Below are 113,237 nucleotides of genomic sequence, written 5' to 3'. Positions count from 1 at the left end.
CACCAGCCACACGCACGCGCACGCGATCGCTCCGACCAATGCCGACCAGAACCAGGTGACCAGCCCGCTCTGCGCCTCCGCCGGCAGTGCGGGGCCGGGGACGACGAGCAGGGCGACGAGCGGGAGGGCCAGCAGGGTGCCGGCCTTGGTGGCTTCGGGGCCGTAACGGCGGATCCAGATGGCGAAGGCCATCCCGGCGGTGTAGACCGCGGCGCCGATCGCGTAGTGGGAGGCGATCAGCCGCCCGAGGAAGATCGAGACGCCGGCGGTGGCGGGCAGCACGACGAGTGCGGTGAGCCGGCGGCGGGTGTCGGCGGTGCGCTGGGAGGCGGAGAGGGTGAGGGTCAGGGCGACGGCGAGGACGAGGACGTCGGTGTGCAGCCGGGCCGCGCCTTCGAGGAGGAGGGCGGCGGCCCAGCAGAGCAGCACGGCGGACATGGTGAGGGCCGCTTCGTACGCGTTGCGTATTAGTTTGGCGGGCACGGGCCTCATATTACGGGGGTAGCCGCAACCCGGATAGTAAGTATTCGCGTACGATCTCCACCATGAACCACCTCCCCGAAGCCGCCCGCCTCCGGCACGCCATCGTCCGGCTCAACCGTCGGCTGCGGCACGAACGCGGCACCGGAGCGCTCAGCCCCACCCAGCTCTCGGTCCTCGGCCACCTGCACCGCAACGGCCCGTCCACGCCCGGCGAGGTCGCGACGGCCGAGCGGCAGCGTCCGCAGTCCCTGACGCGGGTCTTCGCCGAACTGGAGGCGGAGGGCCTGATCCTGCGCTCCCCCAGCACGACGGACCGGCGCCAGTCGGTCCTGTCCCTGACGGAGGAGGCACGCCGGGCACTGGTACGGGACATGGCGGAGCGGGACGCCTGGCTGTCGGGAGCCCTGGCATCACTCAGCCCGACCGAGCGGGGGGTGCTGGAGCTGGCGGCGGGGGTGATGGAGCGACTGGCGGATGCGGACGTGGATGTGGACGTGGACCAGGGAGCGGCCGGAGAAGGCGGTCGGTGAGTGGGTGGTTGGATGGCACGGTGGCCCACGACATGACATGGAGTTGGACGCCGGCGCACTACGCGGTCGAGCACGAGGACGCCGTGGCTCTCGCTCGGCTGACGGGGCGTTGCAGTCAGGCGAACCGTTGACCGTGCACCTGACTGCGATTCTGCTGGCCTTCGGCGCCGATCCCCGATTGCGTGACCCCAAGGGGAACAGTCCCCTGGACGTTGCGCGGCAGTACGGCCACCAGCTCGGGATCGAACTGCTCCTGAAGCACGTCGAGCGGTGGGGCGGGGAGTCCCCGGTGTGAGCGGTGGCGGCTGGATGGGGGCGCTTCAGAAGCCTCCGCCGAAGTCCCCGCCGCCGCCGAAGTCTCCTCCGCCGCCGTCTCCGAAGCCGCCGGTGAAGTCGTCCGGGGTGAAGTCCGCGCCTGATACGTCGCCGCCCTCGTAGCCTCCGCCGAAGTCGCCGTAGCCCGAGCCGTAGTCGGAGGCGTAGGCCGGGGTGGACATCAGGCTGCCCAGGAGGGTGCCGACCAGGAGGCCGGGGAGGAGGCCGCCGCCGAAGTAGCCGCCCGCCCAGGGGCCGTAGGCGGGGCCCGCGTCCCAGTACGGGCGGCGGCCGGCGTCGGTGTCGACCTCGCGGACGACCGGGTCGCGGCCGTCGGCGAGGCGGGTCGCGTCGGCCGCGCAGACCGGGACCTCGCGCGGGGCGCCGCCGGGCGGTGTCCAGGTGGCGTCGGCGACGGACGGGCCGTGGCGGGGGTCGAAGAAGCAGGGCGGCCGGCGTTCGGGCAGCGGGCGGCCCTCGCGGCGGGCGGCGAGCTGGGCGAGCGAGAAGCGGCCGTCCTCCAGGGACTGGGTGACCGCGCGGACGTCCTCCGGTTTCGTCGCGGACGCCATGTACGACTTCGCCTGTTCGTAGGCGTCCAGCGCGCGTTCGTAGTCCGCGCGCATCGCGTCGTCGGCGCCCGCCTCAGCGGGGTGGAAGTCCAGGCGGTCCAGCTCCTCGCCGAAGGCCGTGATGTCCTCGTCGACGACGACCCGGAGCCGGTCCAGTGCGGCGGCCTGCTCCTCGGCCCGGCGGCGCCTGCCCCGCCATACGAGCGCGTACGCTCCCCCGCCACCGGCGACCAGCACCGCGCCCACGGTGATCAGCGCGGTGGACGACACGCCACCGCCGCCGCCCGAGGACCCCCAGCTCGACGGCGCCGACCCGCCCATGTTGGCGACGGCACGGTCCGTGAAGTCGGTGAGCTGGGTGTTCGCGTCCTTCTCGCCCTGGACGCTGCCGACCAGGTTCCGCACGGCCGTGCGGGGCAGGACGGAGGAGTCGGCGCGGGCGTCGAAGCGGTCGCCGAGGCGGATGGCGTAGAGGCCGGTGATGCCGGTGGCCGTCCGCAGGTTCGTGAAGAGGTTCGCGGTGGGATAGCCCGCCGGGAGGACCACGACGAACACGGGCTTGTCGGCGTCCTTGATCTTCTTGGCCAGGGCGTCCGCGTCGGACCGCGAGAACCGCGCGGCCGGGTCGACGTACACCGGACCCTTGCGGAGGGACTCGGCGATCGTGGAGACGCCGGTCGCGGCGGAGGCGGGCGGGGTGCCCGCCGCCAGGGCCAGCAGGATGGCCAGGACGGCGAGCACCGGCGCCAGGAGCTTCATACCTCGAAACTACCCGAAGGGGAAGCAATCGGACATGAGTGCAGGCTGCGCGCTCAGCTTGCCCGGTACGCCGAGATCAGCTCGGCCACCGCCGCTCCGTACCGTCCGGTGAGCGAGAGGTGGTCCGCGTCGGCGAAGGGCTTCGCGAACGCCGCCGTGATGCCGTCGCCCGTCTGCTGCTGGACGATCAGCCGGGCCTTGGTGACGAGGGCACGCCCCGCCTGATCGGCCCCCGCCCGCTGGGCCGCCGTGGCCGCGACGCCGAGCGCCTTCAGGGTGGTCAGGCCGCCTCCGGGGACCTTGGTCAGCGTGGTCAGGCCCCAGCCGTACGGGAACTGCGGGTCGTACGCCGTGTCGCCGACGTTGATCGGCAGCTGGGCCTCGGACTTGGGCCAGGTGACCGGGAGTTGGCCGGTGAAGGGCCGCTTGCCGTAGAGGACGTCGGCGACGCCGTCGCCCTCCGTGCCGGGCAGCCAGGACGCCACCAGCGCGTCGATGTCGCCGAGCCGGTCGCCGATGAGCTGCGGCCGTCCGGAGACGATCAGCACCGCGCACTTCATGGCCGCGCACACCTTGTCGACGGCCGCCTTGTCGGCCGCGGAGAGCTGGAGGTCGTGTCCGTTGCCGACGTCTCCGACGCCCTCGGCGTACGGGGTCTCGCCGACGACGACCACGCCGACGTCGTAGCCGGTCGTGGGCGCGGAGGCGTCCTTGGAGTAGGTGACGTCCCCGTCCTTGCGCATCCCGGCGAGGATGGTCGTGCCCTGGGTGTGGGTGCCGGACGCGCCCTGCCAGGTGACGGTCCAGCCGCCGGTCTGGTTGCCGAGGTCGTCGGCGTTGGACCCGGCGACGTACACCTTCTGGTTCTTGTTCAGCGGGAGCACCCCGCCGCTGTTCTTGAGCAGCACCTGCGACTCGGCCGCCGCCTGCCGGGCGACGGCCCGGTGTGCGGCGGAACCGATCTGCCCCGCCCCGCTCGTGTCGGCGTACGGCTTCTCGAAGAGGCCGAGCCGGAACTTCTGCGTGAGGATGCGCGACACGGCGTCGTCGATCCGCTTCTCGCTGACGCGCCCGGCCTTCACCTCGTCGACGAGCGTCGCGGTGAATTCCTTGTAGGAGTACGGCACCATCATCATGTCGACGCCCGCGTTGACGGACGTGTCCACATGGGCCTTGTAGTCGCCGGGGAGTTGGTCGATGGCGTTCCAGTCGCTGATCACGAAGCCGTCGAAGCCCATACGGCCCTTGAGCACGCCGTTGATCATGTCGGCGCGGGCGTGCATCTTCACCGGGCCCTGTCCGTCGCCGAGGATGTCGAGCGAGGAGTAGGAGGGCATGACCGTCCCGATGCCGCGGTCGACGGCGGTCTGGTACGGCGCGAGGTGGACCGCCTCCAGCTGCTGCCGGGTGACCTTGGTGACGCCCTGGTCGATGGTGTACGTGCCGGTCGTGGACGAGCCGTACTCGGTGCCGCCGTCGCCGACGAAGTGCTTGGCGGTGGCGAGGACCTTGTCGTCGTCCTTCAAGTCCCGTCCGTCTGCCCGGCCTTGGAGGCCCTGGATGATGGTCTCCATGCCCTTGACCAGGGCCGGGTCCTCGCCGAAGGACTCGTAGGAGCGGCCCCAGCGCTCGTCACGGGTCACGCAGAGGCAGGGGGCGAAGACCCAGGGGACGCCGGTGGAGCGGACCTCACTGGCCGTCACCGCGCCTGTTTTCTGGGCGAGTTGGGGGTCGCGGGTCGCGCCGATGCCGATGTTGTGGGGCATGATCGTGGCGCCGACCAGGTTGTTGTGGCCGTGGACGGCGTCGACGCCGTAGATCAGCGGGATCTGGAAGCGCGTCGCCTGCGCCCGGAGTTGGAAGCCGTCGATCATCTTCGCCCAGGCCTCGGCGGTGTTGGGCGTGGGTGTCGAGCCGCCGCCGGAGAGGAGCGAGCCGAGGCCGTAGGCCGTGACGTCGGCCCCCTCGCCGACCGCCCCGCGCTCGGCCTGGGTCATCTGGCCGGCCTTCTCCGCGAGGGACATCCGGGAGAGGAGATCGGCGACGCGCTTCTTCACGGGCAACTTGGCGTCCAGATACGGCAGTCCGTGCGCGTCGATGACGACCTGGGGTGTCTCGGCGGGGGCCTTGGCGCCGGTGACCGTGAGCTTGAGCGGGATCGTCTCGGCGGCTTCGGCGGACTTGTCGCGCAGGGTCGGCACCTGGACGGTCCGGGAGGCGCCGGACGCCGTGCCCGCCGGGAAGGTGAGGGTGCCGGAGACCGGGGTGTAGTCCTTGCCGGGGTCGGCGGTGCCGCCCTCGCTCCGGTAGGTGACCGTCACCGGATCGTCGAGCGGTGTGGAGCCGGTGGTGGCGACGGTGAGCTTCACCTTCGCCGTACCGCCCTCCTCGACCGGGTACACGGCCGCGTCGGTGGTGACGGAGGCGCGCAGCGACTGGTCGGCCTTGCCGTACAGCTCGACGTCGTCCATGGCGAACTGCCCGTGCACGCCGACCGGGAGCGTGACGGCGTACCCCCACATCTGGGTGAGGCCGAGGACATGGTCGATGCCGCCGACGGGCTGGTAGTCGGTGCGGTAGGCGAAGTCGGTGAAGGGGATCTCGATCTGCTTCCAGCCGGTGAAGTCGTCGGTGAAGGAGGTCGTCCAGAGCTCCGAGGCCTCGCCGTTCGCGCCGCCGTCCTTGATCTCGAAGGCGGTCTTCTTGCCGTTGTTCTGGCCGTCCCACCAGAAGCGGATGCCCTTGTGGGCGGACCAGTCGTGGGCGGGCTCGGTCGCGGCGAAGTCGTGGGTGAAGCCGCCGTAGCCGCTGATGTCGTAGGTGCCGGCGAGGACCTTCTCGCCCTCGGGGGCGTCGGTGCGGGCGGCCAGCTGGAGCGCGGGCGGGTCGTCGCTGTCACCGCCCCAGGTGAAGATGCCCTCGGCGGGCTGGGAGGCGAAGGGGACCTCGCCCTCGAAGCGGTCTACGGGGGTCGGGGCCGGGTCGTCGGCGGCGTGCGCCGAGGACAGCGGCAGTGCGGCGGCCAGGAGGGCCGCGGTGACGAGCAGAGCGGTTCTTGGCACAGACCATCTTTCCCTTGGCATGGACCATCCCTCGACTCTCTGGTTCACTCAGGACTTAGATCACGCCGTGAGTTAACTAACGGCCCACAGACCCGTCAAGACGCCACGTCAGACATTTCGGGAAGGGCGACACAGCATGAGGAGAACCCCCCGCACGGTCCGGCTGCTGCTGGCCGGACTCCTCTCCACGGCCGGCCTCACCGCGGCCACCACCCCCGCGCACGCGGCCGGCGAGCAGGTCACGGCCTGGCTCACCACCACCGACGACTCCGCCGGACGCCATGTCACGCGCGGCCTCCAGGCACAGACACCGTTCGCCTTCCAGTCCGGCACCGGGGGCGGCGGCGAGAACATCACCGTCGACGAGAACACCCGGTACCAGACCTTCACCGGCGGCGGCGCGTCCTTCACGGACACCGCGGCCTGGCTGATGAACAGCAGCGGGGCGCTATCGCAGGCGACCCGGGACGCGACCATGCGCAAGCTGTTCTCGCCGACGGACGGGATCGGGCTGTCGTTCCTGCGCAATCCGATGGGCGCGTCGGACCTGGCGCGGTACGGGTACACGTACGACGACGTGCCGGCCGGGCAGACGGACCCGAACCTGAACAGCTTCTCCATCGCGCACGACCTCGCGGACGTCGTGCCGCTGACCAAGCAGGCCCTCCAGCTCAACCCCTCTCTGACTGTCATGGCCTCGCCATGGACGGCGCCGGCCTGGATGAAGGACAGCGGCTCGCTCAACGGCGGCTGGCTGAAGTCGGAGGACTACGGGGCGTACGCCTCGTACTTCGTGAAGTACCTCCAGGCGTACAAGGACCAGGGCGTCAACGTCTCGTACGTGACTCCGCAGAACGAGCCGACCTGCTGCTCCGGCTATCCGTCGATGAGCTGGAACGCGAGCGGGATCCAGTACTTCCTGAAGAACGAACTGCTGCCGAAGCTCCAGTCGGCGGGCCTGTCGACCAAGGTCCTCGCCCACGACTGGAACTGGGACGTGTACGACTCCTACGCGGCCGCCTCGGTCGACGACCCGGCGATCCGCAACCACCCCAACTTCGGCGGGATCGCCTGGCACGGGTACGGCGGTGACGTCTCCAAGCAGACGTCCGTGCACAACCAGTACCCGTCGCTGGACGCGTTCGGCACCGAGCACTCGGGCGGGACGTGGATCGCCGACCAGCAGCGGGAGGACATGCTCAACATCGTCGACTACACGAGGAACTGGGCGAAGTCGGTCACCAAGTGGTCGCTTGCCGTGGACCAGAACATGGGCCCGCACAACGGGGGTTGCGGCACCTGCACGGGCCTGATCACCGTGCACAACGGCGACGGCGCGAGCGGGACCGTCGACTACACGGTCGAGTACTACACGATGGGCCACCTGACGAAGTTCGTACGGCCGGGAGCGCAGCGCATCGCCTCCACCGCGTCCTCCGCCGTGCCGAACGTGGCCTGGCGCAACCCGGACGGCTCGAAGGCGCTGATCGCCTACAACGGCAACTCCAGCGCGACAACGGTAACCATCAACTGGGGCTCGCAGCACGCGACTTACTCCCTGCCCGGCAAGACGTCGGCGACCTTCACCTGGTCGGGGACGCAGTCCGGCGGGGGTGGCCAGACAGGGTCCTTCGTCGGACTGGCCGGCAAGTGCCTTGACGTGGCGGGCGGTTCGAGCGCGAACGGCACGGCGGTGCAGCTCTACGACTGCAACGGCTCGGCCGCCCAGCAGTGGACGGTCCAGGCGGACGGTTCCGTCAAGGCGCTCGGCAAGTGCCTCGACGTGACGTCGGCGTCGACGGCCGACGGGGCGAAGGTGCAGTTGTACGACTGCAACGGGACCGGTGCACAACGGTGGTCGTACAACGCCGCCACCGGTGATGTCGTGAACACGGCGGCGAACAAGTGCCTCGACGTCACCGACAACTCCTCGGCGAACGGGGCACGGGCGCAGATCTGGTCGTGCACGGGGGCGGCCAACCAGAAGTGGCGGCTGCAGTAGGGCGGGTCGTGTCCCGCCCTTGAGGGGGGCGGGGCATGAGCCGTAGGGGAGTCACGGCGGTGGGCATGGCGGTAGGGGGACTGCTGCTCGGCGGCTGCAGCCCGGCCGAACTGCCGCTCGCCGCCGTGTCGTTGGGCGAGGACGGGGAGCCGGTGGCGATCGTCCGGCCGTGCGGGGACGACCGGATCGGTCCGCTGCACCTGTTCAGCGGCGCCGGGGAGGCGGGCGCGGACCCGGGCACCTCGTGGTCCCAGACGACCGACGCCCGCGTCGGCAGGACGTCCTTCCCCCTCTTCTCCCCTCCCGGCTCCCTCGGAGTCAGCACGTACGGTCCCCAGCGCCTGTCGACCGGGGCCCGCTACTACTTGGACATCTCCGGCGGCCGGGGCTGGGACGCGTACAACGTCTCGCTCACCTTCACGTCCGAGGACCTGGCCGGCCTCCAGCCCGGCCAGGTCTGGGCCGACGGCCGGGCGATGAGCCGGGACGGCTTCGACGACCTCGTGAGTGACAAGTGCTGAGGCGGGTGGCGGTGGCCCTGGTAGGGGTCGTCGCCGGTGCACTGCTGCTCAGCGGGTGTGGGGCCGTCGATCTGCCGTTGGCTGCGGTGCGGCTGGACGGCTCGGGGGCGCCGGAGGCATTGCTGCGGCCGTGTGGGGACGATCTGATCCAGGGGCTGTCGCTCTCCGGGGCGCCGGACGGCGACGACCGGAACCTGTCCGGCTGGAAGGTGCCCGGCAAGCGGCACGGTGCCGACGCCGAGTTCCCGCTGTTCTCGCCGCCGGCCGCCTGGCACGCCGAAGCGGTCGGCAAGCAGCGGCTGGTGTCGTCGTACACCTATGTACTCGCCTTCGGGAAGGCCGAGTACAACTACGAGTACACCGGGGTCGTGACGTTCACGGCCGAGGATCTGGCGAGACTGAGGCCCGGCCAGGTCTGGGCCGACGACCGGGCCATGAGCCTCGGCGAGTTCGAGAGGCTCGCCGAGGACTCCTGCTGAACCGGGCCTGGAACGGGCCCGGTTACTGCGCGGGCTCCACCCCGGCCCGCAGCAGGCCGTATGTGTACGCATCCTCCAGGGCCTGCCAGGACGCGGCGATGACGTTGTCCGCTACGCCGACCGTGGACCACTCGCCCGAGCCGTCGGACGTGGAGATCAGGACCCGGGTCGTGGACTGGGTACCGTGGACGCCCTCCAGGATGCGCACCTTGTAGTCGACCAGGTCGAGCTTGGCGAGCTGGGGGTAGATCTTCTCCAGGGCGACGCGCAGGGCACGGTCGAGCGCGTTGACCGGGCCGTTGCCCTCGGCGGTGGCGACGATGCGCTCGCTCTTGGCCCACAGCTTGACCGTGGCCTCGTTGGCGTGGGTGCCGTCGGGGCGGTCCTCGACGATGGCCCGCCAGGACTCGACCTGGAAGTACTTCAGCGGCTTGCCCTCGACCTCGCCGCGCAGCAGCAGCTCGAAGGAGGCGTCGGCGGCCTCGTACGTGTAGCCCTTGAGCTCGCGCTCCTTGACCCGCTCGACGACCCGGCCCACCAGCTCGCGGTCGCCGCCGAGGTCGACGCCGAGCTCCTTGCCCTTGAGCTCGACGGAGGCGCGGCCGGCCATGTCGGAGACCAGCATCCGCATGGTGTTGCCGACCCGCTCGGGGTCGATGTGCTGGTACAGGTCCGGGTCGACCTTGATCGCGGAGGCGTGCAGGCCGGCCTTGTGGGCGAAGGCCGAGACACCGACGTACGGCTGGTGGGTGGACGGCGTGAGGTTCACCACCTCGGCGATGGCGTGCGAGATACGGGTCATCTCGCGCAGCGCGCCCTCGGGCAGGACCTTCTTGCCGTACTTGAGTTCCAGGGCGGCGACGACCGGGAAGAGGTTGGCGTTGCCGACGCGCTCGCCGTAGCCGTTGGCCGTGCACTGGACGTGGGTGGCGCCCGCGTCGACGGCGGCGAGGGTGTTGGCGACCGCGCAGCCGGTGTCGTCCTGGGTGTGGATGCCGAGGCGGGCGCCGGTGTCGGCGAGCACGGTGGAGACGACGGCCTGGACCTGGGCGGGCAGCATGCCGCCGTTGGTGTCGCAGAGGATGACGACGGAGGCGCCGGCTTCCGACGCGGCCCGTACGACGGACTTCGCGTACTCGGGGTTGGCGCGGTAGCCGTCGAAGAAGTGCTCGCAGTCGACGAAGACGCGGCGGCCCTGCTCGCGCAGGTAGGAGACGGTGTCGCGGACCATCTCCAGGTTCTCGTCCAGCGTGGTGCGCAGGGCGAGCTCGACATGCCGGTCGTGGGACTTGGCGACCAGCGTGATCACCTCGGCGCCCGAGTCCAGGAGCGCCTTGACCTGCGGGTCCTCGCTCGCCTTGGCGTTCGCGCGGCGGGTGGCGCCGAAGGCGACGAGCTGGGCGTGCTTGAAGTCGATCTCCTGCCGGGCGCGGGCGAAGAACTCGGTGTCCCGCGGGTTGGCGCCGGGCCAGCCGCCCTCGATGAAGCCCACGCCGAAGTCGTCCAGGTGCCGTGCGATCGCGAGCTTGTCGGCGACGGTGAGGTTGATGCCCTCACGCTGCGCGCCGTCGCGCAGGGTGGTGTCGAAGACGTGGAACGAATCGTCGAGCTCGCTGGTTTCGGTCATGGTGTCAAGGCTCCTGCTGTTGGATCCCGTCGGATCACGGTCGTTACCGGAATGACCGGCTCCACCGCCCTCAATGATCCCTCGCGCTTTGCCTCCGGCTGAAGGTGGGCCAGAAAAGCGAAAAACCCCTCGCGGGTGCGAGAGGTCTGCGCGCGGGTCGAGGACGACGGTGTCCGCCCGTACCTGGTCGTACGTGGCGGTCACTGCGGACCGGCGCGCCTGCTGCCAATAATCATGGCGAACGAGAGCACGGGGGCAGTCTGGCACAACCCGCCCCCGCGCGAACCCTCGTCTCAGAATGCGAACCCGGGGGCTCAGTGCGCGCGCTTCGCCTCCGGCCGTCGTACGAAGATGTCGGCGACGCCGTTCGTGTCGCCCGGGACGAGGTTCGTGGCCGTGGCGGAGAAGGCGGCGCGGGCGTCGGCGCCCAGGGACACGGCGTCGGCGGGGCCGTCGGACTGGGTGCCGTCGGCCGCGAGGCTGATCCGCTCGACGGCGCCGGTGCGCAGGTCCTTGAGGAAGACGTCGGCCACGCCGTTGGTGTCGCCCGGGACGAGGTTGTCGGCGGACGAGACGAAGGCGACCCTGCTGCCGTCGGCGGTCAGGCTGACGCCGGCGCTCGGCCCGTCGGACTGGGTGCCGTCGGCGGCGGTGCTGACCCGCTGTGTGGTCTTGAGCCGCCGGTCGAAGACGAAGGTGTCGCTGGTCTTGTTGGTGTCGCCCGGCACCAGGTTGTTCACGTTCGAGGAGAAGGCGACATAGCGGGCGTCGGCGCTGATGGACGGCCCCCAGGAACTGTTCTTGTAGACGAACCCGGTCGGGATGCTGACCTGTTCGGTGGTGCCGGTGACGCGGTCGCGGACGTACACGTTGGTGGCGTGGGTCCAGTCGTGCGAGGGGTCCAGCTGGGCGGCGGTGGTGAAGGCGACGTAGCGGCCGTCGGCGCTCAGCGAGGTCAGGAACGAGTCGCTGTCGCCGAGGGTGCCGTCGGTGGCGTAGGCGACCAGCTCGTCCTTGCCGGTCCTGCGGTCGTGCACGATCACGTCGTCGCGGCCGTTGGTGTCGCCGGGTGCGGCGTCCGGGGCGGCGGTGCTGTAGGCGACGTAGCGGCCGTTCGCGCTGATGGTGGGCTCGTAGTTGAGCGCGAAGGTCGGGGTGGTGGCGGCGTGGCCGTGGCTGATGCGCTGGGTGCGGTGGGTTCTGCGGTCGACGAGGTAGATGTCGTCGAGGCCGTTGTCGTCGTCGCGGGCCAGGGCGGACTTGGTGGCGAGCACGACATAGCGGCCGTCGGCGCTGAGCCGCGGGTCCTGGGCCGGGCCCGTGGCGACGCGCTCGGTGCGGCCGGTGCGCAGGTCCTTGACGAAGACGTCGGCGACGCCGTTGCGGTCGCCCTTGACAAGGTTGTCGGCGGACGAGACGAAGGTGACGTAACGGCCGTCGGCGCTGATCGCCGGGGCGGAGGAGGCGCCGTCGGCCTGCTGCCCGCCGGTGCCGGTGCTCGCCCGGGAGGTCCGGGGCGGCGCCGCGTCGGTGTGGGCGGCGGCCGGGACGGCGGTCGCCGAGAGCGCGGCCACCAGGGCGACGGCGCTCAACATGGCTGTGTGTTGCGTGAGTTGCATGGAAGTCCCCCTGTCAGTGCGTGCGGCGGACGAAGCCGTCGTAATGACCGTTGGTGTCGCCCGCGACGAACTGGGCGGAGTAACTGCCCAGCCCGATGCGGCGGGCGCCCGTGCTCACCGAGTACACCGCCACCGACTCGTCCGTGACGGGGCCGCCGGCGGCGGACTCGCTGACCAGGCGGGTGGAGCCGGTGCGCAGGTCGCGGAGGTAGACGTTGGCCGGCCCGAACCGCCCGTCCGCCAGCGGGGGTTCGGCCTGGTACGCCAGGTACCGTCCGTCCGGGCTGAGCCTCGGGTAGCCGGGCAGCCGCTCACCGGCGGGCCCGGGGTCGACGCGCCGGGTGACGTCGGTGCGCAGGTCACGGACGTAGAGGTGAGCCTGGCCGTCGGGGGTCTCGCCCGGGACCAGGTCGTCGCCCCAGTACTGGAAGGCGATGGTGCGGCCGTCCGCGGAGAGCGAGCCGGTGTCCGCGGCATGGTCCGCCGGGGTGCCGTCCGCCTTGACGTTGACGCGTTCCTCGGTGCCGGTGCGGCGGTCGTGCACCCAGCTGACGCCGTTCGCGCTGCGCGGCACGAGCTGTGTGTACGAGACGTAGCGGCCGTCGGCGCTCATGCTCTGCAGCAGCGCCGGGTTGGTGAGCTGGTCGCGGTTGCTGACGCGCTGCACGGCGCCGGTGCGGCGGTCGAGGACGTACACCGCGCCGAAGAGGTCGCCGGGGTTCTGCTCCATCCGGTCGGCCTTGGCGTTGAAGGCGATGAAGCGGGCGTTCGGTGACATGACGGCGGCGGCCGTGAAGGCGGAGCCGCCGTCGAGGGCGACGCTGATCCGCTGGGTGCTGCCGGTGCGGCGGTCGTGCAGGTAGATGTCCTGGGCCGCTTCATTGGTGGGCGGGTTGTCCCAGTGGACGAGGTTGCGGGCGTTGGAGCTGAACAGCACGTACCGTCCGTCGGCGCTGATGCCCCGCAGGTCCGACTCGCCGCCGGCGGCCTGGGTGCCGTCCGACGCGACACTGACCCGCTCGACGGTCCCCTTGCGCAGGTCGCGCACGAAGACGTCGGAGCTGCCGTTGGTGTCGCCCGGTACGAGGTTGGACGCGTACGCGGTGAAGGCCGCGAACCGCCCGTCGGCGCTGAGCTCGGGCCCGTACGCGTTCTCGTTCCCCTGCTCCCCCGTGGCCGACAGCGTGACCCGCTCGGTCCGCCCCGGCTGCGGCGCCGGTGTCGCCGAGGCCGCCGTCAGTGCGACGACCGCCCCCGCGACCGCCACGACGGACACCCCACGCATGGCTTTGAGCACGATTCCCCCTGCGTTCCCCGTTGACGCTTGTCCCCCGGCCCCGCGCCGAGGGCTCCTTCGAGACAAGCGCACCGTTCGACACAGGGTCAATCCCCCGAATTGAGTACAACCCGGGCGCGTGGTCAGACGTCCGCGAGGAGACTGTCGTCGAGGAACTCCCGTACGTGGCCGAGAACTTGCGCCCGGTCCGTGCCGCGCAGCCCGACCGCCACATGGATGGAGAAGCCGTCGAGCAGGGCCCGCAGCCGGGTGGCGAAGCGGTCCGGGTCGACCGGCCGGAACTCGCCCCGGGACACCCCCTCCGCGACCAGCGCCACCAGGTCCCGGTGCCAGACGCCTTCGATCGCCGCCTGCCGCTCACGCGCGTCGTCGTCCGCGTTCTGCGAACGGTTCCAGACCTCCAGCCACAGGGTCCAGTGCGGGTCGCGGTGCCCGTCGGGGACGTACAGGTCGACGTACGCATCGAGCCGTTCACGCGCCGTACCCGCACGCGCCAGCAGCCGCCCGCGCTCGACACCGAGCCGGCCCTCGCTCCACTCCAGGGTGCGCAGCAGCAGCTCGTCCTTGGAGCGGAAGTAGTAGAGCAGATGCCCACTGCTCATCCCGACCTCCCGCCCGAGCCCCGCCATGGTGAGCTTCTCCAGACCACACTCGGCGATCATGTCCATGGCGGCGGCGAGGATGCGCTCGCGCGGCGGAGCCGGGGTGCGCCGGGGCACGGTCATACGGCGGCCACCCGCACCGCGTCGGGCAGGAAGTGGGTCTCGTACGGCCCGGTGCAGTCGGAGAACAGGGTTGCCACCACCGCTCCGCACTCGCCGCACACCTCGTTGGGGCCCTCGCGCCCGGGCGCACCGCAGCACCCGATCTCCAGGAAGGCGGGGTTGCCGGTCAGCCGCCCACGGGTGTCCTCGGGGTGGACCACCAGGGTGTCGCGCGGGCCGGCGGACATCAGGAAGCCCTGGCCGTCGGGGTCTCCCATGCACGCGTTGCCCGGGTGCGCGGCATCGCACCAATCCGGGTCGGGGTGCGACACATACGGCGCCCCGCACGGCTCGGGGTCCACCGCGTACGTCCCGCGTGGCACGGTCGGCGGGGCATGGCGCGAGCCGTCCGGGTTCTTGCGGCCGTCGTATTCCGGGCGGGGCGGTACCTCCGGCAGGACTCGCAGCGGTTCGGTCAGCCGGGCTCCGCAGGCGGCGCAGATCAGCACATTCACCCGTACGTTCTACCTGACGCCCGCCCTCGGCTGCTGCTGGGTGATGCAGTGGATGCCCCCACCGCCGGAGAAGATCGTACGGGCGTCCACCAGGGTCACCGTCCGCTCGGGGAAGAGGCGGCGGAAGATGCCGGCCGCGATCTCGTCGCGGGGGTCCTCGAAGGCGCACAGGACTACGCCGCCGTTGCAGAGGTAGTGGTTGATGTAGGAGTAGTCGGCCCAGTGACCGTCGGCCTCCAGCACGGTCGGGGCGGGGACCTCGACGACCTCCAGGGTGCGGCCGCGCGCGTCCGTCTGGGACCTGAGCAGGGCGATGACCTCCTTCGTCACCTCGTGGTCGGGGTGCGCGGGGTCGGGCTGGGAGTGCGCCACCACCACGCCGGGGCGGGCGAAGGCGGCGACGATGTCGACGTGGCCCCGGGTGCCGTACATGCCGTAGTCACCGGTCAGGCCGCGCGGGAGCCAGATGGCCTTGCGGGTGCCGAGCTTCGCGTGGATCTCCTGCTCGACCTGCTCGCGGCTCCACCCGGGGTTGCGCTCGGGCCCGAGCTGGACCGTCTCCGTCAGCAGGACGGTCCCCTCGCCGTCGACGTGGATCGCACCGCCCTCGTTGACCAGGGGGCTGCTCAGCACCGGCACCCCGGCCAGGTCGGCGACCCGGCGGGCGATCTTGGAGTCGTGCTCCCAGCGGGCCCAGTCCTGGGCGCCCCAGCCGTTGAACACCCAGTCCACGGCGGCCAGTTCACGGCCGTCGGTGACGAAGGTCGGGCCGATGTCCCGCATCCACGCGTCGTCGAGCTCCCGCTCCACGAGCTCGACGTCCGGGCCGAGCAGCTCGCGCGCGGACTCGGCCTGTCCGGGCCCGTGCACCACCGTCACCGGCTCGAAGCGGCGCACCGCACGGGCCACGGACGCCCACGCGGCACGGGCGGCGGCCAGCTCCTCGCCGTCGGTGAAGGTCGGGTTCGGACCCGGCCACGCCATCCAGGTGCGCTCGTGCGGGGCCCACTCGGCGGGCATTCGGTAGGTCATCGAGGGTCCTAGAGGAAGTAGAGGCGGTTGAGGGAGACGGAGTCGGCCGGCTCGGAGCGGATCGGCTCGCCGTCGAGGGTGACCAGGCCGGTGCGCTGGTCGACGTCCACCGCTCCGGTACGGGAGTTGAGCCGCAGGTCGGCGGGACCGATGCCCCGGGTGCCGCGGACGGCGACTCTGCGGCGCCGGGTCGGCATGGTGTCGTTGCCCTGGTCGAGGGCCGCCTGCGCGACGAAGGCGACGGAGATGTCGGCGGGCGTGGCGCCGTACGCGCCGAACTGCGGCCCCAGTACGAGGGGTTCGCAGGTGTCGGTGGCCGCGTTCGGGTCGCCGACCACGCCGTACGCCGGGAACCCGGCCTTGAGGACGAGCTGCGGTTTGGCGCCGAAGTACTCCGGCAGCCACAGCACGATGTCGGCCAGCTTGCCGACCTCGATGGAGCCGACCTCGTGCGAAAGTCCGTGCGCGATGGCCGGGTTGACGGTCAGCTTGGCCATGTAGCGCAGGACGCGCTCGTTGTCGTGGCCGTCGTCCGGCGCTCCGAACTCGGCCTTCATCTTCCCGGCCATCGCGAAGGTACGGCGGACCGTCTCCCCCGCCCGCCCCATGCCCTGCGCGTCGGACGACGTGATGCCGATCGCGCCCAGGTCGTGCAGCACGTCCTCGGCGCCCATCGTCCCGGCGCGGATCCGGTCGCGGGCCATGGCGGCGTCGCCGGGCAGGTCGGTCTTGAGGTCGTGGACGGAGACGATCATCCCGTAGTGCTCGGCGACGGCGTCCCGGCCGAAGGGCAGGGTCGGGTTGGTGGAGGAGCCGATGACGTTCGCGACTCCGGCCATCTTCAGCACGTTCGGGACGTGTCCGCCGCCGCAGCCCTCGATGTGGAAGGCGTGGACGGTCCGCCCCTCCAGCACGCGCAGGGTGTCCTCCACCGACAGGCACTCGTTCAACCCGTCGCTGTGCAGGGCGACTTGGACGTCGTGCTCCTCGGCGACCCGCAGAGCCGTGTCCAACGCCCGCGTATGGGCGCCCATGTCCTCGTGGACCTTGAAGCCGGACGCCCCGCCCTCGGCGAGGGCCTCGATCAGCGGGGCTTCGTGCGAGGACGAACCCCGGCCCAGGAAGCCGATGTTGACCGGCCAGGCGTCGAAGGCGTTGAAGGCGTGCCGCAGCGCCCAGGGCGAGTTGACGCCGACGCCCCACACCGGCCCGAACTCCTGCCCGATGACCGTGGTCACGCCGGAGGCCAGCGAGGCCTCCATGATCCGCGGCGACAGCAGATGGACGTGGGTGTCGACGGCCCCGGCGGTGGCGATGAGCCCCTCGCCGGACACGATCGAGGTACCGGTGCCGACCACGACGTCGACGCCGTCGAGGGTGTCCGGGTTCCCGGCCCGCCCGATCGAGCAGATCCGTCCCTCCCGGATCCCGATCGACACCTTTCGGATCCCCTGCACGGCGTCGATGACGACGACGTTGCTGATCACGACGTCACAGGTCTCCCGCACGGCGGCGGCCTTGAGGTGCAGCCCGTCGCGCGCGGTCTTCCCGAACCCGGCCAGGAACTCGTCGCCGTACGACTGCGAGTCGGACTCGACCCGCACGACGAGCCCCGAGTCGCCGAGGCGGATGCGGTCGCCGGCGCGGGGGCCGTGGGTGGCCGCGTACTCGTACGGGCTGAGCCGGCGGGCTTCGGCGGGGTGGCCTCCGGGGCGGCTCATCGCGGGTCTCCTTCCGTCACGGCACCCAGATATCCGCAGGCGGCGGCCCTGCGCAGCGCTTCCTCGCGCGCGCCCGGCGCGTCCAGCGCCCCGTCGACGAGCCCCGCGAACCCGATCGCGATCCGCTCGCCGCCGATCGGCACCAGTCCGACCTCGGCGCTCTCCCCCGGCCCGAAGCGCACGGACGACCCGGCGGGCACGGCCAGCCGCATCCCGTAGGCCGCTTCCCGTACGAAGTCCAGGCGCGGGTTGGCCTCGAAGAAGTGGAAGTGGGAGGTGACGGAGACGGGCACGGTCGCGGTGTTGGTGACCGTGATCCGTACGACCGCCTCAGGGTCGGCGTGCTCGGGCCCCGGCAGCAGGGCGCCGGGGGCGTCCTCGCCGAGCCCGCCCCCGATGGGGTCGGAGACGACCGCGAGCCGTGAACCGTCGTCGAAGACGGCCTCGACATGCACCTCGGTGACGACGTCCGCGACGCCGGGCAGCACGTCGGCGGGCCCGAGCACGGAGCGGGCGGCCTCGACGGCCTCCGCGAGCCGCTTGCCGTCCCGGGCAGCCTCGCACACGGTGTCCGCGATCAGCGCGGTGGCCTCCGGCACGTTGAGCCGAAGACCCCGGGCCCTTCTGGCCCGGGCCAGCTCGGCGGCCCCGAAGAGCAGCAGCCGGTCGCGTTCCGTCGGGGTCAGCCTCATCCGGCATCCCTTCTTTGAGCGCCACTCTAACTTTTGAGTGCCACTCTAAACAATGAATCCCCGATCCGGGAAGGATCAGGGATTCATGTGACTAACTCGGCTTGAGTGCCGCTCCAAGCGGGGGCTCAGCCCAGCTGGTGCATCCAGCCGTGTGCGTCCTGCGCCGTACCCCGCTGGATGTTCAGCAGCGCCTCGCGGAGCTTGAGGGTGACCTCGCCGGGCTCGCCGGACGTCTGCTGCCACTGCGCCCCGGTCCGCTTCACCGTGCCGACCGGCGTGATGACCGCCGCCGTACCGCAGGCGAAGACCTCGGTCAGCGAGCCGTTCTCGGAGTCGCGCTGCCACTGGTCGACGGAGATGCGGCCCTCCTCGGCCTCGTAGCCGAGGTCCCGGGCGACCTGGAGGAGCGAGTCGCGGGTGACGCCCTCCAGGATGGAGCCGGTCAGGGTGGGCGTCACGATCTTGTTGCCGTACACGAAGTACAGGTTCATGCCGCCGAGTTCCTCGACCCACTTGCGCTCGACCGCGTCGAGGTAGCAGACCTGGGCGCAGCCCTCGGCGGCGGCCTCTGCCTGGGCGAGCAGGGAGGCGGCGTAGTTGCCGCCGGTCTTCGCGTCGCCCATGCCGCCCGGCACCGCGCGGACGTGGTCCTCGGAGACCCAGATGGAGACCGGCTTGACGCCGCCGGGGAAGTAGGCGCCGGCGGGGGACGCGATGACCAGGAAGAGGTACTCGTTGGCCGGCTTCACGCCCAGGCCGACCTCGGTCGCGATCATGAACGGGCGCAGGTACAGCGACTCCTCGCCGCCGTGCGCCGGGACCCAGGCCTCGTCCTGCTTGACCAGCGCGTCGCACGCCTCGATGAACGTCTCCACGGGCAGCTCCGGCATGCCGAGGCGGCGGGCGGAGGCCTGGAAGCGCAGGGCGTTGCGGTCCGGGCGGAAGGTGGCGACGGAGCCGTCGGGCTGGCGGTAGGCCTTGAGGCCCTCGAAGATCTCCTGCGCGTAGTGCAGGACCATGGTGGCCGGGTCGAGGGAGATCGGCGCGTACGGGACGAGCTGGCCGTCGTGCCAGCCGCGGCCCTCGGTCCACTTGATGATCACCATGTGGTCGGTGAAGTGGCGGCCGAACCCGGGGTTCGCCAGGATCGCGTCGCGTTCCGCGTCGGAAAGTGGCGAGGCCGAGGGCTTGAGCTCGATCGTGGGCGTCGTCATGAGTGGTTGTCCTTCACCGGTTGTGTAGTGAGGGGCCGCGCTCACGCCCGCTACTGCCAGTGGCCAGTGTTAGGACGTCCGAGCATTGCCTCATACCGCGGCTCCGCGTTCGATTATCGCGCGGGTGGAGCCGAGGAAGAAAACGGCGTGAATGCGACCCGGGGATGATGGTGGCACCCGGCGGGGACACAGGGGAAGCCGCCGGGTGCGGATGCGACCCGGCGGCTTCGAAGGGTTTCGAGGAGCGGCGGGGTCAGCCGGCTACTCGTACGGCCAGCGCGTCGCCGATCTCCGACGTGGAGCGGGCGGGCTTGCCCTGGCGGTCGGTGAGGTCGGCGGTGACGGCCTCCTCGACGCGGGCGGCCTCGGCGTCGTGACCGAGGTGGCGCAGGAGCAGGGCGACGGACAGGACCGTGGCGGTGGGGTCGGCCTTGCCCTGGCCGGCGATGTCGGGCGCGGAACCGTGGACCGGCTCGAACATCGAGGGGAACTCGCGGGAGGGGTTGATGTTCCCGCTCGCCGCGACGCCGATGCCGCCGGAGACGGCCGCGGCGAGGTCGGTGATGATGTCGCCGAAGAGGTTGTCGGTGACGATCACGTCGAAGCGGCCGGGGTCGGTGACCAGGTAGATGGTCGCCGCGTCGACGTGGATGTAGTCGGTGGTGACCTCGGGGAACTCCTCGGCCACCTTGTTGAAGATGTTCGTCCACAGGTGACCGGCGAAGGTCAGCACGTTGTTCTTGTGGACGAGGGTGAGCTTCTTGCGCGGGCGGGCCTGGGCACGGGCGAAGGCGTCCCGCACGACACGCTCGACACCGAAGGCCGTGTTCACGGAGACCTCGGTGGCGACCTCGTGCTCGGTGCCCTTGCGAATGGTGCCGCCGTTGCCGGTGTACGGGCCCTCGGTGCCCTCGCGGACCACCACGAAGTCGATCTCCGGCGCACCGGCGAGCGGGGTCGCCACACCCGGGAGCAGCTTGCTCGGCCGCAGGTTGACGTGGTGGTCGAAGGCGAAGCGGAGCTTGAGCAGGAAGCCGCGCTCCAGGACGCCGGAGGGGACGCTCGGGTCGCCGATCGCACCCAGCAGGATCGCGTCGTGCCGCTTCAGCGAGTCGAGGTCGGCGTCGGTGAGGGTCTCACCGGTGGCGTGGTAGCGCTTGGCGCCGAAGTCGTACTCCTGGGTCTCCAGCTTCACATCCTGCGGAAGGACGGCCGAGAGGACCTTGAGACCTTCGGCCACGACCTCCTGGCCGATGCCGTCACCGGGGATCACTGCGAGATTGATGCTGCGAGACATGTCGGCACCCTACTCCTCGTCCCATGGGATGACACACGCTGTCCGCGATACGGACGCGCTTAGCGGCCACCGGCGTCAACAAGTCGCCACCCGTTCACCCCTATGTATGGCGGGCGTTGGGATTCGCTGGGAACTTCACAGTCATGGACATACCCGACGTCGGCATCCCCCCGCAGCTCGCGCGCCGGATGAGCATGGCCGAGCAGTACGAGTACCTGCGTACGAAGCTGATGCGGCGCCGCACGCTGGTGACGGCGGGCGCGGTGGCGGCGGGCGGGCTGCTGGCCGGCTGCGGCGGCAGCGGCTCGGGCGCACGGGGATCGGGCAGTACGGCGAGTCCGTCGCCCGCGACCTCGAAGGTGCACGGCTCGGCCGTCTCCCCCTTCGGGCGCCATCTCGCCTTCGGTGCCGACCCGAAGACGCAGATGCGGGTGTCCTGGCAGGTGCCGTTCGCCGTGAAGAAGCCGTACGTCCGGATCGGCCTGAAGCCGGACGACCTGAGCCGGAAGGCCGAGGCGGAGATCCGCGACCTGCACACCCCGGGCGTCAGCGGCGTACGCCTGGCCCTTGAGCAGTACTACGTGCACGCAGCCCTGGACGGGCTGCGCCCCGGGACGACGTACTACTACGGCGTCGGCCACGAGGGCTTCGACCCGACCGCGCCGGCCCACCGTTCGACGATCTCCAGTTTCCGCACGGCGCCCGCCACGGCCGAGAAGTTCGTCTTCACGGCCTTCGGCGACCAGGGCGTCAGCCAGGCAGCGGCCGCCAACGACCATGTCCTGCTGCGCCAGAAGCCCGCCTTCCACCTGCACGCGGGCGACATCTGCTACGCCGACGGCAACGGCCGGGGGCAGAAGTCGGACGGCTACGACCCTTCGTTCTGGGACCAGTTCCTCAAGCAGAACGAGTCGGTCGCCAGGTCCGTGCCCTGGATGGTGACGACCGGCAACCACGACATGGAGGCCTGGTACTCCCCGGACGGCTACGGCGGCCAGCTGGCCCGCTGGTCGCTCCCGGAGAGCGGCTTCGACGCGCGCACGGCGCCGGGCGTGTACGCCTTCACGTACGGCAACGTCGGCTTCGTGGCGCTGGACGCCAACGACGTGTCGTACGAGATCCCCGCCAACCACGGCTACACGGGCGGGAAGCAGACCAAGTGGCTGGACGGGAAGCTCGGTGAGCTGCGGGCCTCGAAGGACGTCGACTTCCTCGTCGTCTTCTTCCACCACTGCGCGTACTCGACGTCCTCGCACGCCTCCGACGGCGGGGTGCGCGCCGAATGGCTGCCGGTGTTCGCGAAGCACCAGGTGGACCTCGTGATCAACGGGCACAACCACGTGTACGAGCGCACGGACGCCGTCAAGGCGGGGGGCGCGGTCGGCCGCGCGGTGCCCGTCGGCGCCTCGACCGACCCGACGCGCGACGGGATCGTCTACGTCACGGCGGGCGGCGGCGGCCGTGACCTGTACGGCTTCCCGTCGGGCGTGAAGGAGAGTTACGAGGGGCACGTGACGCGGCACGACTCGATCGACACCTTCCAGTGGAAGAAGTCGCAGTCGTCCGCGCCGGAGACCGTGGAGTGGTCGCGGGTGCGCTATCGGGGCTTCTCGCTGCTCTCGGTGGAGGCGGTCGGCGGCTCCCGGCCGGCCCTCACGGTGTCGGCGCTGGCGCAGAGCGGTGAGCGCATCGACCATTTCGAGGTGCGGCGCGGGGCGTGAGTCCGCGCCGCACCCCGGCGGGTGCGGCTCCCGGCCAGTAGGTGATGCCCGGCTCAGTGGCCGGTCGAACCGCCGTTGTCCCTGCGGTCCAGGGCGCGCTGGAGGGCGGCTGCGGCGTTCTTGCGGTCGGACTCGCTCGTGCGGGAGATGTGACGGACTCGGCGGCGTGCGGTCGTCTCGGCCATGGGAAATCGACTCCTTCGACATCCGGGAGTGCGGAAAGGGGTTACGAGACGCCGGATGGGGCGGGGAGCGGTGCCGCAGGGGTTGCCTGCACGGGGCGCGCTCACGACCGCCATTCGCTTGGTCGAGCGAGACGTTCGGCTCCTACAAAAGTAAGGGAGCGCCCCCGGTCTGTCTCCACAATTACTCGGACTTCCTACTATCTGAGACGGTGGATTGGGTCACACGGCTCTGACCTGGGCTTTCACGGTTACGGGTACCGGAGCGCCGCGGTGCGCAGCACGATGGACAAGGCCCGTTCCGTTCCGTTCGGGGAGGGAGACCCGATGGCCACGCAGCAGCCCCGCGCGACTGTGATCACCCAGCGCCGCTTCGGCGGCCCGGAGGTCCTTCAGGCCGAGGAACGGCCGCGGCCCGTACCGGGGCACGGCGAGGTCCTGGTGCGGGTGCGGGCGGCCGGAATCAACCCGGTGGACCTGCTGATCCGGTCCGGGACGGCGCCGCTGTACGGCGACCCGCCGTTCACGCTCGGCCGGGACGTCTCCGGCACAGTGCAGGCGGTCGGCGCGGACGTCACCCGTTTCCGCCCCGGCGACGAGGTCTTCGGCAAGGTCCACGCCGGCGGCTACGCCACGCACCTCACCGCCCCCGCCGCGCACTTCGCCGCGAAGCCCGCGAGCCTCGACCACGTGCACGCGGCCGCGGCCCCGACGGCCGCGCTCACCGCCTGGCAGGCGCTGATCGACATCGGCCGGGTCGGGCCCGGCACCCGGGTGCTGATCCACGCGGCGGCCGGTGGCGTCGGCCACGTGGCGGTGCAGCTGGCCAAGGCGGAGGGCGCGTACGTCGTCGGCACCGCCCGCGCCGACCTGCACGACTTCCTGCGCGAGCTCGGCGCCGACGAGCCGCACGACCACACGGCCGCCGACTTCACCGAGTCCGTGCGCGACATCGACGTGGCCCTCGACCTGGTCGGCGGCGACTACGGCCCCCGCACGCTCGGCACCCTGCGCCCTGGCGGCCTCCTGGTCTGCGCGAACCCCGGCGACCTGGGTCTGTCCCCGGAGGACGTGGAGGCCCGCGGCATGCGCTTCGCGGTCGTCGAGGCGGAGCCGTCGGGAGACCGCCTGGCCAGGATCGCCGCCCTGCTGGCGGACGACCGCATCCGCGTCCACGTCGAGGCGGCCCTCCCGCTCCTGGAGGCGGCCAAGGCACACGAACTGGGCGAGGCGGGCCGGGCGAAGGGAAAGCTCGTACTGGTCCTGCCCGACTGACCGCCCGCACTCCATCGACCGATCGCACACGACGAAGGGAACGGTGAGGTCATGAACGACAAGGCACTGCTGGAAGGCGGCCCGAAGGACCTGCCCGACCGGATCGTCCCGGTCCCGCCGCCCGGCAACGACGTGAAGATCGAATTCCTCGGCGGATACGAGCACTTCAGGGCGACCCCGCGTAGCTCGGACACGGCGCAGGGCACGCTGCCGGTGTACGAGTGGTGGGAGCGCACGGAGCTGCCGAGCTAGCGCAGCGCCGCCGCGACCGCCTCGCGGAAGCCCTTCGGCTCCTCGGCCCACGGGATGTGCCCGGCGTCGGGGAACACGACCGCCGTCGACGATCACCACGGGCACATCCAGAGTTGTGCAGGCCTCGTACAGCTCGGGTGTGCCCCAGGTGCGCCGAGTCTCGTCGTTGAGCTCCCGGCTGCAGTCGAGGTTGATCCCGAACCAGGGGTCGGCCATCCGCTCCGCCCGCTCCATCGCCCGGGCCCGGTCCTCGAACTCGGCGGACCACTGGATCACCGCGCGCTCCCGGTCGTCCCTGCCCGACTCCCGCCAACGGGCGAGCCGTTCGGGATGCTCACCGAGACGGGCGAGGAGGTTCTCCTCGTAACCGCCGTGCCATTCCGCGACCGGCCCGATGCCCGTACCCGCGACATAGACCAGCACCCGCACCCGCTCCGGACGTGCCAGCGCATAGGCCAACGCCAGCTGTGCGCCCCAGGAATGGCCGAGCAGCGCCATCCGCTCGACCCCGAAGTGCCGCCGTACGGCGTCCAGATCGGCCACGAACCGCTCGGTGGTCCACGGCCCGGCGCACCGCTCCGAACGCCCGCATCCGCGCTGGTCCCACCGGACGCCGGAGGTCACACCGGACAGCAGTTCCGCGACGTCCCCGAACATGTCCCACAGTCCGGGCCCGCCGTGGCACAGCACCAGCGGCTCGCCCGGCCCCTCGGACCGCTCGGCCCACAGTCGTACGCCGTCGTCCGTGATCACCGTCTCCATGGCGCCAGTCTGCCCGCACGGGCATGCGAACGGGCCAGGTCCGGGAGACCTGGCCCGTTTCCGCGTCCGCGGGGTCAGCCCATGTGCGGGTACGCGTAGTCGGTCGGCGCGACCAGGGTCTCCTTGATGGCCCGGGTCAGGGTCCAGCGCAGGAGGTTCTGGGGCGCGCCCGCCTTGTCGTTGGTGCCGGAGGCGCGGCCGCCGCCGAAGGGCTGCTGGCCGACGACGGCGCCGGTCGACTTGTCGTTGATGTAGAAGTTGCCGGCCGCGTAGCGCAGCTTCTCCATCGTGTACGCCGCGGCCGCGCGGTCGTTGGAGATGACCGAGCCGGTCAGCGCGTAGTCGGAGACCGACTCCATCTGGGTCAGCATCTCGTCGTACTTCTCGTCCTCGTAGACGTGCACGGCGAGGAACGGGCCGAAGTACTCGGTGCGGAAGACCTCGTTCTCCGGGTCGCTGCACTCGACGACGGTCGGGCGGACGAAGTAGCCGACCGAGTCGTCGTAGGAGCCGCCCGCGACGATCGTGCAGGTCGGGTCCTGCTTGGCGCGGTCGATGGCCGCCTTGTTCTTGGCGAACGCGCGCTCGTCGATGACGGCGCCGATGAAGTTCGACAGGTCGGTGACGTCACCCATGGTCAGGTAGTCGACCTCGGCGGCGAACTCCTCGCGGAAGCCGTCGTTCCAGATGGACGCGGGGATGTAGGCGCGGGAGGTGGCGCTGCACTTCTGGCCCTGGTACTCGAAGGCGCCCCGGGTGAGGGCGGTCTTGAGGACCGCGCGGTCGGCGCTCGGGTGGGCGACGAGGAAGTCCTTGCCGCCGGTCTCGCCGACCAGGCGCGGGTACGAGCGGTACTTCTCGATGTTGTTGCCGACCGTCTTCCACAGGTACTGGAAGGTCTTGGTGGAGCCGGTGAAGTGGATGCCGGCGAGGTCGCGGTGCTCAAGGGCGACCTTGGAGACCTCGATGCCGTCACCGGTGACGAGGTTGATGACGCCCTTGGGGAGCCCGGCCTCCTCCAGCAACCGCATGAGCAGCACGGCCGCGTGGGTCTGGGTGGGCGAAGGCTTCCACACCACCACGTTGCCCATCAGGGCCGGGGCCGTCGGCAGGTTGCCCGCGATCGCGCTGAAGTTGAAGGGCGTGATCGCGTAGACGAAGCCCTCCAGCGGGCGGTGGTCGAGGCGGTTCCAGACGCCCGGGGAGTTGGCCGGGGGCTGCTCGGCCAGGATCTGGCGGGCGTAGTGCACGTTGAAGCGCCAGAAGTCGACCAGCTCGCAGGGACAGTCGATCTCGGCCTGCTGAGCGGTCTTCGACTGGCCGAGCATGGTGGACGCGGCGAGCGTCTCGCGCCACGGGCCGGACAGCAGCTCGGCGGCGCGCAGGATGATCGCCGCGCGGTCGTCGAAGGACATCGCGCGCCAGGCGGGGGCGGCGGCGAGGGCCGCGTCGATGGCGTCCTGCGCGTCCTGCTGGGTGGCGTGGCGGCCGGTGCCGATGACGGCCTTGTGGTTGTGCGGCTGGACCACCTGGAAGGGCTCACCGCCGCCCAGCCGCTTCTCGCCGCCGATGGTCATCGACAGCTCCAGCGGGTTCTCGGCCAGCTCCTTGAGCCTGGCCTCCAGCCGGGCGCGCTCGGGCGAGCCGGGGGCGTAGCCGTGCACCGGCTCGTTGACGGGGGTGGGGACCTGGGTCACAGCGTCCATGGGATCCGTAACTCCTTGTACGTGAGCGGGTGTTCGGGTTCAGCCCTTGCTGAGCATGCTGCGCACGAAGAAGCGCAGGTTGGCCGGCTTCTCGGCGAGCCTGCGCATGAAGTAGCCGTACCAGTCGGTGCCGTAGGCGGTGTAGACGCGCATGCGGTGGCCCTGGGCGGCCAGGCGCAGGTGCTCGTCGCCGCGGATGCCGTACAGCATCTGGAACTCGTACTCGTCGGGCTTGCGGCCGGCGCGGTGGGCGAGTTCCTGGGCGATGGAGATGAGCCGGGGGTCGTGGGAGCCGACCATCGGATACCCCTCGCCCTCCATCAGAATCCGCAGGATCCGGACGTACGCCTTGTCGATCTCGTGTTTCTGCTGGTAGGCGACCTCGGCGGGCTCCTTGTACGCGCCCTTCACCAGCCGCACCCGGCTGCCCGCCGCGGCGAGCCGGCGGGCGTCGGCCTCGGTGCGGAAGAGGTAGGCCTGGATGACGCAGCCGGTCTGCGGGAAGTCGCGGCGCAGCTCCTCGTGGATGGCGAACATCGAGTCGAGGGTGGTGTGGTCCTCGGCGTCGAGCGTCACGGTCGTACCGATCGCGGCGGCGGCCTCGACGACCGGCCGGACGTTCGCGAGGGCCATGTCATGGCCGCCGTCCAGTGCCTGCCCGAACATCGACAGCTTGACGGACATCTCGACGCGCTCGCCGAGTTCCATGTCCTCGAGGCGGTCGATGAGCCGCAGGTACGCGTCCCGGGCGGCCTCGGCCTGCGCCGGGGTGGTGATGTCCTCGCCGACGACGTCCATCGTCAGCTCCAGGCCCCGGGCCGTGAGGTCCCGGATGATCGGCACGATGTCGTCCACGGACTCGCCCGGGATGAAGCGGTCGACGACCTGCTTGGTCACCGGGGCCGCCGAGATCAGGCGTCGCATCCGGTCGCTGCGCGACGCGGCAAGAATCACGGGACCCAGCACGGGGCACCTCCACAAACCAGCAGATAGAACCACCGTGAAACCTAAGGATCCCTCCGATCGTCGGCCATCGACAGCTGTCACGCATCCGTGCCGCAGATCTCAGACAGATGTATGAAGGGGCCGGTGGGATGCGGGAGAATGGGACCGTGACGACGTCCGAGGCTGCATCATTCATGGGCGACTACCAGGAACTCGTCGACGAGATCTCCGAGCTCCTCGGCGCCCCGGCGACCCTGGAGAACCGCGACTTCGAGCTGATCGCCTTCGGGGTGTACGACAGTGAGGGCGACCTGGACGCATCGGCCCTGGACCCGGTCCGCACCCGCTCGATCCTGACCCGGCGTTCCACGGCCGCGGTCCGTTCCTGGTTCGAGGGCTTCGGCATCACCAGGGCGACGGGTCCGGTCCGCATCCCGCCGACCCCGGAGGCCGGGGTGTACCGGGGCCGGATCTGCCTTCCGGTACGCCATCGGGGTGTCGTCCTCGGTTACGTCTGGCTGCTGGACTACGACCCCGGTCCGACGGACGCGCAGCTGACGGCGGCGATGGAGGTGACGTCCCGGATCGGCGCGCTGCTCGCGGACGAGGCCCAGCACGGGGCGGACCTGAGCCGGGAACTGCGGGCGGTGCTGGTCGCCGACCGCGACTGGCAACGCGACATGGCGATCGCGGACCTCCGCACGGCCCTGGGCACCCGGGCCGACGGCCCCCACACGGTGGTCTGCGTGGCCCCCTGGCCCTCGGCCGACCCCGACGACGCCCCCTCGGTCCGCACCGTGCAGGGCGCGACGGCCCTGTGCACGGTCCCGTGGGGCCCGGCCGCACACTCCCTGGCACTGCTGATCCGCCTGCGCACGCCGGACGTCCTCACGCCGGCGACGACTGCGGCGGGACGGCTGGTGGAGCGGGGCCGGTCGCTGGGCGGAAGTCCCGCCCGGGACAAGGGCAGCACAACCGCCGCCGGAATCGCCGCCGCGCGCAGGGGCCTCGCCGACCTGGGTACGGCCTGGCGGGAGGCGTCGGCGGCAGCCCGGGCGGCGCTCGCGGAGCCACGCTTCGGCCCGGTGGCGGAATGGTCGGGAATCGGCCCCTACCGCCTCCTCACATCCCTCCCCCCGAACGCGGCGCACGACCCCGCCGCAGGGCCCCTCCTCTCCCCCACCCACCACGAACTCGCCCGCACGGCCGAGACCTACCTGGACTGCGCCGGCCAGGCCGCCCGCACCGCCGCCGAACTCGGCATCCACCGCCAGACCCTCTACTACCGCCTCTCCAGAGTCGAACAACTGACAGGCCTCGACCTGACGGACGGCGAGGACCGCCTCCTGCTCCACATGGCGCTGAAGGGGGCTCGGCTGTAGCCGTGGGCGCGCTGCTGATGATCGACCTCGACAACACCCTCGTCGACAGGGACGCGGCCTTCAGCCAGGCGGCGGCGACCTTCCTGACGGACCACGCACTGCCCTCCGACGACCTCGCGTGGCTCAGGACCCTCGACGCGAGCGGCTACACGCCACGACGGGAAGTCGCCCGGGCCATGAGCCGGCGTTACGGCACCACGGTCCCCGAGCCCGCCGTCCGCACCTTCCTCGACCGCGGCGCCGCCGAGCACGTCACCCTGCCCGATCCCACGCGCCACGCCCTCGTCCGGGCCCGTGCGGACGGCTGGACCTGCGTGATCGTCACCAACGGCCGGGTCGTCCAGCAGGAGACGAAGATCCGCCGCACCGGCCTCGACCGGCTCGTGGACGGGTGGGTGGTGTCCGAGGCGGTCGGGTGCAAGAAGCCCGCGCCGGAGATCTTCGCGGCGGCTGCCGCGGCCGTGGGGGTCGGCCTCGAAGGTGCCTGGGTGGTCGGTGACTCCGCGCATGCCGATATCCAGGGTGCGGTCGGTGTCGGGGTGCGGAGTGTGTGGGTGTCCGGTGGGCGGCCGTGGGCCGAAGCCGCGTACCGGCCCACGTGGATCGCCGTCGACACCGCCTTCGCCCTGCACCTTGTCCGGGCAGCCGGCTAGCCCTCACCGCACAGGAGATCCGCCACGGCCGCGATTCCCTCCCCGATCGCACGTTCCGTCACATTGCCGAAGCCCAGGACGAGTTGGGGTGGGTGCGGTGATCCCGAGGTGCGGCACGTGCTCATGCCGTACAGGGCTACTCCTCGGGTGCGTGACTGGCGTACGACCGTCTGTTCGTCCGTGTCGTGCGGGAGGTGGGCCACCGCGTGGAAGCCTGCCGCCAGGCCCGACAGGCGTACCGGCGGGGCGTGTTGGGCGAGAGCGGCGAGCAGGGCCGTGCGGCGGGTGGCGTAGACGGTCCGCATGTGGCGCAGATGGCGGTCGTAGCGGCCGGACTCGATCAGGCGGGCGAGGGCCAGCTGGTCGAGGGTGGGCGAGCCGCGGTCGGCGATGCGTTTGAGGTCGGTGAGGGGGGTGGCCAGCGCCGGCGGGCACAGGAGCCAGCCCAGGCGCAGGGCGGGGGCGAGGGACTTGCTGACGGTGCCGATGGAGATGACCCGGTCCGCGGCCAGGCCCTGGAGCGTGCCGACCGGTTCGCGGTCGTAGCGGAACTCCGCGTCGTAGTCGTCCTCGATGACGTACGCGTCCCGGCGCCCGGCCCAGTCGATCAGCGCGTGCCGGCGGTCCGGCGCCAGTACGACTCCCGTCGGCCACTGGTGGGCCGGCGAGACGATCACGGCGCGGGCGCCGGTGGCGTCCAACGCCCGTACATCGACGCCGAGTTCGTCGACCGGCACCGGCACGGCCGTCAGCCCCGCCGCCTCCGCGGCCGCCGTCGCCGTGTCCGGCCCGCCCGGATCCTCGTACGCCACCACCCGCACCCCGACCCGCGCCAACGACCGCAGCGCCAGCTGCAGTCCCTGCGCGTACCCGGAGCAGACCACCGTCCGGGCGGGATCGGCGGCGGCCCCGCGCACCCGGCGCAGATACCCGGCCACCACCTCCCGCAGCGCCGAACTCCCGCGCGGATCCCCGTAGTCGAGTTCGGACGTCGGCATGGTCCGGGCCGCTTCCCTGGTCGCCCACAGCCAGTCGTTCAGCGGGAAGGAGGTCAGGTCCGGGACGCCGTGCCGGAAGTCCGCGATCAGGCGGGAGCGGGGGTCGGGCGGGGGCGGCGCCGGGGACTCCGGCACCTGGGCGCACTCGGCCACGCGGGTGGCCGAGCCGACCCGGGTGACGAGATAGCCCTCGGCCTGGAGCTGGGCGTAGCAGTCCTGGACGAGACCGCGGGACAGGCCGAGGACGCGGGCGAGCTCACGGGAGGAGGGAAGGCGTTCGCCGGCCTGGAGCCGGCCGGTGCGGATCGCGTCGCGCAGCTGCCGTTCCAGCTGGGCGCACAGGCGGTCGCCGCTGTCCCGGTCGACCGTCAGGAGCAGCTCGGGTGACAAACCGGCCCACTGCACTGGCATGGAATTGGAGCTTAGCGGAGGGCCGGTCGGTGTCTAGCGTCGCCCGTATGACGACCACGACGGACACCCCGGCCCGGACGACGCCCCGACCGCCCCTGCTGTCCCGCCCCCTGCTGCTCCGCTTCGTGAGCATGATCGGCGCGAGCGCGAGCTTCTTCCTGCTGCTGTCCGTGGTGCCCGCCTACGCCGCCGAGACGGGCGGCGGCAGCGCGGCGGGCCTCGCCACCGGTTCCCTGATGCTCGCCACCGTCCTCGGCGAACTCGCCACTCCGCGCCTCGTCGCCCGCCACGGCTACCGGGCGACGCTGATGGCGGGCCTGTTCCTGCTCGGCGCCCCGGCCCTGGTGCTGACCGTCTCCGGGAACACCGCCTGGATCGTCGCGGTGTGCCTGGTACGGGGCCTGGGCTTCGCGCTCACCATCGTCGCGGGCGGCGCCCTGACCGCGATGCTGATCCCGGCCGAACGGCGGGGCGAGGGGCTGGCGTTGGTGGGCGTGGTCTCCGGCGTACCGTCGCTGATCACCCTGCCGCTGGGCATGTGGCTGGCCGGCCGCACGGGCTACGGGCCGGTCGCGGTGATCGGCGGCGCCGTGTCTCTGGCGGCGATCGTGCCGGTGCTGGGGCTGCCGGGCAGCGGCGGACAGTCGGCCAAGAGCAGGCGGCCGGACAACAGCAGGCGATCCAGTGGCAGCGGGCAGTCGAACAGCGGCAGGCGGCCGACGGAGACAGAAGCACCGCAAGACTCACAGCCTCCCCTCGGTGTCCTCCGCGGCCTCCGCACCGGCCCCCTCCTGCGGCTCGTCCTCGTGTTCGCCGCCACCGCGACAGCCACCGGCATCCTGGTGACCTTCCTCCCGCTGGCCGTGCCCGCGGCCTCCTCCGGCGTGGTCGCGGTGGCCCTGTTCGTGCAGCCCGCGGCCTCGACCGTGTCCCGCTGGCTGGCCGGCCGCCACGGCGACCGGCACGGCAGCGCCCGGCTCGTACTGCCCGGCCTGCTCCTGTCGGCCGTGGGCGTGCTGCTCACCGCGGCGACCGGCAGCCCGCTCGCCGTCCTCGCGGGCACCGCCCTGTTCGGCACGGGCTTCGGCATCACCCAGAACGCCACGCTGACCCTGATGTACGCCCGGGTCTCCGCCTCCTCGTACGGCACGGTCAGCGCGCTCTGGAACCTCGCGTACGACGGCGGCATGGGCGTCGGCGCCGCGGGCTTCGGCGTGCTGGCCGCCCTGACCGGCTACCCGTGGGCCTTCGCGGCGACGGCGCTGCTGATGCTGGGCGCGCTCGCACCGGTCCTGCGCGATCGCCACCACATCAGCTCTCCCCGACTCCCCCGATCACCCGGCGCAGGCCCTCGGTGAGCTGTTCGGCGGTCGTCGCCGAGTCCGGGTCGAAGAGCCACTGCACCATGAGGCCGTTGAGGAGGGTCTGGTAGAAGCGGCCTTCGGTGTCGACCGTCTCCTTGTCCAGTTCGTCCTCCGGGACGCCGTTGAACATGGGCACGATCCCCGAGCGGCCCTGCTCCTGCGCCTCGGCCAGCAGCTTGCGCACCTCCTGGAGGCGCTCCCCGTTGACGATGATCTCCAGGCTCAGCATCCAGACGGCCCGGGACTCGGGCAGCGAGCGGATGATGCTTGCCCACACCTCCTGGAAACGCTCCAGCGACCCGGCGGGCGCGCTCACGTCACCCGCACCCCAGCCGGGGTCGAAACTGTCGCCGAGCCCCTCGATCAACGAGACGTAGGCCTGCACCAGCAGCGCGTCCTTCGACCCGTAGTGGTAGCCGATGGACGCCAGGTTCGTCCCCGACTCCTTGACGATGTCGCGCGCGGTGGTGCGCACGAACCCCTTCTCCAGCAGGCAGCGCTTCGCGCCCTCGAGCAGATCCTCGCGATGTCCCATGCCGGACACCCTACTCCGGATCCATACAGTCGTCCTATACGCATGACTTATACAATCGTTCTAGACAAGCGTTTAAGACGCCCGTACAGTCACTGCCATGACGAACTCGACGGGCTCGACGAGCACCACCGCAACCCCGGCCGGCGCACTCGCCGGCCGCCGCGAATGGACCGCACTGGGCGTGCTGATGCTCCCGCTGCTGCTGGTCTCGATGGACGTCTCGGTCCTCTACTTCGCGATCCCCGCGATCAGCGCGGACCTGGAGCCGACCGGCACCCAGCAGCTGTGGATCTTCGACATCTACGCCTTCGTCCTGGCCGGCCTGCTGATGACCATGGGCTCCCTGGGCGACCGCATAGGCCGCCGCAAGCTGCTCCTGATCGGCGCGGCGGCCTTCGGCGCCGCCTCCCTGACCGCGGCCTACGCGAACAGCGCCGAGACCCTGATCGCGGCCCGCGCGATCCTCGGCATCGGCGGCGCGACCCTGATGCCGTCGACGATGGCGCTGATCCGCACGATGTTCACCGACCCCGGCCAGCGCGCGAAGGCGATCGGCCTGTGGTCCGGCGTGATGACGGCGGGCGTCGCGCTCGGCTCGGTGATGAGCGGCGTCCTGGTCCAGTACTTCTGGTGGGGCTCGGTCTTCCTGGTCAACCTGCCGGCGATGGCCCTGCTGCTGGTCCTCGGCCCGTTCCTGCTCCCGGAGTCGAAGGACCCGAACCCCGGCCGCTTCGACTGGCCGAGCGTCCCGCTGTCGATGGCCGCCGTGCTCCCGGTCATCTACGGCCTGAAGGAGATCCCCTCCGAGGGCTGGCACCCGCAGTACGTCGTCTCGGTCACCGTCGGTCTGCTCTTCGCCGCGGCCTTCGTCCACCGCCAGCGCACCGCGGCCTCCCCGATGATCTCCCCGGCCCTGTTCCGCGGCCGCGGCTTCGCCCCCTCGGTCGCGCTCAACCTGGTCGCCACGTTCGGCATGATGGGCTCGGCGTTCTTCACCACGCAGTACCTGCAGTCGGTGCTCGACAAGAGCGCGATGGAGGCGGCCCTGTGGGCGCTGCTCCCCTCGGTGCCGATCGGCATGGCGGCCCCGCTGGCGACGGCCCTGGTACAGAAGGGCGTCGACCGCGCCTACGTCGTCACCGCGGGCTTCGCGACCGCCGCGGCGGGCTACGCGATGCTCGCCTTCGCCGGCACGGACTCCCTCTGGCTGGTGCTGGCCGCGTGCGGCGTCCTCGCCTCCGGCATCGTGATGGTCATCTCCCAGATCACCGACCTCGCGATGAGCAGCGCGCCGGTGGAACGGGCGGGCTCGGCGTCCTCACTGATGGAGACGGGCTCGGAGTTCGGCGGCGCACTGGGGATGGCGGTGCTCGGCTCCATCGGCACGGCGATCTACCGGCACGAGATCCCGGGCACGGCCCCGGCACCGGCCCACGAGACGCTGGGCGGGGCGCTGGCGGTGGCGAGGCAGCTGCCGGGGCGCACGGGAGACGCTCTGGCGGTGGCGGCTCGGGAGGCGTTCACCAGCGGTATGCAGGGGGCGGCGATCGCGGGGGCGGTAATTCTGGCGGGGGCGGCCGTGGTTGCGGGGAGGGCGTTGCGCGGGATCCACGTCGACACCGACAAGCCCAGTGGAATGTGACATATTACTGACGCTGCATCAGAAAACCACGAACGCCGGCCGGGCTGAGACACCTCCTCAGCCCGACCGGCGTTCACATGTCAGCTCAGACCAGGTTCACCGACCGGGCGAACGTCGCCCCGATCTCCGCCTCGACCTCGGCCAGCACCCCGGAGGGCACCGTGTCGTCGACGGTCAGCACGGCCAGCGCCTCGCCACCCGCCACGGCCCGCGAGACCTGCATGCCGGCGATGTTGATGCCCGCCTCGCCGAAGATGCGGCCCACCGTGCCGACGACGCCCGGACGGTCCTCGTACCGCAGCACCACCATGTGGTCGGCGAGCGCGAGGTCGACGTCGTACTCACCGACCGCGACGATCTTCTGCAGGTGCTTCGGACCGGCCAGCGTGCCGGAGACCGACACCTCCTCGCCGCTGCCGAGCGTGCCGCGCACGGTGACGACGTTGCGGTGATCGGTCGCCTCGGAGCTGGTCGTCAGCCGGACCTCGACGCCGCGCTCCTGCGCGAACAGCGGGGCGTTGACGTACGACACCGTCTCGTCGACGACGTCCTCGAAGACACCCTTGAGGGCGGACAGCTCCAGCACCTTCACGTCGTGCTGGGTGATCTCGCCGTACACCTCGACGTCGAGGCGGACCGCGACCTCGCCCGCGAGCGCGGTGAAGATCCGGCCGAGGCGCTCGGCGAGCGGCAGGCCCGGCTTGACGTCCTCGGCGATGACGCCGCCCTGGACGTTCACCGCGTCGGGCACGAGCTCACCGGCGAGGGCGAGGCGCACCGAGCGGGCGACGGCGATGCCGGCCTTCTCCTGGGCCTCGTCCGTCGAGGCGCCGAGGTGCGGCGTGGCGACGACCTGGTCGAACTCGAACAGCGGGGAGTCCGTGCAGGGCTCCTTCGCGTACACGTCGAGACCGGCGCCGGCGACCCGGCCCTCCTTGAGGGCGGAGTACAGCGCCTCCTCGTCGACGATCCCGCCGCGCGCGGCGTTGACGATGCGCACGCTCGGCTTGACCTTGCGCAGCGCCTCGTCGCCGATGAGGCCGATGGTCTCGGGGGTCTTGGGGAGGTGGACGGTGATGAAGTCGGAGACCTCGAGCAGCTCGTCCAGCGACAGCACCTTGACGCCCATCTGCGCGGCGCGCGCGGGCTGGATGTAGGGGTCGTAGGCGACGACCTTCATCCCGAAGGCGGACATGCGCTGCGCGACGAGGGCACCGATGCGGCCCAGGCCCACGACACCGAGGGTCTTCTCCGCCAGCTCGACGCCCGTGTACTTGCTGCGCTTCCACTCGCCGTTCTTCAGCGCGGCGTTGGCCTGCGGGATGTGGCGGGCGGTGGCGACGAGGAGACCGCAGGCGAGCTCGGCGGCGGTCACGATGTTCGAGGTGGGGGCGTTGACGACCATCACGCCGGCCTTGGTGGCGGCGGAGACGTCGACGTTGTCCAGGCCGACGCCGGCTCGTGCGACGACCTTCAGCTTGTTGGCGGCGGCGATCGCCTCGGCGTCGACCTTGGTGGCCGAGCGGATCAGGATGGCGTCGACGTCGGCGATGGCCGGGAGCAGTTCGGCTCGGTCCGCTCCGTTGCAGTGCCGGATCTCGAAGTCCGGGCCGAGCGCGTCCACGGTCGCGGGCGACAGCTCTTCAGCGATGAGTACGACAGGTTTCGAGCTCACGTGAGTCCTCACAAGTCCAAAGCGTGCGGACGGCCGTCCCGACGGCCGCAGGCGGTGGAGGGGTGTCGCGACCCGGAGGGCCGCTTGAGCCGCGTGGAAGACGCACGACGCTGTGGGCCTGACGCGTATGTAGTACGGCAGTGTAGTGGCGCGGCGCTGGTCCTCCCGCGCCTCTGCGGAAGGATCACCCGTCCGTGATTCGACGGGCTGGACAAAGGGGCCGGAGCAGTCCGCTCCGGCCCCTCGGCCCTTGAGGGCTTACGCCTCCTCGTCGACCCAGGACATCAGCTTGCGCAGCTGCTTGCCCGTGGTCTCCAGCAGGTGCTCGCTGTCCTGCGTCTTGTACTCGTTGTACTTCTTCAGGCCGCCGTGGTACTCGGCCATCCACTCGCGCGCGAAGGTGCCGTCCTGGATCTCGGCGAGGACCTTCTTCATCTCGGCCTTGGTGGCGTCGGTGATGATGCGCGGGCCGGTGACGTAGTCGCCCCACTCGGCGGTCTCGGAGACGGACCAGCGCATCTTCTCCAGGCCGCCCTCGTACATGAGGTCGACGATCAGCTTCAGCTCGTGGAGGCACTCGAAGTAGGCGATCTCCGGCTGGTAGCCCGCCTCGACCAGGGTCTCGAAGCCGGCCTTGACCAGGGCGGAGGTGCCACCGCACAGGACGGCCTGCTCGCCGAAGAGGTCGGTCTCGGTCTCCTCGGTGAAGGTCGTCTTGATGACGCCGGCGCGGGTGCCGCCGATGCCCTTGGCGTACGACAGGGCGAGCGCGAAGCCGTTGCCGGTGGCGTCCTGCTCGACGGCCACGATGCACGGAACGCCGCGGCCCTCCTCGTACTGGCGACGGACGAGGTGGCCCGGGCCCTTGGGGGCGACCATGCAGACGTCGACGCCGGCCGGGGGCTTGATGAAGTCGAAGCGGATGTTCAGGCCGTGGCCGAAGAACAGCGCGTCGCCGTCCTTCAGGTTCGGGGCGATGGACTCCTCGTAGACCTGGGCCTGGATCGGGTCCGGGACGAGGATCATGATGACGTCGGCCTCGGCGGCGGCCTCGGCCGGGGTCACCACGCGCAGGCCCTGCTCCTCGGCCTTCGCCTTGGACTTGGAGCCCTCGTGCAGACCGACACGGACGTCGACGCCCGAGTCACGGAGCGACAGCGCGTGGGCGTGGCCCTGGCTGCCGTAACCGATGACCGCGACCTTGCGGCCCTGGATGATGGACAGGTCGGCGTCGGCGTCGTAGAACAGCTCGGCCACTTTGGGTTCTCTCCTTGAGTGCAGGTGTTGCGTCCCACCGTATGACGGCGGGCGGAAGCGAAGTCTCGGGGTCTCGGTATACGGGCGGCCGAAACCGCCCGTACACCCCTACAGCTTTACGCGCTGCGGTCGAGGGCGCGCAGCGAGCGGTCGGTGATCGAGCGGGCGCCGCGGCCGATCGCGATGGTGCCGGACTGGACCAGCTCCTTGATGCCGTACGGCTCCAGCATCTTGAGCATGGCGGACAGTTTGTCGCTGGAGCCGGTGGCCTCGATCGTGACGGCCTCCGGGGAGACGTCCACGGTCTTGGCGCGGAACAGCTGGACGATCTCGACGATCTGGGAGCGCGTCTCGTTGTCGGCCTTGACCTTCACCAGAACGAGTTCACGGTGGACGGCCTGGGCCGGCTCCAGCTCGACGATCTTCAGCACCTCGACGAGCTTGTTGAGCTGCTTGGTGACCTGCTCGAGCGGCAGCGCGTCGACGCTCACCACGATCGTGATGCGGGAGATGTCGGCGTGCTCGGTCACCCCGACGGCGAGCGAGTCGATGTTGAAGCCGCGGCGGGAGAAGAGGGCCGCGATCCGGGCGAGGATGCCCGGCTTGTTCTCCACCAGGACGGAGAGCGTGTGCTTGGACATGATCTTTTACGTCTCTCTCGCTCAGTCGTCTTCGTTGTCGCCGAAGTCGGGGCGGACGTCCCGGGCGGCCATGATCTCGTCGTTGGAGGTGCCGGCGGCGACCATCGGCCACACCATGGCGTCCTCGTGGACGACGAAGTCGACGACGACGGGCCGGTCGTTGATGGAGTTCGCCTCTTCGATGACCTTGTCGAGGTCGTCCGGGGACTCGCAGCGGATGGCGTGGCAGCCCATGGCCTCCGACAGCTTCACGAAGTCGGGGACGCGGGTGCCGCGGGCGTCCGGGTTGACGTCCTCGGGCCCGGAGTGCAGCACGGTGTTGGAGTACCGCTGGTTGTAGAAGAGGGTCTGCCACTGGCGGACCATCCCGAGGGCGCCGTTGTTGATGATGGCGACCTTGATCGGGATGTTGTTCAGGGCGCAGGTGGTGAGTTCCTGGTTGGTCATCTGGAAGCAGCCGTCGCCGTCGATCGCCCAGACCGTCTGGTCCGGGGCACCGGCCTTGGCGCCCATCGCGGCCGGGACCGCGTACCCCATCGTCCCGGCGCCGCCGGAGTTGAGCCAGGTCGCGGGCTTCTCGTACTGGACGAAGTGGGCGGCCCACATCTGGTGCTGGCCGACGCCCGCCGCGAAGATCGTGCCCTCGGGCGCGAGCTGTCCGATCCGCTCGATGACCTGCTGCGGGGAGAGGGTGCCGTCCTCGGGCAGGTCGTAGCCGAGCGGGTAGGTGTCGCGCCAGCGGGACAGGTCCTTCCACCAGGCGCTGTAGTCGCCCTGCTGGCCCTCGCTGTGCTCCTTCTGCACGGCCTGGATCAGGTCGGCGATGACCTCGCGGGCGTCACCGACGATCGGCACGTCGGCGGCGCGGTTCTTGCCGATCTCCGCGGGGTCGATGTCGGCGTGGACGATCTTGGCGTGCGGGGCGAAGCTGTCCAGCTTGCCGGTGACGCGGTCGTCGAAGCGGGCTCCGAGGGCGACGATCAGGTCGGCCTTCTGCAGCGCGGTGACGGCGGTGACCGCACCGTGCATGCCCGGCATTCCCACGTGCAGCGGGTGGCTGTCGGGGAACGCGCCGAGCGCCATCAGGGTGGTGGTGACGGGCGCTCCGGTGAGTTCGGCGAGGACCTTGAGCTCGGCGGTGGCCTGTGCCTTGATGACACCGCCGCCGACGTAGAGGACGGGCCGCTTGGCGGCGGTGATGAGCTTGGCGGCCTCGCGGATCTGCTTGGCGTGCGGCTTGGTCACCGGGCGGTAGCCGGGCAGGTCCATGACCGGGGGCCAGGAGAAGGTGGTCTTCGCCTGGAGGGCGTCCTTGGCGATGTCGACCAGGACCGGTCCGGGGCGGCCGGTGGAGGCGATGTGGAAGGCCTGCGCGATGATCCGCGGGATGTCCTCGGCCTTGGTGACCAGGAAGTTGTGCTTGGTGATCGGCATGGTGATGCCGACGATGTCCGCCTCCTGGAAGGCGTCCGTGCCGATCGCCTTGGAGGCCACCTGCCCGGTGATCGCCACGAGCGGCACCGAGTCCATGTGGGCGTCCGCGATCGGCGTGACCAGGTTGGTCGCGCCCGGGCCCGAAGTGGCCATGCAGACGCCGACCTTGCCGGTGGCCTGCGCGTAGCCGGTGGCCGCGTGGCCGGCGCCCTGCTCGTGCCGGACCAGGACGTGGCGCACCCGGGTGGAGTCCATCAGGGGGTCGTACGCGGGAAGGATCGCACCGCCGGGGATGCCGAATACGGTGTCGGCCCCGACCTCCTCGAGAGAGCGGATGAGGGACTGCGCACCCGTGACGTGCTCGGGGGCGGACTGCTGTCCTCCGGATCGGGGCCGCGGCTGCGGATGGTGGGCCCCGGTGGCCTGCTCGGTCATCGTCAGTCTCTTCTCGATGCTGAGGGTTTTTGCGAGGTTTGTGCGGGGTTCTGCTGCGGTTCGGCGGGTGCCTGTGCAACAAAAAACCCCTCGTGCCGTAAGGCAAGCGAGGGGAGCGCGCCGGGAGTGGTCGCTGGGAGTTCCGGGTCCGTCCGGACGTCACCAGCTTCAGCCGACGCGCTTTCCAAGTACGAGAATTCGGGTGCGCATGGCACTGACCCTCCCCCCGACGCGCACCACGTGTCAAGTGGGTGGGACGGGAGTCTCATTATGTGAGCGCAGTCCAGTTCCGCCTCCCAGGACGGCCGGTACCCCACTTGTGTACACCGATGAGCCGCCGCCCGCGAACGCGGGCTCGATCGGCCCGTGCGGCACGGGATAGCGGCCGGATCCGAGCGCCCGCCGCAGCCGGTACTCGTCCAGCGGTGCGGAGAACGCCATGCCCTGGCCGTGGGTGCAGCCCATCGCCCGCAGGGCCACCACCTGCTCGGGCAGGTCCACGCCGTCGGCCACGGACTGCAGCCCCAGGTCGGTGGCGATTCTGAGCAGCCCGCTGGTGATCTTGTGCAGCCGGGCGGACTCGACGACGCCCTCGACCAGGCTGCGGTCGAGTTTCAGCACGTCGACGGGGAGTCTGCGCAGCGCGGTGATCGCCGCGTACCCGCTGCCGAAGCCGTCCAGGGCGATCCGCACGCCGAGCCTGCGCAGGGCGCCGAGCCTGCGCTCCAGCTCGTCCAGGGAGATCCGCGGGTCGGTGTCGGACACCTCGATCACCAGCGAGCCGGACGGCAGCCCGTGCCGGGTCAGCAGCGCCTCGATCGAGCCGAGCGGCATCGACCGGTCGAGCAGCCGCCGCGCGCTCATCCGCACCGCCACGGGCACGGCGAGCCCCGTCGCGGTCCGCTCGGCGGCCTGCTCCACGGCCTCCTCCAGGATCCAGCGGCCCAGCTCCTGCGTCTTGTCGCTGTCCTCGGCGACCCGCAGGAACTCGGCAGGGGTGAACAGCACCCCCTGCGAGGACCGCCAGCGCGCCTGCGCCTCGACCGACGTGATCCGGCCGTCCTCCAGACAGACCACGGGCTGGTGCAGCAGCGCGAACTCGCCGTCGTGCAGTGCGGCCCGCAGCCGCGTGGCCAGCTCCGCCTTTCGTACGACGTCCTGCTGCATCTGCGGTGCGTACAGCTCGACGCGGCCCTTGCCGGCCCCCTTGGCGCGGTACATGGCGAGGTCGGCGTTGCGCAGCAACTCGCCCGCGCCCAGGCCCGGTTCGGCGAAGGCGACGCCGATGGACGCGGCGACGCGGACATCGTTGCCGTCGATGAGGTACGGCTGCGAGAGCGTGATCCTGAGGCGGTCGGCGAGCTCCAGGATGTGCCGTTCGCGTGCGGAGCGGTCACGGGTGCCGTCTCCGACGATCAGGGCCGCGAACTCGTCGCCGCCCAGCCGGGACGCGGTGTCGCCCTGCCGGACCGCGTCCTGGAGTCTGCGGGCGGCCTGGACGAGCAGCTCGTCCCCGGCCTGGTGCCCGATCGTGTCGTTGACGGCCTTGAAGCCGTCGAGGTCGATGAAGAGGACGGCCGTACCGCGCAGGGACACCCGGTCGGCGGCCCGGCGGCCGGACAGGGCCTGCTGGACGCGCTGGGTGAACAGGGCGCGGTTGGGCAGGTCGGTGAGCGGGTCGTGCTCGGCGTTGTGCTGCAACTGTGCCTGCAGCCGCACTCGTTCGGTCACGTCCCGGCTGTTGAAGATGAGGCCGCCGTGGTGGCGGTTGACGGTGGACTCGACGTTGAGCCAGCCCCCGCCGCCGGACCGGAAGCGGCATTCGATGCGGGTGGTGGGTTCCTCCTGGGGGCTGGCGGCGAGGAAGCGGCGCACCTCGTGCACCACGCAGCCCAGGTCCTCCGGGTGGATGAGATTGGCCAGTTCGGTGCCCACCAGCTCCTCGGCGGGCCGTCCGTAGACCCCGGCGGCGGCCGGGGAGACGTACCGGAGGATGCCGTTGGGCGCGGCGATCATGATGACGTCGCTGGAGCCCTGCACCAGGGAGCGGAAGTGGTTCTCCTTCTGCGCCAGTTCCTGGGTGAGGGTGATGTTGTCGAGCAGCATGATGCCCTGGCGGACCACGAGGGCGAGCACGACGGTGCCGCCGGTGATCAGCACGACGCGGTCGACGCTGCGGCCGTTGAGGACGTTGTAGAGGATCCCCAGGGTGCAGACGGCGGCGGCGAGGTAGGGCGTGAGGGCGGCCAGGGAGCCGGCGATGGGCCGGGCGGCCGGGTAGCGGCCGCTCTCTCCTCCCGGGGCGGGGGTGTGGTGCTGGTGGCCGCCGCCGCGCTGACCGGGCAGGTGCTCGTGCACCACGCGCGTGTGCCCTTCGGCGTCCTGCACGTCCGCGTGCCGGGAGGCGGACCAGGGCGCGTACGCGAGGAGCAGCGAGCCGGCGAACCAGCCCGCGTCGAGCAACTGGCCCGAGTGGTACCTGTTGTGGAGCAGGGGCAGGCTGAACAGGGCGTCGCACATGACCGTCAGCGCGAGGGCGCCGATGGCGGTGTTGACGGCCGCGCGGTTGGCCACCGAGCGCCTGAAGTGCAGCGCCAGCACCACGCTGACCAGCGCGATGTCCAGCAGGGGGTACGCCAGCAGCAGCGCGGTGTGCGCGACGCCCGTCCCGTCGGACTCGGCCGTCTTGGCGAGGGCGAGGCTCCAGGAGATCGTCAGCAGCGAGCCGCCGATCAGCCAGGCGTCCAGGGCCAGGCAGACCCAACCGGCCTTGGTCACCGGCCGCTTGGCCAGCACCAGGAGTCCCACGATCGCGGACGGCGCGAAGCACAGGAAGAAGAGGTCGGCATAGCTGGGCGAGGGGACGTCCTCGACCAGGACGACCTCGTACCACCCCCATACTCCGTTGCCCAGGGCCACCATCGCCGAGGAGAGCGCGAAGAGCAGCCAGGCGGATCGAAAGCGGACGCAGTGCCTACGGGCGTAGAGGAAACAGGACACGGCTGCGGCGCCCGCTGCGGCGCTCAGCCCGAAGTCGCCCATGACATCGGCGAGTTTCTCCGAACCCCAGCCGAGCGCGGAACCGACGGCGTATCCCGCGCAGACCAGGGCCAGAAGGAGTTGGTGGACCAGGCTCCTGCCGCCGCCGGCGAGCGGCCGGCGGGGCGGGAGCGTCCCCGTCGAAGGCTGCGCCCGCAGCACTCCGTCCAGGGTGGTCGTGGCAGGCGGCGGCGAGCTCACCGGGCCCTCCAGGTCCGCGCCGCTCCCGGGTCCCTCGGGTCCCGGTGCGCTGGATGGGCATGCCCCCTGCGGCTGCTGTGCCTGCGGTGGTGATGGCTGTGCCGGCAGCCGTGGCCGCCGTGATGACCCCGTCTGCGCGCGGGTGAACGCCAGGGTCGCCGTCGGCGGCCCCGCCGCGTCGGATCGTTCGTCCATAGGCCGTGCATCGCCCGTCGCCCCCCTCACAGTCTGAAATGTCCATCCCCGGCGCCGAACGGTGCGCGGCGCAGCCCCTGTCGGGACGATACACCAGTCTCGTCACTCAGGGACATAGTTCCTCTACGCTCCGTGACGACCAGCGAGGATGCGGGCACGCAATGCGTCCGGAAGGTTGCGGAGGGTACCGGAAACGGATTGCGCGCCTGTTGCGCCCGTCCCGCGGATCGCGCGCCGGACGCTCAACTCATCGGTGTCACGCGCTGTTTGCGCCTGTCGTAAGGATCACGTTTCCGAGGGGCTCCCGGTTCACGAAACGTGTCAGCTGGTTCACGAGGAGTCGCTTCGCGCGCGGCAGGAAGGCGGACGTCGGTCCGCCCACATGGGGGCTGATGAGTACGCCGGGCGCCCGCCACAGGGGGTGTTCGCGGGGCAGGGGTTCGGGGTCGGTGACGTCGAGGGCGGCGGTGATACGGCCGCTCTCCACCTCGGCGAGCAGCGCCTTGGTGTCGACGACGGGGCCGCGGGAGACGTTCACCAGGAGCGCGCCGTCCTTCATGCGGGCGAGGAAGTCGGCGCCGGCCAGGCCGCGGGTGGACTCGGTGAGGGGCGTGATCAGGACGACGACGTCCGCCTCGGGGAGCAGCGCGGGCAGGTCGGTGAGTGGGTGCACGGGGCCGCGCGCCGTGGTGCGCCCGGAGCGCGCGACGCGCGCCACCCGCGCGACCTCGAAGGGCACGAGCCGGTCCTCGATCGCGGATCCGATCGAGCCGTACCCCACGATGAGCACGTTCTTGTCGGCGAGCGCGGGCCGGAACCCGCCGAGCCACTCCCCGCGCTCCTGTGCCCGCACGAAGTCGGGCACCCCGCGCAGCGAGGCGAGGATCAGCGTGAGCGCGAGCTCGGCGGTGCTCGCCTCGTGCACCCCGCGCGCGTTGCACACCTGAACGCCCGGTCGCAGGTCGGAAAGGTTCGGCAGCAGAGCGTCGATCCCGGCGGACAGCGTCTGCACCACCCGCACGGAACTCAGCCGTGCGAGGGGGCGTACGGCGACCTCCGCGGGCTTCATGTAGGGGACGACGTAGTAGACGCAGTCGGCGGGGTCGGCGGGGTACTCCTCCCCGCCGTCCCAGAAGCGGTACCGCGGGCCCTCGGGAAGCCCCTCGATCTCCTCGGCCGGGATGGGAAGCCACACGTCAGCAGTCATGCAAGGAGGCTATGTCAGGCCGCCGTGGACCAAGAGGTTAGGTTGGGGGCTCGGCAGAGGGAGGGTCACGGGCAGGTGGAGCGCAGGACGATCGGCGCGAGGGCACTCGCGGTGGGGGCCGTCGGCCTCGGGTGCATGCCGATGAGCTGGGCGTACAGCGCGTCGCGGCAGCGGGGCGAGGAGTCGCTCAGGGCGGTGCACCGGGCGCTGGACGCGGGCTCGACGCTCCTCGACACCGCCGACATGTACGGCCCGTTCACCAACGAGCTGCTGCTGGGGCGGGTGTTGAAGGAGCGGCGCGCGGACGCCTTCGTGTCGACGAAGGTGGGCCTGCTGGTCGGCGAGCAGCACATCGTGGCCAACGGCCGCCCCGGCTATGTGAAGCGCGCCTGCGACGCCTCCCTGCGCCGGCTGCAGACCGACGTCATCGACCTCTACCAGCTGCACCGGGCGGACCCGGAGGTCCCCGTCGAGGAGACGTGGGGTGCGATGGCGGAGCTCGTACAGGCGGGAAAGGTACGGGCGTTGGGGCTGTGCGCGGTGGGCGCGCGCGGCGGGCGCCGCTCGGGCGGGCGGCTGCACGACGCGACGGTCAAGCAGCTCCAGCGCGTTCAGCAGGTGTTCCCGGTGAGCGCGGTCGAGGCCGAGCTGTCGGTGTGGTCGCCCGAGGCCCTGGAGACGCTGCTGCCGTGGTGCGCGGCCCGCGGCGTCGGCTTCCTGGCCGCGATGCCGCTCGGCAACGGCTTCCTGACCGGCACCCTCACCCCCGGCGAGGGTTTCGAACCGGACGACCTGCGCGCCCGCCACCCCCGCTTCACCGCGGAGATGATGGCCGCGAACCAGCCGATCGTCGCGGGCCTGCGCCGGATCGCCCGCCGGCACGGCGAGGACGTCACGCCCGCCCAGGTGGCGCTCGCCTGGGTGCTGGCGCAGGGCCGGCACGTGGTCCCGGTGCCGGGCACCAAGCAGGAGCGGTGGGCGGCCGAGAACGCGGCGGCGGCCGACCTGTCCCTGACGGCCGAGGAACTGGCCGAGGTGGCGGACCTGCCGGGCGCACGGGGATCCTGGGACTGACACCCGCCGACCGCGACCTCGAAGCACCGACTGCGGCCTCGGGCATACGGCGCTCGGCCGCCCCGGGCGTACGGTGCTGGGCCGCCCCGGGCGTCCGGTGACCCGAACGGCGGTCGCGGGACCGAAACCGAGCGGTCGCCGCGGCGTCCCTGATTCGGGGGCCGAGGATCGGGAACCTGCGCGCCGCGAGCGGTGTAAGACAAGTAGAACCTGCCGCTGGACCGCCCCGCCGAAGGGACCAAGACCGTGCTACGACGAGCTGTGCCGGCCCTACTGGCCGCGACCGCACTCCTGCTGACGGCCGGCTGCTCCTCCGACGGAGGAGGATCACCCGGCGACGAGGGCAGCACGCCACCGGGCAGTACGACGGCCGACTCCTCGCCGTCGGCACAGGCGGCCGAGCAGGCCCCGCCCGCCAAAGGCTCGGTGAAGGTGCTGCGCACGGTCACCACGGGGTTGAACACCCCCTGGGGCATCGCCCCGCTGCCCGACGACAGCGCCCTGCTCGTCGCGTCCCGGGACCAGGGGACGATCACCAAGGTCGACGTGAAGACCGGCAAGAAGACCGAGCTGGGCAAGGTGTCCGGCGTCTCCGCGGCCGGCGAGGGCGGCCTCCTCGGCCTCGCCCTCTCCCCGGACTACGCCTCGGACCACATGGTCTACGCGTACTTCACCTCCGCCTCGGACAACCGCATCGTCCGCATGCTGTACGACACGAAGAAGCCGGCCGGCGAGCAGCTCGGCGCACCGGACACGATCTTCAAGGGCATCCCCAAGGGCTATATCCACAACGGCGGCCGGATCGCCTTCGGCCCGGACAAGATGCTGTACGCGGGCACCGGCGAGAGCGGCGACCGCGGCTTGGCCCAGGACAAGAAGTCCCTGGGCGGCAAGATCCTCCGCATGACCCCGGAGGGCGAGCCGGCCCCGGGCAACCCGTTCCCGGACTCCCCGGTGTACACCTACGGCCACCGCAATGTGCAGGGCCTGGCCTGGGACCCCGAACAGCGCCTGTTCGCCTCGGAGTTCGGCCAGGACACCTGGGACGAGCTGAACGCGATCAAGCCGGGCGACAACTACGGCTGGCCGGACGCCGAGGGCAAGTCCTCGGATGCCAAGTACCACAACCCGATAGCCCAGTGGCACACCGACGACGCCTCCCCCAGCGGTATCGCCTACGCCGAGGGCTCCATATGGATGGCGGGCCTGAAGGGGCAGCGCCTGTGGCGCATCCCGCTGAAGGGCACGGTGGCCTCGGCGGCCCCGCAGGCCTTCCTGGAGGGCAAGTACGGCCGCCTGCGCACGGTGGTCTCGGCGGGCGGCGACAAGCTGTGGGTGACCACCAGCAACACGGACGGCAGGGGCACACCGAAGAGCGGGGACGACCGGATCCTGGAGCTGGAGGTGAGGTAGGGCCCGTCATTCCTCGGTGGCGTCCGGGTCGGCGTCGGCGTCGGACTCGCTCGGCTTCGGCCGGCGGACGACGACCTTCCCGGACTCCAGGTCTATCGGCCCGCGCCCGGGGTCGTTGTCGCCCACGTCCTCGCGGGTCAGTTCCAGGCGCTTCTTCTCCTCGTGGGTGTGCTTGCGGCCCGGTGCGAAGAGCTCCTCGAACATGTTGAACACGGTGCCTCCCCTGTAGGTCCCCTACCGTGCCGGGCCGAGGGCGTCGACGGTGAACAGGCCGAGCCTGTGAGCCACCGCCGCCGCCTCTCCCCTCCCTGAGACGCCGAGCTTGCCCAGAATGTTCGACACATGGACGCTCGCCGTCTTCGGGGAGATGAAGAGCTCCTCGGCGATCTGGCGGTTGGTGCGGCCGGCGGCGACCAGGCGCAGCACGTCCCGCTCCCGGCTGGTGAGGCCGAGCGCCTCGGCCGGGTCGGCGGACCGCTGGTCCGGGACGCGGGTCAGGGCGAGGCGGGCGCGCTGGGCGAGCAGGGCGACGGAGTCGGCGAGCGGGCGGGCGCCGAGGTGCTCGGCGACGGCGTGGGCGAGGCGGAGCAGTTCCCGGGCTCGGTCGCGTTCGTCGTCGCCCGGGGACGCCGTGAGGAGGGCCGCGGCGAGGCGGTGGCGGACGCGGGCGAGGTCGTAGGGGCGGTCCAGGCGCTCGAAGGCGGTGACCACGTCCGACCAGGTGTCGGCGGTGTCCTGGCCCTCGGCGCGGGCGAGTTCGGCGCGGACCCACCGTTCGTGGGCGAGCCAGACGGGGGCGCCGGTGGTGAGCTTCTTGGCGGCCTTCAGGATGCGCGCGAGTGCCTCGGCGCGGCCCTGCGCGGCGACGGGCAGCGAGCGGGCGTCGGCCTCGGCGGTGGCGGCGGCGAGAAGCAGCGGCCAGCCGTAGCGGGCCGTGCCGGGCGGGAAGCCGGCGGCCAGGGCGCGGTCGATCTCGGCGCGGACGTCCACCAGGCGGCCCTCGCCGGCCGCTACGCCGATCGTGATGCGGGCCAGGGGCACGGACTGCTGGGGCATCGTGTCGTGGGTGCCGAGGTAGTCGCGGGCGGCGGTCAGTTGGCGGGCGGCCTCGGCCAGATCGCCCCGGCCCAGGGCGAGATGGGCCAGGCAGAGGGCACCGGCGCCCTGTGGTTTCGCGCTGTGGCCCACCCGCAGGGCGTTCCTGGCGGCGTCGGCGGCCTCGTCCCAGCGGCCGAGGAAGTACAGGGACTTGGAGAGGTTGCCCCACACCCACGCCTCGGTGTCCAGGAGACCGAAGCGCCGGGTGAAGGGGATGCCCTCCTCCAGGAGTGCCACGGCTTCGGCGTCCCGGCCGACGCCTTCGAGTTCGGAGGGCAGGTTCACATAGGCCCGGCCGGCGACATGGGCGACGCCCTCCTCCAGGGCCCGCTCCCTCACCTCGTTCATCTCCGCGAGGCCCGCGTCGAGGGCGCCCGCGTCGACGGTGAGGCCGCCGAGGGTGAGGCGGGCGTTCAGTTCGATCTCGCGGGCGCCGACCATACGCGCGTACTCCACCGCTCGCTCCGCGGCCGACAGGGCCTCGGGGCCGGGTTCGTGGAGCATGGACCAGTTGGCGACGTTGGCGAGGACCTCGGCGTGCACCTCGGAGGGCGGCAGGCCGCGTACCAGCTCCTGTGCGGTGTCCAGTTCCTTCCAGCCGTCGCCGCGGGCCAGCGCCTGCACCAGCCGGGAGCGCTGGACCCAGAACCAGGCGGCGCGCAGCGGGTCGCCCTCGTCCTCCAGCAGGTGGAGGGCGCGCTTGGTGATCTTAAGGGCGCGTTCGCGCTCCCCGGAGAGCCGGCCGGCGACGGCGGCCTCGGCCATGAGGTCGAGGTAGCGCAGCGGGGTGGTGGCGGGGTCGCAGCCGCAGGGCGGGTAGACCTCGGTGTAGTCGACGGGGCGCAGTTCGTCGCGGACGCTCTCGGGGGCCGTGTCCCACAGCTCCATCGCCCGTTCCAGGAGCCGGAGTTGTTCGCTGTAGGCGTTGCGGCGGCGGGCCTCGACGGAGGCGTCGAGGACGGCGGGCAGGGCCTTGGCGGGGTCGTGCGCGTGGTACCAGTAGCTGGCCAGGCGCATGACGCGCTCGTCGGCGGGGACCAGCGTGGGGTCCGCCTCCAGGGCCTCGGCGTAGCGGCGGTTGAGGCGGGAGCGCTCGCCGGGCAGCAGGTCGTCGCCGACGGCCTCGCGGACCAGGGAGTGGCGGAAGCGGTAGCCGTCGCCGGCCGGGGTGGCGAGCAGGATGTTGGCGTTCACCGCGGCCCGCAGCGCCTCGATGAGGTCGTCCTCGGCGAGCCGGGCGACGGCGGCGAGCAGCCGGTACTCGACGGTGGAGCCGCCCTCGGCGACGATCCGGGCGACCCGCTGGGCGCTCTCGGGCATCCCCTCGACGCGGACCAGGAGCAGGTCCCGGAGGGAGTCGGTGAGGCCGGCGCGGCAGCCCTCGGTGGCGCAGACGGCGAGTTCCTCGACGAAGAAGGCGTTGCCGTCGGAGCGTTCGAAGATGTCGTCGACCTGGCCGGGGTCGGGTTCGGCGGCGAGGATGCCGGCTATCTGGCGGCCGACCTCCTCTCGGTTGAAGCGGGCGAGTTCGATGCGGCGGACGGTGCGCAGGCGGTCGAGCTCGGCGAGCAGGGGGCGCAGCGGGTGGCGGCGGTGGATGTCGTCGGCGCGGTAGGTGGCGAGGACGACGAGGCGGCCGGTGCGCAGGGTGCGGAAGAGGTAGGCCAGCAGGTGGCGGGTGGAGGCGTCGGCCCAGTGCAGGTCCTCCAGGGCGACGACGACGGTGCGGTCGGCGGCGACGCGCTCCAGGACGCGGGCGGTGAGTTCGAAGAGGCGGGCCATGCCCTCCTCGTCGTGCCGGCCGGCTGCTTGGGCGGTGATGGTGTCGCCGATCTCGGGGAGCAGCCGGGTGAGTTCCTCCTCCTGTCCGGCGGCCGCGGCGGCGAGTTCCTCGGGCAGTTCGCGGCGCAGGGCGCGCAGGGCGGTGGAGAAGGGGGCGAAGGGCAGCCCGTCGGCGCCGATCTCGACGCAGCCGCCGAGCGCGACGACGGCGCCCTGGCGGCAGGCCGCGGTGGCGAACTCCTCGACCAGCCGGGTCTTGCCGACCCCGGCCTCCCCGCCGATCAGCAGGGCCTGGGGCTCGCCCGCGCCGGCTCGCGCGAGCGCCTCGTTCAGCGTGTGCAGCTCCTCGCCTCGGCCGACGAACACGGGACTGACGGACTTGGTCTCCACGAGCCCGAGCATCGCACGCGGGTCGGACAGTGCGGCACTCGTTTTCGCCGGGACGAGGCTCGGCCGGAGGGCATCGGCCCTCGCGAGGGCGCTTCCGGCCGCCGGATGGACGGCCGCCCCCGCCGCGGGCAGGTGCGGCAGGGGCGGAGTCGGGGGGTGTGCGGTCGTACGGCTGTCGTGTTCCTGAGGACGGCGCTTGGCTGCTTCCTGAGGACGGCCCTCCCCCGTGGGGCCGTCCTCCCTGAGCCGGGGGCTCATGCGGTGCGGGACCGCAGCCGACGGAGGCGTGGAGTATGGGACTCCTTCTCGGCTTCGTGGCGTGCGGCGCGGCGGGTGCGGGAGGCCTCGCGGGCCAGGCGCTCCTGCTCGGCGCGGCGGATGAGCTCGGCGGAACGGAGCTGGGAGATCTCGAACTCGTACATGGTGTGTCCCTCGTGAGAGTCGGTTTCCGGTGTCGCTTTCTGCGATGCCTCAACCTTCGTCTCCCAGGGGGGTGCGTCACATCGGGAGAGTTCCGCATCTTCGGGGGTGCGGGGGGCCTTAGACGCGCCGGAGGGGCCCCATGGGCTCCGTAAGGTGCTTACGGATGCCCTAAGGCCCCTCGTGACCTGCGGTGATTCAGCTGGCGGACGGCAGCCCGAGCAGGACGTCGGTGTACTTGAGAACGGCCAGGAGCAGGCCGATCACGCCGAGGACGACGCCGCCCCAGGAGACCGACTTGATCCAGGTGGCCTGCGGCTTGCCGGGGGCTCCGAACGCGGGCCGGGCCAGCACGACGACGCCGACGATCAGCGCGAGCAGGGCGAAGACGCCGCCCCACAGCGCGGTGGCCTGCCAGGCCTGGCCGTAGCCCTCGTCGAGCAGCTTGGCGACGCTGGAGGACGAGGAGCTCTGGGCGTGCAGCTGGCCGACCAGCTGCTGGCGCTCGGAGGCCACCGTGCCGATCCAGCTGCCGGTCAGCGAGACGAAGCCGAGCGCGGCGGAGACGACCGCTGCCGCGCCCTGGCCGACGCCGGTGGGGCCTTCCTCGTCGCCCTCGGAGCCGTTCTCGACAAGGTCGTCCTCGACGGACGCCTCCTCGTCGGTCTCGGCTGCGGTGGCGTCCACCGTCTCCTCGTCGGGCTTCACTTCGGTGGCCTCGGTCACGGCCTCGTCATCAGTCTTGGTGGTTCCCATACCTCGCACCGTACGGACGCTGGATGAGAGGTCTCTGAGTGATCGCGGAAGCGGTCCGCAGAGCCTCTGCCTATTGGTTGTGTGCGGCACGCCCGCGGGCTTCACGCCACTCCGGGGCCAGAATCGACCACACCTCCGAGTCGTGCCGCACCCCACCATAGGGGTACGCCTCCCGGTGCACGCCATCTCGCCTGAATCCGAGCTTCCGCGCAACGTTCAGGCTGGGCACGTTCCCCGAGGCGGCGATCCACTCGACGCGGTGGATGCCGCGTTCCTCGACCGCCCAGTCGATGAGGAATCGCATCGCACGCGTTATCAGTCCGCGACCCGTCGCGGCGGGCTCCAGCCAGCAGCCGACCTCCGCGTTGCCGGCGGCGGCGTCGAAGTTCAGCGTGAGGACGCCGCCGACGAGCTTTCCGTCCAGCCAGATGCCGTGGTACGAGCCGGTGTCGGCGGCGCGCATGTCGGCGTACCGCTGGAGTGTCTCGCGCGCGGTGGACACGTCCACGGCCTGCTGTCCGAACGGGATGAACTGCCCGATGAACTCGCGTCCGCGCTCCAGGTTCGCCAGGAACTCCTCGGCGTGCCAGGGCTCCAGGGGCCGCAGTTCGGCCCCGTCGTCACCCAGGGATATCGCGTACATCGCCCCGCTGCTCCTTCTCCAGTTCCGCCACGACGTCAGTGAGCCTCTCATGGGCGGCGCGGCACTCGGGCGGCTCGATGCTGATGCGGGGCAGGCGGGCGTCGAGCCAACGCGGCAGCCACCAGTTGGCGCCGCCGAGCATGTGCATGAGGGCCGGGACGAGCAGCGTGCGGAGCACGAAGGCGTCCAGGGCGACGGCGGAGGCGAGCGCGATGCCGAACATGGCGATCACGCGGTCGCCGCTGAGCACGAAGGCGAGGAAGACCGAGATCATGATGACCGCGGCGGAGTTGATGACGCGGCTGGTCTCGGCGAGGCCGACGCGGACGGCGCGCCGGTTGTCGCCGGTCTCCAGCCACTCCTCGTACATCCGGCTGACCAGGAACACCTGGTAGTCCATGGAGAGGCCGAAGAGGACCGACACCATGATCACGGGCAGGAAGGGCTCGATCGGGCCCGCGCGGCCGAGGCCCAGAAGTTCGCTGCCCCAGCCCCACTGGAAGATCGCGACGACGATGCCGAAGGCGGCGGCGACCGCGGCCACGTTCATCGCGGCGGCCTTGACCGGGATGCCGATGGACCGGAAGGCCAGCAGCAGGAGCAGACAGCCGAGGCCGATGACGACCCCGACGAAGAGGGGCAGCTTGCCGACGATGACGTCCGCGAAGTCGTCGTAGGACGCCGTCACACCGCCGACGTGCAGGTCGAGCGAGGTGCCGGTCTCGGCGCGCGGCAGCACCTCGGTGCGCAGCCGGTCGACGAGGTCGCTGGTCTTCTGCGACTGGGGTTCGGAGGTCGGGACGATCGTGAAGTACGCGGTGTCGCCGCCGGCGTCGTAGGTCACCGGCGTCACCGAGGCGACGCCCTCGGTGGTGCGGATGGTGGCGTCGAGGTTGTCGAGGGCGAGCTTGTCCTCGGCGCCGTCGACGCGCGTCACCACGGTCAGTGGCCCGTTGACGCCGGGCCCGAACCCGTCGGCCAGGAGGTCGTAGGCCTGCCTGGTGGTGGACGACGCGGGGTCGTTGCCCTGGTCGGAGGTGCCCAGGTGGAGGGAGAGCGTGGGCAGCGCGAGGACGGTCATCACGGCCAGCGCGACGATGCCGAGCGCCTTGGGGTGGCGCTCCACGAACGCGGACCACCGGTGCGCGAACCCGGTCGGCAGCTCGGGCTGCGGCCCGTGTTCCGCAAGCCGCCGCCGCTCGCGCCGGCTGAGGGCGCGCATGCCGATGAAGGACAGCAGGGCGGGCAGCAGGGTCACGGAGGCGGCGACCGTCAGGACGACCGTCAGCGAGGCGGCGATCGCGACGCCGTTGAGGAAGCCGAGCCGGAGGATCAGCATCCCCAGCAGGGCGATGCACACCGTGGCACCCGCGAAGACCACGGCCCGCCCGGTGGTCGCCACGGCATTGGTGACGGCCTCGGTGACCGACAGCCCACGTTTCAGCCCGCGCCGGTGTCTGGTCACGATGAACAGGGCGTAGTCGATGCCGACGCCGAGCCCGATCAGCATGCCGAGCATGGGCGCGAAGTCGGCGACGGTCATGGCGTGCCCGAGCAGCACGATGGCGCCGTAGGCGGTTCCGACGCTCACCAGCGCGGTGGCGATGGGCAGCACGGAGGCGGCGAGCGAGCCGAAGGCCAGGAACAGTACGGCGGCGGCCACGACCACCCCGACGATCTCCGCCACATGACCGCCGGCCGACTCGGTGAGGGCGACGGCGCTGCCGCCCAGTTCCACCTGGAGCCCGTCGGCCTCGGCGGCCTTGGCGGTGTGGACGACGGCCTCCGCCTCGGACTTGTCGATGTCCTCGGCGCCGTGTTCGAAGGTGACGGTGGCGTACGCGGTGTGCCCGTCGGCGCTGATCCGGCCGGCGCCCTGGCCGTCGTAGGGGCTGCTCACGGAGGCGACCCCGGGCAGGTCCGCGATCCGGTCGAGGGTGTCGGTCATCGTCTGCTCGACGTCGGCGGCGCGGACGCTGCCGGAGCTGGTGTGCCAGACGACGGTGTCGCTGTCGCCGCCGAGCCCGGGGAAGCCCTCCCGCAGCAGCTTGGTGGCGGTGCCGGACTCGGTGCCGGGGGCCTCGTAGTCGTTCGAGTACGCCGAGCCGGTGACGGCGGCGGCCGTGCCGACCCCGACGAGGAGGAGAAGCCACATCGCGACCGCGACGAGACGGTACCGAACACACCAGCGTGCAAGGGCTGCCACGAACCAGCTCCCGGGACAATATATGGATCTTTGACCGGGAACAGCCCGCAAAGAACGCATGAGCAAGGTGAGAACACTCTTGCAGGCAGAAGTGATCCTTTATGCCATTCGTGCGCCGATTCACAAGAGTGGGAGGCAGATCACAGGACAGTAACGACGACTCTGTCACCTCGGCCGGATCAGTCGAACTGGTCCCCCAGCGCCATCACCATCACCCCGACGATCAGCAGCCACAGTGCCCGCCGGGTGCGCCCCCGGGAGCCGAGCACCGCGGCCAGCGCGCAGACGGCGGCGCCGAAGCCGTAGGCGCCGGGCACCACGGCGGGCGCCGACCCGCTCAGCCGCAGCAGGGACGCGGCGAGGCCCGCCAGGGTCAGCAGCGTTCCCGTGCCGGCCGCCGTCCAGCGGGCCCGGCGGGCGTCGTAGGCCGTGTCCATCACGTCCTCGACGTCCCGTATCTCGGAATCATCTCGTCCGCTCATGGCGGGCGAGCCTAGCGCCTCCACCTGAGAAACCGGGTGCGCGGGGCCCCCGTTTGAAGGTACGACGGACCTCCTACGTATCCCCCTGCGCTGCCCCGGATTCCCAGGACCCAAGGAGCCCGCTCATCGTGACCGAACCCGCACTCGGCCAGTTGGACGACCGCCTGAACCACCCCAGCTACCCGCGCAGCAGCCAGTACGACGCCCGTTGGACCGTCGACAACCAGATGGGCCCGAACGCCCTGTGGCTGCTGGAATGGCTGGCCCCCGCCCTCGGCCTGGACACCCTGCGCCCCTGCGCGCGCGTGCTCGACCTGGGCTGCGGCCGGGCGATGACCTCGGTCTTCCTGGCCCGGGAGTTCCACGCCCAGGTCACCGCCGCCGACCTGTGGGTCGGGCCCGACGAGAACGCCCGCCGCATCGCCGAGGCCGGCTTCGCCGACCGGGTACAGCCGGTGCACACCGAGGCACACGACCTGCCCTTCGCGGAGGGCACCTTCGACGCGATCGTGAGCATCGACGCGTACCAGTACTTCGGCACCGCCGACCTCTACCTGCCCACCCTCGCCCGGCTGCTGAAGCCCGGCGGCCGGATCGGCGTCGTCATGCCCGCGGTCCGGGAGGAGTTGACGGGCGCCGAACCGCCGGAGCACCTCAAGCCCTGGTGGGAGCCCGACTTCTGGTGCTTCCACTCGGCCGACTGGTGGCGCCGCCACTGGACCCGCAGCGGTGCCGTCGAGGTCGAGACGGCCGACTGGCAGCCGGACGGCTGGCGGGACTGGCTGCTGTGGTGCGAGATCGTCGCCGAGGAGAGCCCGGAGGAGTTCCACCGCACGATGGCCCGCCGGGTCGGCGAGATGGTCCGCGCCGACGAGGGCCGCACGCTGGGCTTCGTACGGGTCGTAGGACGCCGCAAGTAACGCCCTGAGCAGAAAGGGTTACGGCCCCGGAGGGCATCCCTCCGGGGCCGTACCGCCTGTTCGTGCTCAGCCCTCGCTGACGCCCAGCTTCTCCAGGATCAGCTCCTTGACGCGGGCCGCGTCGGCCTGGCCGCGGGTGGCCTTCATGACCGCGCCGACCAGGGCACCGGCCGCGGCGACCTTGCCGCCGCGGATCTTGTCGGCGACGCCCGGGTTGCCGGCGATGGCCTCCTCGACGGCGGCGGTCAGCGCGCCCTCGTCGGAGACGACCTTCAGCCCGCGCTTGTCGACGACCTCGTCCGGGGTGCCCTCGCCCGCGAGGACGCCCTCGATGACCTGACGGGCCAGCTTGTCGTTCAGGTCACCCTTCGAGACCAGCTCGGTGACCCGGGCGACCTGCGCCGGGGTGATCGCCAGCTCGTCCAGGGACTTGCCCGACTCGTTGGCACTGCGGGCCAGTTCGCCCATCCACCACTTGCGGGCGGAGGCCGCGTCGGCACCGGCGTCGATGGTGGCGACGATCAGGTCCAGCGCACCGGCGTTGATGATCGCCTGCATCTCCACCGCGGAGACACCCCACTCGGCGAGCAGCCGGTTGCGGCGGGCCAGCGGCATCTCCGGCAGGGCCGCCCGGATCTCCTCGACCCACTCGCGCGAGGGCGCCACCGGGACCAGGTCGGGCTCCGGGAAGTACCGGTAGTCCTCGGCCTCCTCCTTCACGCGGCCCGAGGTCGTGGACCCCGTGTCCTCGTGGAAGTGCCGGGTCTCCTGGATGATCGTCCCGCCGGAGGACAGGACGGCCGCGTGCCGCTGGATCTCGAAGCGGGCCGCGCGCTCCACGGAACGCAGCGAGTTGACGTTCTTCGTCTCCGAGCGGGTGCCGAACTTCTCGGTGCCGTTCGGGCGCAGCGACAGGTTCACGTCGCAGCGCATCTGGCCCATCTCCATGCGGGCCTCGGAGACGCCGAGCGCCCGGATGACCTCGCGCAGCTCACGGACGTACGCCCGCGCGACCTCGGGAGCACGCTCGCCCGCGCCCTCGATCGGCTTGGTGACGATCTCGATGAGCGGGATGCCGGCGCGGTTGTAGTCCAGCAGGGAGTGGGACGCGCCGTGGATACGGCCGGTGGCGCCGCCGACGTGGGTCGACTTGCCGGTGTCCTCCTCCATGTGGGCGCGCTCGATCTCCACGCGGAAGGTCTCGCCGTCCTCCAGCTGTACGTCGAGGTAGCCGTTGAAGGCGATCGGCTCGTCGTACTGGGAGGTCTGGAAGTTCTTCGGCATGTCCGGATAGAAGTAGTTCTTCCGGGCGAAGCGGCACCAATCGGCGATCTCGCAGTTCAGCGCGAGACCGATCTTGATCGCCGACTCGACGCCGGTCGCGTTGACGACCGGGAGCGCGCCGGGCAGGCCGAGGCAGGTCGGGCAGGTCTGCGAGTTGGGCTCCGCGCCCAGCTCGGTCGAACAGCCGCAGAACATCTTGGTCCTGGTGCCGAGTTCGACATGGACCTCGAGGCCCATGACGGGGTCGTAGGACGCCAGCGCGTCCTCGTACGACACCAGGTCGGTCGTGGTGGTCACGGTGAAACTTCCCTCTCAGCCCAGCAGGACGTCGTCGTCGCCCAGCCGCTTCAGCTCGCGGTACAGGATGGCGAGGCCGGTGACGATCGCGACCGCGGAGACGGTGGCGTCGATCAGCCGCAGGGTGTCCTGCTCGGCGCGGGCCTTCTTGATCCTCTTGGCGACACCGATCGCGCCGAAGGCGGTGGTGGCGATGGACACGTACGTACCGGACTTGGACTTCTTGAAGTCCTGGGCCTTGGTCAGTGCCTTGGTCACAGCGACGGAGCCTCCTCGAGCAGCGGGTGCCCCCACTTTTCCACGAAGGCGGCCTCGACTGCTGCGCCGACCTTGTAAAGACGGTCGTCCTTCAGCGCCGGGGCGATGATCTGCAGACCCACCGGGAGGTTGTCCTCCGGGGCGAGACCGCAGGGCAGCGACATGGCCGCGTTGCCCGCGAGGTTGGTCGGGATGGTGCACAGGTCGGCCAGGTACATCGCCATCGGGTCGTCGGCGCGCTCGCCGATCGGGAAGGCGGTGGTGGGCGTGGTCGGCGACACGATCACGTCGACCTGCTCGAAGGCCTTCTCGAAGTCACGCGTGATGAGCGTGCGGACCTTCTGGGCGCTGCCGTAGTAGGCGTCGTAGTAGCCGCTGCTCAGGGCGTACGTGCCGAGCATGATCCGGCGCTTCACCTCGGGGCCGAAGCCTTCGGCGCGGGTGAGGGAGGTGACCTCCTCGGCGGAGTGCGTGCCGTCGTCGCCGGAGCGCAGGCCGTAGCGCAGACCGTCGAAACGGGCGAGGTTCGAGGAACACTCGCTCGGCGCGATCAGGTAGTACGCGGAGAGCCCGAGGTCGAAGGAGGGGCAGTCCAGCTCGACGATCTCGGCGCCCAGCTCCTTGAGGAGGGCGACGGACTCGTCGAAGCGCTGGATGACGCCGGCCTGGTAGCCCTCGCCGCGGAACTGCTTGACCACACCGACGCGCATGCCCTCGACGCTGCCGTTGCGGGCGGCCTCGACGACCGGCGGGACCGGCGCGTCGATCGACGTGGAGTCGAGCGGGTCGTGGCCGGCGATGACCTCGTGGAGCAGCGCCGCGTCCAGGACCGTACGGGCGCACGGGCCGCCCTGGTCGAGGGAGCTGGAGAAGGCGACCATGCCGTACCGCGACACGGCCCCGTACGTCGGCTTCACGCCCACCGTGCCGGTGACGGCGGCCGGCTGGCGGATGGAGCCGCCGGTGTCGGTGCCGATGGCGAGGGGGGCCATGTGCGCGGCCAGCGCGGCGGAGGAGCCGCCGCCGGAGCCGCCGGGGATCCTGGTGAGGTCCCAGGGGTTGCCGGTCGGGCCGTACGCGCTGTTCTCGGTGCTGGACCCCATGGCGAACTCGTCCATGTTGGTCTTGCCGAGGATGACGACGTCGGCGGCCTTGAGGCGCTTGGTGAGGGTGGCGTCGTAAGGCGGGATCCACCCTTCCAGGATCTTCGAACCGACGGTCGTCGGGATGCCCTCCGTGGTGAAGATGTCCTTGAGCGCGAGCGGAACCCCGGCCAGCGGGCCGAGCTTCTCGCCGCGCTCCCGCTTCTCGTCGACGGCACGGGCCTGCGCCAGGGCGCCCTCGCGGTCGACGTGCAGGAAGGCGTGCACCTTCTCGTCGACGGCCTCGATACGGGCGAGGTGGGCCTCGGTGACCTGTACGGCCGTGAGCTCACCGGAAGCGATCCTCGCGGCGGTCTCGGCCGCGGTCAGCTTGATGATGTTGACGTTGTTGTCCGTCATGACTTCTTAGTCCTCCCCCAGGATCTGCGGCACCTTGAAACGCTGCTGCTCCTGGGCCGGGGCGCCGGAGAGCGCCTGCTCGGGGGTGAGCGACGGACGGACCTCGTCCGCCCGCATGACGTTCGTCAGCGGGAGCGGGTGCGAGGTCGGCGGTACGTCTTGGTCGGCGACCTCGCTGACGCGGGCCACCGCGCCGATGATGTCGTCCAGCTGTCCCGCGAAGTGGTCGAGCTCTTCGGGCTTCAGCTCCAGACGCGCCAGCCGGGCGAGGTGGGCGACCTCCTCGCGCGTGATGCCAGGCATGCAGCGTTCCTCTGGGGTGAGTGTGTGTGGTTTGGGCCCAATCCTAGGGGGCACAGGGCCGTCGCCGTTAAACGGTTTCCGAGGGGCGCACGGTTACTCGGCGGCCGGCAGAGCTGCCCTTGGCCGCTGCCACCCCCGCGACCCCCGTGCCCGCAGCCACGCCGTCGTCTCCTCGGCCGGCATCGCGGCCGCGACCAGCCAACCCTGTACGGCGTCGCAGCCCAGGTCGCGCAAGCGCTCCCACGTCTCGTCGTCCTCCACGCCCTCCGCGACGACCAGCAGGCCGAGCGAGTGGGCCAGATCGACCGTGCACCGCACGATCTCCGCGTCCTCGGCGTCGACAGCCAGGCGTGCCACGAAGGAGCGGTCGATCTTCAGTTCGCTCACCGGCAGCCGCCGCAGGTGCACCAGCGACGAGTACCCGGTGCCGAAGTCGTCCAGGGACATCTTCACGCCGTGCCCGGTCAGCCCGGCGAGGGTGTCGGCCGCCCGCTGCGGGTCCTCCAGCAGGACGTGCTCGGTTATCTCCAGCTGCAGGGCCCCGGCAGGCACCCCGTGCCTGGCCAGCCGCGCCGCCACCGAGCCCGCGAACCCCGGCGTGTGGACGTCCCGCGGCGACACGTTGACCGCGACCGGCACATGCAGCCCCTGCGCCCGCCATCGGGCCACCTGTCCGAGCGCCGTCTCGAGCACGTACTCGGTGAGATGGGGCATCAGCCCCGACGACTCGGCGATCGCTATGAACTCGTCCGGCGGCACCTTCCCCCGCTCGGGATGCACCCAGCGGACCAGCGCCTCAAGGCCTGCGACCTGTCCGTCGAAGCGGACCTTGGGCTGGTAGTGCAGCTGCACCTCGTGCGCGTCCAGCGCCCGCCGCAGATCGCCGAGGAGCCCCAGCCGGTCCGGGGTGTTCGAGTCCCGCTTGGACTCGTACACCTCGACGCCTGTACGGTCCCGCTTGGCCTGGTACATCGCGACGTCCGCCCGCCGCAGCAGCCCCTCCGCGTCCAGGGCGTGGTCGGGGAAGACCGCGACGCCCGCGCTGGCCTCCAGGACGAGCGTGAGCCCGTCGAGGTCGAGGGGCGAGCTGAGCTCGGCGACCAGGCCACGGGCGAGCCGCGTCGCGGACGTCGTGGAGTCGGCGACCGGCAGCAGTACGGCGAACTCGTCGCCGCCGAGCCGCGCGGCCTCCGCCCCGCGCGGCAGGGCGGCCCGCAGCCGGTCCGCTATCTGCAGCAGCAGCCGGTCGCCGGCGAGATGCCCGAGCGTGTCGTTCACGGACCGGAAGCGGTCCAGGTCGATGAGCATCAGGGCGGCGCGGGCGCCGATCCGCTCGGCGTCGTCCAGCGCGGTCCAGATGCGTTCCAGGAGCCACTGCCGGTTGGGCAGTCCGGTCAGCGGATCGCGCAGCTGCTCCTCGGCGCGGGCCCGGGCTATCCACAGGGTGGAGTCGAGGGCGACCAGCGGGATGGAGAACAGCGGCAGCAGCACCGGCTGGGCGACGGCGACGACGCAGACCAGCGGGGCGATGCCGAGCAGCGCGACCGCGACCAGGCCCTGTCTGACCAGGGCGGTGCGGGCGACGGTGGGCAGGCCGCGGTGGCGCGGGGCGTGCAGGTACCAGAGCAGGGTGCGGGTGACCAGGAGGTAGGCGGCGGCGACCAGCGCCACCTCGGGGGCGGTGTAGACGGTCCAGGTGTCCGGGTTCCAGGGTTTCTCCACGGACGGCACGCGTCCGAAGACGCCGAGCACGAGGGCGCCGGCGGCGATGCCGAGGATGTCCACGGCGCCGTGCAGCACGCCCTGCCGCCAGCGGTTGCGCCGGGCTATGCCGACCAGCACGACGACGGTGAGGCTGACCATGCCGGCCGACACCCAGCCGTAGAGCAGCAGGACGGCGAGGGTGAGGGCGGCGCCGGAGCCGGTGCCGCCCCACCAGCGGGAGCGGCCGAGCATGACCAGGTGGCCGACGATGATGCCGGTGAGGACCGCGAGGGACCAGCCGACGGTGCCGGACGGGAAGAGCGCGTGCGTGCCGGTGAAGGCCCGGTAGAAGCCGGCGCCGAGGACGAAGGCGGCCGAGCCGACGACCGCCGCGGGCAGCGCGGGCCAGGACAGGTGACGTTCGTGGTCGGCGTCGGGCAGGCCGTGCGCGTGTCCGGCGGTGAGCGGTGGCACACCGCGGGTCTCCGTCACGGTGTACTGTCCGGTGCCCCGCCCCTCGGCGGCCGGACGCTCCGCAGGCCGCACGGTCCACCGGCTCGCCCGCCAGGCACCGCTGACCCTGAGGCGGCGCAGCCGTGAGTCAGGGGCGGCGCTCTCGGTCGGTTCCATTCCCGTCCCTCTCACAGCCGGCGGTGCCCACGCCACGCGGCCCGATGCCCGACGTCCATCAACGGCGGCCGCGTTGGAAAACCCTTCCCCTTGCTCATCAGGAGCAAGGGGATGCCCCGACCGCAGCTGGGCACGGCAGGCGCACATCTCAACAGTAGGCCGCAGAAGGCTTCCACGGGCAGCGGTCGTCCACGGTTGCCCGAATGCGACCCGGCCACCCGTATGCATCTGGTATGCGCCGATCGGGTGACCTTCAACCGCTACTCCTCTGTGGGGAGTGCCACTTCGGCCGCCGCTTCGGGTCCCTGTTCGAGCAGGACGTTGAACCCTTCCTCGTTCAGAACAGGCACCTTGAGCTGCATCGCCTTGTCGTACTTGGAACCAGGATTGTCACCCACGACCACGAAAGACGTCTTCTTCGAAACCGAACCGGTCACTTTCGCTCCCCGGGACTGCAGCGCCTCCTTGGCCCCGTCCCGTGTGAAGTGCTCGAGAGTGCCGGTGACGACGACGGTCATCCCTTCGAGCGGGCGCGGGCCTTCGTCCTCGCCGGAGCCCTCCTCCTCCATGCGCACGCCGGCCGCCCGCCACTTGCGGAGGATCTCCTGGTGCCACTCCTCGGCGAACCACTCCTTGAGGGAGGCGGCGATGATCCCGCCGACCCCGTCGGTGTTCGCCAGCTCCTCCTCCGAGGCCTGCTCGATGCGCTCGATCGAGCGGAACTCGCGGGCCAGCGCCTCGGCGGCGACCGGGCCGACATGACGGATCGACAGACCGGTCAGGACGCGGGCGAGCGGGCGCTCCTTGGCCGCGGCGATGTTCTCCAGCATGGCGAGCGCGTTCTTCTTCGGCTCGCCCTGCTGGTTGGCGAAGACCGTGGCGATCTTCTCCTCGCCGGTCTTCGGGTCGCGCTTGGGCAGGCCGCTGTCCTGGTCGAGGACGTACGCCTTGATGGGCAGCAGCTGCTCGACGGTGAGGTCGAACAGGTCGCCCTCGTCGGTCAGCGGCGGGTCGGCCGGCTCCAGCGGCTTGGTCAGGGCGGCCGCGGCGACGTAACCGAAGTGCTCGATGTCCAGCGACTTGCGGCCCGCGAGGTAGAAGAGCCGCTCGCGCAACTGCGCCGGGCAGGTACGGGCGTTCGGGCAGCGCAGGTCGACGTCGCCCTCCTTCATCGGGCGCAGCGCGGTGCCGCACTCGGGGCACTCGGACGGCATCACGAACTCGCGCTCGCTGCCGTCGCGCAGGTCGACGACCGGGCCGAGGATCTCCGGGATGACGTCACCGGCCTTGCGCAGCACGACCGTGTCGCCGATCAGGACGCCCTTCGCCTTCACGACGTCCTGGTTGTGCAGGGTGGCGAACTCGACCTCCGAGCCCGCCACCGTCACCGGCTCGACCTGGGCGTACGGCGTGACCCGGCCCGTACGGCCCACGCCCACGCGGATGTTGATGAGCTTGGTGTTGACCTCCTCCGGCGCGTACTTGTACGCGATCGCCCAACGCGGGGCGCGGGAGGTGGAGCCGAGGCGGCCCTGGAGCGGGATCTCGTCGAGCTTGACGACGACGCCGTCGATCTCGTGCTCCACGGAGTGGCGGTTCTCGCCGTAGTACGCGATGAACTCCCGTACGCCGTCGAGGTCGTCGACCACCTTGTTGTGCGTGGAGGTGGGCAGGCCCCAGGCCTTGAGCAGGTCGTAGCCCTGGGACAGGCGGGTCAGTCCCTCGAAGCCCTCCAGGATGCCGATGCCGTGCACGACCATGTGCAGGGGCCGACCGGCCGTGACGCGCGGGTCCTTCTGGCGCAGTGAACCCGCCGCCGCGTTGCGCGGGTTGGCGAAGGGCTTGTCACCGGCCTCCACCAGGCGGGCGTTGAGCTCCTCGAACTTCTCCATCGGGAAGTAGACCTCGCCGCGGATCTCCACGACGTCGGGGACCTTGTCACCCTTCAGCCTGTCCGGAATCTCCTTGATTGTGCGGACATTTGGGGTGATGTCCTCGCCGGTGCGGCCGTCGCCGCGGGTCGCCGCGCGGGTGAGGCGGCCGTGCTCGTAGGTGAGGTTGACGGCGAGGCCGTCGACCTTGAGCTCGCACAGGAGGTGGTAGTCGGGCCCGCCGACGTCCTTGGCGACGCGCTCGGCCCAGGCGGCCAGCTCCTCGTCGCTGAAGGCGTTGTCCAGGGAGAGCATGCGCGAGCGGTGCTGGACCGCCGTGAACTCGGTCTCGTACGCCCCCGCGACCTTCTGCGTCGGCGAGTCCGGCGTCCGCAGCTCCGGGTGCTCCTCCTCCAGCGCCTCCAGCGAGCGCAGCAGCTTGTCGAACTCCGCGTCGCTGATGACAGGGGCGTCGTTCACGTAGTACCGGAAGCGGTGCTCCTCGATCTGCTCAGCGAGCTGCGCGTGCTTCTCCCGTGCCTGAGCGGGCACCGTCGTCTCCGCTTGCTTTTCGCCGGCCACCGTGTTGTCCTCCCGTTACTCTGGGTTGTCCGCGAGGGATCTCGCCGCCCGGACGCAGTGGGCGAGTGCCCGGCGCGCGTAGTCGGGGGAGGCCCCCGCGAGTCCGCACGACGGCGTGATCGTGACCGCCTCCGCGAGAAGCCCCGGTTGCAGCCCCAGCCTGCGCCACAGCGTCCTGACACCCATGACGCTACCGGCAGGGTCTGACAATGGGCCGTCCGTGCCCGGCACGACACCTGCGAAGAGCCGGGTACCCCCTTCCACCGCTTCACCGATCGTGTCGTCGTCACGCTCGGTGAGGAGCGCGAAGTCGAAGGAGACCGCTGCCACGCCCGCCCGCCGAAGCAGGGCGAACGGGACGTCCGGTGCGCAGGAGTGGACCACGACCGGGCCGTCGCCGTGAACCCCCACGACGTCGCGGAGGGTGGCCTCGACGACCTGGCGGTCGACCGCGCGGTGGGTGCGGTAGCCGCTGGCGGTCTTCACCCGGCCGCGCAGGACGGCGGTGAGGGAGGGCTCGTCGAGCTGGAGGACCAACTGGGCGCCGGGCACGCGGCGCCGCAGCTCCGCGAGGTGCAGCCGCAGCCCCTCGGCGAGGGAGCCGGCCAGGTCGCGGCAGGCGCCGGCATCGGAGAGGGCGACCTCGCCGTTCCGGAGCTCCAGGGCGGCGGCCAGCGTCCAGGGGCCCACCGCCTGCACCTTCAGCGGGCCCTCGTACCCCTGCGTGAACTCCTCGAGCGCGTCCAGGTCCTCGCCGAGCCAGGACCGGGCGCGCTTGGTGTCGCGGCCGGGCCGGTCGCCGAGCCGCCAGCCGCTGGGCTCCACGCGCGCGTACAGCTCGACGAGCATGCCGGCGGTGCGCCCGATCATGTCGGCGCCGGGGCCCCGGGCGGGCAGTTCGGGCAGGAACGGGAAGTCCTCGAAGGTCCCGGTGACGGTCTTGGCGGCCTCGCGGGCGTCCCCGCCGGGCATGGAGCCGACGCCGGTGGCGCCGCCGAAGCTGGACCCGCTCACCTGCCCGGCCTCACCGTCAGGTCGTTGACCTCGGCGTCCCTGGGCAGGTCGACGGCCATGAGGATGGCCGTGGCGACCGACTCGGGGTCGATCCACTTCGCGGGGTCGTACTCCTTGCCCTCCTGCTGGTGGACCTTGGCCTGCATCGGGCTCGCCGTGCGCCCCGGGTAGACCGAGGTGACGCGGACGCCGCCCGCGTGCTCCTCGTGACGCAAGGAGTCGGCGAGGGCCTTGAGGCCGTGCTTGGAGGCGGCGTACGCGGACCAGTCGGCGTGGGCGTTCAGGCCGGCGCCGGAGTTGACGAAGACCACGTGCCCGCGCGCAGCGCGCAGTTGGGGCAGGAAGTGGCGGGTCAGCTCGGCGGGAGCGATCAGGTTGACGTTGAGCTGGTGCCGCCAGGTCTTCGGGGTGAGCTCGCCGACCGGGCCCAGGTCGACCACACCGGCGATGTGCAGCAGCGAGTCCACGCGGTCCGGCAGCGTCTGGTGCGAGAAGGCCCAGGACAGCTTGTCGGGGTCGGCCAGGTCGCCGACCAGCGTCCGGGCGCCGGGGAACTCCGCGGCCAGCTCCTTGGCGCGGCCCGCGTCGCGCGCGTGCAGGACGAGTTCGTCCCCGCGCGCGTGGAGGCGGCGGGCGACGGCCGCGCCGATGCCGGAGCCGGCTCCGGTGATCACATGTGTAGCCATGCCCGCCATGCTCGCATCACCGCACGCCGAGCGACTCCTCCAGGTGGGCCAGCGCCCCCACCGGCTCCTCCGCGAAGAACACCAGGTCGGTCAGCGGTACCGGCAGGAAGCCCTCGTCCTCCATGCGCCGGAACTGCTCCTTGAGGCCGTCGTAGAAGCCCGCGGTGTTCAGCAGCACCACCGGCTTGTCCGTGTGCCCGTGCTTCTTCAGCTCCAGGATCTCGGTCGCCTCGTCGAGCGTGCCCGTACCGCCCACCATGACGACCACGGCGTCGGCCTTCTCCAGGAGCAGCTTCTTGCGTTCGGCGAGGTCCTTGGCGATCACCATCTCGTCGACGCCCGGCCGGACCTTGGCCGCCAGGAACTCCACGGAGACCCCGGCGAGCCGTCCGCCCGCCTCCTGCACGCCGTCAGCCACGACCTTCATCAGGCCCACGTCCGAACCGCCCCACACCAGCGTGTGGCCGCCCTTGCCCAGCAGTTTCGCGAACTCGCGCGCGGGGCGCGTGTAACGGTCGTCGAGGTCGGCGGCGGAGAGGAAGACGCAGATTCGCATGAGGCCACCGTACGCGGGAAGAACCGGGGGCCCGCATACGCTTTTCCGGTATGGCCCAAGGACACACGATCACCATCGAGCAAGGCGACCAGCACGTGCGCGTGGTGCACGGCGACCAGGTTCTCGCGGAGAGCGAACGGCCCCTCGTGCTCAGGGAGACGGGCAGTCCGGTGCGTTACTACATCCCCGCGGAGGACGTACGACTCGATCTGCTGACCCCCTCCGAGACCCACACCTACTGCCCGTTCAAGGGCACCGCGTCCTACTGGTCGCTGCCGGACGCGCCGGACCTGGTGTGGGCCTATCCGGACCCGAAGCCGGACGTCGCGGAGATCAAGGACCACCTCTGCTTCTACGAAGTCGAAGTGTCGTGAGCGAATAATTCCCTGCCATGGGGGAGTCTCCTCAGGCATGGACAAGAAGACCCTTTCGCGCGACGGCACCCCCATCGCGTACCAGCGCACCGGCCGGGGCCCCGCGATCATCCTGGTGAGCGGGGCCATGTCGACGGGGGCCACGGTGGCACCCCTCGCCGGGCCCCTCGGGGACCGTTTCAGCGTCGTCTCCTACGACCGCCGGGGCCGGGGCGCGAGCGGTGACACCGCCCCGTACGCGGTGGCGCGCGAGGTCGAGGACCTGGCCGCGCTCGTCGACGCGGTGGGCGGCGAGGCCTCGCTGTACGGCATCTCGTCGGGCGGCGCGCTCGTCCTGGAGGCGGCGGCGAGCGGGCTGCCGCTGCGCTCCGTCGCCGTGTACGAGGTGCCGTTCGCCCTGGACGACACCGGCGCCAGGGAGCGCGCCGAGTACACCGAGAACCTCACGGCAGCGCTCGCCCAGGGCCGCCCCGGCGACGCCGTCGAGCACTTCCTGCGGCTCACGGGTCTGGCCGAGGAGATGATCCAGGGCGCCCGCAACTCCCCCATGTGGCCCGGCATGGAGGCGATCGCGCCGAGTCTGGCGTACGACGACGCGGTGATGGCGGGCGGACTGGTGCCGCGCGAGCGGCTGGCCGCGATCGGCGTGCCCGTGCTGTCGATCGCGGGCGGCGCGAGCCCGGAGTGGCTGCGCGAGGCTGCCCGCGCCGTGGCCGAAAGCGCACCCCAGGGGACGTACCGAATGCTGGAAGGTCAGACCCACATGGTCGATCCGAACGCCCTCGCGCCGGTGCTGGCGGAGTTTTTCCTCAGGAACTCTTGAGGAACCCGAGACCCACTTGCGAGCGATGGTCACATAAGATTCACAACGAACTCGCGCCTCCGGCGGCGAGCCTCCTTGTCCCCCGGCATTCCGGCTCGCTTGTGGAGCACGACCCATGAACACCGCGCACATAGCGCCCGACGGCGACAGACCGACCGTTCCGTCGCAGCGTCGCCGTCGGGCCGACCCGCGCAAGGCCGTTTCCGGCCACGCCTATCCGGGGCTGCTGCCCGCGCCGCCCGACGACCGGGAGAAGATCTCGTACGTCCGGCGGCACACCTGGGTGCTGACCTTCTCCTCGCTCGTCGGATTCGTCTGCCTGGTGATCAGCCAGGTGCGGGCGGCGGCGAGCAGTGCGTGGATCTGGGCGTACGTGCCGCTTCTGCTGCTGTCGGTCGCGAGCTATCTGATCTCCTTCCGGCTCGACGCCTTCACCCCGAGCTTCGACCTGCGCGGGCACCGCCGGCTGGTCAAGGCGTGGCAGCCCGGGCGGTATCCGAGCGTGGACGTCTTCCTGCCGGTGTGCGGGGAGCCCATCGAGGTGCTGCACAACACCTGGACGCATGTGCGCACGCTCGCCGAGCGCTACCCGGGGACGGTCACGCCGATCGTCCTGGACGACTCCGACGACCCGGAGACCGCCTCGATGGCCGCCGACTTCGGCTTCCGCCACCTGGTGCGCCCCAACCGCGGCTGGATGAAGAAGGCCGGCAATCTGCGGCACGGCTTCGAGCGCTCCTCGGGCGAGTTCATCCTGATCCTCGACGCGGACTTCGCGCCCCGCCCGGACCTGCTGCACGAACTGCTGCCGTACATGGACCGCGAGCCGCGCACCGCCATCGTGCAGTCGCCGCAGTTCTTCCGCGTCCTGGACCAGCAGAACTGGATCGAGCGCGGCGCCGCGGCCGTCCAGGAGCTCTTCTACCGCAGCGTCCAGGTCTCCCGGCAGCAGAGCGACGGCTCGATCTGCGTGGGCAGTTGCGCGGTCTACCGGCGCAGCGCGCTGGCGGAGATCGGCGGCACCAGCCTGGTCGAGCACTCCGAGGACATGTACACCGGCTTCGAACTGCGCGCCCTCGGCTGGGACCTGACCTATGTGCCGCTCGCGCTGTCGACCGGGGTGTGCCCGGACACCGTGGGCGCCTTCTACAGCCAGCAGTACCGCTGGTGCATGGCCTCGCTGGCGATGCTGGGCAGCAGGGACTTCTGGCGGACGAAGATGCGGTTCGCGAGCCGGCTGTGCTACTTGTCCGGATTCGTCTACTACATCGAGACCGGACTGCTGACCTTCAGCGGCCCGCTCATCGCGCTCACGATCATGCTGGCGGCGCCCGAGCAGCTGAGGCTCGCGAACATCGGCCTGGTGCTGCCCAGCGTGGTCTACCTGACCGTCGTCTACCCGATCTGGCACCGCAACCCGTACCGCCTGGAGGCCTGGGCCACCCGCGTCCTGTACGGCTGGGCGCACGCCTTCGCCGTCTGGGACACCCTGCGCCGCCGCCCGATGGGCTGGACGCCGACGGGCGCGGGCGGCGCCAAGGGCAGCAAGACGCGCCGCCTGCGGATCGGGATGTGGGCCTGGAGCGGCACGACGGCGGTGGCCTGGATCGCGGTCGCCGTGTGGCGCATGAGCACGTCGCTGAGTCCCTCGGACTACGCCCTGATGCTCGCCTCCGGCCTCTTCTACGGCGTCGCGGTCGCCCGCGCCCTCATCCAGCCGCACGCCGAGGAGGCCACCGCAGACGTGCCGCCCGCAGGGGACGCCGCCGTCTTGCCGCCGGCAGGGGACGCCGCCGTCTTGCCGCCCGCCGGGACAGCCACCGTCATGCCGCCCGCCTGGGACGCCGCCGTCTTGCCGCCCGTCTGGGACGCCGCCGTGCATCCGCGCACCGGGGGCTCCAGCGGCCGCCCGCGCGCCGAGGGGGCGCCCGCATGAGTGTTCCGCGCCGTCTGTTCCTGGCCCTCGTCTGCTGTCTGCTGACCGCCGCCGCGGCCGCCTGCGCGCCGCCCGCCCCGCAGGTCTCCCCCGCCGCCGCGGCCACGGCGCGCAGCGGCACGCAGAGCCCCGAACCGCCGTACGACATACGGCCGTTGCTGAAACCTTCCGGCAAGTATCTGGGCGTCGCCTTCAACGGCTCGCCGCGCGCCACCGCGCCCGTGACCGCCTTCGCGCAGAAGGCCGGCAGGCAGCCCAACCTCCGTGAGTACTACGCGAAGTGGGGCGACCCGTTCCAGGCGGACGTCAACCGGGCCGTGTGGGACGCCGGGCAGCTGCCCTTCCTGGTCTGGGAGCCCTTCTCCCGGACGGCAGCGCAGATCGCCGACGGCCAGGAGGACGCGTACATACGGCAGTTCGCCGACGCCGTGCGCGACTACAACCGGCCGCTCGCGCTGAGCTTCGGGCACGAGATGAACGGCGGCTGGTACCCCTGGGGCAGCAAGAAGACGAAGGCGGCCGACTTCGCGCGCGCGTGGCGGCACATCCACGACCTGTTCACGGACGAGGGCGCCGCCGACGTCATCTGGGTGTGGAGCCCGAACGTGATCAATCCGGTCCCGGACGTGCGGCTGAAGCCGTACTACCCCGGTGACGCGTACGTCGACTGGGTCGGCGTCGTCGGCTACTACGCGCTCAGCGGCCCGACCACCTTCAGGACCCTCTTCGGACCGACGATGAAGGAGATCCGCCGCTTCAGCGGGAAGCCCTTCCTGATCGCGGAGACGGGTGTGCAGGCCGGGGAGAGCAAGCCGGCCGAGATCGCCGACCTGTTCGCGGGCGTACGCGCGCGTGCCGGTGTGCTGGGGCTGGTCTGGTTCAACCTCAGGAAGGAGGCCGACTGGCGCATCGACAGCGGCCCCCTGTCGCTCGCCGCGTTCCGCAAGGCGGCCGCAGGCGGCTCCTTCGGCTTCGACGTCCACAATCCGTAGGGGGCCCGCCTTGGAGCAGAACGACTCCACCATGCAACTGCCCGTGGCCCGGCCGAGGCCCAGGTCGCGGGTGGCCGAGACGATGCAGCTGCGCGTGCTGCGGCCGGCCCGCTCCGGCTACACCCTGCGGCCAGTCCCCGACTCCGGCTGGTCGGCGAAGGCTAGCGCGCGCCGGGCCCGGGTCAGCCGGCTGGTGCTGCTGGCGCTGCTGCTGATGCAGGCCGCGCTGTCGCTGCGGCTGCAGAACACCGCCTTCGAGGACGAGGCGCTCTACCTGTTCGCCGGCCACGCCGAGATCGGCCACCTGCTGCACGGCACCCCGCTGTACGGCGCCTTCGACAGCTACTTCTCCGGCGCCCCGGTGCTCTACCCGGTCCTGGCCGCCGCCGTGGACTCGGTGTTCGGCCTGGCCGGCGCCCGCGCCCTGAGCCTCGCCTGCATGCTGGGCTGCACGGCCCTGCTCTACGCGACGACCCGCCGGCTCTTCAACGAGCGCGCGGGACTGTGCGCGGCCGGTGTCTTCGCGGTCGCCCAGTCGACGGCGTTCATGGGCAACTTCGCGACGTACGACGCCCTGGCCCTGTTCCTGCTGGCGCTGGCCGCGTGGATCGTCGTACGCGCCTCGGACGCGCACCCGCTGCTCGCCCTGCTCGCGGCGCCGGTCGCCGCGCTCGCGGTGGCGGTGAAGTACGCGTCCGCGCTGTATCTGCCGACGATCGTGCTGCTGTGCGTGCTGACCGCCTACCAACACCGAGGGCTGCCGCGCGCGTTGGGCCGGGGTGTGCTGCTGACCGTCGGCGTCGTCGCGCTGCTGGGCGCCGGCCTGTATGCCTCCGGCTACCTCTCGGCGATCCAGTCCACCACCACGGCCCGTGCCGCCGGTACGACGCCCTCCTGGCAGATCCTGCGCGACAGCGCCCGCTGGGGCGGACTGGCGGTCGCGGTGGCCCTGCTGGGGGCGTTCTCGTACGTCCGCAGCGGGCGGATGAGCGAGATGCCGGGCTGGCGCGGGAACCTGCCCGGCGCCCGCTGGCGGGCCGCACTCGGCCTGGTGCTGGCCGGCACGGCCCTGCTCGCGCCCGCCTATCAGCTGCACCTGCACACCGAGGTCTCGCTGCACAAGCACATCGGGTACGGGCTGTTCTTCGCCGCGCCGCTCGCCGGAGTGGGCGTCACGCGGCTGATGGGCGCGCACTTCAAGTACCCGCAGTGGGCGATCTTCCTGGGTGTGGTGCTGCTCTCCAGCGGCATGTCGCAGGCGTACGACAACTTCCACGCCTGGCCGGACTCCAGGGCCCTGGTGGCCGCCGTGAAGCCGTACGTGAACGCCCGCGGCAGCTATCTCGCCGACACCTACGAGGTGCCGGTCTACGCGCTGGGCCACGACACGTCGTACCGCCGGTGGAACTCCACGTACACGATCGACTACACGACCCGCTCCGGACAGCACCTCACGGGTGCGGCCGGCTTCAGGGCGGCGGTCGCCGAGCGGCACTTCACGCTGATCGTGCTCGACCGGGGCAACCCGACCGGCGAGAGCACCACGGTCCGCGACGCCCTGGTGCACTCGACCGGCTACCGGCTGATCGGCACGGTCCCCTACGCGACGGCATGGGGGACGAGCCGGTTCGAGCTGTGGGCGCCTTCGTAGGACCCGTCAGGCGACCGACGTCGTCGTCCTCGCGCGCGTGGTCGTCGCGATCGTCGCCGAGCCCAGTACGCGCGTGCCGTCGTACAGGACGATCGCCTGGCCGGGGGCGACCCCGCGGACCGGCTCCGTGAAGGCGACCTCCAGGCGGCCGTCGATCAGCTCGGCGGTCACCTCGGTCTCGCCGCCGTGGGCACGCAGCTGGGCGGTGTAGGTGCCGGGGCCCGAGGGGGGCGTGCCGCACCAGCGGGGCTTGATCGCGGTGAGGGCGGTGACGTCGAGGGCGGCGGCCGGGCCGACCGTCACCGTGTTGTCCACCGGCGAGATGTCCAGGACGTAGCGGGGCTTGCCGTCGGGGGCCGGGGTGCCGATGCGCAGGCCCTTGCGCTGGCCGATGGTGAAGCCGTACGCGCCCTCGTGAGTGCCCACCTTGGTGCCGGACTCGTCGACGATGTCGCCCTCGGCCTTGCCCAGGCGAGAGGCCAAGAACCCCTGGGTGTCGCCGTCGGCGATGAAGCAGATGTCGTGCGAGTCGGGCTTCTTCGCGACCGCGAGGCCACGGCGCTCGGCCTCCGCGCGGATCTCGTCCTTGGTGGTGACCGTGTCGCCGAGCGGGAAGAGGGCGTGCGCCAGCTGCCGCTCGTCCAGGACGCCGAGGACGTACGACTGGTCCTTGGCCATGTCGGAGGCGCGGTGCAGCTCGCGCGTGCCGTCCTCGTTCACGATCACCTGGGCGTAGTGGCCGGTGCAGACCGCGTCGAAGCCGAGGGCGAGGGCCTTGTCGAGCAGGGCGGCGAACTTGATCTTCTCGTTGCAGCGCAGGCAGGGGTTCGGGGTGCGGCCGGCCTCGTACTCGGCGACGAAGTCCTCGACCACGTCCTCCTTGAAGCGGTCGGCGAGGTCCCAGACGTAGAACGGGATGCCGATGACGTCGGCGGCGCGGCGGGCGTCGCGCGAGTCCTCGATGGTGCAACAGCCCCGCGCGCCGGTCCGGAACGACTGCGGGTTCGCGGAGAGCGCGAGGTGGACGCCGGTCACGTCGTGGCCGGCTTCCGCGGCGCGGGCGGCGGCGACGGCGGAGTCCACCCCGCCGGACATGGCGGCGAGTACGCGGAGGGGGCGGGGGCGCTGCGGGGTGTCAGTCATAGCCCTTCAAGAGTAAGGGGCCGCGGGAACCGGAGCCCACGAGTATCCGTTGACGATCACATGGGGGACACGGAACGGGACTCGAAGCGGGATGCGGACCGGCGGCTCGGGCGGCGGGCGCTGATCGTCGGCGGCGCGGCGGCGGCCGTCGGCACGGCCGCGCTGGCCCGGGACGAGCTGGCCCATCTGTGGTGGCGGCTGCCGGGGGTGGAGCGGCCGCGGGTGGCGGGCGCGGTGGACTTCCGGGGCGCGCGCTGGATCGCGGCCTCGCCGGCGAACTACCGGCGCGCGGACCGCCCGGACGACTACGCGATAGACCGGGTGGTCATCCATGTCACCCAGGGCGGTTACGCGAGCGCGGTGAAGGTCTTCCAGGACCCGGACCACCGGGCCGCGGCCCACTACATCGTCCGCAAGGACGGCCGCGTCACCCAGATGATCCGCGAGCTCGACGTGGCCTTCCACGCGGGCAACCGGGAGTACAACGAACGCAGCGTCGGCATCGAGCACGAGGGCTTCGTCGAGCGCGCGTCCTCCTTCACGGACGCGATGTACGCCGCCTCGGCGCGGCTGACCGCGGGGATCTGCACGCGGTACGGCATACCCGCCGACCGGGAGCACGTCATCGGGCATGTGGAGGTGCCGGGGACGGACCACACCGACCCCGGGCCGTACTGGGACTGGGACAGATATATGCGGCTCGTGCGGTCCGCGATGTCGCCGAGGGCGACGAAGGCGGCGACGAAGACGACAACGAAGTCGTAACGCCTTCCGGGGTGCCGACCTGTCCGTTGCGTCCCTCGCTGCACGCGCGATCAGGACTTCCTCAACTTGGCTTTTCTTCAAGGGAGTTGGAGCGTTTCAGGTTTCACAGCGCGTTCACGGCCCGCGCGGCTTGCACCTAATTTCGCCCCAGAACTTACACAGTCCCCGGTTCAACGATCCGCCACATGACTCACACCACGGACCCCGCCTTCGAGGCGGGCAGAGAGAGCGAACTCGAACGAGGCAAGGACCAGCACCGCAAGGACCGGCAGGACAAGGGCGAGCACCGCAAGGCGGCTCCCGCCAAGAGCGAGCACGGCAGGGCGGAGCAGCCGGGACGGCGCCGTGGCAAGGGCCTGCACCGGCGTCAGTTCCTGGGGGGCATGGCCGGGGCCGGGATCGGGGCGGTCGTCGCGGGCGGAGCGGCCTTCTCGCTGCTGAGCGACGCGGGCAAGAACAAGGCGGGCGCGGCGACCAACACCGCCACGCTCAGCATCCCGGACCTGCTGGAGGGCACCACCTCCGACGGCACCACCACCTTCACCCTGGAGGCCAAGACCGGCTCCCACGAGGTGCTGTCCGGGGTCACCAGCGACACGATGGGCTACAACCAGGACTTCCTCGGCCCCACCATGAAGTGGACCAACGGGGACGTGGTCCTGCTCAACATCACCAACAGCATCGGCGCGGACACCACGGTGCACTTCCACGGCGCACACGTCCCGGCCAAGATGGACGGCGGTCCCCAGGTCGCCTTCGCCGACGGTGAGACCTGGTCCCCCACCTTCACGGTCAAGGACCCGGCGACCACCCTCTGGTACCACCCGCACGCCCTGGGCACCACCGCCCAGCAGGCCGTGCACGGCCTGGCCGGGATGATCATCGTCGAGGACGACACGGACACCTCCGCCGCGCTGCCCAGCGACTACGGCGTGGACGACATCCCGCTCATCTTCCAGTGCCTGGCCGTGGACGCCGACGGAGACATCAAGTACGAGGCGACCGGCTACCGCGAGTCCGACGTCTCCTTCCCCCTGCTGCTCAACGGGACCAACGTCGACGACACGACCCTCACCTTCACCGCCACCAAGACCCGCACCAGGTTCCGCTGCCTGAACGCCTCGCCGTCGGACATCATCACCATCCAGCGCAGCGACGGCGGCAATCTCACCCAGATCGCCACCGACCAGGGGTATCTCGCCGAGGCCGCCGACGTCACCACGATCCGCCTGGTCGCCGGTGCCCGCGCCGAGTTCGTCCTGGACCTGTCCGACGACGTCACCCTGCAGGCCGTCGTCACCACGGGCTGGATCCGCGGCGGCTCCGGCACCTTCGACGTCCTCGCGGTCACGGCCAGTGGCACCGACACGGTGGACGACCTGCCCAGCACCCTCAACACCATCGACCGGTACGACACCAGCGACTTCACCGCCCGGACGATCACCCTCGGCAACTCCGGCGCCACCATGCTGATCAACGGGTCCGCGGGCACCTCCATGGACTCGATGGCGATGATCAGCACCACGCTGGGGTCCAAGGAGATCTGGACGATCAAGAACAGCACGCAGCTGGAGCACTCGTTCCATCTGCATGACGTCCCCTACCAGTTGATCTCCATCAACGGAGAGGATCCGACCGGCGTCCAGCTCGGCTGGTACGACACCTACGAGGTGGTCGGCGGCGGCTCCATCGTGATCGCGATGGAGTTCACCGACTTCGCCGATGACACGTACATGTACATGCTGCACTGCCACCTTCTGCAGCACGAGGACGAGGGCATGATGGCGTCCCTCATGATCACGGACGACGGTTCGAGCAGTACGAGTACCAGTACCGACACGTCCGACAGCAGCGACTCCACGGCCACGGCCAGCGCGAGCGCCTCGGCAAGCGCGAGCGACTCCGCGAGCGAGAGCGCAAGCGCCAGCGCCAGCGCCAGCGCCACGGACAGTTAGCCCCGGGTCCGGTGCCGGCCTCCCCCGTGGGCGCCGGACCCCTCGTCAAGGGCCGGGGAGAGTCGGCGGGCTCTCCCCGGCCCGCCGTCGGTTCAGCTCAGCCCGGCCGCGCGGGCCCGCTCCACCGCCGGTCCGATCGCCTTGGCGACCGCTTCGACGTCGGCCTCCGTAGAGGTGTGGCCGAGGGAGAAGCGGAGGGTGCCGCGGGCGAGGTCCGGGTCGGTGCCGGTGGCCAGCAGGACATGGCTGGGCTGGGCCACGCCCGCGGTGCAGGCGGAGCCGGTGGAGCACTCGATGCCCTGGGCGTCGAGCAGCAGGAGCAGGGAGTCGCCCTCGCAGCCCGGGAACGTGAAGTGGGCGTTGGCCGGCAGCCGGTCCACCGGGTCGCCGCCGAGGATCGCGTCCGGGACGGCCGTACGGACCGCTTCGACCAGGCTGTCGCGCAGGGTGCCGATCTCGCGGGCGAACCATTCGCGCTGTTCGGCGGCGAGCCGGCCGGCGACCGCGAAGGAGGCGATCGCGGGGACGTCGAGGGTGCCGGAGCGGACGTGCCGCTCCTGGCCGCCGCCGTGCAGCACCGGTACGGGGGTGTACTCGCGGCCCAGGACCAGGGCGCCGATGCCGTAGGGGCCGCCGATCTTGTGGCCGGAGACCGTCATCGCGGCGAGGCCCGAGCCCGCGAAGTCGACCGGGACCTGGCCGAAGGCCTGGACCGCGTCGGCGTGCAGCGGGACGCCGAACTCCTCGGCCACGTCGGCCAGTTCGCGCACCGGCAGGACGGTGCCGATCTCGTTGTTGGCCCACATCACGGTCGCGAGGGCGACGTCGTCGGGGTTGCGGGCGATGGCCTCGCGCAGGGTGTCGGGGTGGACCCGTCCGTAGGGGTCGACCGGGAGGTACTCGACGGTCGCGCCCTCGTGTTCGCCGAGCCAGTGCACGGCGTCGAGGACGGCGTGATGCTCGACGGGGCTGGCCAGGACGCGGGTGCGGTTCGGGTCGGCGTCGCGGCGGGACCAGTACAGGCCCTTGACCGCGAGGTTGTCGGCCTCGGTGCCGCCGGAGGTGAACACCACCTCGCTGGGGCGGGCGCCGAGCGCTTCCGCGAGGGTCTCGCGGGATTCCTCGACCGTACGGCGGGCCCTGCGGCCGGATGCGTGGAGGGAGGAGGCGTTGCCCGTGATGTTCAGGTGGGCCGTCATCGCCTCGACTGCCTCGGGGAGCATCGGGGTGGTCGCGGCGTGGTCGAGGTATGCCATGGTGCGACGATTGTACGGGGCCGGGGTAAGGGGCCTCCCGGCCGCGCCCTGTCGTCCTCAGGGCCCTTGGCCGGCGTTGTTCAACGTGCTTTCCCCGGTGTCACAGGCTCCACGAGACCGTGTTGGACATCTGCATCACGATCACCAGGACCACGAGGTCGGCGACGCCCAGGGTCAGGCCCAGGAAGGCGCGGCCACGGCGCTTGGTGCCTCGCCAGAGGGCCGCCGCGGCCAGGGCGATGGCGATCGGGCCGAGGAAGACGTTCAGCACCAGCAGGCCGATGAGGCCCAGGATGAAGGACGCGACGGCCATGCCGTCGGCGTCGCGGCGGGTCGGGGCGGCGTCGGGGCGGGCGGTGGCGGGGGCGGTGAGTTGCATGACGGGTCAGCTCCTGGAAGTCGCTGGGACGTGCGGTCAGTGGGTGCGGCGGCCGTGCCGCTCGCGGAGCGCGAAGATGCCGAGCCAGGCGGCGATCACGAGGGCGGCGACGAGGGTGAAGGTGAACGGCGCGTGGGCCACGGTGCCGAGCACGGCACCGAACAGCAGCAGTGCGGCGACGAGGAACAGCATGGGATTCGATCCCCCTCCGAGACGTCCGGTGGGCGTCTCTCGTTACGGTTGGGTGAACAGTTGTAGTAACAGTTGTTCACTGACTACAGAGTCTAGCGCGCTGTACGGCTTTCCAAATCCAGAGAACAGTTGTTAACTGGATGACATGAGTCACACCCTCGGCATCCGGCAGGCCCAGAAACAGAAGACCCGGCAGGCGCTGCTCGACGCGGCGCTGGGTCTGCTGGAGGAGCAGAGCCTGAGCAGCCTGGGCCTGCGCGAGGTCACCCGCGCCGTGGGGGTCGCCCCCACCGCCTTCTACCGGCACTTCCGCTCCATCGCGGATCTGGGCGTGGCCCTGGTCGAGGAGGCGCTGGGCAGTCTGCACCCGATGATCCGCACGACGGTCACCGCGGCGGACAGCAGCGAGGAACGCATAGCGCGCGCCATTCAGTTGATCGCCGGTCATGTGGACGCGTACCCCGCACATGTCCGTTTTATCGCCCGTGAGCGACATGGCGGGGTTCAGCCGGTGCGGGAGGCCATCCGGGACCAACTCGTCCGGTTCGCCCAGGAGGTGAGCGCCGAGCTCGCCAAGGACCCGGAGTCCGCGGGCTGGAGCGAGGACGACCTGCTCATGCTGGCCCATCTCTACGTGGACCAGATGCTGATCACGGCCTCCCTCTTCCTGGAGGCGCTGGAGGGCACGGCGGAGGACCGCGAGCGCGTCACGCAGCTCGCGACCCGCCAGATGCGGCTGATCAGCATCGGCCGCCACCACTGGCGGGACTGAGCAGGCAACACGCAGGGGCGGCACCCCCGTTCACCGGGAGTGCCGCCCCTGTCGTACGACGGAACGCGTCAGCTCTTGGTCGACGCCGCCGTCGGCTGACCGGTCGGCGCGCCGCTGGGGGCGGCGCCCCCGCCCGGACCGCCCTGGCCGCCGCCGCAGCCGCCGCCCATGCCGCCGCCGGGACCGCCCTGGCCGCCCTGGCCCGCGCCGGGGCCGCCGCTGGCCGCGCCGGTCGGCATGCCCGACGGGGTGCCGGTGGGCTTGGCGGTCGCGTTGCCGGTGGGGGCGCCCGAGGGCGCGCCGCCGGGCATGCCGGACGCGTTGCCCGAAGGTGCCGAACAGGACTGCTGCTGCCCGGAGTTGCCGGTGTTCGAGGACGACGAGGAGTCGCTCGAACCACAGGCCGCCAGGACCAGGGGCGAGAGCGCCAGCAGGGCCACCGCGGGGACGAGACGCACACGCTTCATGAGAAACAACTCCAAGGAAGATGAGGGAAGACGACGGAAGATGAGGAACCCTTGAGGCGGGCACTCAATCAACGGCGCTTAAGGCTTCCTTGGGGGCGGTCTGTCCCCGGCCTGTGATTCGGGTAAAGCGGACCTCAAGAGACCGCCCTGACCTGCGACTTCAGGAATCGGCCGGGACTACTCGCTGGTACAGGTCCGTGACAGAAGCGGCCGCGGCGGCCAGTTCCGCGCGCAGTTCGGGGGGTGACAGGACCTCCACGTTGTCGGCGAACTGGAGGAGCGGGCGGGCCTCGCGGACGAAGCCGTACGACAGCTTCACCGTCACCCACTCGCCCTCGCCCTCGGTGTCCGGCAGCTCGGTCAGGTGCGCGGCGGTCAGGCGCAGGAACATGTCGAGGCGGTCGCGCCGGACGCGGACCGTGACGTCGAGTCCGCCGGGCCGCTCCTCGACCTGGCGGCGCAACACCTCCCAGACGTCGGCGAGTTCGACGCCCGCCCGCCGCCGTACCGGCTCCTCCAGCACGGTGGCCGACCGCACCCGGTCGGCGCGGAAGAGCTGCGGCTTCGTACGGCGGTCGGCGACCAGGTACCAGACGCCCGCCTTGGAGACGAGGCCGTAGGGGTCCACGGTGTACGTCCGCAGGTCCTGCTCGCCACTGTGCCGGTAGCGCAGCCTCAGGCGCCGGTCGGCGAAGACCGCGTCCTGCAGCACGTCCAGGTCGACCGCCTTGAGCGGGCCGCCCTTCCAGCGGGTGGCGTCGACCAGGATGCGGCGGCTGGTCACCTCGGCGGCCGGGCGGTACGGCGCGGGCAGCGCGGCCATCACCTTGCGCAGCGCCGAGCCGAGGGCGGCGTCCAGGCCGAGCGCGGCGTGCGCGCCCTGGGCGGCCAGGATGAACAGGGCGCGGGACTCGTCGGCGGTGAGGCCGGTGACGTCCGTGCGGAAGCCGGCGAGCAGTTCGATGCCGCCGTGCCGGCCGCGCTCGGCGTAGACCGGCACGCCGGAGGCCGACAGGGCCTCGACGTCCCGGTAGATGGTGCGCACCGACACCTCCAGGCGGTCGGCGAGTTCGTGCGCGGGGACGCGGCCGCGGGTCTGCAGGAGCAGCAGGATCGAGAGCAGGCGGTCGGACTTCACGGCACCAGAATCCCGCCGTGTGCGGGCCCGCCGCAAATGTTGACGGATACTGTCAGGTTATGTGGGGGAACCTCTGGGCGACGGTCCACCGAGCAGAGAGGCCCCCATGGACGTGACGGATCCCCGCCCGATATACGCCCGCGCCACCGAGCAGACGGCCGCGCTGATCAAGACGGTGACGCCGGAGCGGCTGAACGGCCCCACCCCGTGCACCGAGTTCGACGTACGCACGCTGCTCTCGCACATCGTCGGGGGCACCCTGCGGATCGCGGTGGCGGGTGAGACGGGCGACGGCGGCGAGGTGCGGCCGTTCGCCGAGGGGGTGCCCGACGACGGCTGGCCGGCGGCGTACGACGAGGTACGGGCGCGGGTGCTGCGGGCCTGGGAGAGCGACGAGCGGATGACGGCGCCGGTGCGGGTGCCGTGGGGCGAGGTACCGGGCGCGGCGGCTCTGTCCGGTTACGTGATGGAACTGGTCACCCACACCTGGGACTTGTCGGACGCGCTCGGCCACCCGCTCGAACTCGCCCCAGAACTCGCCGAGTTCGCGCTCGCGACGGCCCACCAGGTACTGCCCGACCCGGTCCGAGAGGGCGAGGACTTCCCGTTCGCCTCGGCTCGCCCGGCCCCCGAAGGAGCGGACAACTACAGGCAGTTGGCGGCCTGGCTGGGACGGGACCCGATCGCGACCAACTGAGCGCGCGCATCCGTCCCGCCCGAAACGGGCCCGGCGACCGCCGGCCGGGCTCCGCAGCCAGCCGTGCGCCCTCAGCAGCCAGCCGGGCGGCAGACTCGGGCGACCAGCCGCCACGGGCTCCTCCGACCACCACGGACCCGACCGAACGGCTGTCACGAGTTCTGCCCGCCGCCCCGGACCCGACCCAATGGCGTACGCGTTCCGCCCGCCGCCCCGGACCCGACCCACCGGCCCTCGCGGGCCCCACCGGCGGCCACGACTCCAGCCGATCACGGCCAACTGAGCGCGCGCGACCACCCGCACCGGCCGGAACGGGCCCGGCGACCAGCCGGCCGGCCTCCGCAGCCAGCGGGGCAGACTCGAGCGACCAGCCGCCACGGGCTCCCCCGACCACCACGGACCCGACCCAGCAGCCCTCGCGGCCCCCTCCGTCGGCCACGGCTCCAGCCGCCCGGCCGCCACGAACCCGGCCGCACGGCCGCCACGAACTCCGCCCGCCCCCACAGACCCGACCCAACAGCCGCCACGGACCCGGCCGACCTGCCCTCTCGGGCCCCACCGGCGGTCATGCCCCCGGCCGCCGACCGGCCCCTCTCCCCCTCAGCCCAGCCTGGCCCTCGCCAGTTGGCGGGACTGGGCCACCAGGCGGTTCTCCGTGTCCCAGACCTCCGCGTCCTCCTCCAGGAAGCCGCCGGCCAGGTTGCGGGTGGTGATGGAGATGCGGAGGGGGCCGGGGGCCGGGCGGGAGCGGACGTGGACCGTGAGTTCCACCGTGGGGACCCAGCCCTTCAGGCCGATCTCGAAGGCTGTGGGCGGTAGTGCGTCCACTGCGAGCAGGAGGGACAGGGGGTCCGCGTCGCGGCCGTCGGCGAGGCCGAACCAGGCCCGCATCTCGCCCTTGCCCGAGGGCGCGCCGACCGCCCAGCCGAGGGTGGCCGGGTCCAGCTTGATCATCAGGCGGTCGGTGATGGCCGAGCTGCCGGAGATGGGGGCAGGTCCGTCCTGGGGGCCGAAGCACTCGTCGATCGGCGGGAACGCGGGCGGTACCGCCGTCGTACGGACGTCGTCCGGGAGGGAGTCCAGGTCGCCGTAGGAGGCGAGGACGCGGATGCGTTCCACCTCGCGGCCCTCGTCGTCGTACTGGAAGAGCGAGGCCTGGCCGGTGGAGAGGGTGCGGCCGGTGCGGACCACCTCGGTGCGGACGACCGCCGGGCCCGGCTGGGACGCGGTCAGGTAGTGCGCCGAGATGGTGAACGGGTCGGCGTGCGGCAGGGTCTCGGCGAGGGCGCGGCCGAGGACCGCCAGCAGATAGCCGCCGTTCACGGCGTTGATGATGGTCCAGCCCGCGGAGAGGTCGATGTCGAAGACGCCGGGCGCGCGCCGGGTGAGCGCGGTGTCCCGGTCGAACTCGCTGTCGCCGATCGTGGCCCGCGCGATGTGCGTGGCGGTGGCTGCTTCTGGCATGGATGAACGGTACAACAGGAAATTACTAAGCGGTAGCTTTGGGGATTACGGCCGCGTGAACACTGCCGTTCCGGGACCGCCCCGCGGGTGAGATCCCGGCAATTTCTTGGTAAGTGTCCGAACTCGTCCTCAACCCGAAGCCCTCCCGGCCCCTCTATGGGGACATGAGCCTCACCGGGACTCCGTTCCTCTACACGCTGATCGTGCTGTTCGCGATCGCCATCGTCGTGCCGCTGGTCCTGTGGTCACGGATGCGCGGGCCAAAAGCCCTGCGCCTGGCGGCCCGCATGCTGATGCTGCTGTTCGCCCAGGGGACGGCGGTCGCGCTCGTCTTCGTCCTCGTCAACAACGCCAACAGTCTCTACGACAACTGGGCCGACCTGCTCGGCACGGGCAACCACGTACAACAGGCCGCCAACCTTGGCGCCGACGGCACCGGCGGAATAGCGCTGAAACGGTTGCCCAAGGTGAAGCAGGACTTCACGGCGGCCAGCGGGCCGGGGATGCGCGGAGTGCGCGAGACCCAGCTCAAGGGCCGGGTCTCGGGCGTCAACGCCGAGGTCTACGTCTGGCTGCCGCCGCAGTACGACGAGCCGAAGTACGCGCACCACAGGTTCCCGGTGGTGGAACTGCTGCCCGGCTACCCCGGCTCGGCGAAGGCCTGGTTCGGTTCGATGCACGCGACCCAGCAGCTGGCCCCGCTGATGCGCAGCGGCGAGGTCGCCCCGTTCATCCTGGTCGCGCCGCGCACCAACCTGCTGGCAGGAGTGGACACCGGCTGCGCGAACATCCCGGGCACGGTCAACGCCGACAGCTGGCTCAGCATCGACGTACCGAAGATGGTCATGGACAACTTCCGCGCCCTGCCCGCGCCCAACGGCTGGGCGGTGTCCGGCTATTCGGCGGGCGCGCACTGCGCGGTGAAGCTGGCCGTGGCGCACCCCGACCGGTACATGGCGGCGGTGAGCATGTCCGGCTACAACGACCCGATCGGCGAGCGCAACTCGCTGGCCGCGCAGAACCTGACGCTGCGCGAGGAGAACAACCCGTACCTGCTGCTGAAGAAGAAGCTCACCCCGCCGCGGATCGCGCTCTACCTCTCCGGGCAGCCGCACGACGGCTACGAGGCCGCGGTCGCCCTGGAGGAGACCGCGAAGGCGCCGACGACCGTGCACGTGGTCTACATCCCGAAGAGCGCGGGCGGGCACACCATGGCGCTGTGGCGGCCGCAGGTGGTCCCCTCCTTCCGCTGGCTGTCGGTCGAGATGGGCCAGCACCGGGCGCACGCCGGGAGCTCTACTCCTCGCGAACCGTCGACCGGCGGTTCCACGCACGCGGCGCTCGCCAGTGGTACTTCATCGCGAGCAGGCGCAGGACGAAGGCGGTGACCACCGCGAGCCCGCTGGTGAACGGGGTGAGGGCGTCGTAGCGGATGCACAGGACGACCATGGTGGCGCCGACGATCGCGGGGACCGCGTACAGGTCGCGGTCCCAGCGCAGCAGGGACGGCACCTCGTTGGCCAGTACGTCCCTGAGCACGCCGCCGCCGACCGCGGTGGCCAGGCCCAGCGTGGCCGACGAGGTGAGGCTCAGCCCGTACTCGTACGCCTTCGTCGTCCCGGCGACGCAGAACAGGCCGAGGCCGGCCGCGTCGAAGACGTTCACCGCGACCTGGATGCGCTCCACCTGCGGGTGCAGGAAGACGACCAGGAGCGCGGCGAGCATCGGGGTGAGGAAGTAGCCGAGATCGGTGAAGGCGGCCGGCGGTACGGCGCCGATCACCAGGTCCCGGAACAGCCCTCCGCCCAGCGCGGTGACCTCGGCGAGGACGGCGATGCCGAAGACGTCGAAGTTCTTGCGGACGGCCAGCAGCGCGCCGGAGATGGCGAAGACGAAGATGCCGACGAGGTCGAGCGTGTGCTGGACGGAGGGGCTGAAGAGTTGCTGAAGCACCCCACATTCTTACTCGGGGGCCGCTGCCGGGCCGGTCACAGGGCGGGCTTGCCCGTCGTGTAGATCCACTTCTGGAACAGGTCGTCCAGCTGCTGTCCGGAGATCTTCTCCGCGAGGCGGATGAAGTCGGCGGTGTTCGCGTTGCCGTACCGGTGGATCTTCGTCCAGGTCGGCAGCAGCTTGAAGAAGGCGGTGTCGCCGATCCGCTCCCGCAGGGCCTGCAGGGTCATCGCGCCGCGCTGGTAGACCGCGGAGGCGAACATGGTGTCGCGCTGCGGGTCGGCGACGGTGATCTGCCAGAAGGGGTTGTCGGCGGCGCGGGAGTCGTAGGCGGCCAGGAAGGAGTCGTGGGCGCTGCGGGTGCCCTGGTGCTCGGCCCACAGCCACTGGGCGTAGGTGGCGAAGCCCTCGTTGAGCCAGATGTCCTTCCAGCGCTCCACCGACACCGAGTCGCCGAACCACTGGTGGGCCAGCTCGTGCACGATCGTGGTCTCGCTGCGGACCGCCGAGTACGCGGGCTTGCTCTGCACCTCCAGCGAGAAGCCGGCCTGCGGCATGTCGTCGACGATCGCCCCGGTCTCCTCGAAGGGGTACGGACCGAAGACCTGCGACCAGTAGTCGGTGGCGGCGGCGGTGACGGCGTACACGTCCACGCTGTTGCTGCCCGCGAGCACCGGGTCGATGGCGACGTATATCGGCGTTCCGGCAGGTGTCTTGCCGGTCTTGACGTCGAACTTGCCGATGGTGGCGGTCGCGAGATAGGTCGCCATCGGCTTGCTCTCGCGCCAGTGGGCGTACGTCGAGTCGCCCTTGTCGTACGTCGAGACGAGCCGGCCGTTGGAGACGCCGGTCAGGCCCTTGGGGGCCTTGATGCGGATGTCGTAGGTGGCCTTGTCGTCGGGGTGGTCGCTGGACGGGAACCAGGTGGAGGCGGCGTTGGGTTCGCAGGCGACGAAGACGCCGTCGGTGGTCTTCATCCAGCCGTAGTCGGAGCCGAACACGATGGGGCCGCTGAGGGGTTCGGGGACGCCGCCGTAGGTGACGGTGACGGTGAAGTCCCGGCCCTTGGGGAGAACTCCCTTGGGCGTGATGCGCAGTTCGTCGCCGTCGCGCGTGAACTGGGCCTGTCTGCCGTTGACCTCGACTCTGGTGACCTCCAGTTTCTGCAGGTCCAGGTCGAAGGAGGTGAGGCTCTGGGTGGCGTGCGCGGTGAGGGTGGTACGGCCGTCGAGGCGGTCGGTGTCCGGGTTGTACGCCACGTTCAGGTCGTAGTGGCGGGCGTCGAAGCCGCCGTTGCCCAGGAGCGGGAAGTAGGGGTCGCCTGTGCCGGGGGCGCCGGGGGCCGGGGCGGAGGAGGCGGCGATGACCATGAAAGAAGCCGCCGCGGTGACGACGGCTCCTAAGCGTGCCGAACGGGAGAGTTTCACGGGTCGTCCCTTCGGTGTGCCGATAAGTCGGACACGGACGACTCTTTACCCTCCCGTTCGGGCATGTGCATGACTTTACCAACTTGTCATGCGTTACTTGTCGGTTGACTCCTGACGGTCGTCTTCCGGTTCGGTGGGCTCGTCGGTCGGCTGCGGGTCGGTGGGGGCTGGTCGCGCAGTTCCCCGCGCCCCTGGGTCGGCAGACTCACCGACCTCAGCTGCCACCGCCGCCGATGTCGCCGCAGATTCGGCCAGCACCTCGTCGGCCACCAGCGTGGCCGCCTCCTTGGCCACGCTCAGCAGCACCGTGTCCTGTGGGGCCTGGTCCTCGAAGTTCTCCGGGTGGTGGCAGGCGACCTGCTGGCCGGGCTTCAGCTCCAGGAGCGGCGGCTCGGTCGTCTTGCAGATCTCCGTCGCCTTCCAGCACCGCGTGTGGAAGCGGCAGCCGCTCGGCGGGGAGATCGGCGAGGGCACGTCACCGCGGAGCAGGATGCGCTCGCTCTTGGCCGCCTTGCGCTTCGGGTCCGGGATCGGCACCGCCGACATCAGGGCCTTGGTGTACGGGTGCATCGGCGCCTTGTACAGCGAGTCCCGGTCGGCCAGCTCGACGATCTTGCCGAGGTACATCACCGCGATCCGGTCCGAGACGTGCCGTACCACCGAGAGGTCGTGCGCGATGATCACGTACGTCAGGCCGAGCTCCGACTGGAGGTCGTCCAGCAGGTTGACGACCTGGGCCTGGATCGACACGTCGAGCGCGGAGACCGGCTCGTCCGCGACGACCAGCTTCGGGTTCAGGGCGAGCGCGCGGGCGATGCCGATGCGCTGGCGCTGGCCGCCGGAGAACTCGTGCGGATAGCGGTTGTAGTGCTCGGGGTTGAGGCCCACCACCGACAGCAGCCGCTGGACCTCCTTCTTCACCCCGCCCTCGGGCTCGACGCCCTGGAGCTTGAAGGGGGCGCTGACGATCGTGCCGATCGTGTGCCGGGGGTTCAGCGAGGAGTACGGATCCTGGAAGATCATCTGCACGTCACGGCGGAGCGGACGCATGCCGCCCACGCCGAGGTGCGTGATGTCCTGGCCCTCGAACTCGACCTTGCCGCCGGTCGGTTCCAGCAGCCGGGTGATCAGCCGGCCCATGGTGGACTTGCCGCAGCCGGACTCGCCCACCACACCGAGGGTCTCGCCCTTGCGGACCTCGAAGTCGAGGCCGTCGACGGCGCGCACCGCGCCGGTCTGCCGCTGGAGCAGGCCCTTGCGGATCGGGAAGTGCTTCTGCAGCCCGGTCACCTTCAGCAGGGGCTCGCCGGCGCCGGTGCCCTTGGTGAGGGTGGCGCCGTCGCTCTGCGCGGGGAGGCTCACTTCTTTTTCGTCGCTCACAGCTTCGGCGCAATCTCTTCGGTCCAGATACGCTCCCGCTGCTCCTGCGTCATGTGGCAGGCCGCCCAGTGCCGGCTGCCCACCTCGGTCAGCTCGGGGCGGACCGTGCGGGTGACGTTGTCCTTGGGGATGTCGGCGTACGGGCAGCGCGGGTTGAAGGGGCAGCCCTCCGGGACGTTGATCAGCGAGGGCGGGGAGCCCTGGATCGGGATCAGCCGGTCGGTGTCCTCACGGTCGAGCCGCGGCATCGAGCCCAGCAGGCCCCAGGTGTAGGGGTGGCGGGGCTCGGCGAAGACCGACTCGGCCGGACCGCGCTCCACGGGCCGCCCGGCGTACATGACGAGCAGGTCGTCGGCGATCTCGGCGACGACACCGAGGTCGTGCGTGATCATGATGACCGCGGAGCCGAACTCCTTCTGCAGATCCCGGATCAGGTCGAGGATCTGCGCCTGCACGGTGACGTCCAGGGCGGTGGTCGGCTCGTCGGCGATGAGCAGCTCGGGGTTGTTCACCAGCGCCATCGCGATCATCGCGCGCTGGCGCATACCGCCGGAGAACTCGTGCGGGTAGCTGTCCACGCGCTGGTTCGGCTCCGGGATGCCCACCCGGTCCAGCATCTCGATCGCCCGGGTGCGGGCGACCTTCTTGCTGACGTCGTGGTGGACCCGGTACGCCTCCACGATCTGCGCGCCGACCGTGTAGTACGGGTGCATCGACGACAGCGGGTCCTGGAAGATCATCGCCATCTTGCGGCCGCGCAGCCGGCGTACGTCGTCCGGGTCGGCGGCGATCAGCTCCTGGCCGTCCAGCCAGACCTCGCCGGTGACCTTGGCGTTGGCCGAGCGGTGCAGGCCCATCACGCCGAGCGAGGTGACCGACTTGCCGGAGCCGGACTCGCCGACGATGCCCAGCGTCTTGCCGCGGCGCACGTCGAAGCTGACCCCGTCGACGGACTTGACCAGGCCGTCGTCGGTGTCGAAGTGGATGCGCAGATCGCGGACGGAGAGGAACGCGTCGGCGTCGGGCGGGGCGGCGTCGGTGGCGACTTCGCCGAGGGCCGCCTTTTCGAGCTTGCTCACGAGTACCTCACGCGGGGGTCGATGGCGGCGTACACCAGGTCGACGATCAAGTTGCAGAAGACGATGAAGAACGCGGCGACGAGGGTCACGCCCATCACGATGGGCAGGTCGTTGTCGCGGATCGCCTGGATCGAGTACGCCCCGATGCCCTGCAGGGAGAAGACGGTCTCGGTCAGGACGGCGGTGCCGACGAGGGTACCGAAGTCCATGCCGAAGATGGTGACGATGGGGGTGAGCGCGGCCCTCAGGCCGTGCTTGGAGACGACCACCGACTCCTTGAGTCCCTTGGCCCGGGCCGTGCGGATGTAGTCCTCGCCCATGGTCTCCAGCATGCCCGCCCGGGTGAGCCGGGCGTAGAGGGCGGAGAAGAGGAACGCGAGGCTGATCCAGGGCAGCAGCAGATGCCAGGCCCAGTCGGCCGGGTTCTGGGTGAAGGGCACGTAGTCGGTGCTGTCCCAGACGGGCCATTGATAGACGAAGAGCCCGCTGAGGATCTGTCCGGTGAAGAAGATCGGGAGGGAGACGCCGGCCAGGGCGATGAACATCGAGATGCGATCGACCGGCTTGCCCTTGCGCAGCGCGGAGATGACACCGATGGTGACACCGAAGATCACCCAGATCACGGCCGCCCCGACGGCCAGCGAGAAGGAGACCGGGATGCGCTGCGTGAGCTGCGGCCAGACCTCGATGTGACTCTTGAAGGAGTACCCGAAGCAGGGCGCGCTGCAGTGCGTCGCATCGGGGCCGAACTTGTAGTCGGCGCCGACGAAGAGCCCCTTGAGGTAGTCCCAGTACTGGATGTAGATGGGCTGGTCGAAGCCCAGGTTCTTCTTGATCGCGGCGATGGACTCGGGGTTGGCGTCCTTGCCGACGTACTGGGTGGCCAGCTGGGTGGCCGTCTGTCCGCCCAGGCGGGGGACGAGGAAGAAGATGCCGAAGGTGACCGCGCTGACCACCAGCAGCAGTACCAGAGCGCCGAAGACGCGTCGGATGATGTACGCAGCCACAGCTGTCCGGCTCCGGGTGGCCGGGACGGAGTTGGTCCGTCCCGGCCACCCGGTGCCTTCACCTGCCTTTCAGGGGTATCCGGCCTGCTGCTACTTCGAGGAGCTGAGCAGCAGGTAGTCGTACATGCCGAGGTACGCCTGCGTCACGGTGACGTTCGTCGCGGACGCCGGCCTGTACAGCAGGTTCTTGCGGTAGAACAGCGGGACCACGGACGCGTTGTCCATGACCATCTTGTCGATGTCGCCCCAGGCCTTGGTGCGAGCGGCGGCGTCGGTGTTGGCGATGGCGGTGGCCAGGGCCTTGTTGATCGCCGGGTCGTTCAGCTCCATCAGGTTGGTGCCACCGGAGGGCTTGATGGCGCCGCCGTCGACGATCTGCTCCAGGAAGCCGTAGCCGGTCGGCCAGTCGGAGCCCCACGCCATCGACAGGATGCCGAGCTTGTGGTCGTGCACGTAGCTCGGGACACCGGCGAAGTTGGAGAAGTACTTGCCGGAGGGGAACTGCTTGATGTCGACCTTGATGCCGACGGCCTTCAGCGAGTTCTGGACGGCCGTGGCGGCCGCGACCTCGGCGGGACGGTCCGAACGGGCCGTCATCGTGGTCGAGAAGCCGTTCGGCTGACCGCAGGCCTTGAGCGCGGCCTTGGCCTTCGCGACGTCGCCCTTGTTGCCGGCGGTCGGGTAGGTGTCGAACTTGGTGTAGCCGTTGACGTTCGGCGGCAGCAGCGTCGAGGCCACGTCACCCTTGGGCGAGCCGCCCACGGCGTCGAGGACGGACTGCTTGTTCACCGCGTACTGCACGGCCTTGCGGCAGTTGACGTTGTCGAACGGCTTCACGTTCACGTTCAGCGCCAGGTACTGCAGGGCGCCCGCGTACGAGTTGTCCGTCGACTTGGCGTTCTTGCCGGTCAGCACCTTCGGCTGGGTCTGCGGCTGCACACCGGTGCCGGCGAGGTCGGCCGTGATCTTGTCGGCGAGCAGGTCGTTGTCGACCGTCACCGCGTTGACCTTGAACTTGACCGAGATCTTGTCCGGGTACGCCTTGCGGATCGGGTCCGTCTTCGGGTCCCAGTTCTTGTTGCGGACCAGGACGGCGCTGGCGCCCTCCTCGTACGACTGGAACTGGTACGGGCCCGAGGACACGATGTGCTGGACGTACTTGGCGCCGTCGTCCTTCGCCTGCGGGACGGGGGCCGTCTGCGAGAACGTCGCCAGGTAGTCGAAGTCGGCGAACGGCTGGTTCAGCTTGAAGACGATCGTCTGGTCGTCCGGGGTCTCGATGGACTTCAGGCCGGTGGCCGACTTGTCCTTGTAGGGACCCTGGTACTTGTCACCGCCGACCAGGTACTGCTTGAAGTACGTGGGGCCGTTGGAGAGGGCCTCGGGCGCGAAGTTGGAGCGCTCGATGGCGTACTTGACGTCCTTGGACGTGATCGGCGTGCCGTCCTGGTACTTCAGGCCGGAGCGCAGGTGGTACGTCCAGGTCTTGGCGTCGGCGCTGGCCTTGCCGAGGGAGTCGGCGAGGTCCGGGACGACCGTGAGGCCCGCCTTGCCGGCGGCCGGCTTGAACGTCGTGAGCGTACGCGCGTAGAGGCGGGAGAAGTTCTGCACGAAGCCGTAGTACGTGTTGCCCGGGTCGAGCGAGTCCGGCACGTCCGACTCTTCGAGGTTGACCGTCCCTCCCTTCTTGCTCGACGCGTTGACGATGGAGGTCAGCGCCGCGTCCTTCTTGGCGTTGCCACCACCACTGCTGTTGTTGCCGCCACCGCCGCCACATGCGGCAGCGCCCAGCGAGAGCGCCAGGACCGACGCGACGGCGGCGGTCACCCTTCTCGTCTTCACGTGAGGAAGCCCCTCTATCTCTATCGGTGGATCACTTGCTGCGAGGGTCGAGTGCGTCACGCAGCCCGTCACCCAGCAGGTTGAATGCCAGGACGGTGATGAAGATCGCCAGACCGGGCACGAACATGTACTGCGGATCCGCTGTGTAGAGATCCACGGCGTTGCTGAGCATGCCGCCCCAGGAGGCCTGCGGCGGAGCGATGCCGACTCCGAGGAAGCTCAGCGACGCCTCGAAGAGGATGTTCGTCGGGATGATCAGCGTCGAGTAGACGAGGATCGGCGCGACGAGGTTGGGGAGCAACTCTCGGAACAGGACGTACGGGCCACGCGCGCCCAGGCTGTGGGCGGCCTCGATGAACTCCCGCCGGCGCAGGGTCATCGTCTGGGCGCGCACGATGCGGCCGATGTACGGCCAGCTGAAGAAGCCGATCACGAAGATCAGGACGCTGATGCGCAGCGGCAGGCCGTTGAGGCCGAAGAAACCGTCCTGCACCGAGGCCGAGATGGCGATGGCGAACAGGAGCAGCGGGAAGGCCAGGAAGGTGTCCATCAGGCGGCTGATGATGCTGTCGATCCAGCCGCCGTAGTAGCCGGCCATGATGCCGAGGACGGTGCCGATGATCACCGACAGCAGGGTGGCGCCGCCCGCGACCAGGAGCGACACCCAGGAACCGTCGATGATGCGGGCGAGCATGTCGCGCCCGTACTGCGGGTCGACACCGAGCGGGTGGTCCCAGCTCATGCCGCCCCAGCCGCCCTTGGGCGACAGCAGCGCCGGGTCGATGAGGTCCTGGTTGAACTTGTCGGGGTCGAGGTTGAAGACCCACTCGATCGGCTTGGCGAGGATCGCCATCAGCGTGAGGCAGATGACGACGATGCCGCCGGCGACCGCGAGTTTGTCCCGCTTGAAACGGGTCCAGGCGATCTGGGTGAGCGAACGGCCTTCGATCTGGCCCTTCTTGGCCCCGGCGAGCACGGCCTCGGGCTGCGCTCCGGCTTCCGCCCCCGTGGTCTCGATCGGTGCGGTCACAATGACCTGACCCCTCTCGCCGGTGGTGACCGGCCTTTGTCCGCCGCGGTGGGCGGCTTGGTTCTCTTACCTGCTGATCCCTGGATCGATACCGGTCGGTACCCGCTTCACAGGATCGATGACCTCGTGTCTGGAGGGGAGTCTTCAACGCGCTCGCGATCACGCGCCAGGTCTGATGGAGAAAGTATGCGCAACCGTGATGCCGACTGGGGGATTCCGTTATCCGGACGGCCATCTACGGGTGCCGGACGGAGTCAGTGTGACCGGTGGGTTACGAATCGACTGCCCGCACCGAACGTCTACGCGCGAAGATCCATCGCCGACCACAGATTTTCCTGTTGCTTGACCTCGGTTCAGTAACCGCCGTGGGCCGGCGGGTACCCGTACCCGGCCGCCGGGGCGGCCGGCGCGTGGGCTTCGCGGTCGTAGAACGGACGGGCGGCGGCCCGCATCCAGAGGGCGACCGGGTCGTACTCGTCGGACATCGCGACGGTCGACACGGGCAGGCCGTCGGGGACCGCGCCGATGGACTGCTGCATCATCGCGCGCACCGAGTCGACCGCCGGCGGGCTGGCGTCGTATACATCCAGACCGATCGCGAGATACGGCGCCCCGAGCGCCGGCTGCACCCAGGCGCGGCGCAGCGAGCGGACGGCCGGGGTGCGGTGGGCGTTCTGCGCGAGCAGGGCGTAGAACTGCGGGATCTCGATGGCCGGTTCCGACAGGCTCAGGGGGCCGGCGGGCTGGCGCTCCAGGCCGGTGGCGATGCGGCGCAGGTCGAGCCAGGGGATGCCGACGCCGCCGCCGGGCGCGTGCGGGTTGAGCCAGAGGCCGAAGTGGTCGGGGTAGAGGGTGCGGGCCACGTCGAGACCGTCGACCACCTCGTACGAGCGGTTCCAGCCGCTGGCGCTCAGTTCCTGGGCGGAGGTGACGCAGGGGGCGTAGCCGTAGCCGTCGACGTCCATGTTTCCGTACTGGGCGTCGGGGGAGCCCGCCTGACCGTGCCACAGGAGCATCCAGATCTGGCCCTGGCCGGGGGTCGCGAGGGCGCGGAGGAGTGCCTCGTAGGCGTCGTAGCGCCCCGGCGTCACCTGGCGCAGCATGTGCTCGACCTGGCCGGTCGTGGTGCCGCTGGCGCTCACGTGTACCGCCCCTTCTTGTGGTTGCCCCGCGTATGGGACGAGTTTAAGCGCCCAATGGGTGGGGGCCTGGTGTGCGTTCGCGTGTGCGGGTCGCGGGTGGCTGGTCGCGCAGTTCCCCGCGCCCCTTCAGGTCGGCCACCGGGACGGCGTCTAGAAGTGGTCCCTTGTATAGAAGGGGCGTACCTGGTCTCGCATCCAGTTCGCTACTGGGTCTTCCGTTACGTCCAGGAGAACCAGGTTGACCGGCCACTGGGTGGGGATCCTTGTCACCGCGCGCTCCAGGGCCTGCAGGGGCAGGGCGCGCAGGTCGCCCTCCCACTGGGAGAGTTCGACGCCGATGAACATGACCGGGTCCGCGGTCTCGATCGCGGCGAGGCAGCGGCGGGCCGTGGTGACCACGCCGGTCTCCGCGAACTCGGCCGACGCGGCGGCCAGGAAGTCGATCGGGTCGTCCTGCCAGTCCGGTTCGTACAGCTTGACCCGGCCGCCGGAGGAGGGGCCGTCGAGGGGGGTGCGGCCCACCCGGCACAGCTCGGCGACCGCGGCGGGCGGAAGCGGCACGCCGACCACGCCGTCGGGGTTGATCGCCAGGCCGACCTGCGGGGGCAGCCCGCGGGCGAACTCGACGGCGGGGGCGATCGTGTACGACATGTGGCCGCCGACGACCTGGCGGAACTGCTCCTCGGAGCTGAAGACCGGCACGTACGCCTGGCCGTCGATCTCCAGCGTGGGCAGGTCGAGCGGGCCGCTGTGCGGGCCGCCGCCGCTGGGCAGCGGGATCCACAGGAAGCTGCGGCCGAGCACCTCGATGATCCGGCCGCCCGCCGCGGGTATGCCGAGGGAGGCCGACAGCACCTCCTCCAGCTCGTTGCCGGGCCATCCGCCGTGCGGATGGGGGTGCGCCTGCATGGGAAAGTCCGCGGGGAGATCCGCTGGGAAGTCCATCTGTTCCGACCGCCTGCTGTGAACCGCTGATGTGGCCAAAAGGCTAACGGGTGAGGAGGGAGTGCGGTCAGCCCGTGAAGCCGATCCGGCGCAGCACGTCCGCCGCGTCCCGGTCGAGCAGCACCGCCGAGCCCACGCCGGCCGGCAGGTCGCCCCGCTCGACCTGGCGGATCAGCCGGGCGGCAGCGTGCCGGTGACGCAGGAACGCGTACTTCGACACTCCCCGGCCGCGCTCGCGCTGCCCGGCCAGGGCCGCGCCGGCCGTGACGTCGAGGAGCAGCAGGTGCAGGGTGCCGCCGCGGCGGCGGGCCTCGCGGGCCAGCCAGTCGCGCACCCAGGCCTGCGTACCGCAGTCGTGCACGACGACGCCCTTGCCGCCGCGCAGGGCGCGGTGCAGCCCGGCGTAGTGGGCGAGGCGGACCAGGGGGCGGTAGACGGCGTAGGGAAGGAAGCCGGGGGCGCGGGCGTCCCAGCGGTCGCGGGTGTCCTGGGAGTCGATGCGTACGCCCTTGACCGCGCGGCTCATCAGCGTGGACTTGCCGCTGCCGGGCAGGCCGGTGACGACGACCAGGTCGCGGGGGCCGAACAGCAGTGCGTGCGGGCTGCGGCCGGACCGGTCGCGGAGGTCGCGGACCACCGGTGCCGGCCGCTCGCCGCAGTGCTCGCGGGCCGGGGCCGCGGGCTGCTTGGGCAGCGCGAGAACCGAGGTCGTGGCGTAGGCGGTGGTCCTGTTCACCGTGATCGTCCTCCCCTGGGGCCGGGTACGGAGTCCCATCCCCGTCGAGTGTAAAGAGAAGGTAATGCGCGGTGTCTCGTGTTTTCGTGATCGTCCTGCCACAGGCCGGTTACAGATGCGGCCCTGCCGTATGCCCCGGATGCGTGCAATGATGTGCGCGCCAACTGCATATCGGCCGTTCGAATCCGCGCGGGAGAGTCCTCGACCTCTGGTCGGGGCGCCGAAGGAGCAAGTCCCTCCCTTGAATCTCTCAGGCCCCGTTACCGCGCGGGCGAGGCACATCTGAAAAGCGGGCCGCCGTTCCCGGTGGTCCCACCCAAGGTGCAAGCCGTGTCCCGCGTGGTCATGGCGAACCTCTCAGGTTCCGATGACAGATGGGGAGGAACGACCTCGCCCGTGCCGTCATGCCTTGGGAGACATCCGTCCGATGAGCAGTACCGAAATCCGCCGTACCGCGCTCGATGCCCTGCATCGCTCGCTGGGCGCGACGATGACCGACTTCGCCGGCTGGGACATGCCGCTGCGCTACGGCTCCGAGCGCGACGAGCACGTCGCCGTGCGGACCAGGGCCGGGCTCTTCGATCTCTCCCACATGGGCGAGATCACGGTGACCGGGCCGCAGGCGGCCGAGCTGCTGGACCACGCCCTCGTCGGCAACATCGCCTCCGTCGGTGTCGGCCGCGCCCGCTACACCATGATCTGCCGGGCCGACGGCGGCATCCTCGACGACCTGATCGTCTACCGCCTCGCCGAGACCGAGTACATGGTGGTCGCCAACGCCTCCAACGCCCAGGTCGTGCTGGACGCGCTCGTCGAGCGGGCGGCCGGCTTCGACGCCGAGGTACGCGACGACCGGGACGCCTACGCCCTGATCGCCGTCCAGGGCCCCGAGTCCCCCGGCATCCTGAAGTCCCTCACCGACGCCGACCTCGACGGCCTCAAGTACTACGCCGGTCTGCCCGGCACGGTCGCCGGCGTCCCCGCCCTCATCGCCCGCACCGGCTACACCGGCGAGGACGGCTTCGAGCTGTTCGTGAAGCCCGAGCACGCCGTGGAGCTGTGGCAGGCGCTGACCAAGGCGGGCGAGGGCGCCGGCCTGGTCCCCTGCGGTCTGTCCTGCCGGGACACCCTGCGCCTGGAGGCGGGCATGCCGCTGTACGGGCACGAGCTCAGCACCGACCTCACCCCCTTCGACGCCGGGCTCGGCCGGGTGGTGAAGTTCGACAAGGAGGGCGACTTCGTCGGGCGCGAGGCCCTCCAGCAGGCCGCCGCCCGGTCGCGGGAGAACCCGCCGCGCGTCCTGGTCGGCCTGGTCGCCGAGGGGCGGCGGGTGCCGCGCGCCGGGTACCCGGTCGTGGCCGGCGGCGAGGTGATCGGCGAGGTCACCTCCGGCGCGCCCTCCCCGACGCTCGGGAAGCCGATCGCGATGGCGTACGTCGACGCGGCGCACTCGGCGCCGGGCACGGCCGATGTCGGCGTGGACATCCGGGGCAGTCACGAGCCGTACGAGGTCGTGGCGCTGCCCTTCTACAAGCGCCAGAAGTAATCCTTGAGCGTGCCCGAGGGCACATCACCGCTGCTCACGCACGCTTCCGGTAGTCCCCCATTCATCAGCACTCCCCCGCGTACAGGAGAATTCAGGCCATGAGCAACCCCCAGCAGCTGCGCTACAGCAAGGAGCACGAGTGGCTGTCGGGCGCCGAGGACGGCGTCTCGACGGTCGGCATCACCGAGTTCGCGGCCAACGCGCTCGGCGACGTCGTCTACGCCCAGCTTCCCGAGGTGGGCTCCGCCGTGACCGCGGGCGAGACCTGCGGCGAGCTGGAGTCGACCAAGTCGGTCAGCGACCTGTACTCCCCCGTCACCGGTGAGGTCACCGAGATCAACGAGGACGTCGTCAACGACCCGTCCCTGGTGAACTCGGCCCCCTTCGAGGGCGGCTGGCTCTTCAAGGTCCGCGTCACCGAGGAGCCCTCCGACCTGCTCTCCGCCGACGAGTACACCGCCCAGAACGCCGGCTGAGGAGCCGTACACGCATGTCCGCACTGAACACCCCCCTGCACGAGCTCGACCCGGACATCGCCGCCGCGGTCGACGCCGAGCTGCACCGCCAGCAGTCCACGCTGGAGATGATCGCCTCCGAGAACTTCGCGCCGGTCGCGGTGATGGAGGCGCAGGGCTCGGTCCTCACCAACAAGTACGCGGAGGGCTACCCGGGCCGCCGCTACTACGGCGGCTGCGAGCACGTCGACGTCGCCGAGCAGATCGCCATCGACCGGGTCAAGGAGCTGTTCGGCGCCGAGTACGCCAACGTCCAGCCGCACTCGGGCGCCTCCGCCAACCAGGCCGCCCTGTTCGCGCTGGCCAAGCCCGGGGACACCATCCTGGGCCTGGACCTCGCGCACGGCGGTCACCTGACCCACGGGATGCGGCTGAACTTCTCCGGCAAGCAGTTCAATGTCGTCGCCTACCACGTGGACGAGTCGGGTCTCGTCGACATGGCCGAGCTGGAGAAGCTCGCCAGGGAACACCGGCCGAAGGTGATCATCGCGGGCTGGTCGGCGTACCCGCGGCAGCTGGACTTCGCGGAGTTCCGCCGGATCGCCGACGAGGTCGAGGCGTACCTGTGGGTCGACATGGCGCACTTCGCGGGCCTGGTCGCGGCCGGGCTGCACCCGAACCCGGTGCCGTACGCCGATGTCGTCACCTCCACCACCCACAAGACGCTGGGCGGCCCCCGCGGCGGCATCATCCTCGCGAAGTCGGACTTCGCGAAGAAGCTGAACTCGTCCGTCTTCCCGGGCTTCCAGGGCGGTCCCCTGGAGCACGTGATCGCGGCGAAGGCGGTGTCCTTCAAGGTCGCCGCGAGCGAGGAGTTCAAGGAGCGCCAGCGGCGTACGGTGGAGGGTGCGCGCATCCTCGCCGAGCGTCTGACGGCCGACGACGCCCGGGCGGCCGGGGTGAACGTTCTGTCCGGCGGTACGGACGTGCACCTGATCCTGGTCGACCTGCGCGAGTCCGAGCTGGACGGTCAGCAGGCCGAGGACCGTCTCCACGAGGTCGGCATCACGGTCAACCGCAACGCCGTCCCGAACGACCCGCGTCCCCCGATGGTCACCTCGGGCCTGCGGATCGGCACCCCCGCCCTCGCGACCCGCGGCTTCACGGCCGAGGACTTCGCCGAGGTGGCGGACGTGATCGCCGAGACGCTGAAGCCGTCGTACGACGTGGCGGCGCTGACGGCCCGGGTCAGGGCGCTTGCCGACAAGCACCCGCTGTACCCCGGTCTGAACAAGTAGTTCCCCGGTGGGGGCACCGGTCGGGTGCCCCCACCACCCCGGCATTGAGGAGTTCCCGTGGCCATCTCGGTCTTCGACCTGTTCTCGATCGGCATCGGCCCGTCCAGCTCCCACACGGTCGGCCCGATGCGCGCGGCACGCATGTTCGCCCGTCGGCTGCGGAGCGAGGAGCTGCTGGGCTCCGTCGCGTCGATACGTGCCGAGCTGTACGGCTCCCTGGGCGCGACCGGCCACGGCCACGGCACCCCCAAGGCGGTGCTGCTCGGTCTGGAGGGCGCCTCGCCGCGGACGGTGGACGTGGAGACGGCCGACGAGCGCGTGGAGCAGATCAAGGCCGGGCGTCGGCTGAGGCTCCTCGGTGAGCACGAGATCCCCTTCTCCTTCGACGACGACCTGAAGCTGCACCGCCGCAAGGCGCTCCCGTACCACGCGAACGGGATGACGCTGTGGGCGTACGACGCCTCGGGGTCGGAGCTGCTGTCGAAGACGTACTACTCGGTGGGCGGCGGATTCGTCGTCGACGAGGACGCGGTCGGCGCGGACCGCATCAAGCTGGACGACACGGTCCTCAAGTACCCCTTCCGCACGGGCGACGAGCTGCTGCGCCTGACGAAGGAGACGGGTCTGTCGATCTCCGCGCTGATGCTGGAGAACGAGCGCGCCTGGCGGACGGAGGAGGAGATCCGCGCGGGCCTGCTGGAGATCTGGCGGGTGATGCAGGCGTGCGTGTCCCGGGGAATGTCCCGCGAGGGCATCCTGCCGGGCGGGCTGCGGGTGAAACGCCGGGCGGCGGTGACGGCACGTCAACTGCGGGCCGAGGGCGACCCGTTGGCGCGTTCCATGGAGTGGATCACGCTGTACGCGATGGCGGTGAACGAGGAGAACGCGGCGGGCGGCCGCGTGGTGACCGCCCCGACGAACGGCGCCGCGGGCATCATCCCGGCGGTCCTGCACTACTACATCAACTTCGTGCCGGGCGCCGACGAGGAGGGGGTGGTGAGGTTTTTGCTGGCCGCGGGCGCGATCGGCATGCTCTTCAAGGAGAACGCGTCCATCTCCGGCGCCGAGGTCGGCTGCCAGGGCGAGGTCGGCTCGGCCTGCTCGATGGCGGCGGGCGCGCTGGCCGAGGTGCTCGGCGGCTCCCCCGAGCAGGTCGAGAACGCGGCCGAGATCGGCATGGAGCACAACCTCGGCCTGACCTGCGACCCCGTCGGCGGCCTGGTCCAGATCCCCTGCATCGAGCGCAACGGCATGGCCGCGGTCAAGGCGGTCACGGCGGCGCGGATGGCGATGCGCGGCGACGGCTCGCACAAGGTGTCCCTGGACAAGGTCATCAAGACGATGAAGGACACCGGGGCGGACATGAGTGTGAAGTACAAGGAGACGGCCCGGGGAGGGCTTGCGGTGAACATCATCGAGTGCTGACACGGGACGGCATCGGTCGTGCCAAGGTGGGAACTACGTCAATTTCAACTACCGTCCCCACCCCGGCACTTCAGGGAGACCCCCATGCTGCGCGGCATAGACGTGAGCGCCTACCAGTCCTCCTCGTACGACACGGACGGCCTCTCCTTCGTCTTCATCAAGGCGACGGAGGGCCGTTCGTACGTCAACCCGCGACTGGCGGCGCAGACGAAGCACGGCCGCGACGCGGGCCTGGTCGTCGGCTTCTACCACTTCCTGTGGCCCGGCAACCTGGACGCCCAGGCGGAGTACTTCGTCAAGCACGCCCCGGAGAAGGCCGGCGACATCCTCGCGGTCGACTGGGAGACGACGAGCTCCGGCACCCACGCGAGCAACGCGGAGAAGGACCACTTCATCCGCAAGGTGAAGGAACTGCGGCCGAACAACCGGGTGATCCTTTACGCCAACAGGAACTTCTGGCTGAACATCGACACGACATCGTACGCCGGCGACGGCTTGTGGATAGCCGACTACGTCACCGCCGGCAAACCCCGCATCAAGGCCAAGTGGCGCTTCCACCAGTACACCAGCGAACCCCACGACAAGGACGTCGCGGACTTCGCCGACAAGGCGGCGCTGAAGGAGTGGGCCGACGACGCGTGATCTAGCCGCGGAAGTCCGCCGGGCGTTCCGGGGACGCCTCCGACAGTGCCTTCCTCACCTCGTCCGCTCCGCCGCGCAGCCCGTACACCGGTGTGCCCGGCTGCTGGCGCCAGGAGTCGGCGAGTGTGCCTGTGTCGACCGTGTCGAAGCCGAGTTCGTCGATCAGTGCCCGAACCTTCGCCTTGGCGGTCTCGTCGTCGCCGGCGACCGGCAGGGCCTGGCGGTCGGGGGCACCGGCCGGGCGCGGGCGGTCCAGGATGTCCTGGGCGTACGTGCCGTTGAAGGCCTTGATCACGGTGTGGCCGAGGTGGCCCGCCGTCCAGGCGCTCTCCGTGAGGCCCTCGTCCAGGATCGGCGCGATACGGCCGTCCCGCTGGGGGTAGTAGTTGCCGGTGTCGATCACGGCGACGTCCGGTGCCGCGCCGTCCAGTACGCCCGCCGGCAGGTCCGGGATCGCCTTGAGGGGGATCGTGACCACCACGATCTCCGCGCCGCGTGCCGCCTCCTCCACCCGGACCGGTGTCGCGCCGGTCTCCTTCGCCAGTTCGGTGAGCGTTTCGGGGCCGCGCGAGTTGGCGACGGAGACGTCGTGGCCGAGTGCGGTGAGCCGCCGGGTGAGGTTGCCGCCGATGTTGCCCGCGCCGATGATGCCGATCTTCATGACAGGACTGGCCTTTCAGGGTAGATGCATGTGCATGCTCCTGAGTGGCCTCAACCCTGCGGCTTCCCGGTCTATTCCGGTCGGCGGGCCGAACGGGTGACATCGATTCCGCGCCCTCACACCCGTACGACGATCTTGCCCGTGTGCGTGTTCGACTCCATCAGGCGGTGCGCGTCCTGGATGCGGTCCAGGCCCTCGAAGACCTCCCCGACGACCGGGCGGAAGCCGCCGTCGGCCAGGCCCGCGTTCAGGAACGCGGTGGAGCGGCGGCGGCCGCCCGGCGTGCCGGTGAGGACCATGTTGGCGTACATGTGGATGGTGAGGGGCCAGTTCCAGGGGATCTCGGCGGGACGGAGGTCCAGCCAGCCGTAGGCGACCACCGAGCCACCCCTCGCGAGCGCCTCCGCCAGCGGGCGGAAGCCGGGGCCGCCGATCGCGTCGAAGAGCACCTCGACGCCGTTGCCGCCGGTGAGCCGCCGCACCTCCTTGGCCACCGCCTCCGGCGTCGACTCCCCGGTGACGACCACCTCCGCCGCGCCCAGCTCCAGCAGCCCGCGCCGCTTCTCCTCGGTGCGCGTGGTGGCGAGCGGGATCGCACCGATACGCCGGGCGACCTGGATCGCCGCGGTGCCGACCCCGCTGGACGCGCCGGTGATCAGCACGTGGTCGCCGGGCTTCAAACCAGCCGTCTCCAGCAGTCCGCCGTACGCGGTCGTGTACGTCAGCCAGGCCGCGGCGCCGGTGACCGCGTCGACGGAGCCGGGGCGGCGCAGGACCGCGGACTCGGGCAGGACGACCCGCTCGGCGTACACGCCCTGGGCGCTCATCTCGATGCCGGGGCCGGTCATCACCGGGTCGCCGACGGCGAGTTCGGTCACGCCCTCGCCGATCGCCTCGACGATGCCGGAGGCCTCGTAGCCGAGGCGGGAGGCGGGGAGGGCGGGCTGGTAGTAGTAAGTGCCGCTGCGGAAAAGGGCTTCGGCGCGGTTGAGGCCCAACGCCTCGACGCGGACGAGGACTTCGCCGGGGGCGGGGTGGTCGGGGATCGTCGCGTCCTCGACGCGCAGGACCTCGGGGCCGCCGATCTCATGAAAAAGCACGGTACGTGCGGTGGTTGGCATGCAGGAAACGCTACGAGGGCACGGCGAGACGCTCCATGTCCGCCGGTCTTCGATTCCTGTCCGTGCGTCTTGCGCCGCGCCCCACCGGCTACCGTTCGGACATGGACGTACTCAGCGATGCCGTGAGCGCGATGCGCACCGGGCGGCCGCACTCCTCGCTGCGGGACAAGTACGCGCCCTGGGGCATGCGCTTCGAGGCCGCGGAGGGGGCCGGGTTCCATGTGGTGCTGCAGGGGTCGGCGTGGCTGATCCCGGCGGCGGGCGAGCCGGTCGCCGTGGGGCCGGGGGACGTCGTGTTCCTGGCGCACGGGCGCGGCCACGCGCTGGCCAGCGGGCTCGACGTACCGCTGGAACTGGTGCGGCCGGGTCAGAACGGCCGCTGGCCTCAACCCCCTTCTCCGCCGAGGGACTCGACGCCGGACGCGGTCATGCTGTGCGGCGCCTACCAGATGGACCACAGCCGCGCCCACCGGCTGCTGACCGATCTGCCGGAGGTGGTGCATCTGCCCGCCCGGGTCGGCGCCGACCGCTCGCTGCGGGCGGCCGTGGAGCTGCTCGGCATGGAGATGGAGGAGCGGCGGCCCGGTTCCGACGCCATCGTCACCTCGCTCCTGGACACCCTGTTGCTGTACATCCTGCGCGCCTGGTGGCAGCGGGAGCGCCGGGGCACCGGCTGGTCGGCCGCGCTGGCCGACCCGGCCGTGGCGGCGGCCCTGCGTGCGATCCACGGCGACCCGGCCCACCCGTGGACGGTCGAGGAACTCGGCGCCGAGGGCGGCCTGTCCCGCGCCGCCTTCGCCCGCCGCTTCGCCGCGCTGGTCGGCGAACCGCCGCTCGCCTATCTCACCTGGTGGCGCATGACGACGGCGGGCCGACTGCTGCGCGAGGAGGACCTCCCGCTGCGCCACATCGCCCAACGCACGGGCTACACCTCGGAGTTCGCCTTCGCCAAGGCCTTCAAGAGGGAGTACGGGGTGGCGCCGGGGCAGTACCGGAGGCGGGCCTCCTAGGACTCCTCCAGGACTCCCTGCCCCAAGGCCCCCTGCTGCGGGGCTCCCTGGTCCTGCGCTCCCTGCTCCTGCGCTCCCTGCTCCTGGAGGAGCCAGCCGATGCGCAGTTCCCGCGCGCCCGGGCGGAACGTCCGCGTGAGTTCGGCGCGTTCGGGATCGCCCTCGGGGAGGTTCTCGGCGAGGAGCGCCTGCGCGGCGATCGTCTGGGGGCGGGCGCCGAGCGCGGCGCGGAGGTGCAGCGAGCGGCGCAGCATCGCGAGCCGTTCGGCGGGCTGCTTGTGCGGTGCGAGGTGGCGGATGATGTACGACTCGAAGTAGCCGTCGCCGGTCCTGGTCGCGATCTCCAGGGCAGTCTCGTAGCGCGGTAGGGCGCCGGCCGGGTCCGCGTCGATATTGTCCAGCAGTACCGCCCAGTGGTACTCGGCCCAGCCGCGCGTCTTTTCGTCATCGCTTCTCGCCGCCGCCCGGTACCCGGCCTCGGCCACCGCGCGGTCGTCGGCGCGCGTCCCGCGCCCGAACAGCAGGCGGCTGTAGGCCAGTCGTCCCGTGAGCAGCTGCGCCGTCGGCGACGCGGGATCGAGCACCGCGACGGCCTTCTCGGCCTCCTCATGCCCCTCGATCCGGAAGAACCAGCGCTCGACGGCGATCTCCGCGTACAACTCGGGCTCGGCGTCCGGGTCCAGGGCAGCGAGCGCCGCGTCCCACTCCCCGAGCAGCAGCAGACGGCGGGCAATGTAGGTGTCATCGGCTATCATGGCGCCTACATTAGGAAACGGCGATGTAGGTGGTCAAGTGCAGTACGGTGACTACATTGGGAACGTGACGCGGCTGGCCGTCGAGCTGGCCAACACCGGGACCCTCGACGAGGAGGGCGAACTGGTCGCCGCGTTCTTCGCGGAGCACGAGGTCACACCGGCGCCGGGCGGCGACTACGGCGAGCTGCCCGGCCTGGTGCGCACGGCCCTGGCACAGGCGGTGGACGGCGCTGCCCCCGACGCCGTACACCGCCTCCTGCGCGACTATCCGCCGGAGATGCACCTGTCCGACCACGACGGCGGCTGGCACGTCCACTTCAGCCGCAACGGCACCCCGGCCGAGCGCTGGGCCGGCCAGCTGATCGCCGCACAGCTGGCCCTGGTCGCGGCCGGGGATCCGGCGGTGACGCTGGGGCGGTGCGCCGCGGCCGGGTGCGGAAACTACTTCGTGGACCAGTCCCGCAACCGCACACGCCGCTTCTGCTCCAACGCGTGCGCAAGCCGCACGACGGTGGCGGCCCACCGGGCCCGGGCGGCGAAGAACTCCTGAAGCACTCCTGAAGCACTCCTGGCGGGACCTCCTGTGGGGTCTGTCCCAACTAGCCCCCGAAGGGATCCTCCAGCTCCGCCCGCAGCACCTCCGCCGCCAGCTCGGCGTCCCCCGCCGCGACCGCCCGCACGAGCGCCTCGTGTGCCGCGTCGCCGGTGTCCGGGTCGTGGTCGCGCAGGCCGGTCAGGGCCAGCAGTTCGACCAGGCCCTCCCGCAGGACCGGCGTGAACTGCGCGAACAGATCCGCGAGTACGGGGTTGTGCGCGGCGGCGACCACGGCCGCGTGGAAGGCGATGTCGGCGTCGACGAACGCCACGTCGTCCGCGGCCGTGGCGGCACGCCGGCCGGCGAGCGCGGACTCGATCGCCGTGATGTCGTCCGGGGTGCGCCGGTGCGCGGCGAGGCGGGCGGCCTGGACCTCCACGGCCATGCGGACCTCGTAGACGTCCGTGACCGCGGCCCGGCGCAGCCTGGTCGGCCAGTCCTCGACCGGCTCGGTGGCGGTGACGAAGACCCCGGCGCCCTGCCTCGGCCGGACCAGCCCCGCCCCCGCCAGCGCGCGCAGCGCCTCGCGGACCGTGGAGCGGCCCACGCCGAGCTCCTTCGCGAGGGTCGTCTCACCGGGCAGCCTGGTGCCGACCGGCCAGTGACCGTCGGCGATGTGCGCGCGCAGCCGTTCCGCGGCCTGTTCGACCAGGGGGCTCGGGCGGAGGGGGCCGAGCGGCATCGCCTCACCTTCCTTTCTCGATCATCTCGATCAACTCGAACAGCCCGAACAGCTCGATCATCTGGGCCATCTGGGTCACTTGTCTGAGGAGCTGAGGTGTGGATAGCGTACCGCCATGACGTTCCGCGGTCTTCTTCTCGGCTGCCGCGGCGGGGCCTGACGCGACCGGCACCCCGCCGCGGGTCGCCGTGCTGCCGGTCTCCGTCCGACCGAGCCGGAAGGCAGCAGCAGACGATGAGCACGACGACCGCCGCCTGGAACCCGCAGGGGCCCAGCCCGATGCCGTACCACCGCTACCGCCCCTATCAGGACCGGGTGAACGTCCCGGCCGACGACCGGAGTTGGCCCGCCGCCCGCATCGACCGCGCCCCGCTCTGGGTCCCCGTCGACCTGCGCGACGGCAACCAGGCCCTCGCCGAACCGATGGACACGCCCCGCAAGCGCCGCTTCTTCGACCTGCTGACCGGCGTGGGCTTCAAGGAGATCGAGGTCGGCTATCCCTCGGCGAGCCGTACGGACTTCGACTTCGTACGGCACCTGGTGACGTCCGGCGCCGTACCGGACGACGTCACGCCGGTCGTGTTCACCCCGGCCCGGCCGGAGCTGATCGACCGGACCTTCGAGTCGATCGCCGGGCTGGAGCGCGCGGTCGTGCACCTGTACATCGCGACCTCGCCGGTGTGGCGGGAGGTCGTACTGGGCCGTGACCGCCACCGGATCCGGGAGACCGTGCGGGAGGCCGCCGAGCGGATGGCGCGGCTGGCCGGCGACTCCCCCGGCATCCGCTTCCAGTTCTCCCCGGAGACCTTCAACCTCACCGAACCCGACTTCGTCCTCGAACTGTGCGACGGGCTCACGGAGTTGTGGGACGCGAGCCCCGACCGCCCGGTGACGCACAACCTCCCCGCCACGGTCGAGATCGCCACTCCGAACGTGTACGCCGACCAGATCGAGTACATGCATCGCCGTCTGTCCCGGCGCGACTCGGTCATCCTCTCCGTCCACCCGCACAACGACCGCGGCACGGGCGTGGCCTGCGCCGAACTCGCCGTGCTGGCGGGCGCCCAGCGCGTCGAGGGCTGCCTCTTCGGCAACGGGGAGCGCACCGGCAACGTCGACCTGGTGACCCTGGCGCTGAATCTGTACTCCCAAGGGGTCGACCCCATGGTCGACTTCAGTGACATCGACGCGGTGCGGGAAACGGTCGAGCACTGCAACCGCCTGCCGGTCCACCCCCGCCACCCCTATGCCGGCGACCTCGTCCACACCGCCTTCTCCGGCACCCACCAGGACGCGATCGACAAGGGTTTCGCGCACCGCGCCGAGCACCCCGACGAGCCCTGGCAGGTGCCGTATCTGCCGATCGACCCGGCCGACATCGGCCGCTCCTACGAGGCGGTCATCCGCGTCAACTCCCAGTCGGGCAAGGGCGGAGTGGCGTACCTCCTGCGCACCCACCACGGCATCGACCTGCCACCGCGGATGCGGCCGGACTTCTCGCGGGTGGTCCAGGAGGCGACGGACGAGAGCGGGCGGGAGGCGACGCCGAAGGAGCTGTACGGGCTGTTCGTGGAGACGTATCTGGTGGAGACGTGTCTGACGGAGGAACGGCCCGTGGATCCGGGCGAGTTCGAGATCCTGGAGCTCGTGGAGGACGGGACCGCCGCGTTCGCCGAGGTGCGGGTGGACGGGGTCACGGCCTGGGGTGCGGGCTTGGGACCGTCGGCCTCCGCCCAGGCCGTACGGTCCGCCGCGCACCGGGCGGCGGCGCGATGACGGACGTACTGCGTGCCGAGGACGTCCATGTGGTCCGCGACGGCCGGCCGATCCTCCAGGAGGTGTCGCTGACGGTCCGGGCCGGTGAGCACTGGGCGCTGCTCGGCGCCAACGGCGCGGGCAAGTCCACGCTGCTCAGCCTGCTGGGCGCCCGCGTGCATCCCTCCCGCGGCTCGGTGGAGGTGCTCGGCCGCCGCCTCGGCCTGGTGGACGTACGGGAGTTGAGGTCGTACGTCGGTCATGTCGACCCGCGCCATCCGCTGGCCGAGCCGCTGCGGGTGCGGGACGTCGTCCTGACCGGGCTGACCAACTCCGTTGTCCCGCTGCCGCGTTGGCGGCCCACCGCCGAGCAGGAGGAGCGCGCCGAGCGGCTGATCGCGACCCTGGGGCTGGCCGAGCGCCGGGAGTCCCGCTGGCCCACGCTGTCCCAGGGGCAGCGCGGCCGGACACTGATCGCCCGCGCGCTGATGCCGGAGCCCCGGCTGCTCCTGCTCGACGAACCGGCGACCGGCCTGGACCTCCCCGGCCGCGAGCAGCTGATCGCCGCCCTGGACGAGCTGCGCCTGGCGCATCCGACCCTGGCGACGGTCCTGGTCACCCATCACCTGGAGGAGCTGCCGCCGGGCACCACCCACGCCCTGCTCCTGCGCGACGGCCGCGTCCTCGCGCAGGGACCGGCCGCCGGCGTCCTCACCGGCGACCAGGTCGGCAAGTGCTTCGACCTGCCGCTGAGCCTGACGCGGCACGACGGGCGCTGGAGCGTGCGGATCGCCCGGCGGACATGACGAAGGGGGGCGCCCCGGGCGGGCGCCCCCCTTTCCGCGCACATCACTTGTTCAGGTAGGCCCAGAACTCGTCGAACGACAAGACCTTGTCGCCGTTCAGGTCGCGGGTCTTGATGATCACCTCGGCGACCGACTCGGTGACGTTCCAGTCGCCTCCCTGGGCGAGGGCGGTCTTGAACTCGGCGGCCGTGATGAAGCCGTCGCCGTCGGTGTCGATCCGCTGGAATTCCTTGCGCGCTGCCTCGATGTCCGCCACCGATCCGCCCCTTTTCTCCATGACTGCGAGTCTTGCTGTGTTGCTGACGCAGGTCAGATTAGCTGGCGAGGCGCGCCTCCAGCGCGGCGCCCACCCAGGCGAACTCGTCGGCGAAGGTCTTCACGGGCGTCCCCTTGAGGGTCCCCAGCAGTTCGCGGTAGCGCGCGAGGCGGGGGTTGTGGGTCGCGTTGATGCGTTCGAGGATCGCGGCGCGGTCGGTGTCCCCGAACAGCTCCCGCAGCACGTTCTCGGCCTCCGGGGCCTCCGGCGCGATCCCCTGCTGCCGCGCCTTCCCCACCTGCTCGACCAGCCGCCTGGCGAACCACCGGGACGCCCCGGCGGGTGTGTCGGGCCCCCGGTCGGCGTGGTTGAGCTCGGCCGCCCTGCGCATCTGGGCCCGGAACTCCGGGTCCTGCACCATCTCGGCCAGCTCCACCCAGGCGTCGACCTGTTCGGGAGTGGGGTCGTCCGGCAGGTTCACCGCGGTGTTGCGCATCCGCTCGCGGACGTCCGGATCCGCGAGGTCCAGCCCGTGGAACATCTCCTCCACGAACTCCTCCATGATCCGCCTGCGCTCGGCCGCCGACAGCCGTGCCAGTTTGTTCATCAGGGTCATCTCCTCCGCACTCGATCCGCGTTCCGCCACGGTCGACAGCACCGCACGGGTCACCCTCAGCGAGCGGATCTGCGCGTCCAGCGCCACCACGTGCGCCGCCGCGACCTCCGCGACCGTGCGCTCGCCGTCCAGCACCTTGCGCACGTCCGCCAGACCGAGGCCCAGCTCGCGCAGGGTGCGGATCAGCTCCAGGCGGGCGGCGGACTCGGCGTCGTAGAGCCGGTAGCCGCCCTGCGAGCGGCCCACCGGGCTGAGCACGCCCTCGTCCGACCAGTAGCGGATGGTGCGCACGGTCAGCCCCGTCGACCTGGCCAGCTCGCCGATGGTGAAAAGTCCGGTGCTGTCGTAAGGGGGGTCTGGGGGGTCTCCCCCCGGATAGCGCAGCATGTCTGCGAGTCTGGGCCTTCCAGTGGGTGGAGACTCAAGGAGCGCGGAGATGGAGACTCTTCGGGACATTCTCGACGCGGCGGCGCGCGGTGTCTTCCCGCCCGCGGACGGCCGTACGACCGTCGTCCCGCAGGCCTGCGACCGGGACGCGGGCGTGCTCGCCTTCACCGCGCACGCCGTCGTGTTCACGGACGAGGACCCGGAGTGGGTGTACAAGACTCTCCGCGCCACTGACTGCGACGAGCTCGCCGCGCCCATGAACCCGCGCTTCCTGGCCGCCCTCCTCGACCGCACGGGCCGTACCGCCGACACCGTCGACGCCATGCTGGTCGGCTCCCCGCTGCCGGGCGAACCGCCGCTCGCGCTCAGGGAGATCGAGGACGGGGAGCATCCGCGGATCGTCTACGCCCGCCGCCGGCGCGACGAGGTGCGCGCCTGGACGGCGGACGGCGGGGTGCTCGTCACGGGGCGCGGGGTCGGCGGCCGGCCGGAGGTGTCGGTGGAGGTGGACGAGGGGGTACGGCACCGGGGGCTCGGGCGGCTGCTGGTGACCGCCGCCCGGCATCTCGTCACGGAACCGCTGTGGGCCCAGGTGTCCCCGGGAAACGCCCGCAGCATGCGGGCGTTCCAGGCGGCGGGCTATCGGCCCGTTGGCTCCGAGGTGCTGCTCTGTCAGCGGAAGATGCCGGTGTGACCGAGGGAGTAGCGGCCCGGCTGGGGATAGACCGCGAGGCCGTGCGGGCCGCTGCCGACCTTGATGCGGGCCAGCTGCTTTCCGGTGCGGGTGTCGATGGCGTACACCTCGGAGTTGTAACGGCCGGACAGCCACAGGACCTTGCCGTCCGCCGAGACGCCGCCCATGTCGGGGCTGCCGCCGTCCGGCAGGTGCCACTTCCTGGTGACCTTGTCCCGCGCGAAGTCGAAGACCGAGACGGTGCCCTCGCCGCGGTTGGAGATGTACATCTCCCGTGAGTCGCGGCTGACGTAGAGGCCGTGGCAGCCCTTGCCGGTGGGCAGGAAGGCCGGCTTGGTGAACTTGTCGCCGTCGAGGATCCACATCCCGTCGGCCATCATGTCGGCGATGTAGAACTTCTTCCCGTCCGGCGACACCTTCACGTCCTGCGGCATCGCGCCGTGGAACGGCAGCTTCTGCTGCCCGATCACCTTCATCCTCTCGGTGTCGACCTTCAGCAGCTCGCCGCTGAACTCGCAGGAGACGATGAAGTACCGGCCGTCCAGGGAGAAGTCGGCGTGGTTGACGCCGTAGCAGCTGACCGGGACGGTCTTCTCGCGCTTCATGGTGTGCGCGTCGCGGAAGACCAGCTCGCGGTCGAGGGAGGCCATCACGATCGCGTACTTGCCGTTCGGCGTGAAGTAGAGGTTGTACGGGTCGTGCACGTCGACCGTCTTTCCGGCCTTGCCGGTCCTCGGGTCGATCGGGGTGAGGGTGTTGCCGCGGTCGTTGTTGACCCACAGCGTCTTCATGTCCCAGGAGGGGACGACGTGCTGGGGCTGCTCGCCGACCGGGATCGTCTCGATGACCTCGTACGTCTTCGGGTCGATGACCGAGACGGTGTTGGAGTTGGTGTTGGGGACGTAGACGCGGGACGGGAAGTCCCGGACGGCCGGGGCGAGTCGGTTCGGGCGGTCGGCGGCGTACACGTCCTTCGGGTCGAGGACGGGCGGCATGCCGGGCAGCCCCTGGACGGCCGCCGCCTTCTTCTCGGCCGGGGCGAGGGCGGCCTTGCTGCCGAGCGCCTCGTCCGTGCGGTGGCTCGCTCCCGAACCGCAGCCGGCCAGGGCGGCGAGGACGGCGGTCGCGAGCAGGGCGTGTGCGATTCGGGTGCGCTGCATCAGCTGAACAACTCCGTGGTGGTCACCGCGGACAGGCCGCGACGGGCGAGTTCTTCCAGTACGGCGGGGAGCGCCAGGGCGGTGTCCGGATAGCCGAAGTGCAGGCTCACCACCGAGCCCGCGCGGGCCTCGGCGAGCACCTTGCGGGTGATGGCGGCGGCGCCGGGCCGGGTGTAGTCGAGGGAGTCGACGTCGTACGACAACACGTGCGGGTAGCCGGCGGCCTGTGCCAGGCGGGCGACGAGCGGGGAGGCCTGCGGGGCGCGGGAGGGCCGGAACCAGGTGCCGATCGAGCCGGTGAGCCGCTTCAGCCGGTCGGCGCAGGCGGTGATCTCGGTGCGGGCGTCGGCCTCGGTCATGGTGTTGATCGCGAGGTGGCGCTGGGTGTGGTTGCCGAGGTCGTGACCGCCGTCGAGGATGCGGCGGGCCAGGTCGGGGTGCTCGTCGAGCCAGCTGCCGACGGCCAGCACGGTGACATGGGCGCCGTGCCGCTCGGCCTCGGTGAGGATACGGCGGGCCAGGGCGGGGTCGCCCTGGCCGTGGAAGGTGAGGGCGAGGCGGGGGTGGGTGCGGGGGCCGTGGGTGAGCTGGGCGGGTCGGCCGGGGAGGCGGCGGGGGGCGGGGGCCGGGGTGGGGGTCGTCGGGGGGTGCGTGGTGGGGTGCGCGGAGGGGGCGGGGCGGGCGGCGACGGCACCGTGCGCACCGCATCCCGCGGTGAGGGCGCCGGTGGCGAGCAGCCCGGCACCGGTGCGCAGGGCCGTGCGGCGGTCGGTCGGGGTCACCCGCACCATTTAAGGGGCGGATGGTAAGAAAAAGGGCGATTGCCCCTATTGGGGGACACTGTTCGGGTCGCGGCCGACCCCGCCGTACAGGCCCTAGCGGTCGGCGACCCGCATCTCGAACCATGTCGTCTTGCCCCGCGGCAGCAGGTCCACGCCCCAGCGGTCGGACAGCTTGTCGACGAGGAAGAGCCCGCGTCCGCTGATGTCCGTCTCCTGAACCGGCATCAGACACGGCAGCCCACGGGACGGGTCGCGGACCTCGATGCGGATCCAGCCCCGGCGGCGGCGCATGCGGAGGCCGAAGACGCGGGCACCGGTGTGGCGTACGGCGTTGCCGACCAGCTCGGAGACGAGCAGGACCGCGTCCTCGGTCATCTTGGGCGTCAGCCCCCAGTGCCGCAGTACGACGACCTGGGCGAGGCGGCGGGCGGTGGCCGCGGACTCGGGCCGGGAGGGCAGCGGGACCTCGGCCTCCGTGGGGTTGCCGAACAACTCCAGTGCCTTGAGCGCTCGTTCGTCCTCCACCGCAGGCGACCAGCGCGCCGCGGTCGCACGGCCCTGTCCCCGCGGCTGTTCGATGCCCTCCAGCCCCGCCATGCCCCCATCATGGCCGCACCGGGCGCCCTCCGGGGCCGTTCCGGAGGAATACGCCCCCCGGAATCCACCGTTCCGAATGGGTCGGTTGGCATATGACACAGGCAGTTCGGAGGCCTCGACAGCCTGCCTGAGCTGCGGTGACGGCTCCTCCGGAGGCAATCGACGGACCCCCTCGACAAGACAGACTTAAGGTTGCCTTAAGGCTCCCATAAACCGCCCCATCGAGGGACCCGGATCAGACATCGCGTCAATTGCAAGTGGTTCGGGGGTACTTAGAGGAACTGGGGTACTTAGAGGAACTTCGCCTTGCCGGGGCCTTCCTCCACGAAGCTGCGCATGCCGCGCTCGCGGTCCTCCGTCGCGAACAGGCCCGCGAACCAGTTGCGTTCGACGGCCAGGCCCGTCTCGATGTCCGTCTCCAGACCGGTGTCGACGGCCTCCTTCGCGGCCCGCAGCGCGATCGCCGGGCCCTGCGCCAGCCTCGCCGCCCACTCGTGCGCGGCGGAGTACACCTCGGCGGCCGGGACGACCCGGTCCACCAGGCCCAGCGCCAGCGCCTCGTCCGCCTTGACCATACGGCCGGTGAAGATCAGGTCCTTCGCCTTGGACGGGCCGACCAGCCGGGCCAGGCGCTGGGTGCCGCCCGCGCCCGGGATCAGGCCGAGCAGGATCTCCGGCTGGCCGAGCTTCGCGTTGTCCGCGGCGATCCGGTAGTCCGCGCACAGCGCCAACTCGCAGCCGCCGCCGAGGGCGTAGCCGGTGACGGCCGCGACCACCGGCTTGGGGATGCGGGCCACCGCCGTGAACGAGTCCTGCAGGGCGCGGGCGCGCAGGACCATCGCGGTGTGGTCCATCGCCTGCATCTCCTTGATGTCCGCGCCGGCCGCGAACACCTTCTCCCCGCCGTACACGATCACGGCGCGGACGTCCTCGCGCCGGGTCGCCTCCTCGGCCAGCTCCCTGAGCCGGTCCTGGGTGGCGACGTCCAGGGCGTTCATGGGCGGACGGTCGAGCCGGATGGTGCCGACGCCTTCGGCGACTTCGAGATTCACGGTCATGCAGGCAGGTTAACGCGCGCTAACGACAACGGCCCCGGTGCAGTACCTCACACCGGGGCCGTCATTGTCGTAGGACTTACGACTTCCACTTCTCCCAGGACATGTTCCAGCCGTTGAGGCCGTTGGCCGGGTCGACCGTCGCGTCGTCGGAGTTCTTCACGACCACC

Annotated in this window: 103 protein-coding genes, 1 pseudogene and 2 riboswitches (2 of these 106 only partly in view); of the genes and pseudogenes, 35 read left to right on the top strand and 69 right to left on the bottom strand. The window is 71.0% G+C overall.

All coding sequences use genetic code 11. The features are described from left to right. Positions 1–483, bottom strand: partial view of an FUSC family protein gene (locus MQP27_RS51400; RefSeq protein ID WP_242766500.1) — the beginning only. 552 nt of this gene lie to the left of the window's left edge; only the first 483 of its 1,035 coding nucleotides appear in the window; its start codon is at positions 481–483; the stop codon falls past the left edge of the window. Between the two features lie 62 nt (positions 484–545). Here MQP27_RS51400 and MQP27_RS19650 point away from each other — a divergent pair, with 62 nt between their 5' ends. After that, positions 546–1,013 (top strand): MarR family winged helix-turn-helix transcriptional regulator, encoded by a 468-nt coding sequence (locus MQP27_RS19650; protein WP_242766499.1) that lies wholly within the window; start codon positions 546–548, stop codon positions 1,011–1,013. Between the two features lie 127 nt (positions 1,014–1,140). Continuing rightward, positions 1,141–1,308: a hypothetical protein gene (locus tag MQP27_RS51395; RefSeq protein WP_308289951.1), complete on the top strand. Its 168-nt coding sequence runs from the start codon at positions 1,141–1,143 to the stop codon at positions 1,306–1,308. 25 nt (positions 1,309–1,333) lie between these two features. On the opposite strand, the gene MQP27_RS19640 is transcribed toward MQP27_RS51395, so the two are convergent. Together MQP27_RS19640 and MQP27_RS19635 are read right to left on the bottom strand one after the other, a co-directional pair. Next, positions 1,334–2,659, bottom strand: a complete 1,326-nt coding sequence (locus tag MQP27_RS19640) for a hypothetical protein (RefSeq protein WP_242766498.1) — start codon at positions 2,657–2,659, stop codon at positions 1,334–1,336. A 53-nt stretch (positions 2,660–2,712) separates the two neighbouring features. Beyond that, entirely contained in the window at positions 2,713–5,721 is a 3,009-nt protein-coding gene (locus MQP27_RS19635; RefSeq protein ID WP_242766497.1) for a glycoside hydrolase family 3 protein, read from the bottom strand. A 136-nt stretch (positions 5,722–5,857) separates the two neighbouring features. Between MQP27_RS19635 and MQP27_RS19630 the strand changes: the two genes are divergently transcribed. From MQP27_RS19630 to MQP27_RS19620, 3 genes are read left to right on the top strand one after another with little or no spacing between them, the layout of a single operon-like run. Then, positions 5,858–7,723 (top strand): ricin-type beta-trefoil lectin domain protein, encoded by a 1,866-nt coding sequence (locus tag MQP27_RS19630; RefSeq protein ID WP_242766496.1) that lies wholly within the window; start codon positions 5,858–5,860, stop codon positions 7,721–7,723. A gap of 35 nt (positions 7,724–7,758) precedes the next feature. Then, entirely contained in the window at positions 7,759–8,244 is a 486-nt protein-coding gene (locus tag MQP27_RS19625) for a hypothetical protein (RefSeq protein WP_242766495.1), read from the top strand. An 11-nt stretch (positions 8,245–8,255) separates the two neighbouring features. After that, positions 8,256–8,723 carry a hypothetical protein gene (locus tag MQP27_RS19620; protein ID WP_242766494.1) on the top strand — a complete coding sequence of 156 codons (468 nt, stop codon included), beginning with the start codon at positions 8,256–8,258 and terminating at the stop codon, positions 8,721–8,723. 22 nt (positions 8,724–8,745) lie between these two features. Here the strand turns inward: MQP27_RS19620 and cimA are convergent, their stop codons facing one another. From cimA to MQP27_RS19570, 10 genes are all read right to left on the bottom strand, one after another. Next, positions 8,746–10,350: a citramalate synthase gene (gene cimA, locus MQP27_RS19615; protein ID WP_242766493.1), complete on the bottom strand. Its 1,605-nt coding sequence runs from the start codon at positions 10,348–10,350 to the stop codon at positions 8,746–8,748. A gap of 314 nt (positions 10,351–10,664) precedes the next feature. Continuing rightward, positions 10,665–11,969, bottom strand: coding sequence for a TolB family protein (locus MQP27_RS19610; protein WP_242766492.1), 1,305 nt, complete (start codon positions 11,967–11,969; stop codon positions 10,665–10,667). Between the two features lie 13 nt (positions 11,970–11,982). Continuing rightward, entirely contained in the window at positions 11,983–13,266 is a 1,284-nt protein-coding gene (locus MQP27_RS19605; protein WP_242766491.1) for a TolB-like translocation protein, read from the bottom strand. Between the two features lie 122 nt (positions 13,267–13,388). Then, positions 13,389–13,991, bottom strand: a complete 603-nt coding sequence (locus MQP27_RS19600) for a TetR/AcrR family transcriptional regulator (protein WP_242766490.1) — start codon at positions 13,989–13,991, stop codon at positions 13,389–13,391. Continuing rightward, positions 13,988–14,485: a hypothetical protein gene (locus tag MQP27_RS19595; protein ID WP_242766489.1), complete on the bottom strand. Its 498-nt coding sequence runs from the start codon at positions 14,483–14,485 to the stop codon at positions 13,988–13,990. The genes MQP27_RS19600 and MQP27_RS19595 overlap by 4 nt, the downstream gene beginning before the upstream one ends. A 9-nt stretch (positions 14,486–14,494) precedes the next feature. Next, positions 14,495–15,517 (bottom strand): agmatine deiminase family protein, encoded by a 1,023-nt coding sequence (locus MQP27_RS19590; RefSeq protein WP_242766488.1) that lies wholly within the window; start codon positions 15,515–15,517, stop codon positions 14,495–14,497. 8 nt (positions 15,518–15,525) lie between these two features. Further along, complete coding sequence (locus MQP27_RS19585) at positions 15,526–17,238, bottom strand: urease subunit alpha (RefSeq protein ID WP_242766487.1); 1,713 nt, start codon at positions 17,236–17,238, stop codon at positions 15,526–15,528. Next, entirely contained in the window at positions 17,235–17,930 is a 696-nt protein-coding gene (gene ureA, locus MQP27_RS19580; protein ID WP_242766486.1) for an urease subunit gamma, read from the bottom strand. Before ureA ends, MQP27_RS19585 begins: the two co-directional genes overlap by 4 nt. Before the next feature lie 125 nt (positions 17,931–18,055). After that, positions 18,056–19,144, bottom strand: a complete 1,089-nt coding sequence (locus tag MQP27_RS19575) for a branched-chain amino acid aminotransferase (protein ID WP_242766485.1) — start codon at positions 19,142–19,144, stop codon at positions 18,056–18,058. A 253-nt stretch (positions 19,145–19,397) separates the two neighbouring features. Next, positions 19,398–20,441, bottom strand: coding sequence for a 3-isopropylmalate dehydrogenase (locus MQP27_RS19570; RefSeq protein WP_242766484.1), 1,044 nt, complete (start codon positions 20,439–20,441; stop codon positions 19,398–19,400). Between the two features lie 143 nt (positions 20,442–20,584). Here MQP27_RS19570 and MQP27_RS19565 point away from each other — a divergent pair, with 143 nt between their 5' ends. Then, positions 20,585–22,162 carry a purple acid phosphatase family protein gene (locus tag MQP27_RS19565; RefSeq protein WP_242766483.1) on the top strand — a complete coding sequence of 526 codons (1,578 nt, stop codon included), beginning with the start codon at positions 20,585–20,587 and terminating at the stop codon, positions 22,160–22,162. A gap of 53 nt (positions 22,163–22,215) precedes the next feature. Here MQP27_RS19565 and MQP27_RS50970 read toward each other — a convergent pair whose 3' ends face one another. Further along, a complete protein-coding gene (locus MQP27_RS50970) occupies positions 22,216–22,347 on the bottom strand; it encodes a hypothetical protein (protein ID WP_107056436.1) in 132 nt (43 codons plus the stop codon). Between the two features lie 324 nt (positions 22,348–22,671). Here MQP27_RS50970 and MQP27_RS19560 point away from each other — a divergent pair, with 324 nt between their 5' ends. Continuing rightward, the gene (locus tag MQP27_RS19560) at positions 22,672–23,619 is read left to right on the top strand and encodes an NADP-dependent oxidoreductase (protein WP_242766482.1); all 948 of its coding nucleotides are present in this window, start codon (positions 22,672–22,674) and stop codon (positions 23,617–23,619) included. Between the two features lie 51 nt (positions 23,620–23,670). Beyond that, positions 23,671–23,871, top strand: a complete 201-nt coding sequence (locus tag MQP27_RS19555) for a DUF5988 family protein (RefSeq protein WP_242766481.1) — start codon at positions 23,671–23,673, stop codon at positions 23,869–23,871. Positions 23,872–24,102: 231 nt separating this feature from the next. Here the strand turns inward: MQP27_RS19555 and MQP27_RS51655 are convergent. The 3 genes and pseudogenes from MQP27_RS51655 to MQP27_RS19540 all read right to left on the bottom strand — a co-directional run. Further along, positions 24,103–24,528, bottom strand: a pseudogene (locus MQP27_RS51655) (alpha/beta fold hydrolase); the annotation flags it as partial. Between the two features lie 179 nt (positions 24,529–24,707). Continuing rightward, complete coding sequence (gene pruA / locus MQP27_RS19545) at positions 24,708–26,339, bottom strand: L-glutamate gamma-semialdehyde dehydrogenase (RefSeq protein WP_242766480.1); 1,632 nt, start codon at positions 26,337–26,339, stop codon at positions 24,708–24,710. A 39-nt stretch (positions 26,340–26,378) separates the two neighbouring features. Further along, a complete protein-coding gene (locus MQP27_RS19540; protein WP_242766479.1) occupies positions 26,379–27,305 on the bottom strand; it encodes a proline dehydrogenase family protein in 927 nt (308 codons plus the stop codon). Between the two features lie 128 nt (positions 27,306–27,433). Here MQP27_RS19540 and MQP27_RS19535 point away from each other — a divergent pair, with 128 nt between their 5' ends. Beyond that, positions 27,434–28,666 (top strand): PucR family transcriptional regulator, encoded by a 1,233-nt coding sequence (locus MQP27_RS19535; protein WP_242766478.1) that lies wholly within the window; start codon positions 27,434–27,436, stop codon positions 28,664–28,666. A 2-nt stretch (positions 28,667–28,668) separates the two neighbouring features. Then, positions 28,669–29,319 carry an HAD family hydrolase gene (locus MQP27_RS19530; RefSeq protein ID WP_242766477.1) on the top strand — a complete coding sequence of 217 codons (651 nt, stop codon included), beginning with the start codon at positions 28,669–28,671 and terminating at the stop codon, positions 29,317–29,319. On the opposite strand, the gene pdxR is transcribed toward MQP27_RS19530, so the two are convergent. Further along, positions 29,316–30,728 (bottom strand): MocR-like pyridoxine biosynthesis transcription factor PdxR, encoded by a 1,413-nt coding sequence (gene pdxR / locus MQP27_RS19525; RefSeq protein WP_242766476.1) that lies wholly within the window; start codon positions 30,726–30,728, stop codon positions 29,316–29,318. The two genes, MQP27_RS19530 and pdxR, sit on opposite strands and share 4 nt — an antisense overlap. A gap of 47 nt (positions 30,729–30,775) precedes the next feature. Between pdxR and MQP27_RS19520 the strand changes: the two genes are divergently transcribed. Beyond that, positions 30,776–32,086 carry an MFS transporter gene (locus MQP27_RS19520; protein ID WP_242766475.1) on the top strand — a complete coding sequence of 437 codons (1,311 nt, stop codon included), beginning with the start codon at positions 30,776–30,778 and terminating at the stop codon, positions 32,084–32,086. Here the strand turns inward: MQP27_RS19520 and MQP27_RS19515 are convergent. Beyond that, positions 32,040–32,627, bottom strand: coding sequence for a TetR/AcrR family transcriptional regulator (locus MQP27_RS19515; protein ID WP_242766474.1), 588 nt, complete (start codon positions 32,625–32,627; stop codon positions 32,040–32,042). The genes MQP27_RS19520 and MQP27_RS19515 overlap by 47 nt on opposite strands. Before the next feature lie 97 nt (positions 32,628–32,724). Here MQP27_RS19515 and MQP27_RS19510 point away from each other — a divergent pair, with 97 nt between their 5' ends. Further along, the gene (locus MQP27_RS19510; RefSeq protein WP_242766473.1) at positions 32,725–34,269 is read left to right on the top strand and encodes an MFS transporter; all 1,545 of its coding nucleotides are present in this window, start codon (positions 32,725–32,727) and stop codon (positions 34,267–34,269) included. A gap of 85 nt (positions 34,270–34,354) precedes the next feature. Here the strand turns inward: MQP27_RS19510 and serA are convergent, their stop codons facing one another. From serA to MQP27_RS19480, 6 genes are all read right to left on the bottom strand, one after another. Continuing rightward, complete coding sequence (serA, locus tag MQP27_RS19505; RefSeq protein ID WP_242766472.1) at positions 34,355–35,944, bottom strand: phosphoglycerate dehydrogenase; 1,590 nt, start codon at positions 35,942–35,944, stop codon at positions 34,355–34,357. Positions 35,945–36,202: 258 nt separating this feature from the next. Beyond that, on the bottom strand, positions 36,203–37,201 hold the full coding sequence (gene ilvC / locus MQP27_RS19500) for a ketol-acid reductoisomerase (RefSeq protein WP_200700185.1): 999 nt from the start codon (positions 37,199–37,201) through the stop codon (positions 36,203–36,205). Between the two features lie 116 nt (positions 37,202–37,317). Then, positions 37,318–37,842: an acetolactate synthase small subunit gene (gene ilvN / locus MQP27_RS19495; protein ID WP_242766471.1), complete on the bottom strand. Its 525-nt coding sequence runs from the start codon at positions 37,840–37,842 to the stop codon at positions 37,318–37,320. 21 nt (positions 37,843–37,863) lie between these two features. Then, complete coding sequence (locus tag MQP27_RS19490) at positions 37,864–39,711, bottom strand: acetolactate synthase large subunit (protein WP_242766470.1); 1,848 nt, start codon at positions 39,709–39,711, stop codon at positions 37,864–37,866. 243 nt (positions 39,712–39,954) lie between these two features. Further along, positions 39,955–42,951: a putative bifunctional diguanylate cyclase/phosphodiesterase gene (locus MQP27_RS19485; RefSeq protein ID WP_242766469.1), complete on the bottom strand. Its 2,997-nt coding sequence runs from the start codon at positions 42,949–42,951 to the stop codon at positions 39,955–39,957. A gap of 451 nt (positions 42,952–43,402) precedes the next feature. Next, a complete protein-coding gene (locus tag MQP27_RS19480; protein WP_242766468.1) occupies positions 43,403–44,353 on the bottom strand; it encodes a 2-hydroxyacid dehydrogenase in 951 nt (316 codons plus the stop codon). A gap of 75 nt (positions 44,354–44,428) precedes the next feature. On the opposite strand from MQP27_RS19480, the gene MQP27_RS19475 reads away from it, so the two are divergent. Together MQP27_RS19475 and MQP27_RS19470 are read left to right on the top strand one after the other, a co-directional pair. Beyond that, the gene (locus MQP27_RS19475) at positions 44,429–45,427 is read left to right on the top strand and encodes an aldo/keto reductase (protein WP_242766467.1); all 999 of its coding nucleotides are present in this window, start codon (positions 44,429–44,431) and stop codon (positions 45,425–45,427) included. Between the two features lie 261 nt (positions 45,428–45,688). Beyond that, positions 45,689–46,840, top strand: a complete 1,152-nt coding sequence (locus MQP27_RS19470; protein WP_242766553.1) for a PQQ-dependent sugar dehydrogenase — start codon at positions 45,689–45,691, stop codon at positions 46,838–46,840. 6 nt (positions 46,841–46,846) lie between these two features. Here MQP27_RS19470 and MQP27_RS19465 read toward each other — a convergent pair whose 3' ends face one another. The 7 genes from MQP27_RS19465 to MQP27_RS19435 all read right to left on the bottom strand — a co-directional run bounded on the left by MQP27_RS19465 (position 46,847) and on the right by MQP27_RS19435 (position 54,617). After that, entirely contained in the window at positions 46,847–47,053 is a 207-nt protein-coding gene (locus MQP27_RS19465) for a DUF6191 domain-containing protein (RefSeq protein WP_242766466.1), read from the bottom strand. Between the two features lie 21 nt (positions 47,054–47,074). After that, a complete protein-coding gene (locus MQP27_RS19460; protein ID WP_242766465.1) occupies positions 47,075–50,122 on the bottom strand; it encodes a helix-turn-helix transcriptional regulator in 3,048 nt (1,015 codons plus the stop codon). A gap of 242 nt (positions 50,123–50,364) precedes the next feature. Beyond that, positions 50,365–50,532, bottom strand: coding sequence for a hypothetical protein (locus MQP27_RS19455; protein ID WP_242766464.1), 168 nt, complete (start codon positions 50,530–50,532; stop codon positions 50,365–50,367). 196 nt (positions 50,533–50,728) lie between these two features. After that, positions 50,729–51,286 (bottom strand): hypothetical protein, encoded by a 558-nt coding sequence (locus MQP27_RS19450; protein WP_242766463.1) that lies wholly within the window; start codon positions 51,284–51,286, stop codon positions 50,729–50,731. A gap of 70 nt (positions 51,287–51,356) precedes the next feature. Then, positions 51,357–51,929 (bottom strand): GNAT family N-acetyltransferase, encoded by a 573-nt coding sequence (locus tag MQP27_RS19445; RefSeq protein WP_242766462.1) that lies wholly within the window; start codon positions 51,927–51,929, stop codon positions 51,357–51,359. Further along, complete coding sequence (locus tag MQP27_RS19440) at positions 51,907–54,135, bottom strand: MMPL family transporter (RefSeq protein ID WP_242766461.1); 2,229 nt, start codon at positions 54,133–54,135, stop codon at positions 51,907–51,909. Before MQP27_RS19440 ends, MQP27_RS19445 begins: the two co-directional genes overlap by 23 nt. Before the next feature lie 179 nt (positions 54,136–54,314). Beyond that, positions 54,315–54,617: a hypothetical protein gene (locus MQP27_RS19435; protein ID WP_242766460.1), complete on the bottom strand. Its 303-nt coding sequence runs from the start codon at positions 54,615–54,617 to the stop codon at positions 54,315–54,317. 128 nt (positions 54,618–54,745) lie between these two features. On the opposite strand from MQP27_RS19435, the gene MQP27_RS19430 reads away from it, so the two are divergent. Further along, positions 54,746–55,537, top strand: a complete 792-nt coding sequence (locus tag MQP27_RS19430; RefSeq protein WP_242766459.1) for an SAM-dependent methyltransferase — start codon at positions 54,746–54,748, stop codon at positions 55,535–55,537. A 66-nt stretch (positions 55,538–55,603) separates the two neighbouring features. Here MQP27_RS19430 and gatB read toward each other — a convergent pair whose 3' ends face one another. The 9 genes from gatB to MQP27_RS19385 form a co-directional block, all read right to left on the bottom strand. Continuing rightward, positions 55,604–57,118 (bottom strand): Asp-tRNA(Asn)/Glu-tRNA(Gln) amidotransferase subunit GatB, encoded by a 1,515-nt coding sequence (gatB, locus tag MQP27_RS19425; RefSeq protein ID WP_242766458.1) that lies wholly within the window; start codon positions 57,116–57,118, stop codon positions 55,604–55,606. 15 nt (positions 57,119–57,133) lie between these two features. After that, on the bottom strand, positions 57,134–57,376 hold the full coding sequence (locus tag MQP27_RS19420; protein WP_242766457.1) for a hypothetical protein: 243 nt from the start codon (positions 57,374–57,376) through the stop codon (positions 57,134–57,136). Then, positions 57,373–58,878, bottom strand: a complete 1,506-nt coding sequence (gene gatA, locus MQP27_RS19415) for an Asp-tRNA(Asn)/Glu-tRNA(Gln) amidotransferase subunit GatA (RefSeq protein WP_242766456.1) — start codon at positions 58,876–58,878, stop codon at positions 57,373–57,375. Before gatA ends, MQP27_RS19420 begins: the two co-directional genes overlap by 4 nt. 6 nt (positions 58,879–58,884) lie before the next feature. Beyond that, complete coding sequence (gene gatC / locus MQP27_RS19410) at positions 58,885–59,181, bottom strand: Asp-tRNA(Asn)/Glu-tRNA(Gln) amidotransferase subunit GatC (RefSeq protein ID WP_018531282.1); 297 nt, start codon at positions 59,179–59,181, stop codon at positions 58,885–58,887. 93 nt (positions 59,182–59,274) lie between these two features. Then, entirely contained in the window at positions 59,275–61,515 is a 2,241-nt protein-coding gene (locus tag MQP27_RS19405) for a putative bifunctional diguanylate cyclase/phosphodiesterase (protein ID WP_242766455.1), read from the bottom strand. A 260-nt stretch (positions 61,516–61,775) separates the two neighbouring features. After that, the gene (ligA, locus tag MQP27_RS19400) at positions 61,776–63,968 is read right to left on the bottom strand and encodes an NAD-dependent DNA ligase LigA (protein ID WP_242766454.1); all 2,193 of its coding nucleotides are present in this window, start codon (positions 63,966–63,968) and stop codon (positions 61,776–61,778) included. 15 nt (positions 63,969–63,983) lie between these two features. Beyond that, positions 63,984–64,940, bottom strand: coding sequence for a methionine synthase (locus MQP27_RS19395; RefSeq protein ID WP_242766552.1), 957 nt, complete (start codon positions 64,938–64,940; stop codon positions 63,984–63,986). 38 nt (positions 64,941–64,978) lie between these two features. Next, positions 64,979–65,677: an SDR family oxidoreductase gene (locus MQP27_RS19390; protein WP_242766453.1), complete on the bottom strand. Its 699-nt coding sequence runs from the start codon at positions 65,675–65,677 to the stop codon at positions 64,979–64,981. A gap of 7 nt (positions 65,678–65,684) precedes the next feature. Then, on the bottom strand, positions 65,685–66,224 hold the full coding sequence (locus MQP27_RS19385; protein ID WP_242766452.1) for an LOG family protein: 540 nt from the start codon (positions 66,222–66,224) through the stop codon (positions 65,685–65,687). Positions 66,225–66,274: 50 nt separating this feature from the next. On the opposite strand from MQP27_RS19385, the gene MQP27_RS19380 reads away from it, so the two are divergent. The 5 genes from MQP27_RS19380 to MQP27_RS19360 all read left to right on the top strand — a co-directional run bounded on the left by MQP27_RS19380 (position 66,275) and on the right by MQP27_RS19360 (position 72,000). Beyond that, positions 66,275–66,598: a DUF427 domain-containing protein gene (locus tag MQP27_RS19380; RefSeq protein WP_242766451.1), complete on the top strand. Its 324-nt coding sequence runs from the start codon at positions 66,275–66,277 to the stop codon at positions 66,596–66,598. Positions 66,599–66,635: 37 nt separating this feature from the next. Then, positions 66,636–67,421: an alpha/beta fold hydrolase gene (locus tag MQP27_RS19375; protein WP_242766450.1), complete on the top strand. Its 786-nt coding sequence runs from the start codon at positions 66,636–66,638 to the stop codon at positions 67,419–67,421. A gap of 115 nt (positions 67,422–67,536) precedes the next feature. Next, positions 67,537–69,357 (top strand): glycosyltransferase family 2 protein, encoded by a 1,821-nt coding sequence (locus MQP27_RS19370; RefSeq protein WP_242766449.1) that lies wholly within the window; start codon positions 67,537–67,539, stop codon positions 69,355–69,357. After that, entirely contained in the window at positions 69,354–70,349 is a 996-nt protein-coding gene (locus MQP27_RS19365) for a glycoside hydrolase family 26 protein (RefSeq protein WP_242766448.1), read from the top strand. Before MQP27_RS19370 ends, MQP27_RS19365 begins: the two co-directional genes overlap by 4 nt. Before the next feature lie 10 nt (positions 70,350–70,359). Then, positions 70,360–72,000 carry a glycosyltransferase family 39 protein gene (locus tag MQP27_RS19360; RefSeq protein WP_242766447.1) on the top strand — a complete coding sequence of 547 codons (1,641 nt, stop codon included), beginning with the start codon at positions 70,360–70,362 and terminating at the stop codon, positions 71,998–72,000. Positions 72,001–72,006: 6 nt separating this feature from the next. Here MQP27_RS19360 and mnmA read toward each other — a convergent pair whose 3' ends face one another. Beyond that, positions 72,007–73,143 (bottom strand): tRNA 2-thiouridine(34) synthase MnmA, encoded by a 1,137-nt coding sequence (gene mnmA / locus MQP27_RS19355; protein WP_242766446.1) that lies wholly within the window; start codon positions 73,141–73,143, stop codon positions 72,007–72,009. A gap of 60 nt (positions 73,144–73,203) precedes the next feature. Between mnmA and MQP27_RS19350 the strand changes: the two genes are divergently transcribed. Both MQP27_RS19350 and MQP27_RS19345 read left to right on the top strand, forming a co-directional pair. After that, complete coding sequence (locus tag MQP27_RS19350; protein WP_242766445.1) at positions 73,204–73,908, top strand: N-acetylmuramoyl-L-alanine amidase; 705 nt, start codon at positions 73,204–73,206, stop codon at positions 73,906–73,908. A 185-nt stretch (positions 73,909–74,093) separates the two neighbouring features. Continuing rightward, the gene (locus MQP27_RS19345; protein WP_242766444.1) at positions 74,094–75,863 is read left to right on the top strand and encodes a multicopper oxidase family protein; all 1,770 of its coding nucleotides are present in this window, start codon (positions 74,094–74,096) and stop codon (positions 75,861–75,863) included. Between the two features lie 92 nt (positions 75,864–75,955). On the opposite strand, the gene MQP27_RS19340 is transcribed toward MQP27_RS19345, so the two are convergent. The 3 genes from MQP27_RS19340 to MQP27_RS19330 all read right to left on the bottom strand — a co-directional run bounded on the left by MQP27_RS19340 (position 75,956) and on the right by MQP27_RS19330 (position 77,690). After that, on the bottom strand, positions 75,956–77,119 hold the full coding sequence (locus MQP27_RS19340) for a cysteine desulfurase family protein (protein WP_242766443.1): 1,164 nt from the start codon (positions 77,117–77,119) through the stop codon (positions 75,956–75,958). A gap of 100 nt (positions 77,120–77,219) precedes the next feature. Beyond that, a complete protein-coding gene (locus MQP27_RS19335; protein ID WP_242766442.1) occupies positions 77,220–77,498 on the bottom strand; it encodes a DUF4190 domain-containing protein in 279 nt (92 codons plus the stop codon). A 36-nt stretch (positions 77,499–77,534) separates the two neighbouring features. Beyond that, complete coding sequence (locus MQP27_RS19330) at positions 77,535–77,690, bottom strand: hypothetical protein (RefSeq protein WP_242766441.1); 156 nt, start codon at positions 77,688–77,690, stop codon at positions 77,535–77,537. 145 nt (positions 77,691–77,835) lie between these two features. Between MQP27_RS19330 and MQP27_RS19325 the strand changes: the two genes are divergently transcribed. Continuing rightward, positions 77,836–78,462, top strand: coding sequence for a TetR family transcriptional regulator (locus MQP27_RS19325; RefSeq protein WP_242766440.1), 627 nt, complete (start codon positions 77,836–77,838; stop codon positions 78,460–78,462). 68 nt (positions 78,463–78,530) lie between these two features. Here MQP27_RS19325 and MQP27_RS19320 read toward each other — a convergent pair whose 3' ends face one another. Together MQP27_RS19320 and MQP27_RS19315 are read right to left on the bottom strand one after the other, a co-directional pair. Beyond that, positions 78,531–78,929: a hypothetical protein gene (locus MQP27_RS19320; protein ID WP_242766439.1), complete on the bottom strand. Its 399-nt coding sequence runs from the start codon at positions 78,927–78,929 to the stop codon at positions 78,531–78,533. Between the two features lie 160 nt (positions 78,930–79,089). Continuing rightward, positions 79,090–80,067 (bottom strand): helix-turn-helix transcriptional regulator, encoded by a 978-nt coding sequence (locus MQP27_RS19315; protein ID WP_242766438.1) that lies wholly within the window; start codon positions 80,065–80,067, stop codon positions 79,090–79,092. Between the two features lie 106 nt (positions 80,068–80,173). Here MQP27_RS19315 and MQP27_RS19310 point away from each other — a divergent pair, with 106 nt between their 5' ends. Continuing rightward, complete coding sequence (locus tag MQP27_RS19310) at positions 80,174–80,764, top strand: TIGR03086 family metal-binding protein (RefSeq protein WP_242766437.1); 591 nt, start codon at positions 80,174–80,176, stop codon at positions 80,762–80,764. Positions 80,765–81,364: 600 nt separating this feature from the next. Here the strand turns inward: MQP27_RS19310 and MQP27_RS19305 are convergent. Further along, the gene (locus MQP27_RS19305) at positions 81,365–82,228 is read right to left on the bottom strand and encodes a thioesterase family protein (RefSeq protein WP_242766436.1); all 864 of its coding nucleotides are present in this window, start codon (positions 82,226–82,228) and stop codon (positions 81,365–81,367) included. Positions 82,229–82,392: 164 nt separating this feature from the next. Between MQP27_RS19305 and MQP27_RS19300 the strand changes: the two genes are divergently transcribed. After that, entirely contained in the window at positions 82,393–83,616 is a 1,224-nt protein-coding gene (locus tag MQP27_RS19300; RefSeq protein WP_242766435.1) for an alpha/beta hydrolase, read from the top strand. Here MQP27_RS19300 and MQP27_RS19295 read toward each other — a convergent pair. From MQP27_RS19295 to MQP27_RS19250, 10 genes are all read right to left on the bottom strand, one after another. Continuing rightward, complete coding sequence (locus MQP27_RS19295) at positions 83,525–84,181, bottom strand: trimeric intracellular cation channel family protein (protein WP_242766434.1); 657 nt, start codon at positions 84,179–84,181, stop codon at positions 83,525–83,527. The two genes, MQP27_RS19300 and MQP27_RS19295, sit on opposite strands and share 92 nt — an antisense overlap. Positions 84,182–84,216: 35 nt before the next feature. Next, entirely contained in the window at positions 84,217–85,608 is a 1,392-nt protein-coding gene (locus MQP27_RS19290; RefSeq protein ID WP_242766433.1) for a M1 family metallopeptidase, read from the bottom strand. A 93-nt stretch (positions 85,609–85,701) separates the two neighbouring features. Further along, complete coding sequence (locus MQP27_RS19285) at positions 85,702–86,970, bottom strand: ABC transporter ATP-binding protein (RefSeq protein ID WP_372511243.1); 1,269 nt, start codon at positions 86,968–86,970, stop codon at positions 85,702–85,704. Between the two features lie 14 nt (positions 86,971–86,984). Beyond that, positions 86,985–88,067, bottom strand: coding sequence for an ABC transporter ATP-binding protein (locus tag MQP27_RS19280; RefSeq protein ID WP_242766431.1), 1,083 nt, complete (start codon positions 88,065–88,067; stop codon positions 86,985–86,987). Continuing rightward, positions 88,064–89,074 (bottom strand): ABC transporter permease, encoded by a 1,011-nt coding sequence (locus tag MQP27_RS19275; protein ID WP_242766430.1) that lies wholly within the window; start codon positions 89,072–89,074, stop codon positions 88,064–88,066. The genes MQP27_RS19280 and MQP27_RS19275 overlap by 4 nt, the downstream gene beginning before the upstream one ends. A 90-nt stretch (positions 89,075–89,164) precedes the next feature. Beyond that, on the bottom strand, positions 89,165–90,916 hold the full coding sequence (locus tag MQP27_RS19270; RefSeq protein ID WP_242766429.1) for an ABC transporter substrate-binding protein: 1,752 nt from the start codon (positions 90,914–90,916) through the stop codon (positions 89,165–89,167). A gap of 31 nt (positions 90,917–90,947) precedes the next feature. Next, a complete protein-coding gene (locus MQP27_RS19265) occupies positions 90,948–91,946 on the bottom strand; it encodes an ABC transporter permease (RefSeq protein ID WP_242766428.1) in 999 nt (332 codons plus the stop codon). A 353-nt stretch (positions 91,947–92,299) separates the two neighbouring features. Then, the gene (locus MQP27_RS19260) at positions 92,300–93,088 is read right to left on the bottom strand and encodes an enhanced serine sensitivity protein SseB C-terminal domain-containing protein (RefSeq protein ID WP_242766427.1); all 789 of its coding nucleotides are present in this window, start codon (positions 93,086–93,088) and stop codon (positions 92,300–92,302) included. A gap of 150 nt (positions 93,089–93,238) precedes the next feature. Continuing rightward, positions 93,239–94,033, bottom strand: a complete 795-nt coding sequence (locus tag MQP27_RS19255; protein WP_242766426.1) for an enhanced serine sensitivity protein SseB — start codon at positions 94,031–94,033, stop codon at positions 93,239–93,241. Positions 94,034–94,100: 67 nt separating this feature from the next. Then, the gene (locus MQP27_RS19250; protein WP_242766425.1) at positions 94,101–94,769 is read right to left on the bottom strand and encodes an AAA family ATPase; all 669 of its coding nucleotides are present in this window, start codon (positions 94,767–94,769) and stop codon (positions 94,101–94,103) included. A gap of 180 nt (positions 94,770–94,949) precedes the next feature. After that, positions 94,950–95,045: riboswitch (glycine riboswitch) on the top strand. Then, positions 95,046–95,153: riboswitch (glycine riboswitch) on the top strand. It begins immediately after the preceding riboswitch. A gap of 43 nt (positions 95,154–95,196) precedes the next feature. Here MQP27_RS19250 and gcvT point away from each other — a divergent pair. From gcvT to MQP27_RS19225, 5 genes are all read left to right on the top strand, one after another. After that, positions 95,197–96,315 (top strand): glycine cleavage system aminomethyltransferase GcvT, encoded by a 1,119-nt coding sequence (gcvT, locus tag MQP27_RS19245; protein ID WP_242766424.1) that lies wholly within the window; start codon positions 95,197–95,199, stop codon positions 96,313–96,315. A 98-nt stretch (positions 96,316–96,413) separates the two neighbouring features. Continuing rightward, the gene (gene gcvH, locus MQP27_RS19240; RefSeq protein ID WP_242766423.1) at positions 96,414–96,791 is read left to right on the top strand and encodes a glycine cleavage system protein GcvH; all 378 of its coding nucleotides are present in this window, start codon (positions 96,414–96,416) and stop codon (positions 96,789–96,791) included. 14 nt (positions 96,792–96,805) lie between these two features. After that, positions 96,806–98,068, top strand: a complete 1,263-nt coding sequence (gene glyA / locus MQP27_RS19235; protein ID WP_242766422.1) for a serine hydroxymethyltransferase — start codon at positions 96,806–96,808, stop codon at positions 98,066–98,068. 57 nt (positions 98,069–98,125) lie between these two features. Then, positions 98,126–99,493 (top strand): L-serine ammonia-lyase, encoded by a 1,368-nt coding sequence (locus MQP27_RS19230; RefSeq protein ID WP_242766421.1) that lies wholly within the window; start codon positions 98,126–98,128, stop codon positions 99,491–99,493. Between the two features lie 84 nt (positions 99,494–99,577). Then, the gene (locus MQP27_RS19225; protein WP_242766420.1) at positions 99,578–100,135 is read left to right on the top strand and encodes a glycoside hydrolase family 25 protein; all 558 of its coding nucleotides are present in this window, start codon (positions 99,578–99,580) and stop codon (positions 100,133–100,135) included. Position 100,136: 1 nt separating this feature from the next. Here the strand turns inward: MQP27_RS19225 and MQP27_RS19220 are convergent, their stop codons facing one another. Further along, on the bottom strand, positions 100,137–100,796 hold the full coding sequence (locus MQP27_RS19220; protein WP_242766419.1) for an NADPH-dependent F420 reductase: 660 nt from the start codon (positions 100,794–100,796) through the stop codon (positions 100,137–100,139). Between the two features lie 116 nt (positions 100,797–100,912). Then, positions 100,913–101,917, bottom strand: a complete 1,005-nt coding sequence (locus MQP27_RS19215; RefSeq protein WP_242766418.1) for a zinc-dependent alcohol dehydrogenase family protein — start codon at positions 101,915–101,917, stop codon at positions 100,913–100,915. 101 nt (positions 101,918–102,018) lie between these two features. On the opposite strand from MQP27_RS19215, the gene MQP27_RS19210 reads away from it, so the two are divergent. Next, positions 102,019–102,927: an AraC family transcriptional regulator gene (locus MQP27_RS19210; RefSeq protein WP_242766417.1), complete on the top strand. Its 909-nt coding sequence runs from the start codon at positions 102,019–102,021 to the stop codon at positions 102,925–102,927. Here MQP27_RS19210 and MQP27_RS19205 read toward each other — a convergent pair. Then, on the bottom strand, positions 102,924–103,682 hold the full coding sequence (locus tag MQP27_RS19205) for a hypothetical protein (protein ID WP_242766416.1): 759 nt from the start codon (positions 103,680–103,682) through the stop codon (positions 102,924–102,926). The genes MQP27_RS19210 and MQP27_RS19205 overlap by 4 nt on opposite strands. 64 nt (positions 103,683–103,746) lie before the next feature. Here MQP27_RS19205 and MQP27_RS19200 point away from each other — a divergent pair, with 64 nt between their 5' ends. Beyond that, on the top strand, positions 103,747–104,232 hold the full coding sequence (locus MQP27_RS19200; RefSeq protein WP_242766415.1) for a CGNR zinc finger domain-containing protein: 486 nt from the start codon (positions 103,747–103,749) through the stop codon (positions 104,230–104,232). 49 nt (positions 104,233–104,281) lie between these two features. Here the strand turns inward: MQP27_RS19200 and MQP27_RS19195 are convergent, their stop codons facing one another. Beyond that, on the bottom strand, positions 104,282–104,959 hold the full coding sequence (locus tag MQP27_RS19195) for a FadR/GntR family transcriptional regulator (RefSeq protein ID WP_242766414.1): 678 nt from the start codon (positions 104,957–104,959) through the stop codon (positions 104,282–104,284). Positions 104,960–105,193: 234 nt separating this feature from the next. Here MQP27_RS19195 and MQP27_RS19190 point away from each other — a divergent pair, with 234 nt between their 5' ends. Both MQP27_RS19190 and MQP27_RS19185 read left to right on the top strand, forming a co-directional pair. Then, positions 105,194–106,735 carry a 2-isopropylmalate synthase gene (locus MQP27_RS19190; RefSeq protein WP_242766413.1) on the top strand — a complete coding sequence of 514 codons (1,542 nt, stop codon included), beginning with the start codon at positions 105,194–105,196 and terminating at the stop codon, positions 106,733–106,735. Then, positions 106,732–107,520 (top strand): ABC transporter ATP-binding protein, encoded by a 789-nt coding sequence (locus MQP27_RS19185; RefSeq protein WP_242766412.1) that lies wholly within the window; start codon positions 106,732–106,734, stop codon positions 107,518–107,520. The genes MQP27_RS19190 and MQP27_RS19185 overlap by 4 nt, the downstream gene beginning before the upstream one ends. Before the next feature lie 43 nt (positions 107,521–107,563). On the opposite strand, the gene MQP27_RS19180 is transcribed toward MQP27_RS19185, so the two are convergent. Both MQP27_RS19180 and MQP27_RS19175 read right to left on the bottom strand, forming a co-directional pair. Next, positions 107,564–107,776 carry an EF-hand domain-containing protein gene (locus MQP27_RS19180; protein ID WP_058923062.1) on the bottom strand — a complete coding sequence of 71 codons (213 nt, stop codon included), beginning with the start codon at positions 107,774–107,776 and terminating at the stop codon, positions 107,564–107,566. A gap of 58 nt (positions 107,777–107,834) precedes the next feature. Further along, complete coding sequence (locus MQP27_RS19175) at positions 107,835–108,779, bottom strand: MerR family transcriptional regulator (RefSeq protein WP_242766411.1); 945 nt, start codon at positions 108,777–108,779, stop codon at positions 107,835–107,837. A 49-nt stretch (positions 108,780–108,828) separates the two neighbouring features. On the opposite strand from MQP27_RS19175, the gene MQP27_RS19170 reads away from it, so the two are divergent. After that, positions 108,829–109,473, top strand: a complete 645-nt coding sequence (locus tag MQP27_RS19170; RefSeq protein ID WP_242766410.1) for a GNAT family N-acetyltransferase — start codon at positions 108,829–108,831, stop codon at positions 109,471–109,473. Here MQP27_RS19170 and MQP27_RS19165 read toward each other — a convergent pair. The 5 genes from MQP27_RS19165 to MQP27_RS19145 form a co-directional block, all read right to left on the bottom strand. Continuing rightward, positions 109,452–110,633, bottom strand: coding sequence for a YncE family protein (locus tag MQP27_RS19165; RefSeq protein WP_242766409.1), 1,182 nt, complete (start codon positions 110,631–110,633; stop codon positions 109,452–109,454). The two genes, MQP27_RS19170 and MQP27_RS19165, sit on opposite strands and share 22 nt — an antisense overlap. Further along, positions 110,633–111,424 carry a polysaccharide deacetylase family protein gene (locus MQP27_RS19160; protein WP_242766408.1) on the bottom strand — a complete coding sequence of 264 codons (792 nt, stop codon included), beginning with the start codon at positions 111,422–111,424 and terminating at the stop codon, positions 110,633–110,635. The genes MQP27_RS19165 and MQP27_RS19160 overlap by 1 nt, the downstream gene beginning before the upstream one ends. 84 nt (positions 111,425–111,508) lie before the next feature. Beyond that, on the bottom strand, positions 111,509–112,012 hold the full coding sequence (locus MQP27_RS19155; RefSeq protein WP_372511234.1) for an ATP-binding protein: 504 nt from the start codon (positions 112,010–112,012) through the stop codon (positions 111,509–111,511). Between the two features lie 290 nt (positions 112,013–112,302). After that, a complete protein-coding gene (locus tag MQP27_RS19150; RefSeq protein ID WP_242766407.1) occupies positions 112,303–113,070 on the bottom strand; it encodes an enoyl-CoA hydratase/isomerase family protein in 768 nt (255 codons plus the stop codon). A gap of 76 nt (positions 113,071–113,146) precedes the next feature. Next, on the bottom strand, positions 113,147–113,237 hold the 3' portion of the coding sequence (locus tag MQP27_RS19145; protein WP_242766406.1) for a L,D-transpeptidase. 1,163 nt of this gene lie beyond the right edge of the window; the window shows 91 of its 1,254 coding nt (coding positions 1,164–1,254); the start codon falls outside the window, past its right edge; its stop codon occupies positions 113,147–113,149.

This window comes from Streptomyces cylindrosporus (assembly GCF_022698165.1).
Taxonomy (GTDB): Bacteria; Actinomycetota; Actinomycetes; order Streptomycetales; family Streptomycetaceae; genus Streptomyces; species Streptomyces cylindrosporus.
The sequence above is the reverse complement of the archived record's forward strand: the minus strand, read 5'-3'. Positions and strand labels throughout refer to the sequence as shown.

Bases quoted from the DNA above. Each gene is read 5' to 3' on its own strand.
- MQP27_RS19405 (WP_242766455.1), bottom strand. From the start codon at position 61,515: ATGGAACCGACCGAGAGCGCCGCCCCTGACTCACGGCTGCGCCGCCTC.
- MQP27_RS19560 (WP_242766482.1), top strand. From the start codon at position 22,672: ATGGCCACGCAGCAGCCCCGCGCGACTGTGATCACCCAGCGCCGCTTC.
- gcvT (WP_242766424.1), top strand. From the start codon at position 95,197: ATGAGCAGTACCGAAATCCGCCGTACCGCGCTCGATGCCCTGCATCGC.
- MQP27_RS19640 (WP_242766498.1), bottom strand. From the start codon at position 2,659: ATGAAGCTCCTGGCGCCGGTGCTCGCCGTCCTGGCCATCCTGCTGGCC.
- gatA (WP_242766456.1), bottom strand. From the start codon at position 58,878: ATGACGGACAACAACGTCAACATCATCAAGCTGACCGCGGCCGAGACC.
- cimA (WP_242766493.1), bottom strand. From the start codon at position 10,350: ATGACCGAAACCAGCGAGCTCGACGATTCGTTCCACGTCTTCGACACC.
- MQP27_RS19330 (WP_242766441.1), bottom strand. From the start codon at position 77,690: ATGCTGTTCCTCGTCGCCGCACTGCTGCTGTTCGGTGCCGTGCTCGGC.
- MQP27_RS19190 (WP_242766413.1), top strand. From the start codon at position 105,194: ATGAGCACGACGACCGCCGCCTGGAACCCGCAGGGGCCCAGCCCGATG.
- MQP27_RS19305 (WP_242766436.1), bottom strand. From the start codon at position 82,228: ATGCCAGAAGCAGCCACCGCCACGCACATCGCGCGGGCCACGATCGGC.
- mnmA (WP_242766446.1), bottom strand. From the start codon at position 73,143: ATGACTGACACCCCGCAGCGCCCCCGCCCCCTCCGCGTACTCGCCGCC.
- MQP27_RS19220 (WP_242766419.1), bottom strand. From the start codon at position 100,796: ATGAAGATCGGCATCATCGGCGCGGGCAACATCGGCGGCAACCTCACC.
- MQP27_RS19490 (WP_242766470.1), bottom strand. From the start codon at position 39,711: ATGACCGAGCAGGCCACCGGGGCCCACCATCCGCAGCCGCGGCCCCGA.
- MQP27_RS19205 (WP_242766416.1), bottom strand. From the start codon at position 103,682: ATGATAGCCGATGACACCTACATTGCCCGCCGTCTGCTGCTGCTCGGG.
- MQP27_RS19170 (WP_242766410.1), top strand. From the start codon at position 108,829: ATGGAGACTCTTCGGGACATTCTCGACGCGGCGGCGCGCGGTGTCTTC.
- MQP27_RS19365 (WP_242766448.1), top strand. From the start codon at position 69,354: ATGAGTGTTCCGCGCCGTCTGTTCCTGGCCCTCGTCTGCTGTCTGCTG.
- MQP27_RS19520 (WP_242766475.1), top strand. From the start codon at position 30,776: ATGACGACCACGACGGACACCCCGGCCCGGACGACGCCCCGACCGCCC.
- MQP27_RS19630 (WP_242766496.1), top strand. From the start codon at position 5,858: ATGAGGAGAACCCCCCGCACGGTCCGGCTGCTGCTGGCCGGACTCCTC.
- glyA (WP_242766422.1), top strand. From the start codon at position 96,806: ATGTCCGCACTGAACACCCCCCTGCACGAGCTCGACCCGGACATCGCC.
- ureA (WP_242766486.1), bottom strand. From the start codon at position 17,930: ATGAGGCTGACCCCGACGGAACGCGACCGGCTGCTGCTCTTCGGGGCC.
- MQP27_RS19610 (WP_242766492.1), bottom strand. From the start codon at position 11,969: ATGCAACTCACGCAACACACAGCCATGTTGAGCGCCGTCGCCCTGGTG.
- MQP27_RS19650 (WP_242766499.1), top strand. From the start codon at position 546: ATGAACCACCTCCCCGAAGCCGCCCGCCTCCGGCACGCCATCGTCCGG.
- MQP27_RS19395 (WP_242766552.1), bottom strand. From the start codon at position 64,940: ATGCCCGGCGGGGACGCCCGCGAGGCCGCCAAGACCGTCACCGGGACC.
- MQP27_RS19335 (WP_242766442.1), bottom strand. From the start codon at position 77,498: ATGCAACTCACCGCCCCCGCCACCGCCCGCCCCGACGCCGCCCCGACC.
- MQP27_RS19390 (WP_242766453.1), bottom strand. From the start codon at position 65,677: ATGGCGGGCATGGCTACACATGTGATCACCGGAGCCGGCTCCGGCATC.
- gcvH (WP_242766423.1), top strand. From the start codon at position 96,414: ATGAGCAACCCCCAGCAGCTGCGCTACAGCAAGGAGCACGAGTGGCTG.
- MQP27_RS19310 (WP_242766437.1), top strand. From the start codon at position 80,174: ATGGACGTGACGGATCCCCGCCCGATATACGCCCGCGCCACCGAGCAG.
- MQP27_RS19445 (WP_242766462.1), bottom strand. From the start codon at position 51,929: ATGTACGCGATATCCCTGGGTGACGACGGGGCCGAACTGCGGCCCCTG.
- MQP27_RS19375 (WP_242766450.1), top strand. From the start codon at position 66,636: ATGGACAAGAAGACCCTTTCGCGCGACGGCACCCCCATCGCGTACCAG.
- pdxR (WP_242766476.1), bottom strand. From the start codon at position 30,728: ATGCCAGTGCAGTGGGCCGGTTTGTCACCCGAGCTGCTCCTGACGGTC.
- MQP27_RS19385 (WP_242766452.1), bottom strand. From the start codon at position 66,224: ATGCGAATCTGCGTCTTCCTCTCCGCCGCCGACCTCGACGACCGTTAC.
- MQP27_RS19325 (WP_242766440.1), top strand. From the start codon at position 77,836: ATGAGTCACACCCTCGGCATCCGGCAGGCCCAGAAACAGAAGACCCGG.
- MQP27_RS19160 (WP_242766408.1), bottom strand. From the start codon at position 111,424: ATGGTGCGGGTGACCCCGACCGACCGCCGCACGGCCCTGCGCACCGGT.
- MQP27_RS19195 (WP_242766414.1), bottom strand. From the start codon at position 104,959: ATGCCGCTCGGCCCCCTCCGCCCGAGCCCCCTGGTCGAACAGGCCGCG.
- MQP27_RS19155 (WP_372511234.1), bottom strand. From the start codon at position 112,012: ATGGCGGGGCTGGAGGGCATCGAACAGCCGCGGGGACAGGGCCGTGCG.
- MQP27_RS19600 (WP_242766490.1), bottom strand. From the start codon at position 13,991: ATGACCGTGCCCCGGCGCACCCCGGCTCCGCCGCGCGAGCGCATCCTC.
- MQP27_RS19535 (WP_242766478.1), top strand. From the start codon at position 27,434: ATGCGGGAGAATGGGACCGTGACGACGTCCGAGGCTGCATCATTCATG.
- MQP27_RS19555 (WP_242766481.1), top strand. From the start codon at position 23,671: ATGAACGACAAGGCACTGCTGGAAGGCGGCCCGAAGGACCTGCCCGAC.
- MQP27_RS19370 (WP_242766449.1), top strand. From the start codon at position 67,537: ATGAACACCGCGCACATAGCGCCCGACGGCGACAGACCGACCGTTCCG.
- MQP27_RS19570 (WP_242766484.1), bottom strand. From the start codon at position 20,441: ATGTCTCGCAGCATCAATCTCGCAGTGATCCCCGGTGACGGCATCGGC.
- MQP27_RS50970 (WP_107056436.1), bottom strand. From the start codon at position 22,347: ATGGCCGAGACGACCGCACGCCGCCGAGTCCGTCACATCTCCCGCACG.
- MQP27_RS19460 (WP_242766465.1), bottom strand. From the start codon at position 50,122: ATGCTCGGGCTCGTGGAGACCAAGTCCGTCAGTCCCGTGTTCGTCGGC.
- MQP27_RS19255 (WP_242766426.1), bottom strand. From the start codon at position 94,033: ATGGACTTCCCAGCGGATCTCCCCGCGGACTTTCCCATGCAGGCGCAC.
- MQP27_RS19150 (WP_242766407.1), bottom strand. From the start codon at position 113,070: ATGACCGTGAATCTCGAAGTCGCCGAAGGCGTCGGCACCATCCGGCTC.
- MQP27_RS19320 (WP_242766439.1), bottom strand. From the start codon at position 78,929: ATGAAGCGTGTGCGTCTCGTCCCCGCGGTGGCCCTGCTGGCGCTCTCG.
- MQP27_RS19480 (WP_242766468.1), bottom strand. From the start codon at position 44,353: ATGACTGCTGACGTGTGGCTTCCCATCCCGGCCGAGGAGATCGAGGGG.
- MQP27_RS19585 (WP_242766487.1), bottom strand. From the start codon at position 17,238: ATGAGCCGCCCCGGAGGCCACCCCGCCGAAGCCCGCCGGCTCAGCCCG.
- ilvN (WP_242766471.1), bottom strand. From the start codon at position 37,842: ATGTCCAAGCACACGCTCTCCGTCCTGGTGGAGAACAAGCCGGGCATC.
- MQP27_RS19575 (WP_242766485.1), bottom strand. From the start codon at position 19,144: ATGACGACGCCCACGATCGAGCTCAAGCCCTCGGCCTCGCCACTTTCC.
- MQP27_RS19345 (WP_242766444.1), top strand. From the start codon at position 74,094: ATGACTCACACCACGGACCCCGCCTTCGAGGCGGGCAGAGAGAGCGAA.
- MQP27_RS19165 (WP_242766409.1), bottom strand. From the start codon at position 110,633: ATGCAGCGCACCCGAATCGCACACGCCCTGCTCGCGACCGCCGTCCTC.
- MQP27_RS19625 (WP_242766495.1), top strand. From the start codon at position 7,759: ATGAGCCGTAGGGGAGTCACGGCGGTGGGCATGGCGGTAGGGGGACTG.
- MQP27_RS19515 (WP_242766474.1), bottom strand. From the start codon at position 32,627: ATGGGACATCGCGAGGATCTGCTCGAGGGCGCGAAGCGCTGCCTGCTG.
- pruA (WP_242766480.1), bottom strand. From the start codon at position 26,339: ATGGACGCTGTGACCCAGGTCCCCACCCCCGTCAACGAGCCGGTGCAC.
- MQP27_RS19450 (WP_242766463.1), bottom strand. From the start codon at position 51,286: ATGGGAACCACCAAGACTGATGACGAGGCCGTGACCGAGGCCACCGAA.
- MQP27_RS19340 (WP_242766443.1), bottom strand. From the start codon at position 77,119: ATGGCATACCTCGACCACGCCGCGACCACCCCGATGCTCCCCGAGGCA.
- MQP27_RS19300 (WP_242766435.1), top strand. From the start codon at position 82,393: ATGAGCCTCACCGGGACTCCGTTCCTCTACACGCTGATCGTGCTGTTC.
- MQP27_RS19380 (WP_242766451.1), top strand. From the start codon at position 66,275: ATGGCCCAAGGACACACGATCACCATCGAGCAAGGCGACCAGCACGTG.
- MQP27_RS19225 (WP_242766420.1), top strand. From the start codon at position 99,578: ATGCTGCGCGGCATAGACGTGAGCGCCTACCAGTCCTCCTCGTACGAC.
- MQP27_RS19455 (WP_242766464.1), bottom strand. From the start codon at position 50,532: ATGTACGAGTTCGAGATCTCCCAGCTCCGTTCCGCCGAGCTCATCCGC.
- MQP27_RS19435 (WP_242766460.1), bottom strand. From the start codon at position 54,617: ATGAGCGGACGAGATGATTCCGAGATACGGGACGTCGAGGACGTGATG.
- MQP27_RS19565 (WP_242766483.1), top strand. From the start codon at position 20,585: ATGGACATACCCGACGTCGGCATCCCCCCGCAGCTCGCGCGCCGGATG.
- MQP27_RS19175 (WP_242766411.1), bottom strand. From the start codon at position 108,779: ATGCTGCGCTATCCGGGGGGAGACCCCCCAGACCCCCCTTACGACAGC.
- gatC (WP_018531282.1), bottom strand. From the start codon at position 59,181: ATGCCTGGCATCACGCGCGAGGAGGTCGCCCACCTCGCCCGGCTGGCG.
- MQP27_RS19215 (WP_242766418.1), bottom strand. From the start codon at position 101,917: ATGCCAACCACCGCACGTACCGTGCTTTTTCATGAGATCGGCGGCCCC.
- MQP27_RS19210 (WP_242766417.1), top strand. From the start codon at position 102,019: ATGGACGTACTCAGCGATGCCGTGAGCGCGATGCGCACCGGGCGGCCG.
- MQP27_RS19590 (WP_242766488.1), bottom strand. From the start codon at position 15,517: ATGACCTACCGAATGCCCGCCGAGTGGGCCCCGCACGAGCGCACCTGG.
- MQP27_RS19185 (WP_242766412.1), top strand. From the start codon at position 106,732: ATGACGGACGTACTGCGTGCCGAGGACGTCCATGTGGTCCGCGACGGC.
- MQP27_RS19350 (WP_242766445.1), top strand. From the start codon at position 73,204: ATGGGGGACACGGAACGGGACTCGAAGCGGGATGCGGACCGGCGGCTC.
- MQP27_RS19510 (WP_242766473.1), top strand. From the start codon at position 32,725: ATGACGAACTCGACGGGCTCGACGAGCACCACCGCAACCCCGGCCGGC.